Source organism: Flavobacterium sp. B330r, assembly GCF_056824325.1.
In genome coordinates this window covers 230687-346029 of sequence record NZ_CP124860.1, presented here as the reverse complement: position 1 = coordinate 346029, position 115343 = coordinate 230687, and the positions used below count along the sequence as shown (strand labels likewise).

Genomic DNA, 115343 nt, shown 5'->3' with positions numbered 1-115343 from the left:
ATCCAAATCTCTTGTTGTAGAATAGGCGAGTAGTACCATCAATTCCTTACTCTGTACAATCTCCTTAATCAATCTGTTTTTGTTTCGTATGATTAGTTTGACTACACTGTGCGTCATTTGGTCATAAAAATGTTTAACAGGATTTGAATAATTAAAGTACGGAATTTTCTTTTTGTGAGTTGTAATAAAAGTATTGGTTGTATCCATGCTTTGCGTTACAAAATCATCAGGAACTCCCATTGTTGAACCTAAAGAATATAGGAAATACGATTCTTCATTTTCTACAACTCCATCACTCCACAAAGCCATTCCGGCCATATCGATTAAATAGTACTGTTCAAGTCTATTTTTAAAGTATTCTAGATTTAAAGTCTCCAAAGTCTCAACTGTAACTTTCGAAAACTTTGAATAACGTATAGAAGCTTCAAAAAGTTTAATTAAAAGATCGTCATGCTGTGATTTTACTGTTTTGGTTTTTAAAGCCAAACCAACAATTCCAAGAACCGTTTCTTCAATTCTTTTTAAATATTTTTCAGGAATTTCTCCATGCTCTAAATATTGTCTAAAGGCCAGAACATCAATAAACAATAAAGCATTTGTCACCAAATGTGAGAAGTTTTTACTGATGATGCTATCATTCGTTTGAACTCTTTGGTCAATAATGTTTTCCAGAGATAGAGAAGGAGTATCTTTTGGCAATAAAATTTTAAACAAATTAAATCCCTCTGGATTCATTTGCTTGTAAAACTTTAAAACTTCAGAAATAAAATGTATAGGTTCCGAATTTCTTTTCTCTAAACAAAAGACATGATAGAGTGTGTTAAGTAAGGCAACTTTTGAAATTTCGGTTTTAAACCAGCCCTTTATCGGAATTGGGACTTGTGAATCTATGGTAATAATATGTCCGTAAATAAACCCCGTTTCTCTCACTTTATAGTAAAACGAATCTACAGTTTCAAAAGGAATTGCTTCTGAAAACTTCTGTTCACTAAAAAACTTATCGATCCAGCCTGGTGCTGATGGGTTAATCATGGACTTAATTTTGCTGATGCAAAGCTATGTCTTTTTCTTGTTTTAGGATTCATTTTAAAATTAAATAACCGCTAGATTTTGTTAAAAATAGCGGTTATTCAAATTTTTCTTATTTAATGATTCCTGCACAAGCAACTCTTCCTCCTGCATTTCCAGTTGGCTGAGTGGTAAAATCATCTGTTCCTGCGTGTACGATTAAGCCTTTGCCTAGAACATCTTTATTACTGTCTCCACATCCAATACACCATTCGTCAGTAGTTAAAGTGATAGATCCGTTACCTTTTGCATCTGCGGTAAAGTTTCCGATATCACCTTTATGATATTCCCCAACTCCCCATTTTCCATGTTTTTTGAAAGTCGGATTCCAGTGTCCTCCAGCAGAACTTCCGTCAGCAGAACTACAATCTGCTTTTTCATGAATATGGATGGCGTGCACTCCAGGTTCTAATCCTGTTATTTTTGCTGTAAAAGTTACTTTACCATTTTTTTCAACAAAAGTAGCAGTTCCGGCAACTTTACTGTTGCTTTTTGGCTCTAATGCAACAGTTAGAGTTTTAGCATCATTTGATTTGTTATTTGTTTTACAGCCAATGATTAAGGCAGTAATTATAGCGAAAGAAACAATTAGTTTTTTCATATCTACGGGCATTTTTAATTAAAGATTAAGTAAATTTAACATAAAATAACGGAATTGATTGACTCTAAAAGTTAAAAAAAAGTCAAACTATACGTTATAATTTGATGTTGATTGAGTTAAAACCCAAAAATATTGTTTAAATTCGTGTAGGTTTTTAACGAATAATTTCTGAAAACCATTTATCTAATTCGCTCACATTTAATCCTTAATGTTATGATGAAAAAGATTTTTACTCTCGTTTTTATTAGTTCGTTTTTAATTTCTTGCAAATGCGCAAAAACGGATGCAGTTTCTAAGCTTGATGGAACTTGGGAATTAAATTATGTTGCAGATTCCCAAACTTTTGATGTTTTATATCCAAATAAAAAGCCAACTATTGTCTTTAGTATCAAAGAGAGTCGTGTTTCGGGAAATAATGGGTGTAATTCTTATACGGGAAAACTTAGCGCGACAGGAAACAAAATAGATTTTACACAGCCAATGGCGGTAACTAAGATGATGTGTTTGAATGGTAGTCAGGGCGAGCAGGTGTATATGAGTACGCTGCAGAAAATTACATCATATGATATTACAGATGATGGTAAAACTTTGAATTTCATTTCCGGAGATATTGCGATGATGCGTTTTACTAAAAAATAGTTTTATGAAAACTAAATTATATGTCTTCCTGTTTCTGATTGCTTTTAATTTTTCAGTTTCTGCACAAGAAAAGACAAAAAAAGAACTCAAGCAAGAAAGAGAATTAAAGAAACAAAACGAAATTAAAGCACTTATCGATTCTCAAAACTTTGTTTTTGAGGCTCAAAAAGCAACGCCTCAAGGTGGTCGATTACTTCAATTGGACTATAATACGTATTTTTTAAAGTTTAAGGCCGATAGTGCAACTTGTGATCTTCCTTTCTTCGGACGTGGTTATAACGTTGGCTATAATGGCGATGGCGGAATAAAATTTGAAGGGAAGCCCGAGAATATTAAAGTCGAAAATAAAAAAAATAATACTATTCTAAAAGTAACTGTAAGAGGTGCTAGTGATGTATACGATTTAACGTTTTCTATCTTTTATAACGGAGACACAACACTTTTTGTAAGCAGCAATAATAGAGGTCCAATTAGTTACGATGGAGTTATATATGCTCCTAAAACAGCAGAGAAACAATGATGTAATTCAATACTAAACTTGTCACAAATTCGTCTGAATATATGGTAAGAATCTTTTTATGTTTATTAAAGTGGCAGTTTTCGGTTTTGTTTTTCTTTTTTGGTGTATTTCCTATGTTGGGTCAGGATTTGGAACCCAGAGCTTATGCTAATGTTCCTAAAGGTCTAAACGTAATTGCGGCAGGGTATGTTTTCATGAATGGAAATGTACTTACAGATCCTTCTTTACCCATAAAAGATTTTACACTTCAAAGCCACAACATGGCTGTAAATTATATCAAAACTTTTGGGTTGGCAGATAAACTGGCTCGTATACAGGTAGGACTGCCTTTTACTTTTATGGACGGATCTGCTGTAATTAGTGATCAGCTGGTTACTGGCTCAAGAACTGGTTTTGCAGATATGAAAGTGCGTTTTGGAATTAATTTGCTAGGTTCTCCTGCACTTGATAAATCTGAATTTAGAAGTTTTGAGCAAAAAACAATTCTTGGAGTCAGTTTGGTTACTTCAATTCCAACAGGAAGGTATTATGGCGATAAACAAGTAAACATTGGAACAAACCGCTGGGCTTTTAAGCCCGAAATAGGGGTGTCGAAACGGTTTGCTCACGTTTATGCCGAGGCCTATGGCGGGGTGTGGTTTTATACGAATAATAATGATTATCTAGGAAAAAAATTAGAGCAAAAACCAACCTGTAGTCTTCAGGCGCATGCAAGCTATTATTTTAAAAACCAAATGTGGGTTGGTTTTAATACGACTTGGTTTTTTGGAGGTCGAACTATTGCTGATGGAGTTTCAGATGAGAGTCAGATTGATAATTGGCGAGTGGGGGGAACTTTTTCTACTCCAATTGCAAAAGGGCAGTCCGTTAGATTTCAATATCATATTGGAGCCTATACCAACAACGGACTAAATTATTATGCTTTGTCAGCGGTTTATCAATATTCATTTTTTTAAAACCTGTTGATCGTTTAATGTGTTTAAAATCAGTATATTTGAGTATGCATAAATTTTTAAAAACAAATTTAAAATTAAAACTATGAAAAAATTAGGACTTATTCTTATCATGGCGGCAGCCTCGTTTTCATCTTATGCGCAGTCTTCTTACAAAGAAGATTTAGAAGTAGTACAAAGTGTTTATGGAAAATCTAAAGCTGAGCTGGTAAAGCAGTACATGAATTTATCTGATGCGCAGGCAACAGCTTTTACTAAAGTTTACGATAATTATGAAACGTCGCGAAAAGCTCTAGGGCAGACTAAGTTTCAGCTAATAAACGATTATGCAGCCAATTACGAAACTTTAACCGACGAAAAAGCGGATCAATTGGCTAAAGCAACTTTGAAAAACCATATTGATTATGAGAAACTTTATTCTAAAACTTATAATCAAGCAAAAAAAGCAATTGGTTCTATTAATGCAGCAAAGTTTATTCAGCTTGAAGTATATCTTCAAACCATAATAAGAAGCGAAATTTTAGAAGCAATTCCGTTTATTGGAGAATTAGATAAGAATAAGGTTCAGTAAAAAACTAACTTTATTTAAAAAAAAATCGGCAGTTAGAAATGCATAACTGCCGATTTTTTTTGTTTGCTAAAGATCTTATTTGTCTTCTGAATCTTTAGAGTTAATTTGTTTGATGTAAATGTCTTGCTGAGGAAATGGGATTTCGATATTGTTTTCTCTAAAAGCTTTATCAATCGAAATTATTAAATCACTTTTTACTTCATTTGCCATACCGATATGATTTACCCAAAATTTAATTATAACATCAATCGAACTGGAATTAAAGTCTTTGAACCAAATAATTGGAGCGGGATTTTGTAAAACTAAAGAATGATTTTTAAGCGTTTCCTCTAATAAAGTTTTTACTTCTTCCAGATTAGAGCCATAAGCGACACCAATAGAAATATCAGTTCGTTTTTTATTGTTTGATAGTGTCCAGTTCGTTAAATGCTGGCTTAATAAATCGCCATTTGGTATAATAACATCAGCTCCGTCAAAAGTGGCGACAACGCTGCTGCGAATGCCTATCGATTTCATTTTCACCGTTTGACCGCCAATATCTATAGTGTCATCAATATTGACAGGTTTTTCAAAAGCAATAATAAGACCACTTACCAAATTGTTTACTAAGGTTTGAAGACCAAACCCAATTCCAACACCTAATGCACTAATGATGATTGTTAAACGGTCAACAGGAATTCCAGAAGAGATAAAAGCAAGGCTAATTCCAATGCTGAAAATGGCAATCTGAATTAATATTAACCAGCTTCCCAATTTGTTTTTTTTGCTTGTATCAGACGTGCTAATTGAATTGCTTGTGAGAAAAGCGACAATCTTTGCTATAACTACCGAAATCAAAATGATAAAAAAGAAAATTACAATGCTGTCGTAAGAATAATTAATATCTCCAATAGTTCTGCGCTCGTAGAAAAAATCAATTACAGGATCGAGTAGGGTATGAAAGAAATAAGAATTTTTTCCTACCGTTATAATCCAGCTTATCAGGAATAATACATTTTGAGTTTTGCTAAAATTAATGTGCTCAAGTTTGTTTATAGCAAGCTGACTTTCTTCGTTTCTTTCTCTTATAAAATTTGAATAATTAATAATGTCAATTAGTAAACGGTAAGCATTTGAAAACAAATAGTACATTAAAACGGTTATTATGCCGTTTACCATCAGCAATTTTCCTAAGTTATAGTTTTGGCCAATTAAAATAAATAGCACTGAAGCAGTTTCGAATACAATCAGCGCATATAAACTGTATTTAAAAAGGGGATTTAGAAATTGACTATTCTTTTTTAAATTGTAAATGCTAAACGCTGTCGACACTATGGCTAAAGTCAGAATAAGAAAAACTTCTTTTACGGAATGGATTAAGATATTGTTGTCGTATAAAGTAAGCAGGAATAGTAAAACAAAGATTCTCCATATAAATTTATCCTTGGCGCTGAAATATTCTTTGTTGACTATATTGAGGGCGATGATCGAAATAAGCCAAATCAAAGCAGTAAAAGCAAAAGGCGGATAAACAAAGAAAAAATTAAAGAGCGTAAAAGAAATTAATATGGCGCAGGCTATGGGATGTTTAAAAATACGTTTAGAAAATTCGATCTGATTGTAAATACCTTCATGTTTATATTTGTTTTTGAGAAACAAAAGATAAGTAATCAATGCAATTGCAAGCAATACCATTAAAGTGAGAGTATTAAAATGGTTTGATATGAAAAAGGCTAATATTACAAATTCTTTAAAAAGGGAATAAAAAAAGGAATTATAAAAAGACATTTTGTTAGAGCTGGTTTTAAAAACTTGTCCGTCAGAATGGAAGAGATTTTCAAATTCATTTTTTCTAATATTATCAGTTTCAATTATATCATTTTGTAAATCATATTTAAATTTACTTGCAAGAATCTGTAATTTGCTAATACTATCTAATGCGTTTTTAAATCTTATATTTAGTTTTTTGACCTGAGAATTCATTTCAGAATAACGTTCATAATACAATGATTTTCTTAAAGAATCTTTCGGTAATACAAAAAGCGCTTTTTTTATGGTGAGAGAGTCAATCGTACTTTGTATCTGACTCAGTTCTAAATTATTTTTTTGGATTTTTTCAAGCTGAAGATCGACTCTGGTTTGCAATTCTTTTAGCATAACAGAGGTAACCGTAATGTTTCTCAGGGTTTGAAAATCATTTTTATTTTTGATTATGCCGTCAATTGCAGTCTTTTTTAATTTAATGACATAATCTAATTCTGAGGTAAAACCTTTGTAATCAATTCCAGTTTTTAGAATAAGGTCAGCACTTTGTACATTTTTTGCAATAGCATCAAATAGTAAGGCGCGCTCTCTATGTGTCTGATTTTCTTTAAATAAATCGTTGCTGTTGCTTTGATCCAATTGCAGTAAATTTTCTATTTTACCTTTGTTTAAGGTAATAGAATTTTTAGTCAAATTGGATTGTGAATGGACAGTGAAATTATGTAGGAGACAAAGGAAGGTAAAGACTTTTATAGTCCGTTTTTGTGCAGTATTCTTTAGATGGAAAAAAACATAACGCGTTTTATTGTAAAATGTCATAATGTTTTGGTTTTTAAAGTCCTATCAAAAATACTACAAAAAAAAACAACCTGAAAAAAAGTTCTTCAGGTTGTTTTTTTAAGCTTATTTATTGGTTTTTGACTTTGTAAATCTCATTTACCATTCCGTCACGGAAACTATCTAGAGTAAGTTCCCAAAACATAATTCCACCTAACTTTTTAGCTTTTACATATTCTGCTTTAGCTTTAATAGACTTTAAATCATCTGATGTAGCAAAAGTTTTAGTTGATGCATTGTACCAATATGGTGCTTGAGCTTTTTCATCATAAAAATATTTCCAGCCATTAGCCTCTGTGTATGTTGTAGCGTAGTTTTTAAAATCAACACCTTGAAAGTGTTCTCCAGCTTGATACAATCCGTTATTGATGTTTTCTACGTTCTTCCATTGTCTAGTATAGAATGCACCTCCAATTACTAATTTTTCAGCAGGAACGCCTGCTTTTAGTAAAAACTCAACAGCTCTATCTGTAGATTCTTCTTTCGGATTTGTGCTGTATAATGGTGTGTGATGACCTGTAACTTTTGAATATCCGTTAACTAAATCGTAGCTCATAATATTAATGCGGTTTACATAAGGAGCAACAGCTTTCCAGTCTATAGATTCATCTAGACATTTTTGAAAACCTCCCGCAGCAAAACTCAATTCGTATTTTTTTCCTAATGTTGAACGTAAAATTTTAAGAAGTTTTGTAAAATTAGGTTTATCAGCGGCTTGGTATAAATGTCCAGGAAGCCCTTCAATTGATGGATATTCCCAATCTAAATCTAAACCATCAACTTTAAAATAATCGCTTACTTCTTTTACAGATTTTGCAAATTTTAAGCGTCCTTCAGCAGTTGAAAATGCTTCCGAGCATGGCTCACAGCCTCCCCAGCCACCAAGAGATAAGATAATTTTAAGTTGCGGATTTTTTGCTTTAAGCGAAACCAAATGTTTGATAGTGATAGAGTCTTTAGCCGAATCGACACTTAATTTCCCATCTTTTAGATGGCAAAAACTAAAGATAATCTGGTTTAATTTTCCAACCTCATATTGGTCAATAAGTTGAGAATCGCCAGTATAGTAGGCAATGATGTCCATTTTTTTGTTTTTCTGTGCGAAAGTAGTAGTAATACAAAAGCACAATAAAAATGATGCAATTAGGTTAATTTGTTTCATTATTTTGTTTTTTATAGTTTTTAGAATGTTAAATATACTGTAATACATTTAATATTTAACATCAAGAATGCTCTAGAAAGTCAATTTTAACGAATATTTTGCAAATTTCTGCAAAAATATTGCGTCTTGTAAGTGATGTCTTTCACTGGAAATAACAAAAAAATAAGCCCGCGCAGTTTCGGACTTGCGCGGGCTTAAACAAATTAAAAGCTAAAAACTATCTTGATATTAGAAGCAGTAAGTATCTTCTGCTACTAATTTTGCTGCAATTTTTTCTCTCAATGCCACAACGTTTGGCAGGTTAGTGTATTTAGTGAAACGTTTAAGTCCCATTAACATCATACGTTGCTCATCACCTTCAGCGAAAGAAGCAATTCCTTCTTTTCCTCTTAAGTTTACGATATCTACAGCTTTGTATAAATATAATTTTGCCATAGCGATTTGCTCTTGAACTTTATCTTCTCCTTGAGCTTTTGCTAATTTTTCAGTTCTCAAAATTGTACTTTCAGCCATGTAGATTTCGATTAAGATATCAGAAGCCGCCATTAACAATTGTTGGTGAGCATCTAATTCAGGACCATATTTTTGAACAGCGCTACCAGCAACCATTAAGAAAACTTTTTTCAAGTTAGCTATGATTACTTTTTCTTCTGCGAATAATTCAGAGAAATCTGGCGTGTCAAAAGATGGAATTCCCATTAATTCTTCTTGAACTTTCATTGCTGGTCCAAGTAAATCAACGTGACCTTTCATTGCTTTTTTGATCAACATACCTACAGAAAGCATTCTGTTGATTTCGTTTGTTCCTTCGTAGATACGAGCGATACGAGCATCTCTCCAGGCACTTTCCATTGGAGTATCTTCAGAGAATCCCATTCCACCAAAAATTTGGATACCTTCATCAGAACAAGATTGAACGTCTTCAGAAACGGCTACTTTCAAGATAGAACACTCGATAGCATATTCTTCAACACCTTTCAATTCTGCTTCTTGGTGAGAAGTTCCTTCTGCTTCACGAGCAGCGATTCTGTCTTCAATGTCTTTTGCAGCACGGTAAGAAGCACTTTCTCCAGCATAAGCATTCGTTGCCATTTCAGCTAATTTAGAACGGATAGCTCCAAAAGATGAAATAGAAGTATTGAACTGGATTCTTTCGTTAGCATATTTTACAGCTCCAGAAGTAACTCTTCTTTGCGCATCTAAACAAGCGGCTGCCAATTTAATACGACCAACATTTAAAGCGTTCATTGCAATTTTGAAACCGTTTCCTCTTTCAGACAACATGTTTTCAACAGGAACTTTTGTTTCGTTGAAGAAAACCTGACGAGTAGAAGAAGCACGGATTCCTAATTTATGCTCTTCTTCATTCATAGAAATTCCGTTTGAAGGATCGTTTTCTACAATGAAACCTGTAATATTTTTATCATCTCCAATACGAGCAAAAACGATGAAAACGCTACAGAAACCTGCATTCGAAATCCACATTTTTTGTCCTGTAATTAAATAATGAGTTCCGTCTTCAGATAAAACTGCTTTAGTTTTTCCTGAGTTAGCATCAGATCCTGCGCCTGGTTCAGTTAAGCAATAAGCTCCAAACCATTCTCCAGTAGCTAATTTTGGAACGTATTTTTTCTTTTGTTCTTCAGTACCGTAAAGTGTAATTGGCATAGTTCCAATTCCTGTGTGAGCACCAAAAGCAGTTGAGAAAGAACCTGTTGCTCCAGAAATGTAGTCACAAACCAACATTGTAGAAACAAATCCCATTCCTAATCCGCCGTATTCTTCAGGAACCGCAACTCCAAGAAGTCCTAGTTCACCAGCTTTACGCATAGAAGATTCTGTATAAGCGTAATCTTTTTTCTCAAAACGATCTTTATGCGCCCATAATTCTTTGTCAACGAACTCTTTTACAGAGTCACGCATCATTAACTGCTCTTCCGAGAAATCTTCTGGTGTGAAGATGTCCTCGCATTTTGTTTCTTTAACTAAAAACTGACCACCACGAGTCACGTTTTTTTCGATTGTATCTGCCATTTTGTTTTTGTTTTTTATGAAAGAAAATAGAATATAGAGTACAGAAAATAGACTTTTACTTTAGTCCGTTTTGAAAACCCATTGTCATCCTTTGGAATTCTTCTATTTTAATTTCTAATTGGTTAAATTGTATCTCGTTTATATATTTTCTATGTTTAGCAATCAATAATTGTGTAACTAGTTCAAATGAAGAACCAAGAGAAATGTCTAAAAAGTGACTAAAAGACTTATCAGTTCTGGAAGATCCTTCAGCAATATTACTAGGCATCGAAACCGAACATCTGCTTATTTGAGAACTCAAATCGTATCGTTCGTGTTTTGGAAATTCTATTAATACATCTGAAATTTCATTAGCAATTGAAATTCCAATCTTCCAAATCTTTAAGTTCTTATAATTGTGTCTCATGTTTTTTTGAGTCAATTTAAGAAATTAAAATAAAAAAGTAAGATTAGTACTATGTTTATTTTGTTTTTTGAAACATTTTATAACTCCAAAAAAGTCACTCTCTATATTCTCAAAGAAAAACATCTATTCTCTTTATTCTATATTCTATTCTCTTTTTTAAAGAACTTCGTAAACCCCCGCAGAACCTTGTCCAGTTCCCACACACATAGAAACGATTCCGTATTTATTACCTCTGCGTTTCATCTCATCAAATAACTGAACAGAAAGTTTAGCTCCCGTACATCCCAGAGGGTGACCTAAAGCGATTGCTCCACCGTTTACGTTTACGATATCTGGGTTTATATTTAATTCTCTAGTAACTGCTAAAGCTTGTGAAGCAAAAGCCTCGTTTAATTCAATTAACTCAATATCGTTTAATGTTAGACCAGCTTGTTTCAAAGCTTTCGGAATTGCTTTTACAGGTCCGATACCCATAATTCTTGGCTCAACACCAGAAGAAGCAAAGTTTACCAAACGTGCAATTGGCTCAAGGTTTAATTCTTTAACCATTTCTTCGCTCATAATTAAAACGAAAGCAGCACCGTCGCTCATTTGAGAAGAGTTACCTGCAGTTACACTTCCGTCAGCAGCAAAAACGGGTCTTAAACCTGCTAAAGTTTCTTTAGAAGTTCCAGCTCTTGGACCTTCGTCTTTATTTACAACGTATGATTTGGTTTCTTTTTTTCCATTTTCATTGATGAAAGTCTGCTCAACAGTAATTGGAACGATTTGTTTGTCGAATTTTCCTTCTGCTTGTGCTTTTAATGCTTTCATATGAGAGTTATAAGCAAACTCATCCTGATCTTCTCTTGAAATTTTATATTGGTTAGCCACCGCTTCAGCAGTTAAACCCATTCCCCAGTAGTAATCTTCGTGACCTGCAGCGGCAACTTTATAATCCGGAGTTGGTTTGTAACCTCCCATCGGAATATAACTCATACTTTCTGCACCACCAGCAATGATACAATCTGCCATTCCTGATTGGATTTTTGCAGTTGCCATTCCGATAGTTTCTAATCCAGATGCGCAGTAACGATTTACTGTAACTCCAGGAACATCTTCAACTTTTAATCCCATCAAAGAGATCAAACGTCCAACGTTAAGACCTTGTTCCGCTTCCGGCATGGCATTTCCTACCATAACATCATCGATACGTTTTTTATCGAAATTAGGCAGTTCGTCCATCATAAACTGGATCGTTTCTGCAGCTAATTCATCAGGTCTTTTAAATCTAAAAACACCTTTTGGAGCTTTTCCAACTGCTGTTCTATATGCTTTTACTATATATGCTGTTTTCATAAATGATTGTATTAAGATTGGAGAATTAAGTATTAAGATTTTCCAATTGTTTTGTTGATTTTATCCTTTAGTGATCTTTGAAATGAAAAATTCATATTCGAAACTTCTACTAATTGATTAATAGTTGGTTGAATTAAATCTTCATTAACAAGCTTAAGTCTTTTTGCAAGTATTAATTGGGTTATTAATTCAAAAGTTGAACCATTTGCAATTCCTAAAAAATGCATAAATTCTTTATCTGAATTTCTACCTGAACCTTCAGCAATATTTGAAGGAATAGAAACAGCACATTTTTTTATTTGATGAATTAAATTGAATTTTTCATCATTTGGCAGCAATGCTGAGATTTCATAAACATAAACCGCTATATCCATTGCTTTTTGCCAAATCTTTAATTTTTCAAACTGGTGCATTTCTTAATACTTAATTCTTATTACTTGATACTAGTTTCTCAAAGGTTTTCCTTTAGTTAACATGTACTGGATTCTTTCTAAAGTCTTACGTTCAGTGCAAAGAGATAAGAAAGCTTCACGTTCGATATCTAATAAATATTGTTCAGATACTAAAGTTGCTTCAGATAAATCACCACCCGCCATTACATAAGCCAGTTTGTTAGCGATTTTCTTGTCGTGTTCAGAAATGTATTTTCCAGCTTGCATTTGATCTGTTCCTACTAAGAACATACCCAAAGCTTGTTTTCCTAAAACTTTAATATCGTTTCTTCTGATTGGCTGTGTATAACCTGCTTCAGCTAATAACAAAGCATGTTTTTTAGCTTCAGCAATCTGACGATCTTTGTTTACTACGATAACATCTTTTCCATGTTGAAGAAGTCCGGTATCAAAAGCTTCATAACCAGAAGTCGAAACTTTAGCCATAGCGATTGTTAAGAAATACTCTTGAAGAACGTTCAATTCCACATCATTTTTGCGGAATAAATCAGATGCTCTTAAAGTCATTTCTTTAGAACCACCACCGCCAGGGATAACTCCAACACCAAATTCAACTAATCCCATATACGTTTCTGCAGCAGCTACCACTTTATCAGCATGTAAGCTCATTTCGCATCCACCACCAAAAGTCATTCCGTGAGGCGCTACTACAACTGGAATAGAAGAGTAACGAACACGCATCATGGTATCTTGGAACAATTTAATTGCCATGTTCAATTCATCATATTCCTGCTCAACTGCCATCATGAAAATCATTCCGATATTAGCCCCAACAGAGAAATTCGCTGCTTGGTTTCCAATAACTAAACCTTGATATTCTTTTTCAGATAAGTCGATTGCTTTATTGATAGCTTGTAGAACGTCACCACCAATTGTATTCATTTTAGATTGGAATTCTAAGTTTAAGATTCCGTCTCCTAAATCCTGAATGATTGCACCGCTATTGCTCCAAACTTTTTTGCTTTCGCGAATGTTGTTTAGGATAATGAATGAATCTTGTCCAGGAACTTTTAATTGTGATTTTGTTGGAATGTTATAGAAATAAGTTGCTCCTTCTTTTACAGAGTAGAAACTTTCGCTTCCAGAAGCCAACATTTCAGTAACCCATGCAGCAGGCTCTAAACCTTCCGCTTTCATGATTTCAATTCCTTTCGCAACACCAATAGCATCCCAGATTTCGAATGGACCATTTTCCCATCCAAAACCAGCTTTCATGGCATCGTCAATTTTGTATAATTCGTCTGAGATTTCAGGAACTCTGTTTGATACATACGCAAACATTCCAGCGAAACTCTTACGGTAGAATTCTCCCGCTTTGTCTGTTCCTTTAACTAAAACTTTAAAACGATTGATTGGTTTATCAATAGTTTTAGTTAATTCAAGAGTAGCAAAATTTGCTTTTTTCGCAGCGCGGTATTCTAATGTATCTAAGTCTAAAGAAAGAATATCTTTATCTACTTTTTTATAAAAACCTTGTCCAGTTTTGCTTCCTAACCAATTATTTTCCATCATTTTGTTGATGAAATCAGGAAGTTTGAACAATTCGTGTTGCTCGTCGTTAGGGCAGTTTTCGTAAATACCGTTGGCAACGTGTACCAAAGTATCCAAACCAACAACGTCAACAGTACGGAAAGTAGCTGATTTTGGACGACCGATAACTGGACCAGTCAATTTATCAACTTCTTCAATTGTTAATCCCATTTCTTTTACTAAGTGGAATAAACTTTGGATTCCGTAAATACCAATTCTATTTCCAATAAACGCCGGAGTATCTTTAGCAACAACAGAAGTTTTTCCTAAGAATTTAGATCCGTATTCGTTTAAGAAATCCAATACTTCAGTAGAAGTTTTTGGACCAGGAATAATTTCAAATAATTTTAAGTAACGCGCAGGGTTAAAAAAGTGAGTTCCGCAAAAGTGCTGTTGGAAATCTTCGCTTCTTCCTTCACTCATAAAATGAATTGGAATACCAGAAGTGTTAGAAGTAACTAAAGTTCCCGGTTTACGGAATTTCTCGATTTGTTCAAAAACTAATTTCTTAATGTCTAAACGCTCCACAACAACCTCGATAATCCAGTCAACATTGGCAATTTTTGCCATATCATCTGTCGTATTTCCAGTTGTGATTCGGTTTGCGAATTTCTGACTGTAAATAGGAGATGGTTTTGATTTTAATGAATTCGCCAAATGTTCGTTTACCACACGGTTGCGAACGGCTTTACTTTCAAGTGTTAATCCTTTTTTAGCTTCAGCTTCGGTCAGTTCACGCGGTACAATGTCCAGAAGTAAAACTTCGACACCAATGTTAGCAAAATGACAAGCTATACCTGAACCCATAATTCCGGATCCAATTACAGCAACTTTTTTAATTGTGCGTTTCATATTTGTTAATTTTGTTTTCTATTTGTCAAATATGTTATCGCCTTTTTATTAATTGGAAAAAACTTTATTGTGGGCGATTTCATAATTTGTTACTATTTGTTTGTAGGAGGAAAAGAATATTATTCTTTTTCTGTGTTTTCTGTTTGATTAAATATGTTTTTATCGTGAATCAGTTCGTTGATAATTTCAGAAACTTCGATAAAATGATTCAGCTTTTCTTCCGAAACATGTTTTCTTACCATTTCATTAAACTTCAGAACCGTATTTTTAGATAAATCTCTTTTTTCTTTCCCAAAATCGGTCAGATAGATTAAAACACCTCTACCGTCGCTTGGGTTCTTTTTGCGAACAATCAAACCTTTTTCTTCCATAGATTTTAAAGTTCTTGTCAAGCTGGTGGCTTCCATACCCATTCTAGGGCCCAGAGCCGTTGATGGAGTTCCTTCTTCCTTGTCCATACTTAAAAGAGCAAATCCTGTCGCCATTGTTGCATCATACTTTGCAGCCTCTTCATTATACATTCTTGAAACAGCTTGCCATGTCGCTCTTAAAATATAATCTATCGTTTTGTCTTTCATAGGTAACTATATCGATTTCAAATATAATTAAAAAATACTATGCATGCATATAATTTTTTAATAATTTTTTGGTTAGTTATAAAATATCCCTGATTTAGAGGGTTTTGGTAGTTTATTTTAAGTGAAATATACTATTCTTTTTTTAGATTTTAACATTTTTAATGCGGTAAAAATCTTTTTTTAATTTTTAAAAAGCATTTATTTCTGTATTCTGTAAAAAATCATGCATTTATTTCAGTTGGTTTTTGAGAATCGTAACGCGAAATTGCCTCCTGAAGGGTTTTTTTCATACGATTTCTCAGACTTTCAGGTCTTAAAATTTCCAGACAGCTTCCAAAACCTAGAAGGAGTCTTTCCATTTCATAATTTGGTATTACATATATATGTATAATAACACTCCCGTCTTCATTTTCCTTAATTAATCGCTGAGATGTATGCAAAGGTTTTGTGAGTACATAAGGTGCATTCGAAGCATCGACCCACAATTCAATACGCCTTGCGTTTAATCCTGAATTTACTGTAACACCAATTACATCTTTGTAATAAATGTCAGCGTCAAAATCTTCTTCTAAATAAGGAAGATTAAAATCGTAATCAATAGAAATGATTCTATCCAAAGCCAAATTGGTAATAGGCTGTGAGGCTTTTTTCTTTCCGATTAAAAACCAGCGATTATTAAACTCTTTTAATATACAAGGATGGAAATGGAATTTTGTTTCTTCTCTGGATTTAAAAGATTTATAAGTAATAATGAGAACCATTTTCTTGATAATCGCCTGATATATTTCGTCCAGATAATGAAGTCCTTTTAATTTCTCATTTTTATCCAGATAAATAACAGGTTTGGTATGCGATTTCTCGGCGTAGATTTTATCCTCTAACCGCTGTAGAATATCCGATACATCATTAAATAAAGAGAAATCTTTAAACTGTTTTAGCATCGAAACCGTTTCGGTCAAAACATTCATGTCGGTTTCCGTTAGCGGAATATCGGTTATCGAAAAATCTTCGTCTTCATATTTATAATACTTTTTATCGTAAACTACGATTGGTGCATTATAACCCAGTTTTTCACTCCGCATGAGCTGAATATCCATTTGAATGGTTCGCTTGCTGATTGGATTTTGTCTTCCTTCATATTCAAATAAAGCTTCAGAACACTCTTCGATTAAATCTTCGAGTGTCCATTGCCTGTATTTGTTCTGCAGACATTTATCGATCGTTTTGTATCTAATTAGGGCATTTTTGTTTTGTGACATTGCTGTGTGTGTTTTGCTCGCAAAGTCGAAGGCGCAAAGTTTTTATTTTTTTAAGCCACAGATTATGAGAATTAAAATGATTTTCCCCCATTTTATGTCATCCTGAGGAACGAAGGATCACACAAGAAACTCTACAAAGATTGGCGATTCTCTTTGAGGAATATTGGATGTGATCCTTCGTTCCTCAGGATGACAAACTGTGCGTTTAATTAATACTTTAAATAAAAACTTTGCGACTCTGCGTCTTTGCGAGATTCAATTTTTAGTTTAATAACTCTATTTCCTTTTCAATATTAATTCTCGCTTTTCCCTCATATAAATTCCTAAACTCATCAGTCTGAAAAATAAATTCATTCTCCAGAAAATGCTTCAACGCTTTTGCGCGTCCGGGTTTGTATAGAAAATCAGGATAAATGCGATATTCTTTTCTAATTTGTTCAAAGTAGATTTTATAATCATCCCAATCTTTAGCGAGGATTTTCAAATCAAAATCGATTAACCAATTAATGTCTTCGATAGAATTATACTGATGTTGTTGCGTCGCACAAATCGCATCAAAAACCAATTGTTTATTTAAATTGATATTTTCAGGAAAAATTGCCAAAGCAAACTCAGCACTTTTAAGTTCGTTATCTTTTTTGGAAGCCGAATACACAAAATCATGATAAAAAATAGAAAATAATATTTCGTTTGGATTTTGAAGTTTATCGCGATACGTTTCAAAACCCTTTATCATTTCTTTTAAATGGGTGAGATTATGATAATGCCTTGATTTTTTGGAATATGCCTTTTCTAAATCTTCCCAGTTTTTCTGAATTTCATCTTCTGAAAAGCCAATAGTATAAAGTAATTCAGAATATATTTTCTCTAAATTCATTTTGTTTTTTACTCAAATTTAAAATTCTTTTTTTACTGCGCAAAATAATTGCGTAGTAGTTTTGAAATCTTTGCTCAGGAAATAAAACAAATAGTATTTCTAAAAAATGAAACAAAATTTTTACTACGCAAAATTACTGCGCACTAGTTTAGAAATCTTTGTTCAAGAAATAAAAAACAAACGTTCATAGAAATAAAAAAAAAGAATAAAACAGGTCAAGTTTGAGTTACTTCGAAAACACTTTCCAATGTACACACTTACACCATTACCTTTTTATTTAATTATTATGAAGCAGTAGCTCAGCGGTAGAGCAGGTAGTTTTGAAATTATCCTGAAAAGGTCAATCAAAACTTACTTCGTACACTTCTAATGTCCGTGTCGTGGGTTCGAATCCCATCTGCTTCACAATTAATGGTCAATTAAAACTTACTTCAGACAATGGCTAATTTCGGCTCGAATCCGAACAAAGTTTTAAAATTATCATTAATAAAAAACGAGGGTCAAGATTAACTTACTTCTTCGCGGTAGCCCGCTCCATTTTAGCTTAGTTAATCAATTATCGTCAAATTTCAGGTCAAGTGTTTCTTACTTCAAAACTCTTTTAGGTAGAAATCAGAAACGCAATTATCTAAATTTTTAAAAATTAAAAAAAATGAAAACAAGAGAATTATTAAAAATCAGTTTACGCCAAAATGCTATTTTCATTCCATCAGAAATGATTACGAATGATGTTAAAAATTTATCAGGAACAACTTCAGTTTTGTTAGCCAATGTTTCTAAACTTGGATTTACATTTTCTGAATCTTTGCTTCACGCTTTAAACAACGTGAGCCCAGCTTATAAAATCGAGGTTTTAGAAGTTCTAAGAGAAGTTTTAGGAACAGATAAAAACTGGACGCCATTGGTAAAAGAATGGAATGTACCAACAGGCGAATCTGTTGTGGATCATATTATCACGTTTTTCGGAAATGTTTTTAAAACTAAAAACGGAACAGCTTTACAATGCGGACATATTATTCCGGATAATACTTTTCCATTAGAGAGATACAATGGTTGCCCGTTCTGTGGAACTCCGTTTGAATTTGGAAAACTGGAAAATATCGGACAAGGAAGCAAATTAAAAATGCTGGAATTGTGGACAGAAAAAGATTTAAATGATTTCTATATATCGTTATTGCAATCTAAAACCGCTTTAGACGCTACGCAAGTAGATAGTTTAAAAATGGCGATGCAATATTTGCCTTTACCAAAAACAGAAGTAGCAATAAAGGAAACTTTAATGCTCGTAATTGATCTTTTGATCGAAAACGGTAAAGAAGAAGAGGCTTCTGAGTTTTTAAAAACACCAACAGATATCTTACGATACTTATGGTATAAAAACACAGGAATGCTTCAGATTATTGAGCCAAAAACGATTATCAAAAGAACATCCAAAAATGCACAACATTTCCATAATGTTTTAGATACAAGTGTTCAGGCAAGAATTGCTTCTCAAAAAGATTTGAAACTAAAATATTCCCGAAAAGAATGTTTAATGGTAGCAAATTGGTTGAATAATATGAATATGGAAGTGGAGGCTATGTGCGAAACCATGCATCCAAAAAGAGGAATGTGGGTTCGTTTTATCCGAGCGTTGCGTTTGGCAGAATACAGCAAAAGAAAAGGGTTTGAGAAATTGAACTTTTTAATGGATGTGTTCTACAACCAAGTGTACGATGTTTGGCAAAGTAAAGTAGATTCGTCAAGATTGAAATTTGATGCCGATAAGACTTTTGCCTTATTAAAACAGCGTCCAGGATTGTTTGCGCGTTCGTTATTCTCAAACATGCTATGGTTTGGAGCAGACGAAACTATTGCTCATTTTGAAGAAATCATCGATAAAGTTCCGGCTCGATTGGTGTTTACTTTGAACATGTATGCTCAGAATTATTTTGATAAAAACATGCAGAGAAGTGTGAAACCTTTGGGCGGAACAAACAAACGAATTGAAGCAAACGCTTTATTGAAGTTGTACGAAGATTTTCAGTTGGAAGCGATGAAAAATCAAATCGAAGAATTGTGTCTTTTGGCCATGAAAAAACGATTTGCGAAAATTGTTAACACCAACAAAACAATCTATATCGATCCGCAATTGTTTAATATTCCGGTTTCTATAGGAGATCGAAGCGAAACCGTTCAGGATTTGCCAGTTGCTTTAATGGGAACACGTTTCCCAATTGAAGGAAACGAATTACGATTGTTTATGCAATGGGGTAAAGATTTGCCAGCGCAGCATTTAGATATGGATTTGAGCTGTCATATCGCTTACGAAAACAGTTCAGATATTTGTTCTTTCAGCCGATTGACGACTACAGGTTGTCAGCATAGTGGAGATATCCGAAGCATTCCGAATAAAATTGGAACTGCCGAATATATCAACATTAACATCGACGAATTGGCGAAAGCCAAAGCTAAATTTGTAACTTTTACTTGTAATGCGTACAGCAACGGAAGTATTACGCCAAATTTGGTCGTAGGTTGGATGAACAGCAAATACCCGATGAAAATTTCGGAGAAAACTGGTGTAGCATACGATCCGTCGTGTGTAGATCATCAGGTTCGTGTGACGCAAAATGTTGCTAAAGGTTTGGTTTTTGGAGTGTTGGATGTAGCCAAAAGAGAAATCGTTTGGTTAGAGATGACTTTCGGAGGTCAGGTTGTAGGTGGATTGGATTTCAAAGGCGTTCAGGCGTTGTTGGCAAAACTAAACAGCAAATTGAATATTGGTAGTTTGTTACAGCTTAAAGCGGAAGCTCAAGGTTTAACAATCACCGAAAATGAAATTGCCGATGAGGTTTATACAGCGCAATGGGCGATGAATCCAGCGGTTGTGACGCAATTGTTGGTGGATTAGTTGCAAAGTTGCAAAGTTGCAAAGTGACAAAGTGACAAAGGTTTGTAGAGGCGCACTGCTGTGCGTCTCCGCAAAGATTGGTAAATTTAATCTCGCAAAGGCGCGAAGACGCAGAGTTTTTTAAGTTTTTTATTAAACGTACTGTTTGTCATCCTGAGGAACGAAGGATCACACAAGAAACTCGACAAAGATTGGCGATTCTTTTTGAGGAATATTGGATGTGATCCTTCGTTCCTCAGGGTGACAAAAAAAGAGAAAAAAATCTGTTTAATCTGCAAAATCTGCGAGAGCCATCTCTTTCATAAGCAAAAAAACTTAGAAATAAAAAACTACGCAAAATGACTGCGCAGTAGAAATTAACCTTTGTACTATCAAAATAGAAAGACAAATGAAAACACAAATAAACGGTACAGATATATTAGAATTAGGATTCCCAGAAGGAAAAATAATCGGGATTGCCTTAAAAATAAACAGCAAAAGAAACGGATTCACAAGAGACGAAATGATTACCAATTTCAAAAATGTATTAGAAACTCCTGAAAACTATATCGACGATAAAATCTTCAGCAAACTGGCTGTTGCTTTAATCGAAAAATCGAATGAAAAACCAGAAGATTTTATTGCTTTAAATGAAAACCCAAATGCGTATTCGGCTTACGGATTAGATCATATCGAAGACGGAGCCAGAAAACAAATGGAAATTGCCATGAAATTGCCTGTGACGGTTGCGGGAGCTTTAATGCCAGACGCGCACCAAGGTTACGGATTACCGATTGGCGGGGTTTTAGCCACAAAAAATGCCATTATTCCGTATGGAGTTGGAGTTGATATTGGGTGTAGAATGGCGTTGTCGGTTTATGATATTCCAGAAGATTTTTACTTTGAAAACGAAGCCAAATTCAAAAGAGAATTAATTGCCAATTCTATTTTTGGAGCAGGTCACGGATTTCACGGCCAGTACAAATCAGATCATGCGGTTTTGGAGAACGAAACTTTTAATATGAATCCGTTTGTGAAGAATTTGAAAGATAAAGCTTGGTCGCAATTAGGATCTTCGGGTGGTGGAAATCACTTTGTGGAATTCGGAATTATGGAATTTGCGAAAGACGATGCGGTTTTGAATATCCCAAAAGGAAAATACGTCGCTTTGTTAACGCATTCCGGTTCACGCGGAATGGGAGCCACAATTGCAGGACATTATACAAAAATTGCGAAAGACGAATGCAGACTTCCAGAAGTGGCAAAAAACTTGGCGTATTTAGATATGAACTCACAGTTAGGTCAGGAATACTGGTTGGCGATGAATTTGGCTGGCGATTACGCTTCGGCTTGTCACGAGATTATCCATAATAAAATGGAACGCGCTCTAGGTGCGACAATTTTAGCCAAAGTCGAAAACCACCATAATTTTGCCTGGAAAGAAATCTGGAACGGCGAAGAAGTGATCGTACATAGAAAAGGAGCAACTCCAGCCGGAAAAGGCGTTATGGGAATCATTCCGGGAAGTATGACCGCACCGGGATTTTTGGTGAGAGGAAAAGGCGAGGAGAACGCCATTAATTCGGCTTCGCATGGAGCAGGAAGACAAATGAGCAGAACCCAAGCTATAAAAAACATTACACAAACTGAAATGAAATCGATTCTGAGAGATCATGGCGTTACGCTTATCGGAGCAGGTCTAGACGAAGCCCCAATGGCCTATAAAGATATCAATCAGGTTATGGAAGCGCAGAAAGATTTAGTAGATGTTGTTGCCAAATTTACACCGAAACTGGTGAGAATGGCAGATGATGGGAGCAAAGAGGATTAGTTTCTTTTAAGATACTGAGGTTCTAAGATACTAAGGTTCTAAGGTTTCTCATTACAGCGATTAACCTCATTTTATGTCATTTCGACGGAGGAGAAATCTCCACAAGTAGCTCCACAACGTGAGTCCAATCTTTGTAGAGTTTCTCGCGAAGATTTGCTTCGCCTGTTCGCTATCGCTCGGGTCTCCTCCGTCGAAATGACAAACTTTGTGGTTAAAGATTTTTTCACGCAGATTTAAAAAGATTTAAGCAGATGCTCGCAGATTATTTATAAAAATCATTTTAAATCAGCTAGAATCTGCAATCCCGATAGCTATCGGGAGCGTGAAACAAAAAACTTTTCGACTCTGCGACTTTGCGAGATTAAAAAGAAAAACTTAGCATCTTAGTATCTCAGAACCTTAGCAACTTAAAACAATAATAACCAACACAAAGAATAAAAAAAACTTTGTGCCTTAGTGCCTTCGTGGCAAAAAACAAAAAAAAATGAAAACATATATAGATATCGGAATTAATTTGACCAACAAACAATTCCAAAACGACATAGACGATGTCGTACAAGACGCGCTCGACGCCGATGTATCGCAAATGATACTCACCGGCACCAGCGTACGAAATAGCGAAGAATCTGCGAAGATTGCGAGGCAGTATCCGGGCGTGCTGTATGCAACGGCAGGAATACACCCGCATGATGCGAAGAGTTTCGATGCGCAGAGTATTTCGAAACTTAGGAAATTATTAGAACTGAAACACGTAGTTTCAGTTGGCGAATGCGGACTCGATTTTGATCGTGACTTTTCGCCCCGAAACAAACAGGAAGAATGTTATAAAGCCCAATTAGAATTGGCGATCGAAGTACAGAAACCTTTGTTTTTACACGAAAGAAGCGCTTTTAATTCTTTTATGAATATCACGAAAGACTATTTACCGCAATTGCCAAAAGCCGTTGTGCATTGTTTTACGGGAACTTTGCAGGAAGCCAAAACCTATCTCGATAACGGATTTTATCTGGGTTTTACGGGAGCGATTTCAGATGCCAAACGTTTCAGTCATTTAAAAGAAGTCATTCAATACATACCGCTCGACCGAATGATGATTGAAACTGATGCGCCGTTTATGCTTCCTAAAAATGTCCCAAACAGCCTTTTAAAGAAATACCACGAACGTCGTTGCGAACCTGCTTTTCTGCCGTACGTTGCCGGAACAATTGCACAGTTTAAAGGAATTACTTTGGATAAGGTTGCGGAGGAAACGACTAGGAATTCTAAAGGCTTTTTTGGGATTTAAGTTTGTTTTCCTAACAGGTTTCAAAAACCTGTTAGGTATTTATTTGTGGCTTTAAAATCACGTATTATTACTTGATTTTAAGCTTTTTTGTTTAATTACATTTGAAGAAATCATGAAAGAAAAAATACTTGCCAAATTAAAAGAAATCGAACTACAAAAAAATGTAGAAATACTATTCGCGGTAGAATCTGGAAGTCGTGCTTGGGGATTTGCTTCTCTAGACAGCGATTATGATATCCGTTTTATATACAAACACAAACCAGAATATTATTTATCGCTTTGGGAAAAACCAGACATAATAGAATTTATGACAGAAGATGATCTTGACGGTTCTGGTTGGGATTTACGGAAAGCCGTAATATTATTAGCAAAATCTAACGCACCTTTGATCGAGTGGTTATTTTCGCCAATTGTGTATTTCAAAAATGATGATTTTGTAAAGCAAATGCAGGAGTTAGCCGTAGAATGTTTTTCGCCAATTGGGGTTTTACATCACTATTTAGGAACAACAAAAAATTTTATGGAGGTTTGCGAAAAGGAAGAAGTAAAACTAAAAAGTTATTTCTATGCTTTGCGCACCGCATTAGCTGGAAAATGGATTATAGAAAAGAATATTTTTCCGCCAGTTGCTTTTGCCGATTTATTGCCAATTGCGCCATACAATATACAAGAAAAAATAGAAGAATTACAAGCCATAAAAGCCAGCCAAGACGAAAAGTATTTACATCCAAAAGAAGTATTAATAACTGACTTTTTATTGGAAACGGTAAAATTTAATCAGGAAAATGCAAGTAAGTTGGGAAGTGGGAAGAAGTTGAGTGAGGAGTTGGATTTGTTTTTTAGAAATGAAATTATGCATTAAAACTATAATTTATGATTACTAATATTAAACTTAAAGGAATATCAAGTTACAAAAATGAAGTTGTAATTAGCGAATTGAAAAAGGTTAATTTCTTTTTTGGGAAGAATGGTTCTGGAAAATCAACAATTGCTAAATTTCTTTATGATTTAACATTAGATGAGTATTCAAGATCTTCTGAATTCAATAATTGTAGTCAAATAGGATATCTAGATAATGATTATGAAATACTTGTTTTTGATGAAAAATTTACAGACAAAAATTTTATTAAAAAAGATGTTCAGAATGGTATTTTTTCTCTTAATCAAGGTAATGACGTAATTGATAAATTAATTGAAGATGAAAGTATTTATTTAAAACAAAATTCAGATTATCTAAAAGAGGTTTTACAGCCAAGAAAAGAGAAGATTTTTCAAGAGGATAAAGCAAACTTTGATCGGTTAAAGAAAGAATGTTTTGAAGAACGAAAAAATGCATTGCAATCTTTTTTAAAAATTAAAGATTCATTTCCTTTCAAACAAGTTCAAAATAATTTCGATAAAATTCAAGATGTTTTATGTAAGAAAATAAATAATGAAAATATTGTTTTTGATGAATTAATAGTTAAGTATAAAAGATTTTATGACAACGAAATAATAAAAATTAGTTCCAATATTTCTACAGAACTGTATTTTAAAATAAGAAGGCAAGAAGAGGAATTAAATAAACTTCTACAAGAAATAATTATAGGAAATAATGATATTGATATAGCTGAGATGATTAATAATCTCGGAATTAGTAATTGGGTCTCAACTGGAATATCATTTTTAGAAGCCGATAAGGATTTGCAAAAATGCCCTTTTTGTCAAAAAGAAACTATCGATGGTGAATTGATTAAGAAGTTTGAAGATTATTTTGACCAAAATTTTAAAAATAAAATATCACAATTAGAAAAATTGAAGGAGAATTATGTTTCAACTCTTTCTCTTTTACTACAAGAAATAAGGAATGTTTTAAATGAATATAATGACAAAAATCTTGTTTCTAATTTATACGATTCCGTAAAAACTTTTTTCGATAAAAACATTGAACAGATTGATTTAAAAATTAAAGAATCTAATATTAGAAAAGAAATTCAATCTATATTTAATTTTAAAGAAACTATTTCGGAAATTAAAAGATTGATTCATAAACATAATGAAGATTTTAATAATCTCGATTCAAATAAAAAGCAATTTGAAGATGATTTGTGGGAATATTTAGCAACTAAAAACAAAGAAAAAATAGAAGAATATCATATTGAAAAGTATAATTATTCAGTAAATTATTTTTCTGAAGTTGAAATTGAAAACATTCTAATTTTTTTAATCTCGGAGTCAAAAGAAAAAATAGAACAATGGAAAACAGAAACAGTTACAACACAAGAAGCAATATCCAATATAAATACAATTTTAAATAATAGTGGTTTCGATGGTTTCTTAATTGATGAAAAAGAAAAGATTAATAATATTTCTCAGTATTATCTGAAAAGGATTGATGACGAAAATTCAAATAATGTGTTTAAGACATTAAGTGAAGGTGAAAAAAATTTTATTTCCTTTTTATATTTTTATCAGCTTTGCCTTGGAACCGATAATGTTGATAAAAACTCTAAAAAGAAAATTATTGTAATTGATGACCCTGTATCAAGTTTAGATAGCCAAGTGCTATTTATAGTTACAACTTTAGTTCATCAACTAATTGCAAAAAAAGGAAATAAACCCGATCATAAAATATTACGAAACTCGAGTATTCAACAAGTTTTTATAATGTCACATAATCTTTATTTTTTTAAGGAGGTATCATCAGAATTCAGACCTATTTGTTATGATAAAACTTTTTTTCATATAACTAAGACAAAAAATGAAAGTAGCGTAATTTGTACCGGAGATAAAAATGAAATTTTGAATGACTATACATTACTTTGGAATTCATTAAAAACTTTTAAAGAAAAAAATGATAATGATTTAAATATTTCTCTTTGCAATATAATGAGGAGAATTTTAGAGAGTTATACTAATTTTACTAAGATAGGAAAAGATTCTTGGGGGGCTTTATCTAATATTTCTATTACTGATCCTAGGTATTATATTTGTAGTGCATTAATTTCTGAAATAAATGATGGCAGTCATAAAGTTTCTCCATTAGACGATATGTTTTATCAAAGAATAGTAAATGAAGTTCCAGAAAATTTATTTAATGCTTTTGAAATGATTTTTAAAGAAATAGGAGAGCCTCATTATGATGCCATGATGAATTAAATAAAGCAATGACCATTCAAAACCTAAAATCCCAAAATCTAATTCTTTTCGAAGTCATTTCGGGAAGTAAATCTTTTGGGTTAAATACGCCAACATCAGATACCGATATCAAAGGCATTTATTATTTGCCAAAAGAAAAATTCTTTGGATTAGATTATATTCCGCAGATTAGTAACGAGACAAATGATGAGGTTTACTATGAAATTGGTCGTTTTGTAGAATTATTGCTTAAAAATAATCCAAATATCTTGGAGATTTTGGCTTCGCCTGATGATTGTATTTTGTACAAACATCCGTTAATGGAAAAATTGAAAATAGAAGATTTTCTGTCTAAACTTTGTAAAGACTCTTTTGCGGGTTATGCTGTAACACAAATAAAAAAGGCAAGAGGATTGAACAAAAAAATTGTAAATCCGTTACCAAAAGAAAAAAAAAGCCTTTTGGATTTTTGTTATGTTTTAAAAGGTTATGAAACTATTTCATTATTAGGGTTTTTACAAGAAAACAATTGGAATCAGGAACAAATTGGTTTGGTCAATCTTCCTAATTCAAAAGGAATGTTTGCTATGTTTTATGATGAAAATAAGTCTTTATGTTATAAAGGAATTATTCAGAAAGAAAATTCTAATGAAGTGTCACTTTCGTCAATTCCAAAAAATGAAAAGCTGATTGGTTATTTATCCTGCAATCAGGATGGATATTCTAAATATTGTAAAGAATATACCGAATATTGGGGTTGGATTGAAAAACGAAACGAGGATCGTTACAATACTAATCAACAGCACGGAAAAAATTACGATAGCAAAAATATGATGCATACCATTCGTCTTTTGCAAACGGCTGAACAAATTCTTTCAACAGGAAAATTGAATATCAGAGTTTCCAATCGTAAAGAATTATTAGATATAAAAGCCGGAAATAAAGAATATGATGATTTACTTGAAATGGCAGATAATTTAATCACTTCAATAGAAAGTCATTATCTAACTTGCAATCTTCCTGAAAAGGCAGATGAAAAAAAAGCAGTTCAAAGCTTAATTGAAATCAGAGAACAATTATATCAGTAATAATAATTTATATCTTTGTTATCAACCTAAACTCAGAATTAAAATCTAAAAAATTAAAAAGTAAGTTTTTTCTTTCTTTTTAAAATAAAAGCATATCTTTGCAAAGTCGAAATACTATACAAGGAGAAATCCGAAAACTTAAATTTTAAGTTAACATAAACGAGCCCTCATTCACGTTGCTGGAGCTAGTGATAGCCCTAATTCCACTCCTTGTAGTGTTTTGACACAACCGAAAATGAGGGCTTCGTGCGTTTAAATATTTTCGAAAATGTCAAAAGAAAATCAAAAACCAACACATCGTGATGTAGTGCCATCCGTAATTAATTTCCTTTCAGACGAATTGTTTGAGGGAGATTACAAAGAACAGCCCATGTATTTGCAGGAAATCTTCGAGCTTTTAATGCATACAGAGTTTGGCGACGATATCAATTTAAGGCAAAAAATACTAAGCTGTTTAAGAACCAGCCGTAATCTGGCAGAAACGTTATCGCCATTTTCAGAAAAGCAGATTTATAAGGCTTGTGCCAGTTTAAAAATAAATCAATAAAAAAAGAAAGCCCTGCGAATTGGTATTTGCAGGGTTTTTTAGTTTTTCTAATAAGGTATAGATTTCGTAAACGATTCCTGAGATACCATTGCATCTATCAACTTCTCCAGATACTGTTTTTAGTTTTATGGACATCCCTTTGGTTTCTCTTGGTTTTTTGTTTCGGTCAATTCCAATTATGAAACTTATTTTTTCTCCTTCTTTAGGATTTTCAAATATGGCTTTTGATTTCTTTTCATCAAAAAACACATCATCTGTTTTTATTCGTTACGACTAAGACTTTCATATTCCCAAGTATTCTCTAAGTCTATTTTCACAATAGGGGTTTCTTTATCACCTTGTTTAAAAATAAGGCTAGGGTTGCTTAAATCTTCATTTGCCCGTAAAATAATTTCTATGGTTTTTGTTGCATCAGCTTGTTTGAATAAATTAAAAATCTCTTCCTCGTCTAAATCTAATGCGAAAACAATTCTTTTTCTTTTAAAGTTTCTCAACATAAACGTTACATTTTGAGGAACAGCTCTTTCTTTAAATTCATTTTTTTTGAGCGGTTCATCAAAAATATCTTCCTTTTCGCCATTGTACATTTCTAAACTCATGTCCTCAAATCCATGATTTGGAATTTCTATGCGCGTACGCCAAGTATATTTTTTTCTGTAGCTATCCCAAAGGCCATATTCAATGCCTCCCCTTTGTTTTCTTATCGCCTCTAACTCCGGACTTAACTCTGCGAGAGTTTTAAAAAACTCTTTTTGGTCTGCAGTCTCATTACCCGGTACATAGTCACTCATGGCAATATGGGTTTCATGAGCCTGATAACGCCCAATTTCAACCTGATTGCCCGCACCATACATCCAGACCACAACTACTCCTCCAGGCGCGCACCCTACTAAAATTTGGGTATAGGTCTGCCGTGTTGCAGTGTCGTAATTTACTACTCCCTCCTTAAATAATTTTAGCATTTTGTCCTTGGGCAAATCCCAACTGCCGGTATAGAATTTATTTTCAGTAAAAGATGCCCAAGTAATGGCTAATTTTATTGGAACTGGTTTCAAATCTTCACCTTGGGTATGCGTGGAGCCATCGTTGCCCCAACCGTTATGTGCCCTACCTGAACAGGGTATATACACACTGCCCCCATCTTCAAAGTATAAATGACCTGTATAAATATTCATAGGGTATAACTTTGGCGCACTTTCGGTGGGTAGCCATTCAAATTTTTCTTCCATTTGTTTTTGACATGAAATTGTTATTAATAAAATAATGTTCAGGAAATACTTTTTCATTTTTATGAATCTTTTGCTGTTTTTCTAAATCTGCGAATATTGAATTTATCCGTAAAATCAAAATTGGGCTCAAATCCCATGTCTCCAAATTTGGCAGACCAATGGAAGTATTTACTTCTTAATTGCCACAACATGTTGTGGTCGTTGACCATAAGATTAAATTGTTCAACCGTAATTTTATTTACCGCAAGCTGTTTTCTATACTCTCTCTGCTAGCGCGAGCATCCTGCTCGTGCGCCTGAGGCTTAATTTATTCGGGTACATAAACTTAGTGTTCGCGAGCGGGACGCTCTCGCTAGCAGGGGGTGTATTTTAGCCTTTTCATATTCTTTGTTTTTCTAATAAGGTATAGATTTCGTAAACGATTCCTGTGAAACAATTGCCTCATTCATATCAATTTCAGAAGAATCAGATTTTAATTTTATAGAAATCCCTTTAGTTTCTCTTGGTTTTGTATTACGGTCAATTTCTATTATGAAATGGACAGCTTCTCCTGCTTGTAGTTCTTCAAAAAGAGCCATCGATTTTTTTTCATCAAAAAAAACATCGCTTTCCATACGTCTATCGTTTACATCGTGCCAAACAATATTTACTTTACGTGGAATAGCACGTTTTTTTACTGGCATTACATTTCTGTTTAAACTCAAGAAAATAGACTCAAATTCTCCATTAATATAATTTATATGAATCGTTTCTACTTTATCTTCTGCTTTAACCTGAGGAGTTAAATTATATTCTTTAAAAAGAGTTTCCCAATATCCAAATGGAATGGTGCCATTTTTAATCTGGTTTAATATTTCTTGTGGCAAATCTTTAATATTAACTCTGATTGTTTCATCAATACCTTCTTGGGTTTTCATTATTTCATGTGCAACGCCCCAATCTACAGTTTTATCCTCATGAGCCTGATAACGCCCAACAATGGTCATATTTGAAGGACTAAAAACGTATAAAACGACCATACCTCCAGGGAAAAGCCCTGCATTAATTACAAAATGTTTATCTACAGTTATTCCAATTTTTTTTGCATCTTTATCCCAATATGGTCTTTCGCTGCCATTTATCATTAAGGATTCTATTTTATCTGAATCGAGTTGAAAGATTCCCGAATAACTTTTGCTTTCAGTATATGAGAGCCAAGATATGTCTAGCGTTTTAGGCGAAATTCCTTCTGCTTGGCCAGAAGAAGAGCCATCATTGTCACCTAAATCATAGCTATTAATAACATCATCAAAAGGCATGTACACATAACTACTTTTGGGATTGCCACCTAATATTAAATGTCCTGAAAAAATTTCAGCAGGGTAGTTTTTTGGTGTGCAGACTGCAGCACCCCAAGAATATTTTTCTTCTTTCATATTATTTTGACATGATGTTAAGGTGATATTCAATGCAATTAAGACAGTAATTAAACAATGTATTTTCTGTTTCATCGTTATCCTTTGATTATTGTTCGTTTCCAGATTATATTATTTTGGCTATCCTGTGTGGGTTCCATACCAGTTCCCTCTGCTAGCGAGAGCATCCTGCTCGTGCGCTTGAGGCTTAATTTAATTCGGGGACATAAACTTAGTGTTCACGAGCGGGACGCTCTCGCTAGCAGGGGGAAGACACAGGAGTTTAAAAGTGAAGAGAAAGACCTAAAATGTTTTACGTTTTCGATTTTTTGTTGGCTCCATTCCTAAAGAACCATTATCAGCTGACCAATGCAGGTACTTATTACGAAGCTCCCTTAAATCTTTTTGTTCTTGTATTTCCTGCTTATATGTTTCAAAGAGTATATTTCCATCTTTAATACCTTTATATTTTGCATGAATTTCACCATACCATTTAAAATCATAAGGGTTTGCATCACCAAAAACATATTTTCGCAAACGCTTTTTTACTCGCATAAGCAAAGCATCCTTAGAAATACTGTATTTTTTTATTTCTAATTTTTCCATGTTAAATGGTACTTTTTGTGCAGCTATGGCCGATTCTGCCATAAAATGCAATGTAATATAGCTGTAAGTGTTTTTTAAGTTCCTTACGCCTTTTAATTCGTGTTTAGGGCCAAAGAAAGAAATTTGCAGCTGATCATCAAGATACCAAGATTCGGCAATCAGCTTTTCTGAAAGTTTATTAAGCACTTCTTTAAAATTTTTCTCAATGATTGCAACTGTTTCAACGCCATTATTATAACTGCCGCCGATGTCTGAGTGCACGCCAGGAAATTCTTTCTCTTTTCCTATAGTAGTTTTGGTAAGCGAAAAATTATTACGGTGTTCATCAGTTGCAATAAAATGCATTACAGTATTCGCTTTAGACAGATTATTTAAAGGTATCTCCGTTTTGTCATTCTCGAAATTAGGTTTTGCACTTGCCAGTGCTGAATAAGACGAAACCGTATCAAAAAGCCCCAAAAAACGTACTTTTATCAGACTTACTTTGATACCGTTTTGTGCCAGATAATATCCCAAATACCCTGCTTTGTTTTTTTGATTGACAGATAAAGGCATAGCTTTTTTGCTGATTTCATTTAGAAAGACTCTGGCAGCGGCTGCACCACGACTGAAACCAAAAACATCCAGATAAAGTACAGGCACTTCTTTGTTTTTACTTTCTTTGTCGATTGTTGCAGCCAACTTTTTACAGCCTTCTTGTACTTTAGCTAATATGCCTGTATCTCCAGTACCAAAACCAGCACCTAATAGTTCATCACTTTTTTCTTTTACGGTACCGATTCCGTCAACATATACCGCCAAATTATCTGGATATACGTCATGAAGTCGTGCTACATTAGACCAAGCATTATAATAACTGCTGCTTTCATGATCTCTGCCATATCTTCTATAAGCTTCTGCCGAAATTTCTTCTTCGGGCGTTAATTTTTCGCCTCTTGCTCTTTTATCATAATATTCCTTGGCTTTGGTATTGTTTTTATTGTTATTGGTTCCATCAAAAAAAACTCCTATAGTTAAATCTTGTGTTTCATCCTCTTTTTCAGGCGGCGTGTAATCTCCAAATATTATACTCATAATCAATTCAATTTACCTGTTCGCGTTACTCTTTCTCTTATAGGATATTGTTTGCCTCCTTGTTCAATATACAAATCAGTAACTCGTTCTGACTTATTTTCAAGATCAGGGTTAATTTTTATAACCATTTCTGCGGGTTTGTTTTTATCAATATGCTCCTTAAACAATTTCCTAATTTCGTTTTTATCAAAATCCATTGGGAATTCATCATATCCGCTTATTTCAAGGTATTTTGCCCAATAATACTTATCTTGGGTGAAAGCAATGCGGGATACAAACTCTTGTTCTTTTTTGCCGTTTGTAACAGACCAAAAAATTTGAAAAGCACAAGGAATTGCCCTATGCCTTTGGTCAGTTGGTCTGTCGAAAGGGTCTTCGAATTCTCCATTGGACATTTTAATGTACAATCTACTAATTTTCGAACCTTCTGGTAATATTACTTTTGGTCTCCATAGGTATTTTTTCCTATAGGCTTCGTAAACCTCTGCTGGCGGATATCCATTTTGGCTTATATATTCTCTTAATTCTTTGGAAATTGTGCCATCATATGTTAGCATATCCTTGGCATAGTTTTTTTCAAACATATACTTTTCCTCTTCGGTAATCAGTTTGGGATCTAAAATAGTTTCATGAGCTTGAAACCTCGCTACTTCTACCTGCTTGTCTGTTCCTGCAACCCAAACCACCACCATTCCTTTTGGACCTAATCCAATGTTTATGCAATTATAAGGTTTTGTTTCAGCTTCCGGACCTTTTTTAGAATAATAGCCTTCATCAAAAAGTTGCTGTATTTTTTCAACAGGAAGCTTCCATTCTCCTTTATAAAATTTATCGTCTACATAAGACAGCCATGTCATATCTAGTCTATGAGGCACGGGAGCTTTGATGTCCGTGTCACTTATACTACGTCCCCATCCAGCATTACTAAAACCTCCCATTTGACTAAAAAAATAACCTCCTGCTGCTCCCGTATAGACTTCAACCGGATATTCTTTTGGGGCTGAAATATGTGCAGACCACTCATATTTTTTTTCTATATATGAACTCATTGTTATTATTACTACAGTTATTACTACTATGATTATGAAACCTAATAAAATGTTATATTTTCTGACACTATTTTTTCTCACCTCTAATGGTTGTTATTTTAAGATTGTTTTTCTTCGCCATGAGCTATTATTTTTTTTCCACTTATTAAATTTAAATCTCCTTTTGTAGCTTCAAAATTTAATTTGTTGGAATCTTTTTCAAGTTTTCCTTTAACAACTAATTGATAGTCCTCTATAACTTTTATTTTAATATTTTTTGCTCGTTTAGTTATTCCCATAATTTAAAAAATTAAAAAAGATTAGATTTTTCAGCACTATTAATATGGACTTGTTTTCCACTTTGTATAGTCATATTTTCTTCATTACTATAGAGGCTTACTTCTGAAGCTATTTCATTTGAGATGTCTGAAGTGCGACTAAAATCCTTTTCAACAAGTTCAGTTCTATTATCTGAGCGCTCCAGAATAGTGCCTTCCGCATTTATAAAAATATCATTTCCTGCTTCTTGCGTCATATTGTTTCCTGCACTCATATCAATATCAGTTCCTGCTTTTACTGTTATGCTCTCGCTAGCCTCAAAAACAATATTTTTAGCGCGTATTGTAACTGTTTCAGGAGAGGTCACATTAATGCTTTTTGTTTCTTCATTCATATGCAATTCATTCCCGCTTGGGTCAGAAAGCCAGATGCCCACTTTTTCAATAAACTTGAAAAGCTGTCCAAAAGGGAGTTTCCATCCTTTTATTCGGTTTTCGGCATCAAAGAAATCGGGCATTTCTTTTCCGTTGTAATAGGTGCCAGAAACATACGGGCGTTCTGCATTGCCGGCTTCAAAGCTCACCTGAACTTCTTCGCCAATTTCGGGCCTGAAGTAAAGCCCTTTTCCAGAACCGGAGTAAGGCTGAACCACCCGCATCCAATCGCTTTTGCTTGTCCAGCCATTCCAGAAAAAATCCACTTTTATGCGTCCCATTTTTTCAGGGTCGTTATTGTCAATTACTATTGCGGGCTGGCTTTCGGCGGTAGCAAATACATTTACGTCTGTGTAGTGCGGCGCTGCCACATCGGAGGGAATTGCTTTGAATTGGCAGGTGTAATTTCCGTTTACTTCAGAGCGGTGCGTAATTTCAACAGCCAGCAGGTGGTGCTCTACGTTCTTGTTTTCGATGAAAAAAGTCTGTCCCAAACCTATAGGCAGATAGGAGGTGCCGCTGTAAAATATGCTGTTGGCATCGCGTGCAGCGGTCTGCATTTTCACCATTTCGTCAATTTCCTCTTTATTTTGGGCGTTGCTGGTATACGCGCCGTTTTCAAGTCCGGGTCTTACAATGTAAGGCTGCTTAAAGACGGCAAGCGATGCAAATCGGTCTTGGCTTCCTTCGGAGGTTTTTTCTGCACCATTTTTTATGCGTGAAGCGCTATTGTAGTCATAGCTGCTGAACGAGGTTTTATGCGAAATCAAGCTGGCCTCGATGCTAAAGTTATGGAGCGATGATTCGTTTATAAGCTTAATATCTGTGTTTTTAATCTGGCCAAACTGCATGCGCATTCCGTCAAAATAAAACCATTGGGCGTAGCGTGAAGAAAGGCGTTTAAGAAAATCAAAGCTTGTTTCGTTGTACTGGGTTTTAAAACTGAATTCCTTTGTATAAGTTGGAGTAATGGCTTCCCTCTGGTAAAATTCTCCTGAACTTTCTTCGGCAAAAATCTCCAGTCCGATCTGCTGGAGGCTTTTCTCGCGAAAGATTCTGGATTTTGGCATATCATCAAGAGCAATGGTATGGCTTATTCCTGTAACGTGCAGTCCGGCAGGGCTTCCGTTCTTATCGATAGAGCCCAATTTTGTAATTCTCCCTTTAGACATTAAGCGGATGCCTTTTACCTTAAAGGTAAAAATTACCTCGCTGCCAATGTAACTGCTAATAGCTTTTTCCTGATCCTGCGGAGCAATGATAGGTTTTCCGGTGTATTGCCAAAAGAAAGAAAAATGATGGTGGTCTGCCATTTTTTGGGAAAGCTCAAGATTGTAATAAATCACATTTTGGGTAAAGCCTTCTATGGTGATATTTACCTGTTCGGAGAATTTTGACATTTTTTAGAAATTTAAATAGTGTAGTGATTGGTTAAATTGAAATCTATTTTTTAAAGAACTTGGCATTGCCGAAAACCGATTCTTTGGCGGTCAGTTCTATGGATAAGAGCATTAGAATTTGCTCATGCTGTTACATTCTTCTTCGTTGATTTATAGTTTGCTAGAAAGCTCATGCTGTTAATTTTAAGGTTAATGAGATGCAATAGTTTTGTGATCCTTTATTCTTATATAGAGAAGGATAGGGGGATTTCTAGATGTAATTGGGTTTACTGCTGGTATATTCGCAGTACTTTTAGTGTGGTATTTGGTAAATATATAGTGAAGGGATAAATAAAGAATGCCTCTAAAAGACAAAAGAATAGCAGAATAAGGTTTTTGTTATGTGATTTAAGGTCAAAACGCTACAAATAAAAACCCAAACCCTGCCAATACCAATTGGCAGGGTATTTTTTTACAATCAAATAGTACTTTTAATTCCTAGATTTTTTAACATTTAAAAGACATTATTTTAAGGCCAAATCACTCTAAAATTCTTACATTACCCTTTTAAAATAAAAGCCGATAAAGATGAATATAAACATCTCAGTTAAACAATTAGGAAAAAAACATCCGCTACTTCAGGAAAAGAATATAGATCTAGCAGTAGAAAATCCTATCATTACTACACAAAAACTCATAGAATCGATTGTTGACCATCAGGTACAATTGTTCCGTTCTTCATCCTTTGAGTTTGAAGACGAAGACAAAATCCATCTTCCCAAAGAAAATTATTTACCCATTCTTACCGATACCGGAAAAGTAGGTTTTGGCGCGCTGTACAATCACAATCAAGTAGATTTGGCCAAAGCGCAGGAAAATGCCATTGTAGCTTTCGAAGACGGTTTGTATGCTATTTTCTACGGAGACGATCAGCTGGAAATGTTAACCGAACAAATCGATTTATCTCAAAACAAATCCATCACTTTTATCAGGCTGACTTTCTTGGCGGGAAGCTACTGGTAATTAAAATTCCAAAAAATAAATCCCAAATTCCAAAATTGTTTGGGGAAATCCTTCTACTTCGCTCAGAACGACAAAGTGAAGTAATCTAAAATCAGAAATCTAAAATAAACAATATGACAATTGAAGATTTATTAAAAAGTAAAGTAATCGAAAATCCAATTAAGAGATTTAAAAAAGAATTGGAAGAAATTGTAAACAGTAATCTGGTTACTAAATTATTTTCTAAAACAAAACTAAAAAAAGAAGTAGCGGAGTTTGGTCTAGAACTCGTAAAACTTCAGGACAATTATTACAGCAATTATATTTCGCTGGGTTCTACAGAAGCCGAAAAGTTTGCGACTTTGGTAAAAGAGAATATGTGGGAAGATCAAAATTACTACGATCTTTTGCTTTACTTTTTTGGCGAAGAAAACGCCGCCTACGTAAAAGAAGCTTGGAGCAGATTGCCTCAAAAAATGTATCAGACAGGTTATACGCGAAGAGCATTTAGGGCACCAAATCACAAAAGTTATTTGCTGGTCAATCAGATTAATTTTCTGCGTTCTTTGCTAAACGGACCTTACAAATACAATTATCAGGACAGCACCACTTTTTATTATGATTTTAGTATTGAAGATGAAATTCGTTACGATACCGAGATTTCAAATACCATTACTAAATTCATGGTTTGGTCTGCTGCATTGGATTCTGGTAAGGAAGGACTTTTCCAATTATTTGAAGACATTATTTTCAATAAAGATCCGTACGGAAAAGTGTCTAGAAATATCATCAAAGCCCTTTTAAACAGCGAAAAGCAGGGAAACTGGGAGTTGGTAGAAAAACTGCTTTTGGCGGCTCAACGTCAGGAAGGTTTGCGCCAGACGATTCTGGAAGCTTTAGACGAAACAAGCATTGGCGCTTTGCAATACATGATTAAAGTGCTTATTGATAATAAACTGACTCGTTTTTCATCGGTTGTAAGAGCGATTGATACGTGGACAGGTTTGGGTTGGGATTCTGAAAAAGAAACTACAGTTCGAAATATTATCGAGTTGGCTTCGGGTTATTTTTCAAAACCAGAAACGATTGCGACTGGCGTAAAAAGCAAAAATAATAACGAAGTCTATATGGCGCTTTGGGTTCAAGGTGTTTTGGATGTCGAGAAAACAGTTCCGTATCTGCACGAATTATTAGAAAAAAGTTCGGTCGAAAAGAAATCGCTGGCATTGAAATTTGCGGGAGAAACCAACGATCCTTATATCGAAATGCCTCTTTATTTTAAAGCGTTAGAAGATGAGAATCTGCAGGTTTTAGCGTTTGCCGTTCCGAGAATGAATGCTTTGTTGGAAGCCAATACAAAGTCGAAGTTTTATATCGAAAATGCAGATTATCCGAACTTCTTTGATAAAGTTTACAATCTTGCACAAAGCATTGCCGAAAAAGAAAAAACTTTTGAAGGAAAAGTATTTTCGTGGTTAAATGTAAAATTCGAAAGAGATACGCTTTATGCCGCAGCGATTAATTTGGTGGGCGATAATACCGAAAGATTAGAAGCGGTTTTGCAACATTTTGAAGGCTTCTCGATCAATTTAAGAGAGAAACTGACCAGAAATTTATTGGGAAGTTTTTACAGCTATTCGTATTACAGCAATCAAAACAATTCAACCAAAACAGAACCGACTGAATTTCAAAGAAATTTTGCTTTGCGAATTTTAAAAGACAGAGGAGAATCTCTTGTGGCTTCTGCGGTTAATGTTTTAAAAGATTTGAGTTTAACCGAAGAGGAATTGGCTGTTTTTCAGGAATTATTTAAACGTAAAAATTCTAATTTAAAAAAGAATCTAACAGCGATTCTGATTAAACAAGAAGATCAGAAAGTAGTCAAATTTGTTGATCAGACCGTAGAAAAAGGCGATTTGGAACAGCGTATGTCTATGTTGGACGTAATGCTGCAGCTTCAGAAAAACAATAAACTGACGGATAAGGTTAACGATTGGGTAAAAGATTATCTGCAAAGGCCAAAAATTACAGAGAAAGAAACCAAATTTATTGAGCAGTTAGAACCTTCAAAAAAGAAAGATCTTTTAAGCGCAGAAAACGGTTACGGATTTTTTACGCCAAACGAAATTTCAGTTTACGAATTGCCAAAACCAAAAGCAGATTCTGTGTATGCAAAAGCGGTAAAAGAACATCAGTACGGTTTTTCCAAATCGATGTCGCATATTAAAGACGAAATTGCGAAGCTTTATAAATTGTTTGAAGAAAACAGAAATTACGAATACGAAATTGAAAACTACGATAATAGCAAATCGACTGTTTTATTGGGGAATTCTTTTAGACCATTAAAAAATCTAAAAGACGATAAGAATTCAGAATTGGCTGCAACCAATTATCCGTTGTATGAAGTTTGGGAAGAATGGTTTAAAAATTCAGGTTTAGTAGAACGTGATTTGTTTTTGCTAACGTTTGTAAGCAATTGCGATCGAAAAATCTGGAGAGATTTTCTAGAAAAGCATGTTTTTTATTATAAAGAATTACTGCCACACCCAAACAAAAGAGGTTACGATTGGGATAATGCGATTCTGAATATTCTGAATGCGTTGCAAGTAAAATATGCTTTTGAAGAAAAAGTAGATTTCTTAATTGACGCTAGTAGCGCTTTGTATGCAGATCTTCCAGAGTCTGTAAAAGAGTTTGAATACGTGCCAGGTAAAAATGAATATTATTACAATAACAACAACGGAAACGGTTGGCAAAGCCAGAACTTTTTTGATGTTTATCTAAACAGAATCGACTTAAGAAATGTAACTACAGAACAAGAAATTAAGATATGGAATCTGTACAGATGGAGACAGTTAAACGGACTGGAAAAAAATATTTCGCACTGCAAACCTTTTGTTCAGTTATATAGTGCTGCATTTGAACAAAAGTTAATTACCGAAGGTGAATTGTACGAAGGTATTTTGGAACCAGAAAGAATTTCATTTTTAACGGGCGGAACCAGAAATTATAGAAATCAAGGAAGCGAAGACTTATTGGTTAGATTTCCGTTCCTAGTTTCGATGATAGATAAAATTCGCGAAACATTTTTGGATGTTGAGGTTAAGAGAGGAGATTCTAATACTTCGGTAACGCATTTGGTACAGAGTTTCCAGAAGATTTTTGGTGCCAACCGTTTGGTCGAATTGATTACAGCGCTTGGTAAAGCAAGTTTATACAAAGGGTATATTTATTCTTGGAGTTATACCGATTTAACGAAACAGAAATTATTTAGCTTCTTACTGAAAAGATGTTATCCGCTAGAGACAGATACACAAGAAAGCTTTAATGCTTTAATTAAAAAAGCTAAAATCTCTGAAGAAAGACTGATTCAGACTGCTATTTATGCGCCTCAATGGCAAAAGTTTATTAGCAGTTATTTAGATTGGAATGGTCTGGACGAAGGAATCTGGTGGTTTCATGCGCATACCAAAACAGCATCTTACAGTGCTACAAATTCGGAATTAGAAAGTGAAGCGGCGAGATTTTCGACTTTAGATTTGCAAGATTTTAAAGATGGTGCCGTAGATAAAGATTGGTTTACATCGGCTTACAAAAAACTTGGAAAAGCAAAATGGGAAATGCTGTACGAATCGGCTAAATATGTAACAGACGGAAACGGCCACCGTCGTGCGCGTTTATATGCAGACACGATTACAGGCGATTTGAAAATCAGGGAAGTTACGGCCAAAGTAAAAGACAAACGTGATCAAGATTATTTGCGCGTTTACGGATTGGTGCCTTTAAGTAAAGCAAGTCCAGAAAAAGATATTTTGGCGCGTTACGAGTATTTACAGCAGTTTAAAAAAGAAAGTAAAGAATTTGGATCGATGAAACAGGCGAGCGAAGCTTTGGCGATTCGTGTGGCATTGGAAAACTTAGCCAGAAATGCAGGTTATCCAGATCCAGTTCGTTTGACTTGGGCAATGGAAACCAAGCAAGTTCAAAATATATTATCAAAAGAAACCGAAGTGGTTTTAGATGATGTAACCATAAGTTTGGTCATTAATAATGAAGGAAAAGCCGATTTGGTTACCTATAAAGCAGGAAAAGAATTAAAATCGATTCCGCCGAAATACAAAAAAGACAAAGGAATTCTAGAACTGACGAATTACAGAAAAACGATGCGCGAGCAATGGACACGTTCGAGAAAAGGTTTGGAAGAAAGTATGATTCGCGGAGACGAGTTTTTATTCGCAGAAATGCAAAACCTTTTTGAGCATCCCATTATTTCAAAACATCTAGAGAAATTGGTTTTTATTTCTAATGACAATCAGATTGGTTTTTATGTTGATGGAAGTTTAGTGACCGGTTTAGGAGAAATAATTTCGTTGAATCAAAGTCAGACTTTCAGAATTGCACACTGTTTCGATTTGCATAAAAATAATGTTTGGGTAGATTATCAGAAATATTGTTTTGACAATAAATTGCAACAGCCATTTAAGCAAGTTTTTAGAGAATTGTATGTTCCAACGCCAGATGAATTAAAAGAGAAATCGGTTTCAAGACGTTATGCAGGGCATCAAGTACAGCCGAATCAAACTTTGGCTTTATTGAAAACAAGAGGCTGGAAAGTAGATTATGAGGAAGGATTGCAGAAAGTTTTCCATAAAGAAGGCTATCAGGTAAAAATGTATGCAATGGCAGATTGGTTTTCGCCAGCAGATGTAGAAAGTCCGACTTTAGAAACTATCGAATTTCATTCTTTAAAAGATTATAAAAACATTGCTTTTGAAGATATCAATCCGAGAATTTTCTCAGAAGTAATGCGCGACATTGATTTAGTGGTAAGCGTTGCCCATGTTGGCGGAGTTGATCCTGAAGCGAGTCATTCTTCTATAGAAATGAGAGCAGTATTGTTAAGAGAAACACTTCGTTTATTTAAAATTAAAAATGTTGAAATTACCGGAAACCATGCCATCATAAAAGGACAATTGGCAGAATACAGCGTACATTTAGGAAGCGCGATTGTACATCAGGTTCCGGGTAAATATTTATCGATATTGCCAATTCATTCGCAACACAGAGGACGTTTGTTCCTTCCATTTGCAGACGACGATCCGAAATCGGCTGAGGTTATGTCTAAAGTTTTATTGTTTGCGAAAGACAATGAAATTCAGGATCCAACTATTTTAAGTCAGATTGATAAGACGTATGCTTAAATTAAAAATAGAAAAGGCTGTTCAATAGTAGAACAGCCTTTTTTAAATTCTAATTTTTTTTAAGATAAAAGATAAAAAGGCGAAGTAGTTGTAGTTGGTAACAAAAAAAGAACGTTACTTTATCAAAGCTTTAACTTCAATAAAAAATGACAAATCTAAAAAACCGGGGAAAAGAAGCCAGCGATGATGCGCTCTTCGGAACTTTAAAAATGCAACAGAAACTAAAAGAAGCTGTTGCAGATATGCACTACTTTCTTAGCAGAGGTTATGGCGAAAAAGCAACATTGGTTTTGGTTGGAAATCGCTACCGTTTAAATGCGCGTCAGCAACAAGCTGTTCGTGGAATGAGTGCCTCCCAAAGTCAGATTGTAGACCGAAAATCAAAGGAAATTCAAAATAAGGATCTAGAAGGGAAAGAAATTGTTATTGATGGTTTTAATGTGTTAATTTTGCTGGAAAGCATCTTATCAAAAGCCTATGTTTTTACAGGATTAGATGGTTATATAAGAGATTTGTCAAGTGTTTATGGAACTTATAGAAAGGTAAATCAAACTTCGCAGGCTATTGACATAATAGTGGATTTTTTTAGAAACGAAAAAATAAAAAAGGCGCATTGGTTGTTTGATAAGCCCGTTTCTAATAGCGGAAAATTAAAACAGATAATTGAAGAAATCGCTTTGAAAAATTGTTTAGATTGGAAAGTCGAACTAGTCAATAATCCTGATAAAGTTATGTCAGAAAGTAATCAAATTGCAATAACATCTGACGCGTGGATTTTAGATCATGCTTTGGCAAATTTTAATTTGATGAAATATGTTTTGACTCATCTCAATATAACTGAAACTATAATTTGCAGTAAATAAATAAAAAAAGAATGTTCTTTTTAATGAGACCAAAGCTGTAATTCTTTAAAAATAATGAAAGAAAACAATAACAACAATACCTATATTTTTAATGATGAAGAATGGAAAAGCTGTATAAAGGTTTTACAGGCTTTAAAAGACAATCCGTTGGAGAATCCTGACAACGATTTATTTGCGGGTTTGATTACCAAAATTCATAAAAATGCAAAAAAAAATATCCGAAGCGTCAGTTATACTTCAAAAAAGCAACAGGATTTTCAGGTTAGTATAAACGCGACTATAGTATCAAAAGCTTTAAAAGGAGAAACATTATTTTCAGAAAAAGAAAATCCAGAAGAACAACAATTTACCGAATTAAATCTGCCTAAAAATTGTTATGCCTGTAATCGATCTTATAAGTTGGCCCATAGTTTCTACACAAGACTTTGTCCAGAATGTGCAGAAGAAAACTATGAAAAACGTTTTCAGAATATAGATTTAAAAGGAAGAAACGTAATTTTAACTGGCGGACGAGTAAAGGTAGGTTTTGCAACAGCTTTAAAATTATTGCGAAGTAATGCCAATGTTGTACTTACAACCCGTTTTCCTGCGCTTGCGTTAGAACAGTTCAAACTTGAAGAAGATTTTGAGCAATGGGGAGAAAATCTGATTATTTATGGTCTGGATTTACGAAATCTAAATGCTATTAATGAATTTGTATCATTTTATAAATCCAAATTTGACAGTCTGGATATTTTAATAAATAATGCGGCTCAAACTATAAAATATCCAGATGAATATTATGTTCCATTAATTAGAAAAGAAGAAAACCTGCTTGGAGAATTTTCGGTAAATGTCCATCTGATTGCCAATAAAACTCAAGTAACATCAGAGGTAAAAGCTTTAGAATATGGTTTTGAAGAACAAACCGAAATCGCAATTTCGCGTTTTGGACAACCTGTTGATAATCGGGATAAAACCAGTTGGAATTCTACTTTGGAAGAAATTAGCATGTATGAGCTTGTTGAGGTTAATCTGATCAATCAAATTGCGCCTTATTTCCTGATAAAAGAACTTAAACCATTATTTTTAAACTCAGTATTCGATGAACGTTTTATTGTGAATGTGACATCTTCTGAGGGAATATTTAGTTATACTAACAAAACGATTTTTCACCCTCATACTAATATGACAAAAGCAGCACTGAATATGATGACACTTACTTCTGCCAAAGAATTTGCAGAAGATGACATCTTTATGACCAGTGTAGATGTTGGCTGGATTTCGACCGGAGCAAAAGAAAGTCTGCGAAAAAAGCAGTTTGAAGAAGGATATATTCCGCCGCTGGATTCTGTAGATGGAGCCAGCAGAATTTTTGATCCAATCGTGCAGGGTATTAAAGGAAAAAGTATATTTGGGGTCTTGTTGAAAAACTACAAAGTTTCCAATTGGTAAAAGTTAGGATAGTAGTTTAATTGGAAAAATATTCCCCCCACAGGAAAAGTTTTGGGTTCGAGTCCCAACTATCCACTAGGGTGTTAGCTCAATTGGAAGAGCGTTCCCCACCACTGGGAAAGGTACAGGTTCGAGTCCAGGTGCACCCTTTTTTTTAAAGTTGCAAAGGTTCAAAGAGACAAAGTGACAAAGTTTTTTGTTTCTTAATTTTTGCTTCAAAACTTTAAAAAAAAAACTTTTTGTCTTAGCGCCTTCATGGCAAATAAAATATAAAGGTGTTAGCTCAATTGGAAGAGCGTTTACCCAGCAGGTAAGAGGTTGCAGGTTCGAGTCCAGGCACACCTTTCTTTTTTAAGTTACAAAGACGCATAGTTTCAAAGTGACAAAGGTTTTTTTGCTTCAAAACTTAAAAGAAAACTTCGTGTCTTAGTGCCTTCGTGGTAAATAAAAATACAAAGGTGTTAGCTCAATTGGAAGAGCAACTGTTTGCTAAACAGAAGGATGCAGGTTCGAGTCCTTGCACACCTATTTTTTATTATGCATTTTCGCGCTAGTAAATTCTTAAAATATGCGTTTCCATTTATTGAATTTTATGTTGTTGAATATCAGTATATTTAAGTTGTTTAAAAAAAAATATGTTAAAATTAATTTCATTAGTCAATTTAAATTATGACAAAATATACTACATTTGTGGCCATAATTAAATATTAAAATACATATGACACTTTCAATCGCAAAATATTTTGACCACTTAGCAGGAGAACTTCCGGCTAAAGTATCAGGATGCAATATGTATTTTTATGAAATTAAAATGTAAAATTTAGAGTCAAACTCATCATAAAACAGAAAAGCGTCCTCAAAGTAGGGCGCTTTTTTTGTTTTTAACCACTTCGACTTCGTTCATTGTGACAATAAAATGGAATAGAAAGACAATAAAATGATAGAATATTAAACCATAACTAAAAAAACTAAAAAAATAATTGACAAAATGTTTAATGATTAAACCAAATAGCGAAATATAATCTTGAAAAGTAATCTGATGAGTAACAGTCATTTGATAAAAAGAGAAATCTGCACCAGTTTGCGGACAGGGATTTCTTTGGTTTAATTTTAAGTATAACTAATTGATAATCAGAAAAATAATCTTAAAAAATATTTGGAAATATGATTTTTTCGACATTATCTTTGCCGAACAAAATTGAAACACAGCGTTTCAAATAATAACAAGAATTTAAAATATAATACAGCATACAAAATGGCTTTACAAAATAAAATATCATACGGATTACCACTAAACGCAAGATTCGATCTTGGACGTTTGACAATGCAGGTGCATCAATATAGGCAATAGGATAGTTATATCACGTTGAATTTTGTAAAGCACCTTTGATCGGGTGCTTTTTTTATGCCCAAAAAAATGATTTTGTAGCTCAGTTGGATAGAGCGTCTGCCTACGGAGCAGATGGTCGAAGGTTCGAATCCTTCCAAAATCACTTGTTCTCTAGAAGGAACTGGCTCATTGGGGTTACTGGCTAACCTTCCCGATTGTCTCTCGGGAGAAACGGATTCGACTCCCGTATGAGCCGCTTTTTTAAAGTTTCTAAGTTTCTGAGATGCTAAGATTCTAAGTTACATAAATAGACCTGGGAAGATAACGGAGGTTGTTTACCCGCTTTGGATGCGGGAGGTCGCAGGTTCGAATCCTGCTTCCCAGACAAATGAAATGGTTTTTAAAGTTGCTGAGATTCGGATTTAAAAGTTTAAAAAACTTAGTCCCTTAGCATCTCAGAACCTTAGAAACTTAATTAAAAATGCAGGAATGGTGAAATGGTAAACACGGCTGATTTAGAATCAGTTTCCTGAGAGTTCGCCCCGATAGCTATCGGGACTCTTCCTGTACAAAATGAAGATTTAAAAAAATATACAATGAAAAAGATAAGCACATTATTCGCCAAAGATCCTAATGATTTAGGAAGGGTTATAGATAAAATTAATATTGAAAACAAATGGGTTTTTGAAGGAGAAGCTATTGCAACCAGAAAATTTGACGGTACATCTGTCGCAATTATAGAGGGTGAAATATTTAAAAGGTTTGATGCTAAAAATGGAAGAACAATTCCGTTGGGAGCAATTCCTTGCCAGGAAGCAGATCTAATTTCGGGACATCACCCACACTGGTTAAAATGTGATCGTTCAAAATCAGAGGATAAGCATTTCTTTGAAGGTTTTGATGGATTAGAAAATAAAGTTGATGGAACTTACGAATTATGCGGACCTAAAGTACAAGGAAACCCTGAAAATTTTGAGAAACATACATTGGTAAAACACGGAATTGAAATACTTGATTTTGTAAGTCTTGATTTTGAGGATTTAGAAATATTCTTATCAGAGAATGACATTGAAGGTATTGTTTTCCATCACATTTCAGATGAGCGAATGTGTAAATTAAGAAAATCAGATTTTGGTATTAAACGAATGGAAGTGATGCTTAATGGATAGTAATAGTAAAGAGTTATTAGAGATTAGCAGTCCGTCAGTTCGGGTATTTTTATGAGATACGAACAGCAATTTCAAAAAAAAGAAAATATCGGGAAATTGTGTATTTATTTAAAAAATAATAATTAATAATTTAGAAATCATGGTGTTATATGATAAAATTATAGTGATTGATATTGAAGCAACTTGCTGGGAATCTAAGGAGGAAACACTCTTAAATCAGAGAGAAATTATCGAGATAGGAGTATGCAAGTTAATATTATCGTCTGGAGAAATTGAAGATAAACAAAGTTTTTATATCAAACCAGAAGTTTCTCAAGTTTCTTCTTTTTGTAGCCAATTAACTGGAATTACAAATGAAAAACTACAGATAGAAGGAACTTCTCTTGAGAAAGCATTGAAGAAAATTAATTCCAAATATTCGGCAAAGTATAGAACATTTGCCGGTTATGGCGATTTTGATAAAGAAATATTAGAACAAGAATGTAAATCAAAAGCAATTGAAAACCCATTTAGAAATGACTATTTGAATATAAAGACACTTTTTAATTTAGTTTACCTTCAGGAGAAACCTAAAGGATTATTGAAAGAGCTAGAGTTAATAGGAGAATCTTTTGAAGGAGAGAATCATAATGGAGCGGATGATGCTTACAATGCAGCCAAATTGCTGTATAAAGTTTTAAAGAAATAAAAAATTAAAAAAATGAAAGAATTATACAACCGAATAGCCCTTGTTGGAATTGAACAAGAAGAGTATGATGTAATAAAAGCCAATTATTCAGGACATATTATTTGGCATCAGTCTATTCCTAAAATCGTAGTAAAAGATGAAGTGCTCTATATGGAAAAAGCCAATGGAGTTGGAATGCTTCCAGTTGATAAAGTGGTTTATTATGGAATTTACGATAATGATTTCGATTTTATTACTGGTTTAGCAATTTGGCGAGGAGACTGTTATCCGAATGCGGCAGCAATGTTGGATTGCCGATTTAAGATTCCGTGCCTGGTAAAAGCATTATCTCTTTCGAAATTTAGTGCACCTCGTGGGTTTATAAGTGCTGGAGCTTCTGTAACTATTGCAAATGATACGGTTGCCAAATGGGGTAATTGGCATTGCGGCGAGAATAAACATCGTTTTACAGGAGAATGGGAAAGCCAATTTACGGCTACAATTGAACCTTATTATGAAGGAGAAGCCGTTCGTATCATGATGATTGGAGATGTTTATTGGCAGATTAAATTAGAAGGAGACGATTGGTTAAAATCTATTCATCCTGATAACGCAGGTTTTATGCCTGTTGATGAAGATTTACTAGCAGATACAATTTATATCAAAGAAACTTTGAAGATGGATATGATTGGAAATGATTATATCGTTGGAAAAGATGGTTCTAAATATTTGTTAGAAGTAAATCATATTCCGAACATAACTCGATTTGATGAAGTAAGAGAAGCTTATTTATCGACGGTTATAGAATGGATTAATTAAAAAAAATATCCTGCGCAGAATAATTGCGCAGGATCATTTGAATCTTTGTTTTAGAAACAAAAAACGTTCTTAAAAAAAAAATGAATATCAAAGGAGACTTTGATTAAAAATATCAAACAAGCCTTGTTGGGTGTTTCTGTATAGCACCATTGTAGCAGACTTTTCGCGAAAGCGTATTATGTTTTTCTATGCAGCTTGGTTTGGAGGTTTTGATGGTTTTCCAAAAAATTATCGCACAAGGGATCTAAGGGTTGTGGGTTCGAATCCCATTCACAGTAATGTGGTAGCTCAATTTGGATAGAGCATTGGATGTGTTATGCAGGTTCGAATCCTGCACCGAACACGTTTCGGTTGGACGAATTGGTTAGTCGACGGGTCTCAAAAACCTGTAACAGTAGAGACCATCACTCTTAAAAAGATGACCATTAGAAAAAACTAATTTGTCTTTGTCAGTGAAATTAAGATTTTAGAATCTGATGTTTCACACTCTGATAAAGCCAGTGCGAATCGAAATGTGTTTTGAAAAGTCTGTTTTCTTTTTGATTTGATTGTTAAGAGAATTTGGGGATTCTTTCAATAAAATAGAATCAAAAACAACTCAGACAGACAAAGAACAAACTATTCGTCCGTTTTTCTTGGAGGAGAAAGACAATGAGGTTTTTTTATTAAGAAGAGAATAGAGAAAAGAGAATAGAGAAAAGAATAAAGAGTATAGAGGTTTAAGATTTTGGAACATGAAACTTTAAACCTTAAACAAAAAAATATTATGATAAAAAGAATTAAAATCGAGACTTACCAAGTAGGCTTGGTGTTCGAAAATAGAAAATTAATAAAAGTATTAGAAGAAGGATTACACTGGATTTTTGGAAACAAAAACATTATGATTTACGATCTAAACGGATCTTTTCAGGCTCCTTTTGAGTTGGATATTTTATTGCAAAATGAAGTGTTAGCATCTCTTTTGGAGGTTATTGAAGTTGCCGATAACGAAATTGTGTTGCAATTTGTAAAAGGAAATTTTAAAGAAGTTTTGGTGCCAGGAAAGTATGCTTTTTGGAAAGGAGTTGTAAAAAATGAATTCATTAAAGCAGATTTGTCTAAGATTGAAATCACAGAAAATGTTCCAGTAAACTTATTGGAAAATGTTAAGATGAGATACTTCACAAGAAAATTTATTATAGCAAGTAATGACAAAGCTTTGTTATTTGTGAATGGAACTTTTGTGAAAGAATTGAAATCAGGGACACATTATTTCTGGAATAACGCCATTACAATCGAAGTGAAAACGGTTGATACTAGACAGCAACAATTGGAAATTTCTGGTCAGGAGTTGTTGACTAAAGATAAAGCAGGATTAAGAATTAACTTTTTTGTGAGATATCAAGTGGTTGATATTATGAAAGCTTTGACTGAAAATAAAGATTTTGAAAAACAATTGTATGTCGCAATGCAACTGGCTTTAAGAGCTTTTGTTGGCGGATTAACTCTAGATGAATTATTGTCAAAGAAGGATGCGATTGCCGATGCTATTTTAGAAGAAGCAAAAACTAAGATCAAAGATTTAGGTTTAGCAATTTCTGATGCTGGAATAAGAGATGTAATTCTTCCAGGAGATATGAAAGAAATCATGAATCAGGTTTTGGTTGCTGAGAAAAAAGCGCAGGCCAATAGCATTATGAGAAGAGAAGAAACTGCAGCAACAAGAAGTTTGCTTAACACAGCAAAGCTGATGGAAGAAAACGAAATGTTGTGGAAGTTGAAAGAGATGGAGTACGTTGAAAAAATCGCTGATAAAATTGGTGAAATCACCATTTCTGGCGGCGGAAACGTAATTGGTCAATTAAAAGAAATCTTCGTAAAGTAAAAGAACCATTAGCAGTAAATGTTGATCGTTTAAGTTTAATAATAAAAATTTAAGGATGAATCAAGAAATAGGATTTGCGTCGGGCCATAAAGGTCAAACGGATACAGTGGAGTTAAGTGAATCTTCGTTTGCCTCAATTAAAGGAGCAGATTTAGAATGCATTAGCCTATGGAATGAAAAGGTAAATTTTCGGGAAACCCTATATATCATTTAGAGATATTTCTCTAGTAAAGCAAGCGTGCTTTTAAACTTTGTGATATTGGATTTCCCAGAAAAGCCTTTGATTTCCTGAGATTTCCAAGAATTGCAAAAGAAAAATATCATGCAAAACAATACACTAGAAAAATATAAAAAAGCAATTAGAAATAAATACGAGATAGAAAAAGGCGGCAAATACTTTGATTATTTGTACAAGCCTTCTCGTGGAAAACTTCGTGATTTGTGCTGGCTTATTTTCGAAAATAACCCAACTCAAGATGATTTGAATGTTTTTAAAAACCTATTAGGGCTAGATTTCGATCATGCGAAAAAGAACAAGTTTAAGGAAAAGAAAGACAAGTTCAGACCTATCGAAACTTTCTTAAAAGGAGAAACAGATCCATCCAATATTGATGCTATAAATATGGCAGCTATTTTGGTTGATTTTGAGCCACGTCCTTTCAAAAAGTTTTATGAAACTTCTAAAAAAGAAGAGATAAAACCAGTTAAAAAGCTTGAGAAAGCTAAAGCTGTTTTTGAAAAGAAGAATGCTGTAAAAAAAGAAAAGTCTGAAAAAAAGTCTAAGAAAAGAAGTTTCTTTCTAGATTTTAAAAGCATGTTTTTCTGATAAAAACAGAGAAAACACAACAGAAACCATCAGTATAAAATTGGTGGTTTCAAATTAAAAAATTAATGAATCAAAAAATATTTTTTACGTCTGATCATCATTTTGGTCATACGAATATAATTAGGTTTAGTGAACGACCTTTTGCCTCGGTAGAGGAGATGGATCAGGAACTCATTAAACGTTGGAATGAAAAGGTGAGTCCGAGAGATATTGTCTATCACTTAGGTGATATTTCTTTGGCGAGACCAGAACGAACAAAAGAAATTTTAGATCAATTAAATGGTTCTATTTTTCTCGTAAAAGGCAATCACGATAAATCGGCGTTGAGTTACGCTAAACGATTTGAGTGGATTAAAGATTATTATGAATTAAGTGTTGAAGATGGAGATGCACCAAACGGAAGGCAGAAAATAATCTTGTTTCACTATGCAATGAAAGTTTGGAGAAGTTCATTTAGAGGAACATGGCACTTATACGGTCACTCTCACGGTCATTTATTTGATGATGAAACTTCTCGCTCGTTTGATGTTGGTGTTGATTGCCACAATTATGAACCTCTTTCTTATGATGAGGTAAAGGCCCGCATTTTAGCGAAAGCTTGGAAAGCTCCTTTTGGAGATAGGGAATTGTAAATTTTAAAAAAAAATTAAAAAAATGAAAACTACAGATAAAATTATTATTATCGATTTAGAAGCCACATGCTGGCAAGGCGCGGTCCCGAGCGGGCAGCAAAATGAAATTATAGAAATTGGTTTGGCTGTGTTGGACACAGAAACGGGAGCAATTTCTAAGAATAAAGGGATATTGGTAAAGCCGCAACGCTCAACCGTTAGTTTGTTTTGTACAGAATTGACCACCATTACTCAGGATTTACTTGATAAGAGCGGAGTTAGTTTCGAAGATGCTATTAATGAGCTTATCGACGAATATAATCCCGATTTCTACACTTGGGCAAGTTACGGTCAGTACGATTTGAATATGCTGAAAAAACAATGTAAATCGTTTGGTGTTTCCTATCCAATGGGAGAGGAGCATATCAATGTAAAAGAGCATTTTGCCGAAAAGTTTGGCTTGGTTAAACCAACAGGAATGAATGGTGCGCTTGCATTGCTGAATATTCCGTTAGAAGGAACACATCACCGCGGAATTGACGATGCCAAAAACATCGCAAAGATTTTGAATTGGTGCCTTAAAAATTAGAATTTAATTTGTTAATAATAGCTATCAAAATGCATGGTTGATAGCTGTAGAAGGAAACTGCAGTTGTTGCAGCTGTAGTTTCACTTTCTTGTTAAAAACAATTGCAAAAGCTAAAACGAATATTTGCGCAAAGGTTCGGATTTAATAATATATTTGTTAATGTACAATTTTTCGTATGAGACGGAAGATTGTTCTATTAAGAAATAAAATCCGATTCAGAAAGGTATAATTATAATACTATGGAAAAAATAAAAACGCCTTTTTTGGATACTATTTATCATCTCAGAACCATTGAACAGGTTATTTTGTATGATAAACTAATTACAATAGCCCAAACAGAGGAAAAAGAAGCCGTTTTGTTTCTGGAAACAGAATATGAAAAGGAAATTTTAGAATATCCAGGAACTGCCCCCGACTTTAATGGAGAAGCTGCTTTATGGTCTGCCAGAACGTTATATTTGGCCACGCAACTTTTATTGCACAGAGAGCATAAAATGAGTGATGTAAAAGAACTTTTACCTTTTTATAAAGGCACAATAGATGCTTCGGCAATTATTTCATCAGATCTTTGTCTGCGTTTTTTACCTCAGATTATAACAGAAATTAGGAAGATTGATCCAGAAGATTTGATTATTGATATTTTAGAAAAACATTTAATTCAATTTCATTATTCTGCTATTGGGTCTGATCTGGATTCGGAAAATGTAAATTTTGAGATAATCGCAGAAAATGATTGTTTACTGCAACTTTATATTGACCGAGTGGTGCAAAGAAAATCTATAAAATGGGCACAGTCTGATTTTATAAAAAAACAATTGGAAATAGGGTTTGGAGACTACCAAAAGCTATTCTGGGCTCAACTTTAAAAACAAACGAATTATTAAAAAATAGAAGTAAAATAATGAATGCTACAGCTAAATTAAATGCCGTTTTAAAACATATCAAAGAAACTTTTGTTGGTAAAAATGAAATTATCGATCTATTAGGAATTGGATTACTGGCACGAGAAAATGCTTTTTTGCTTGGACCTCCGGGAACTGCAAAAAGCGCCATTGTCAGATCGCTTTCTAAAGGAATCGAGGGCGACAAAAATTTTGAATATCTGTTGACCCGTTTTACAGAACCTAATGAGATTTTTGGACCTTTTGATATTCGAAAACTAAAAGAAGGAGAATTGATTACCAATACTGACGGTATGATGCCTGAAGCTTCTATGGTTTTCCTAGATGAGATTTTTAACGCCAATTCGGCTATCCTGAACAGTTTGTTGATGGCGCTTAACGAAAAAATCTTTCGCCGTGGTAAAGAAACTAAAAAATTGCCAGCATTGATGTTTGTAGGTGCAAGTAACCTTATGCCAGAAGATGAATCGTTAAACGCTTTGCTTGACCGTTTTTTGATTCGTATCAAATGTGATTATGTAGAACCAGATTTATTGCATCAGGTATTGCTTGCTGGATGGAAACTGGAAAGCTCGGTGACTGAAGAAGTGCCAACTATTTCGGCAGATGAGGTTCGCGAATTGCAAAAACTTTGTCGTCAGGTAGATTTGAGTGCTACACGAAACGAATATGTAGATATTATTCATAGTCTTCGAAATACTGGCATCAAAGTTTCTGACCGACGTGCCGTAAAACTTCAGAACCTTGTTGCAGCAAGTGCGCTAATGTGCGGAAGAAAAGAATCAATTGTGTCAGATTTTTGGGTGTTGAAATATATCTGGGATAACGAAGAGCAAATTGAAATTCTGGAAGGAATCATTAATAAAATTATCGAAAAAGATACTTCTACAGAAGCCCACCCGCAAGCGATGTACAATAAGACGCCGGATGCTGAAAGTGTAATGAAAGAAGTAAATTATCTGATCGAGAAATGGCAGGATGATAGCCTTTCTTTTGAAGAGCAAAACGTGATCAAAGATAAATTGAGATATATTCAAACCCGCTGCGATTGGATCAAAGATGCAGAAAAGAAAAAATACATTCAGGAACATATAGAATCTTTGTGGCAAAAAATTCTTCAAACTATTTAACATGTACTTTTTAGAAATTAATAAAGAGCATAAAGATTTTCTTGGTGCAATACGACATTGGGAAAATCTCAAGATAGCTTTTGAGACCAATACAATCTGGATAAAAGAGTTCACGGACGATCAAATAGGCTCCACTGAACTTCTACAGATTCCGTATACCAAAATATATGAGTTAAAAGAAAATTTGTTGTTCGAAAAAGGAAAACAATTACCTACCAAAAAACTGCCTTCGGGTTTATTATGGTCGCCGGTTTTGAGAGGTTTGCCTATTTCACTGCCAAATTTCAATCATAATTTTTTTGGTATAAGTGATACACTGCAGACTGCATTAAAACGATCGGAAGATGTAAAAGAAGCATACGCTTTATTGGTAGAATATCAGGAATTGAAATCCTATATCGAATCTGCACCAAAATTTAGACTTGAACCTTTGCAATGGGTTGTAATCAATAATAAAGCATTGATTATCGGGAAGCCTTTATTGCCTTTAAAAGGAAATACATTTTGGTCTAAGAATGATTTTTTAATTCCTACAGGGTATGATTTTGAATGGCCTGTTTTGGCCCAAACACTTAAGGATAAATTAAATCCTTTCGATAAAAATATAATACTATGGAATAAGGATAATAGTTATTCTTCTATTCCCAAACAAAATGTAAAACCACTATCAATTAGTTCATTTCGCTTAACTTTTTCATAAATTAAAAATGGAATTTCAAAGGTATTTTCAATCGTTTACAGACTATTTTTGGGAGTGGGAAAATCAGGTATTTTCTCCAGATAGCGTATTTGAGACGATCTCAATTCCGAATGGACAAACTATCGGTTATGAGAAATTTGTCTTTGAAATTTTAGAAGCGCTTTCTGATAGTAATTTTCCACCATTCGGAACTCTTTTATTAGCCATTACTGCTACCAATAATGATAGTAAAGAAGCTATTGATAGAATTCAGGAGTGGGCAAAAGGCATAGAAGTAACCAAATCATTTCCTATAGAACATTCGTTTAGATTAGGCGCCAGTATTGGTTTTATGAGACAGCTTTCAGCTTTGCCAGATGAATATAAAACTGGTGAAAAAAGGATGAAAATGTTTCAGACTATTTTTGATGGATGTCATAACAGAATTTCTACTGAAAAGGCCAAAAAGATTCTCGAGGAATACAAAGATAAAAGACATCATTTGGTGCGAGCTGGTGTAAAAGAGCCCTTTAATGATGCCAATTTTATAAAAGATTTTAGAACTCTGGCTTTACTAAAAAAGAATTTTCCAACTGTGGAGTCCATTTTGCATGCCATGGAAAATAATCCGCATGAGGATTTAAAGGAGAAGCTGCAAGAGGAAATTTTAGAAGAGGAAAATCTTATCGATGCAGCAACTTTTGTGGAACAACTTATAAATGATGATCGTACGTTTCATGTAGGAAGTCTTATCAAACGACTTTGGTCGGGGCTTCATATTCCGTTGCACCACAATCACCCAAGCGAACAGCCTTTGGGAGGAATCTCTGATTTGACAAACAAAGGTAACTTTGATAAACTGGTCATCTCTGAATTTGCGTATGACGATGACGTTTTTATGTCCAGAATAGCCAATAACGAAGCGCTTTATATTCAAAGAGAAGTTCCACCAGAAGCAGATAAGTTCGAACGTATTTTGATTATCGACAGCTCATTAAAAAATTGGGGAAATCCTAAGATTCTGTCTTTTGCTTCGGCAATTGCGATTGCTAGACATCCGAAAACCGATATTAAGTGCAGAGTTTTTATAGCAGGTCAGGATTTTAAAGAAGTTCCATTAGGTAATGTTCATGATGTAATTGAGGCGTTGAGCGAGCTTAGCGGTAAACTGGATTGTTCGCAAGGACTTGAATCATTTTTTCAGCAAAATAAAATTAGCAGTAAAAATCAGGAAGTATTTCTTTTTTCCTCAGAAGACAGTTTGAAACTGACGGCAATGAAAAATGTGATAAGTACTTATTATACTGAGATTAAGTATGTTTTTGAAATGGAGATAGAAGGCATCAAAGTCTATAAAAATCAGAATAAAGGCAGAAAAATGCTTCAGCATATTATAATGCCACTGGATGAACTGTGGGAAAAAGAAAAGCGAGATTCTCCACGCCGTAAGTATTCAGAAACAGACTTAGATAATATACCGCTTTTATTTCCATTAGAAAGAAGCTATCAGAATATCTTTTATTATGGTACCGACTTTTATACCTATCTAAACGGAAATTTATTCTGGTTTGTCAGTAATGAGTTCAACAAAGGATTTAAAAGAATAGATTCAAATCTTCCTTTTGACAAAGGAGAATTTGCTATAAAAACCAATGGCAAAGGCGAGAGATTTCTGTTGTGTTATGTAAGCGATTCGATACCAAAAATTAGTATTTATAATATTGATAAACAGGAGTTAAAAAGTAATTTGGTTTCTAATGAAGAATTTAATGATTTAAAAGTTAATGTTTTTGGATATAAGAATGAGTTTTATTTGACTGATGGTACAAGCTATTGGCGTGTCGATGATGGTTTAATAAAAATGAAGTCTGAATTTAGTAATTTGATTAATGATGCTTTTGTGAACTATAGCATGAAACAAAATTCTTTTGTTAGGGATTTTATGAATAGTAAGTTCAAATACAGCGTCATAAAAAAACTAAAAGGATTGTCAATTGTAAATGATAGTATTGAAATTAACGGATTTAACTTTACGCACTTAGAGTTTTCTAAGAGAGGTTATTATTCTACTGACTGGAAACACCCAGCAATACAATTTTACGAAAAAGTAAATCTTATTTTGAAAAATAGGGGAGCATCAGCTATTAATCTTGTTAAAATAATAAAACAAAATACAGGTAAATCTTTACGTGAAAGTAAGGCTATTGTAGATGAGGATTTTGGAGTGGTTTTAAATGATGTAACAAGACAGGAGGCTGAAATATTGAAGAATACTATAGAAAGTAACGGTGCTGTTTGTTATATAGAAACCTTGTGTTTTGAGTCTAAGGACGGAAGTAGAGTAACTAATAAGGATGGAATTCTAATATTTGAAAGCAGTAAGGAGGACATCTCCAAATTTTATATTCCTTTTATCGTAAACGGCAGAACAATTATGGCCTCCGAAAGTGAATATTCTGGTAACGATTATTTTATAACAGATTCTTTTCTGACGAGTGTAAAGGAGAAAGATTTTTTGGAAAAATATCTGGATCCGTTTATAAAAAATGTAAGACAAAATGGAACTTAAACTTAGCATAAATTCTAAAAATACATTTCCTAAAGGAGGTGTTTTCATAAAAAGCAGATTGCCGAAAGTATGGCTTCAGGAAATTCAGAATATGGGATTAGCATTCCATTTGGTCAAAACTTTCCCGGTTCCTGCCGTAAAGGCAAATGAGTTGTTTGGATGTATGTTGGTTTTTGATCAGAGTCTGATTAAAACGGATCGTATCGGAAAGAATTATTTCTGCCAATTGATAGAAAATAAATTATTTATTCCCGAAAATACAATTGTGACCCCTCAGCTAACAAAGGCTGAGTGGCACAATTTGTTTTCAGAGCACTATCATTTCATGCATCCAGATATTGGATTAGTAGAGTTAAAGGAAGAAGTTTCGTGGATCGATTTAATTGAAGTGCCAGTTTTAAAAGAAATCGATATACTGGAACCTTCCAAAACAGTTCATATTCCGAAGTATATATCATCATTACGTTACGAAGCAAATACAGAAGATATTCTGGAAGCGCTTGAAAAGCCATTTTCACAAGAAGATTTACCAGATGAATTACCATTTGATATGGAGGAATTAATGAAGGGAAATCAAAAGGAAATGGATAAGTTTTTGGCCTTTCTTGATAAAAATCCTGAAATGGCTTTACAATTGGCTATTCCTCTAGATACTTTAGGAACTGCAAGAGGAGGGTTTGATGGAAAATTTTCTTTTGAAGGAAATGGCTCAGGTTTCTCTGGAGGTCGTTCTTTTTCAGGAGGAAGCAGAAATAAAATGGATGAATCTGAATTTGATGGTAAGCCTTTTTTAATTGTTTTTAAGATAATTTTTGTACTGATCATTCTATTTAATCTGAAGAGTTGCAATTTCAGCAATACAAATCTGGGAACTAATTCGTCTCTAGCTTTGATTGTGATTGTGTTTGCAATTGGTCTAATAATAGCACTGGCACTTTTGAATAGCAGTTCTTCGAGTTCTTCTTATAGTTATTCACCACCACGTCAGCCATCACAATCTGGAGGAGGAGGCTCGGCTCTGATAGATTCGGAGCGTTTTTCTACAATACAAAGCAGATATGAAAAAATGGCTGAAGAATTTAAAGAAAAGAAAGATTATGCAAAGGCAGCCCATGTGTATATGAAACTGCTTAAAAATCATTACAAAGCTGCAGATGTTTTGGAAGAAGGGGAGTTGTACAGTGAAGCAGCAGCAGTCCATCTTAAATATTGTAATAATAAAAACAAAGCGGCGGAGTGTTATGAAAAAGGACATGTATACAGACAAGCAATTGAATTATACAGAGAACTCAATCAAAACGAAAAAGTGGGAGATTTGTATACGATTCTAAAAGACAAACCGGAAGCCGATAAGTTTTATGGTAAAGTGATAGATGACTATAAAGTAAATAATCAATACGTAAAAGCATCTTTTATTTATAAAAATAAAATTAAGAATATAAATGGAGCACAAGAGGTATTGATAACGGGATGGAGAAATAATAAAGATGCATTCAATTGTCTGAATAATTATTTTGCAAATATTGAATCGACAGAAAAATTATCTGGAGTCATAACCTCAATTTATGAATCGGATGTTTCGGCGGAGAATTCAGAGTTGTTTTTGCAGGCCATGAAACACGAATTTAAAAAGCATGAGGATTTAGAAGAAATTACTAAAAATATTGCTTACGAGATTGTAGCCGATAAGATTATGATTAAACCTGATATAGCATCAGAGTTGGTTGCTTTTAATGAAAAAAACAAATCAATGCTTAAAGATGTTATGAAATATAAATTAAAAGGAAGAAAGTAAATCTAAGTAAAATGGGTATATCATTCAATTGATTATGCCCATTTTTATTTTGAATTATTCAAATCCATTCTCCAGCAGCATTGTAATCATCTGGAAGATAAGTAAGATATTGAACCATTCTTGGGCTTTCTCCTCTGTTAGGTGTTGCGCAGTGTGGCAATGTATTGTGCCAGATTATAAAATCGCCTGCATCTCCTGTAATTGGTTTTGGTTGTAACGTTTTTAAAGCTTTTTCTCTTGGATTTTCATGTGGTTCAAGTTCGTCGAGCCATTCATCAATTTGATTGTGAAAACCTGGAACGCAATGGAAAGCTCCATCATTTTCTCTGCATTCAGTTAAATAAAATAACCCTTGTAGACCATAAGTAAGCGGTTTTTTTAAGCTCATATCCCAATGAAGCGGACTTCCAAGAAAGGTGAAATGATCTGTTTCGGGCGGATTAAAACTTACTTTATCTATAGTTTTGTAGATATTTGTAGTTCCATAAAGCTGTTCGTAAGCCTTTTTTACTCTTGGCGAAAAGCGATTACGATTTAAAGTTTCATGATCCGAAAAATTAAGCATAAGTCCTTTTTGTTCTTCGTGACGCTTGTACCAGCTTTCTTTTTCATTCGGATTCATTTTTAAATATTCCCAAATGGCTTTTTGTGTGGCTTTGCAATCTTCTTTTGAAATAGCATTTTTAACCACAACATAACCGTTCCGATTCCAAAATTCAAGATCCTGCTTAGACAAGACATTTACAGTTAAATCCTCAATTTCTTGATCAGTATTTCTTTTTCTATTATTAATCCATGTTTTGAAAGTTTCAAAATCTGGTTTTTCAGAATATAGAAAATACAAAGTATCTTCCATGCCAATGCCTAATTGATATAGTGTTTTAATCTGGTTATCCCAATTGGTATGGTCTGAATTCGCATTTTTGGAATCTAAAGTTCGTTTCCATAATTGTTCGAGAACTGTCCAAGGCATATTATTTTGTTTTAGATAAAAGAAAATCTAAAAATACGCGATTTAAAGTTGGGTATTTAAAGTAAAAATACCCGTTTTGTAATAGTAAAAAAGGCTATCTCAACGAGACAGCCTTTTCACTTTGGTTATATTATCTTGATTTATTAATTGTTTCCGTAGATTTTTGCATAAAGATCTTTGTAAATTTCTTTAATGATTTTACGTTTCAATTTTAGAGTAGGGGTAAGCTGCCCGCCGTCAATTGACCATACATCTGGAGTAAGTTCAAAACGTTTTACTTGTTCCCAATGTCCGAATTTTTTGTTGATTCCTTCTACTTCTTCATCGATGCGTTTGATAACATCTGCATTAGCGCTGATTTCCGCATCAGAACTTCCTAAAGTAATTTTATGGATTTTTGCCCATTCTTTTACAAATTCAAAGTTTGGCTGAATAAAAGCACCTGGCATTTTTTCGCCTTCACCAATAACCATTATCTGTTCAATAAAACGAGATTGTTTCATGGCATTTTCGATCATTTGCGGAGCAATATATTTACCTCCAGAAGTCTTGAACATTTCTTTTTTACGATCGGTAATTTTTAAGAAACCTTCGCTGTCAATTTCTCCGATATCTCCCGTATGAAAATAACCGTCAATTACAGCTTCAGCCGTTTTCTCTGGATCTTTATAATAGCCTAACATTACGTTTGGCCCTTTTAATAAAATTTCTCCGTCTTCGGCAATTTTTACTTCTAGGTTACGAATCGGCTTTCCAACAGTTCCAATTTTAAATCCTTTGTTTCTTTGGTCGTTTACAGCAATTACCGGAGAAGTTTCCGTTAAACCGTAACCTTCCATTACCGGAATTTCTGCAGCAGCAAAAACCCTTGTCAAACGCGGCTGTAAGGCAGCACTTCCAGAAACCATTAAATCTAAGTTTCCTCCCAAACCTTCTTTCCATTTACTGAAAATTAGTTTGCGTGCAATTTTTAATTGGAATTCATACCAAGCACCATTTGCTCCGTATGGTTCATATCTTAAACCTAAATCGATAGCCCAGAAAAACAGTTTTTTCTTGATACCGGTTAATTCAGCTCCTTTCGCATAAATTTTATCGTAAACTTTTTCTAAAAGTCTTGGTACAGCTGTAATTACAGTTGGACGGACCTCTTTTAAGTTGTCACTGATTTTATCAATAGATTCTCCAAAATAAACCGATACACCATAATATTGATAGATATACAAAATCATTCTTTCAAAAATATGACAGATAGGCAAGAAGCTTAATGCGGTGCTTTTTCCTGGATCAAATGGGATTCTTGGTGAGCTGTCTAAAACATTTGACACAATATTTTTGTGCGAAAGCATAACTCCTTTAGGTCTTCCTGTTGTTCCAGAAGTATAAATAATAGTAGCTAAATCATCTGTTTGAATACTGTCTTTTTTAGCTTCAACTTCGCTTTGATTGCTATCATCTTCGCCTAAAACCAATAAGTCTGACCAATGTTTACAGCTATTAATTTCATTAAAAGAATATACTTCTTTCAATGTTGGCACATTGGCTTTAATTGCATTTACTTTTTGTAACACTTCATCATCAGAAACAAAACAGTAAATACTGCCACTGTGGTTTAAAATATATTCGTAATCTTCTTCTGCAATAGTGGGATAAATTGGAACATTTTGCGCACCAGTCTGCAAAATACCAATGTCCATTATATTCCACTCGGTACGGTTATTTGAACTAATTAAAGCAATTTTATCATCTTTCTGAACGCCCATACGCAATAATGCTCTCGAAATAGCATTTGCTTTTGCAATATATTCTTCACTGGATGTTTTTTCCCAGACTCCATTTTTTTTGGTTGCGAGAGCAACTGGAAGGTTGTAAGTTTCTTGTTGATAATAGGGAAAATCAAAAAGGCGTGTGATTGAAACCATGTTTAATATATTGAATTTTATTGCAAATTAAATAAAATTTGGGTATGATTTTCAGTTTTATAAAATTTAATGGGAAAATTTATAAAGACTATTAAAAATCAACGAAAACGTTTTCTTTTTCGCCGTTAAATTTCTAAAAAATCAAGAAAAATTTAATTTGAAGACGTTTTTTAAAGGCTATTGTACGTTATAATCTTCGTATACTTTTACTCTTTCGCCCATTAAAAACATTTTTTTCTTAGCAAAATGAATAGAGAATTGAGAATAATACCATTCATTACTGTCATTTGGTCTGTACCAGAATGTGTAAGAAGCACTATTGAATCCTTCTTTAAAAACAGGAACACCTTCTTCAGTACATTCAATTCCCCAATTTATTTTTTGTTTGCTTAAATCTTCAGCTTGAATAAAACCGGTTCCGTCTGGATTTAAAACCGTAATAGGCTCTTTTTGGTTTAAAGGAGCATAAGTTCCAGGCACTGGATAGCCAATTGTAGTAGTAATATAACGCTCTTTTGAATTATGGGTAATCTGATCAACTTGAACTTGCGAATGCGATTGAAAGGCAGTAAAAAATAGTGTTACCACTAATAAATGTAATAATTTCATTCTATGTAGGATTAAGTGTTTTTGGGCTTAAGAAATCTGTCGAGCTAATTTCTTTTGGCGAATATAATCCAATTTTTTAATAGAATTATTGCTTGAAAATACAAGAATGAAATTTTTACATTTTTATCATTTTAGGTCCGTTTTTATTCTGTTGAAAACTGATTTTCTAGTAGTTTTTCTTTAAAATCAGATCTAAACGTATATGCAAATGTAACCATCAAAGCTCTTGTGTCAGATTTTGAAGTTCTGCTGTTTTTAAATAATAAGGTATTGTTTTTATAACCGCTTTCTAAAGTGTCAAATATATCGGTTACAACCAAACCTAAACGGGCATTTCCTTTTCCTAATTTCTGTTGAAATCCCATATCAACATTATAAATCGGAATTCTTTTTCCTTGGGGAGTGGCAACGGCCGAATTATAGTTTCCGATAATCTGAAGTTTTCCGCCTTTCCAAGGAACAAAGTTGTTAATCACTTTTCCGTACCAGCTGAAGGCACTGCTTACAATATCATCGGCCTGCGGTAAATTGTCAGCATTGATGTTTTGCTGAAAAGCGGTTAAACTAATATTAGCATCATAAAAACCAACTGGTTTAAGAGTGAAAATGGTTTCTAAACCATAAGTAACCGTGCTTCCAATGTTTTGGGGCTGAAGTAAAACCACTCCATTGTCCAAAAGTTGTGCATATTGTCTAATTGCGTCAGTTGCATTTCTGTAAAAAGCATTGGTCGAAAAAGAGTAGTTTTTCCAGTTTTTATTATAACTCATTTCGGCAATATGAATGATTTCGGGTTTTAAATACGGATTTCCTCCATGCGGATTTAACGCATCGGTAATGTCAATAAACGGATTTAAATCATCCAGATCAGGGCGGTTAATTCGTTTGCTATATCCTAACTTTATAAATTCATCTGGTTTTAAATTCAATTGTAAGGAAGCTGACGGAAAGAGTTTTAAGTAATTGTTGCTAAATCGGTCGCTATTGTTTTGTGTTGCCCCAGTATTGGAAACATTTTCTGCACGCAAACCTAAATTGTATTTCCATTTTGGGTTTTCGCTATCGCCAATAGAAGAATTCATCAGACCATAAACGGCATTTATCTGTTCGTTAAATTTGAAACTATTACTAGCTAACGGATTCACGATATATTCACCATTAATTAGATCAGCACTTTCAAAATCAGACTTAAAAAATCGGAAAGTTCCTTTGTAACCTGTTTCTATAATCGATTTTTCTGAAATTGGAAAAGCGTAATTTACAATGGCATTCGAAATATTCTGATTTTCATAATTGTGTGTTCTCTGCAGTAAAGCCTCACCAATCTGCTGCTGATATTCATCGTAATTATAAGTGTCAATATCAGTGTTTTCTTTATGTTTTCCAAAAGAAGATGTAATAGAGGTGTTTAGATCTTTTCGCTCGTCATCAAATTTACGATCATAGGTAAAAGCAAGTTCGCCAACTTTTGAACGTTCCAGTTCTAATGAATGTCTTCTATTATTGGAGAAAAAGGCATTGGCACTTGTGTTTACCTGCGTGTATAAAGTCTCGTCATTGTCTTGAGTTTCTAGATTTCCAAGTGCTTCAAATGAAAAGCTATTTTTGTCATTTGGAGAAAAATCAATATTTAATTTCAGATTCTGAAGGCCTTCAGTTCGTTCATCGTTTCGATTTTGATGAATATAATGTTCTTCATCAATAAAATAATTGGTTCGGTCGGCATTTATTTTCTTTGTTCTTCCAGCAAAGCGATTGTCATAGCCTAAACCAAAATTCCATTTTTCTGTTTTATGATTGAAAAGAACAGAACTATTTACTCTTCCTTTTGCACCAAAACCTGCGCCCAATGCTACAGCACCATTTGTACCGCTGAGGTTGTTCTTTTTGAGTTTTATATTAATGATACCGCTTTCGGCATTTGCATCATATTTAGCCGTAGGATTACTAATTACTTCAATACTTTCAATACTGCTCGCAGCAATCTGATCCATATTGGTAATAGCCGAATTTTTTCCGTTGATCAAAATCATTGGCGATTTTCCTCTTAACGTAATACCGCCTTCGGCATCGACGGCAACAGTCGGAATGCTTTTTAGCATATCTGTAGCAGTTCCGCCCGTTTGCGAAATATTCGAAACAGCATTAAAAATAAAGCCTTCGTTTGTTTTCTGAATCTGTTTTTTCTGTGAGTTTACCACTACAGTATTAAGCTGGTTGGCATCTTCTTGCAAAGTGATCGTTCCAAGTGAAATAGCTGTACCGGTATATTTTATTTTTTTAGTATTGGTTTTAAAACCAATTAATTTAAACTGAAGCAGATATTCTCCAGAAGTTACATTTTCTAATGAGAAATTTCCAGAAATATCTGTAACGGCGTAATTAGCAGTTTTGGTTGAATCGGCTGTGTTTTTTAAAATTACATCAACAAATTCTATAGGATTTTTTCCGTCTGTGATGGTTCCTTTTATAGCTGTTTTTTGAGCAAAAGAAAATTGGCTTAAAGTAAATAAGAGGATTGCGAGGTATATTTTGCGTATAATATTTTTCATGTAGCAAAGATATTTACCAGAATGTTTACGCTTGCTTAAGCTGTCTTAAGATACCATTAAATTAATCTTAGAATAGTTTTAAATAGTTTTTTATCCTCCCAATAATAATTAAGATAAAGTTTGTCATTTCGATTTCTATGATAAAACCAAATCTTTTTCATAAAAGGTTTGGTTTTTTATTACTGCAAAAACTCTATGGATTATTTTGTTTCTCACAGCATTTAAAACACTCATTTTGTTTTTTCCTTCATCAACTTTTCTAATGTAATATCTTCTCAGATCATTATCGAATCTAATTGCACTCATTGCTGCCAAATGCAGAATGGTTTTTAGGTTTTTATCTGCAAGCATTGATACTCCGGGTCTTCTTTTTAATGATGTTCCAGATTGAAAATCAAAAGGCACGACTCCGCTGTAGCATGCCATTTTTCTTGGATCAGTTATAACTGTAAAACCTTCTGTTTTTGATAATAATGTCCATGATAGAACTTGGCCCACTCCAGGAACAGATCTTATCAGTTTCTGTTGCTGGCTTAAACTTTGGTCATTATGTATTACTTTTTCAATATCATTTTCAATAATCTTAATCTGTGCATCAATGCTTTTAATAAGTTTGATGTTTAAGCTTTTCAATTCTTTATCCATTGCAATGCCTTTCATTAATTTGTAGTCATGCTGCTGAACCATAAGCTGTTTTTTGATTTTTATTCTTAAAGCTCTTTCGGTTAATAATATTTTTATCTTTTTAATGGAGCAGGAACTTGGTTTCCATTCCCTATTTTCCTGATAATTTTTTTCAATAAAACTACAAATTCGCAACGCATCAATTTTATCATTTTTGCCTCTGACAAGACCTATGCTTTTCTTGATATGCAAAGCAGATATTACATAAACCTTAAAGTTGAATTTTTCAAGTGCTTCAAACAGATTCCAATTGTATCTGCCAGTATTTTCCATAGCGATCATTACATTTTCACCTGAATATTTTTTGAAAAAATGCTTTATTGCCTGAATCTTATTCTCAATAGAAAAATAATTTACTGATTCCTCTTTAACACAAATATCCAAAGTCTTGCTGCTGATATCAATGCCGATAATAATGTTTTTCATAACTTTGCTTTTACGATTCAACAAATGATTTGAGAAATTCATCATAAGCTCAACTCCTTAATAACGGGTCACTAGCCCAAATTTCTATCTGAGTCTTTGATGAAAAGGAAGCTAAAGTCTTAATCGAAATATGAGTCACAAGCTCGGAGGAACGAACAGTTTACTTTTGCTTCCTTTCTCAATCATAAATCTACTTAAAATTTCAAAAAACAAATCTAAAGGAGGAACGAGGAATCTCCACAAGTAGCTCCGTCCAGAAAAGTTGACAATCTTTGTGGAGTCTCTTGCGGAGATTCCTCGTTCCTCGGAATGACAAGATTGCGTAAGAGTTGGAAATAAGCTAATTAGTAAAGATTAGCGTAATTCGTGGCTAAAAAAAACGCCCGATATAATTCGGGCGTCTTTAGTAAAAATATATTTTTAGATTTTCTCAATCCATTTTCTCGCGTTAACAAAAGCTTCATGCCAAGGCGAAACTTCGTCGTTTCTGTCTTTTGGATAATGAGCCCAGTTCCATTGGAAAGTCGAACGCTCAATGTGAGGCATCATAACCAAATGTCTTCCTGTTTTATCACACATCATAGCCGTGTTGTAGTCAGAACCATTCGGGTTTGCAGGATAACCTTCGTAAGCATATTTAGAAACAATGTTGTATTGGTCTTCTGCATAAGGTAATTTAAATTTACCTTCTCCGTGAGAAACCCAAACTCCTAAAGTGCTTCCAGCTAAAGTCGATAACATAACCGAATTGTTTTCCTGAACTTTTACAGAAGTAAAGATACTTTCGTGTTTGTTACTTTCGTTATGGTGCATTTTTCCGTGAACTTCGTGTTCTGGATTAATCACTTCCAATTCCATAAACAATTGGCAACCGTTACAGATTCCAACAGATAAAGTATCTTCTCTTTTGAAGAAATTGTCTAGAGCTGTTTTTGCTTTTTCGTTGTATAAGAAAGCCCCAGCCCAACCTTTTGCAGAGCCTAAAACATCAGAGTTAGAGAATCCTCCAACCGCGCCAATAAACTGAATATCTTCAAGCGTTTCACGACCAGAAATTAAATCCGTCATGTGAACGTCTTTTACATCAAAACCTGCTAAGTACATAGCATTTGCCATTTCACGCTCAGAATTACTTCCTTTTTCACGAATAATAGCCGCTTTTGGTCTTGGTTTAGAATTGTCAATTTCGGGTTTCTTTCCTGTAAAGTGTGCAGGGAAAGTATAATTTAAAACCTGATTTTTATAGTTTTCAAAACGTGCCTGAGCTCTTCCGTTTTTAGATTGTTTTTGATCTAATAAATAAGAAGTTTCAAACCAAATGTCTCTGTACTTCGCAATATCCAAATTGTAAATTCCAAATTCCAAACTTGGTGTACTTTGAACTGTACCTAATTTGAAGAACTCGATATTGTTTGCATTTAATTTTGCTTCAACAGCTGAATCAGATTTAGCCTGGAAAACGATTCCGATGTTTTCAGCGAAAAGGATTTTCAATAAGTCTTTTTCCGCGAAAGCGCTGAAATCAATTTTAGCTCCAAGATTAACATCAGCAAAACACAATTCTAATAAAGTAGTGATTAAACCACCGCTTCCGATATCGTGACCCGCTAAAATTTGGCTTTCACCGATTAATTCCTGAATTGTATTAAATGCATTTTTAAAGAAAGAAGCGTCTTTTATAGTAGAAGTTTCGTTCCCGATTGTATTTCTGATTTGCGCAAAAGAGGAACCTCCCAATTTGAAATCATCCTGAGACAAATTGATATAATAAATAGAATCTCCGTTTTTCTGTAAAACCGGTTCAACTACTTTTCTAATATCTGTACAGTTTCCTCCAGCCGAAATAATAACCGTTCCCGGCGCGATTACTTCGTCGTTTGGATATTTTTGTTTCATCGAAAGTGAATCTTTCCCTGTCGGAATATTGATCCCCAATTCAATTGCAAAATCGGAGCAACCTTCAACAGCAGCGTATAAACGAGCGTCTTCACCTTCGTTTTTACAAGCCCACATCCAGTTTGCAGATAATGAAATTCCTTTTAAACCATCTTTAATTGGCGCCCAAACAATGTTTGATAACGATTCTGCGATAGCATTTCTAGATCCTGCAACAGGATCAATCAAAGCAGCAATAGGAGCGTGTCCAATAGAAGTTGCAATACCTTCTTTTCCTAAATAATCAAGAGCCATAACTCCAACATTATTTAAAGGTAATTGTAACGGACCTGCATTTTGTTGTTTAGCTACTTTTCCTCCAACACAACGGTCAACTTTGTTTGTTAACCAGTCTTTTGAAGCAACAGCCTCTAAACGTAAAACGTCTTTTAAGTATGATTCAAAATCTCCTGCGTTGTACCCAACATCAGCATATTTTCTGTCGATAGTTTTGTCTGTCATAACCGTTTTTGGAGAACTTCCGAAGAAATCTTCTAAAGCATAATCCATCGGTTTAGAACCATTTGATTTAGATTCGAATGTAAAACGGTGATCTCCCGTAACATCTCCAACCTGATACATTGGCGAACGCTCTCTGTCGGCGATTCTTTGTAAGGTATCAATATCTTTTTGACCAATAACTAATCCCATTCTTTCCTGAGATTCGTTACCAATAATTTCTTTTGCAGAAAGCGTTGGATCTCCAACTGGTAATTTGTCTAAATCAATTAAACCTCCAGTTTCTTCCACTAATTCCGAAAGACAGTTTAAGTGTCCTCCAGCTCCGTGATCGTGAATAGAAACAATTGGGTTATTATCGCTTTCAACCAAACCACGAATGGCATTAGCAGCACGTTTTTGCATTTCAGGATTTGAACGCTGAATCGCATTTAACTCAATTCCTGAACCGAAAGCTCCAGTATCTGCAGAAGAAACCGCAGCACCACCCATTCCGATTCTATAATTTTCTCCTCCAAGGATTACGATTTTATCGCCTTCTTGTGGTTTCTTTTTAATGGATTGATCCAGTTTTCCGTATCCAATTCCACCCGCTTGCATGATTACTTTATCGTAACCAATTTTACGGTCGTTTTCTGAATGTTCGAAAGTCAAAACCGAACCTGTAATAAGCGGCTGACCAAATTTATTTCCAAAATCAGAAGCTCCGTTTGAAGCTTTGATCAAAATATCCATTGGGGTTTGGTACAACCATTTTCTTTCTTCAACGGCATTTTCCCATTTACGATCTTCTTTCAAGCGAGAGTAAGAAGTCATGTAAACCGCAGTTCCAGCTAAAGGCAATGAACCTTGTCCACCAGCTAAACGGTCACGAATTTCTCCTCCAGAACCTGTTGCGGCACCGTTGAAAGGTTCCACTGTTGTTGGGAAATTGTGTGTTTCGGCTTTTAATGAGATAACAGAATCAAATTCTTTTATTTCGTAAAAATCAGGTTTGTCTGCCGATTTTGGTGCAAATTGCTGCACTTTTGGTCCTTTTACAAAAGCAACGTTGTCTTTGTAAGCAGAAACGATATCGTTAGGGTTTTCCTGAGATGTTTTTTTGATTAATTTAAAAAGAGAAGTTTCTTTTTCTTCACCATCAATAACAAAAGTTCCGTTGAAAATTTTGTGACGGCAGTGTTCTGAATTGGCTTGTGAGAAAGCAAAAATTTCAGAATCAGTTAACTTTCTTCCTAATTTAGTCGAAAGATTGTTTAAATATTCTACTTCTTCTTCGCTTAAAGCTAAACCTTCTACTTTGTTGTAAGTTGCAATATCATCAATATCCAAAATTGGTTCTGGCTGAATGTTGATAGTGAAGATTTCTTGATCTAATTCGTTGAATTTTTGAGAAAGCATTGGATCAAAATCAGTAAAATCTTCCGTTGCAGGATGAAATTCTTCGATTCTGATAATGCCAGAAATCCCCATGTTTTGAGTAATTTCTACAGCATTTGTACTCCAAGGTGTAATCATGGTAGCGCGAGGACCAACAAAGAAACCTGTCAATGCAGATTTTTCGATCTTATTCGCGTCGGCAAAAAGCCAGTTTAATTTTGAAATGTCTTGAGCTGAAATTTCGTTTTGCGTTTGTACTGCAAAAACAGTTTTGCTTTGGTTTTCAAAGAAATGGATCATTTGTGTAGTTTGTTGTATTGAGGTGCAAATTTAGTCAATCTAAACCGAAAAAAAAAGCAACAATAAACGCCTTTTTAATTATTTATTTTTGCCCTTTTTTGCCCTGAAAATGCAATTTTTTTGCTAGTTAAAGTGCCCAAAATTTAACATTTTTAGATCTTTAATTTTTGCCTGTAAACGTTTGTTATTTTTCAAATTTCAATCAAAAAACTACTTCATAAGAACAAGGGAATTCTTAAAATTTAATTACAAATTTTTCTAAAGGAAATCCGAGAAATTTGCAGAATGGGTAAAATTTAATCTCGCAAAGACGCAAAGGCGCAAAGATTTTTTTTAGTTTTCTGACTTAAACTTGGCGACTTTGCGTCTTTGCGAGCAAAATTTATAATCAAAATTCTTTAAAAAAAACTTAGCGCCTTCGTGGCAAAAAAAAAAAGTTACTTAGGAAAATCTTGACTCTGATAAGCTCCCAAATCTGGTGGCGAAGTTCTTGTAATTCCTAAAATGTCGGTTGGAATCATAAAGACGGGATCTCCTTTCGCGAAAGCGGCAGAAGTTTTATCAATATTAAATTTATTCTGAGACACATTATAAAATTTCGGATTTTCATTCAGAATTATATTCGTGTAATGTTCTGTGTCGGTCTTGAATTGATAATTAGGATCTTTAGTCGAACTGCTGAATTTCAGTAGACAATTATTTAATTGATAGACAAATGGCGCATTTGCATTTTTATCTAAATTGAATTCGTTTGTAGCCGAACCATAAATAATACAATTATTAAAAATAGCATTGGTTAAAGGATTGGTTTCTGGAGTTGCTCCAGCTAAAGAGTTGCTTAAATTTACTGCAACTTGAGAACTGCTTGACCAATTGTTGTTAAAGGTGCAATGCGTAAAGTTGTAATTTCCACCATAAACGCAGGATAGAGAAGCTAAACCAGCATAGTTTATTACAATATTGCTAGCAATAACATGAGTATCTCGAGCTAAAATTCCGTATTCGGCGCAATTGTAAATTTGAGTGTTTTTAATTTCGAATGTATTATAAGGACTTTGCAAGTCCAAACCAATAATCGCATTTTTCAAAGTTAAATGATTGATGGTGTGATTGGCACTTCCATTAGAAAAAATAACCGATTTCCATTGTCCAGGAATATCAGAATAAAGTGATTCTAAACGATCGCCTTCAAAGACCACTTCATTTTCAAGTTTATCAGTTGTAGAGGTTGTTCCGTTAATTTGTAGAGAAGCGTTATTGCCAACATACAATCCAGAATTGGCATGAAAATGAACTCTTGCGCCAGCTTCAAAAGTTACGGTTTTAAATTCTGGAACTCCTGCGTAGCCATAAATTACGTATGGTTTTTCATTTGTAAAAAGAAGTTCATTTCCGTTTGCAGGATCATTTTCGTTTAAATAAAATCCGTCAACATCTTTCCCGTCAATTTTAATTTTTTCTTTGGTTCCGTCGGGATTTTGATTTGGGTATAAAAATACAGCATCTTGTATTAAGGTCACCAAGGCTACTTCCTGCAAATTAGCTCCGCTGTCAAACTGAATTTCATCGGTATATAAAAAATCTGTTGGATTGGCATCCGTAATATCTGCTGTAGTTTCTATAAAAATGTACAAACTGTCTTTTGCTAAAAGCGTAACATCTTTAAAAATCTTTCCATTGTTGCCACTCATTCCGTCAACAGTCATTCTGTATTTGGAATTTAAGCCTTTTTTAAGTTGTACAGTCGGAATCGAAATATCATTTTTACTTCGATTATATACTTTTAGTTGATAAGTGCTTGAGCCAATATTTTTAAAAACAGTATCCAAATAAACTGTGTCTTTTGAGAACTTTAAATCTCCAGTGCTGGCAACGGTATCAAAGTCAGTTCTACAAGAGCTAACAGCCGAAAGGATCACGAGTAAAAAAAGAACTAAAAGATGGCGCATTTGTTATATTTTATGTAAAAATAGGAAAAAACTTCTATGTATCATGTAGATTTAAATAATTTTGAAATCCTCCAATTCTTTTAAAAATAAGCAGCCAGTTCTTTAACCTGAAGTGACAGCTTTTTTTGGTAGGCACGGTGTTTTTAGAACCTATTTATTCTTTAATTATTTTAACTAACTTACCTTCGATGTTTAATAGATAGATACCTTGAGCGTAAGCTGATAAATCAATTGTATTACTTTGCGTTTTTAGAAGTTGTTTGCCTTGTATGTCATATAATTTTACTAACGGAACATTACTGTTATTATTTTCAATATTAACTATTCCTTTTGTTGGGTTTGGATATATTTGGTTATCAACAGTGTTTGGAGTATAATCATTCAAACCTAAAGTACTTCCTTGAATTCGTGCAAAATCTTTCCAGGCTACGGCAGATTTGTATGCTGGTACTGTTCCATCTGGTACCTTTAATATGCAATTCGCTTTATCTACTGTCCAAAAAGTATAGGTAGCGCAAGTGGCAGGAATAAGACCTAAGACATTTATTTGCATCAAACCACTACAGTATCCGAAAGCAGTATCTCCGATGCTGGATACATTAGAAGGGATAGTTATACTAGTAATGCCAGTACAATTTAAGAAAGCAGATTTACCAATGCTACTTACAGCAGCAGGAATGGTTACTGTAGTAATAGCTATGCAATCTGAGAAAGCATATGCTTGAATACTGGTTACAGTATCAGGAATAGTTATGCTCGCAAGGGCTCTACAACCAGAGAAAGTAGATTCGCTAATGGTGGTTACAGCTGCAGGAATAGTTACGCGAGTTATAGATGTACAACCTTCGAATGCAGAGGCACCAATACTTACTATCGAATTAGGAAAAACCAGCTCATCAGTAGTATTTGTTGTTTTCAAAGAATTATTAGAAGCTTTTTTATCGGTTGCTTTAGGGGTGTATATTATTGAGGTTAGTTCGGTACAATCTTCAAAAGCATAATTTCCGATATGGGTTATTCCATCTTCTAAAACAACTTGTTTTATGTTAGTATTCCCGTTCCAAGGAGAAGATTCACTTGTGTAGTCCGGCATAGCCCCTGAGCCTTTAATAATAAGAATATTGTCAGTGATATACCAGGTTAGAGGGCCTTCTGTCCCACTTTGTGCAAAAATATCAAATTTAACATTCCAAAGAATTTTCCAGCCGGTTGCAGCTTTATAAACAGCCTTACGATTGTTGGGGAAATGAAACGTGCAATTATTATTAGCTACACCTCCAACAAATGTTTCAGGAGTACAAGTAGCAGGAGTAAATCCGGGAACATAGACCTGCGTTATTTTACTACAATTGTCAAAAATTTTTTCTCCCATGCTTGTTACGGAAGCAGGAATTGTTATTGTTGAAGAGATATTTGAGCAATTTGCAAATGCATTGCTTTCTATATTTGTTAAGGAATTAGGAAGGTTCAATGAAGTTAATGCTGTGCATTCTTCAAAAGCATTTTTTCCAATCCGGGTTATCGAATTAGGAATATTTACAGTATTTAAATTAGTACAGTGAGAAAAAGTAAATTCTAAAATTTCGCTTACAGAATCAGGAATCGTTATTGAAGTTAAACTATTACAAGAAAAAAAAGCATAAGCTCCAATATTGGTTACCGAAGAAGGGATCGTTATTGATGTTAAGTTAGGGCAATGTGCAAAGGCAGTACTTCCAATGCTTGTTACAGTAGAAGGAATCGTTACGGAGGTTAATGCATCGCATTGAAAAAAAACATTTTGCTCAATACGGGTTAATGAATTAGGAAGAACCACGGAGGTTAATTTCGAGCATACCCAAAAGGCATATTCTCCAATGCTGGTTACTGAATTAGGGATATTAATCGTAGTTAATTCACTACAATTTTCAAATACACGTGATCCAATGGTAGTTACTGAATTGGGAATGTCTATTGAGGTAAAGCTTGAGCAATAAGCAAAAGCACCATGCCCAATACCGATTACCGAATTAGGAATGGCTATTGAGCTTAATTTAGAGCAATGCGCAAAGGCACCATTTCCAATATTGGTTATGGTATTAGGGATATTTATAGATGTTAACTCAGTGCAATTGTAAAAAGCTTCGTTACCAATATTACTAACTCCAGGTTCTATAACGACTGAAGTAATTACAGGGTTATATAATGTTTTAATATATTTGCTGGACCACGGTGGGGATTTAGAATCGTTATTATAAGTATAATCAGGCATAGCACCTATCCCGCTAATAGTGAGAACTCCATTATTGATTTGCCAATCCAAGTTTCCTGTCCTCCCATATTGTGCAAAACTTTTTAAAGACAGTAGTAAGCAAGTAATAAAAAGAAAGTAAAGTTTTTTCATAGGTTCAGTTTAGTCATTTTTTATAAAATAAAATCTGATAAAAATAGAGAATTAATTGTAATTAAGATATCATAGCATTCAATAACTTTTGAATGCTATGATTTTCTATTTAATAATAGCTAGCTTAAAGATTAAGGCTAGTGTTCTAACAAGTAATTGAAATAATAAATTAATACTTTTTTGACTTCTTTTCTTTAATTTTACGATTTTAAAGTTTATTTTAATGAATTATACAAAAGAGCAGATTTTAGCGCGCTGTAATGAGTTTTCTAAAAACACATTGATGGAAACGTTAAAAATAGAATATATCGATGCCGGAGAAGATTTTTTAACTGCAAAAATGCCTGTAAATCCAAGTGTTCACCAACCAATGGGATTGTTGCACGGAGGCGCTTCTGTAGCTTTGGCAGAAAGTGTTGGGAGTGCAGCTTCTTTCTTTTTTATCAATCCGAAAGAACAGGAAGTAAGAGGTATCGAAATTTCGGCAAATCATCTAAAAAGTATTCGCGAGGGTTATGTTTTCGGAACAGCTCGAATTATTCACAAAGGAAGAAGTCTTCATCTTTGGGAAATTAAAATTACCGATGAAGCAGGAAACCTAGTTTCGCTTTGCAAATTGACGAATATGGTTTTGGATAGAAAGAAAAGCGAATAAATATGAATTCATTTTTCTTAAAAATTAAAAATCATAAAGAACAAAATTTACCTTTTGTACTTTATTCAAAACCCAATACAGAAAATTATGTTGGGATTTTACAGCAAAATAATATTTTAAACACCGTTTCGGATTACAGCGAAAAAGGATTTGTTTTTGCTTCTTTTGATGAAAAACAATTAATTTTAATTCCTGAAAATGAGTCGGAAATTATTACGGTTCAAAAAGAAAAGACTTCATTTGAACCCATTGAAATTGACGATTTGAGTTTTGATGCTGAAGCTAAATTTCAATATGAATATCTAGTAGCGCAGGGAATTCAAGCCATTAAAAATGAAGAGTTCAAAAAAGTGGTTTTATCACGAAGTGAAGAAGTTCCTTTGTCTAAATTTGATTTTATCGAAACTTTTCAGCACTTGGTTCAGCTATATCCAGCCACTTTCTGCTATTGTTTTTTTCATCCGAAAATTGGACTTTGGATGGGGGCGACTCCAGAAAAACTGCTAAAAGCAAACGGAAATGTTTTTGAAACGATGGCTTTGGCAGGAACACAAAAAGATAATCAAGAAGTAGAAATCGTTTGGCAGCAGAAAGAAAAAGACGAACAGCAATTTGTTACTGATTTTATTGTAAAAAGACTTCGAGAATTTACAGCTTCTGTTGTGGTTTCTGAGCCTTACAGTTTAAAAGCAGGATCGATCTGGCATATTAAAACAGATATTTCTGGAGTTTTAAAAGATAATTCGACTTTAGAAGAAGTAATAGACACGCTGCATCCAACACCTGCTGTTTGCGGACTTCCAAAAAAGAAATCGAAAGCATTTATTTTAGAAAATGAAAATTACAATAGAACTTTCTACACTGGTTTTCTAGGTGAACTAAACAGCACTTTTGCAGGAAATAATGCAAGTTCTGATTTATTTGTAAATTTACGATGCATGCAGATTCAGAACGAAAAAGCGATCTTATACATGGGCTGCGGTATTACAAAAGAAAGTGTTCCTGAAAGAGAATGGGAAGAAAGCGTTAATAAATCAATGACGATGAAAAAAGTTTTGAGAAAAAGTTTATAAATTGTTTCAAGTTTCAGGTTTCAAGTTTCACGTTCTGTTGACAACTTGAAACCTGAAACTTGAAACTTGAAACAAAAAATAATGAAATTAGACATATTGGCCTTTGGGGCGCATCCAGACGATGTAGAATTAGGTTGTGCTGGAACAATTTTAAAAGAAGTTTCCCTTGGGAAAAAAGTAGGTATTGTAGATTTAACGCGTGGTGAATTAGGAACACGCGGGACAGCAGAAATTAGGGATCAGGAAGCAAAAGATGCAGCTAAGATTTTAGGAGTTGTTGTGCGTGAAAATTTAGCAATGCGTGACGGATTTTTCGTTAATGATGAAAAACATCAATTAGAAGTCATTAAAATGATTCGTAAATACAAGCCAGAAATTGTGTTGTGTAATGCAATTGATGATCGCCATATAGATCACGGAAAAGGAAGCAAATTGGTTTCGGATTCTTGTTTTCTTTCAGGGTTAATGAAAATTGAAACTTCGATTGATGGAGTGCCACAAGAAGCGTGGAGACCCAAAGTGGTTTATCATTATATTCAATGGAAAAATCTAGAACCTGATTTCGTTGTAGACATTACAGGATTTGAAGAAAAGAAGATTGAAGCGATTATGGCGTACAAAACTCAATTTTACGATCCGAATTCAAAAGAACCTTCGACGCCAATTACGAGTAAAAACTTTTTTGAAAGCTTAAATTATCGCGCGCAGGACTTAGGAAGGTTAGTTGGGAAAGATTTTGCAGAAGGTTTTACGGTTGAAAGGTGTTTGGCAGTCAATAGCTTAGAAAATTTGATTTAATTTTTATAAAAATTTTTCATTTTTTTCTTTGTAGAACTCAACCTTTGTTCTATATTTGCACTCGCTAAGCAGAAAAATGGTGGTTGTAGCTCAGCTGGTTAGAGTAGCGGTTTGTGGTGCCGCGGGTCGCCGGTTCGAACCCGGTCAGCCACCCAGATTTAAAGCCTTGAAGAAATTCAAGGCTTTTTTTGTTTTCGTCAGAAAACAAAAAAAGCAAAATTCCAATAAAAAAAATCCAAAAGTAGAACAACTTGGAATTTGGAATTTTTTATTGGAATTTCATTAAAAAAGCCCAACTGCTAAGTTGGGCTTTTTTTGGTGGTTATTATATTTGGTTTTATGTATTATCGAATTTCTTCAAATGTATTGCCTTGATTTATATCTCCGGTTTTGAAACCTTTTTTAAACCAATACATTCTTTGCTCTGAAGTTCCGTGGGTAAAAGAGTCGGGAACAACGTGTCCTTGCATTTTACTTTGTATTGCATCATCTCCAACTGCATTTGCTGCACTTAAAGCTTCATCAATATCTCCAACATCAAGATCTTTTTGATTATCATGTGCCCAAACTCCAGCATAAAAATCAGCCTGTAATTCTAATGCTACAGATAATTTATTAGCTTCGGCATCACTTTTTCCTTGCTGCATCTGACGCATCTTAGAAGATGTTCCCATTAAAGTTTGAATGTGATGGCCAATTTCATGCGCAATAACGTATGCAATGGCAAAATCGCCTCCTTTTGCACCAAATTTAGTTTTTAATTCTTCAAAGAAATCTAAATCCATATATACTTTGCGGTCACCTGGACAGTAAAAAGGGCCCGAAGCAGATGATGCTCCACCGCAGGCAGTTTGTACAGCGCCTTTAAAGAGAACTAATTTTGGCTTTTCGTATGTCATTCCATGCTCAGCAAAAATCTTAGTCCACGTATCTTCATTGTACGCTAACAAAGTTCTTACATAATTACCCATTTCTTCATCTTCCTTGCTTAACGGAGCTGCAGCTTCAGTCTGTTGTCCTTGTCCGCCTTGCATTTGTTCTAGTATTGGCGCTATTTGCTGACCTGTTTCGCCGCCAAAAACATTTAGAAGCAAAACAATGATCCCAATAACTCCTCCGCCAATTATTGCTTTTCCTCCACCAGAAATTGATCTTCTGTCTTCGACATTATCACTTTGCCTTCTGCCTTGCCATTTCATATTGAATTGTTTTTTAACTTGTTATTTAAAACGTTGTACGAATTTATATATTTTTTATGATAAATTTTACAATTGAAAGGTTTATGTTTTGTTGTCAGTCGCAGTTTTCAGTTTCAGCAAACAATCTGAAACTAAAAAAATCACCCTAGCCATTTAACTAGTGCTTCTTCAACACTTCCTTTCATAATTGGTTTAGAAATATAATCATCCATTCCGGCAGAAATACATTTGTTTCGTTCTTCTTTTTCCGCGCCTGCTGTCACGGCAATAATAGGAACATCACGGCCCTTCTTGGTATTTCTAATTGCTTTTGCAGTTTCATAACCATTCATAATTGGCATCTGAATATCCATAAAAATAATGGTCGGATTAATTTTTTCAAATTGCTGAATGGCTTCATATCCGTTTTCGCATTCGAAAATGAAAGCATTATGATATAGATTTTTTATAATTGTTTTTAGAAGAAGCATGTTTACCTTATTATCTTCTACAATTAAAAAAGTAATATTGTTGTCGTTTGTCTCAATTTCGTCAGAATCTAAGTCAATATTCAAACTTTTAAGCTCGGCATTATATTTATCATTAATGCTGTGATTGCTTGTTTTTAAATTTAAATCAAAGAAAAAAGTACTTCCTTCGTCAATTTTACTTTCTAGTTGTAAACGGCTTTCCATTAAAGCAAGCAATTGGTTAGATATGGTTAAACCTAATCCTGTTCCTCCAAATTTTCTTGTTGTTGAGCTGTCTTCTTGCAGAAAAGCTTTGAATATTTTTTTTTGATTTTTTTCAAGAATTCCAATTCCGGTATCAATTACAGCAAAACGTAGAACACAATTGTTGCTATGGTTCTTTTCTAAAACCGAAACATTTAGTTTGATAGAACCTTCTGTTGTAAATTTAACCGCATTTGAAAGCAGGTTAATCAAAATCTGTTTGAGACGAACAATATCTGTCCAGATATATTTGGGAACATCGGGATCAATATTCAATTCCAGTTCCAGATTCTTTTTATTGGACTCATATACAATTAAATCGAAAACTTGTCCTAAGATTTTTTTTATGTCATATAGATCAATAAAAAGCTCTAGTTTTCCTGCTTCAATTTTTGAGAAATCCAAAATATCATTTATAATTTCAAGAAGGGAATGAGCCGACTGGTTAATTGTGGTCATGTATTTTTCTTGAATTTCCTCCAAATCCGTTTTCATTAATAAGTGTGTAAAACCAATAATTCCGTTTAGAGGAGTTCTGATTTCGTGCGACATATTAGCCAAGAAGTCCGATTTTGATTTATTTGCCGCTTCAGCAAGCTGCTTGGCTTTTATCGCATCTTCTATTTCTTTTTTACTTGTAATGTCAAAATAGATTCCGCCCACAAATTCAATTTCATCGTCTCGCTTAATTACATCTCCAAATTCTTCTATCCAAATAAATTCGCCACTTTTGCGCTGAATGCGATACACATTGTGTAAAGGCATTCCGTGCTGTAGATTATCGATTTGATTGTTGATTACTTCTTCTTTATCATCTGGATGAATTAACGATAGAAAAGACAAATTATTTTCAATAAATTCAGATTTTGAATATCCGGTAAGATTTAAAACTTCATCGTTTAAGAATATTTTGGTCGAGAAAGCATCAAATTTTGATAAATAAACGGTTCCAGGAATATTGTTTGCAATCAGTTTAAATTTCTCTTCGCTTTCAATAATCTTAGTTTCATTTCGGTTTCTTTCTAATGCCGATGAAATATTATTTGCCAATACCTGAAAGATGTTTATTTCATCTTCAGTCCATTTTCTTTCGGTTGTACAATCATCAAAACCAATAAAACCTGTAAAAAGATCATTAATGTAGATAGGTAAAATTAAGATAGATTGTATTTCATTGTCAATGAGAAGTTTTTTGAAGAAACCATCATTAAGATTTCTTGTAAATATATTTAGGATTTTTCTTTGCGATGCGACATCATATATTTCTTGAAGATTTTCTTCTGTCATATGATGCAAAGGGGTAATTTGATGGACAATACCCTCTCGTGACCATTTGTATTTTTGGCTTACAGTATTATAGATCGCATCTTTTTCGTAATAATACATATGATCTACTTTGGCTGCTTTTCCTATAATATTGAACGTTTCCTGAAACATTTGATGAGTCGTTTTGCTGAGCAGAAACTTCTCTGTACATAATGAAAGCGCGGATAAAAGCTGGCTTTTAAGTTCCAATTTTCTTTCTGCCTCTAAGCGCATTTGCGAAGAAATGGCAAGAGAAATCACATCAGATATGGTTCTCGCATAATTAATGTCTTCATTGTCCCATTCTCGCTTTTGTTCTGTGCTTTCAAAACAAGCAACACCTGCTAATTGGCCTGTTAAAAAAATAGGCACATCTAGCATTGATTTGATATTGTTTTTTGTAAAATAAAGCTTTTGAAACTCAGATGTTTCCAATTTGTTGAATACGTCTGGCGCGTTAATAATTGCCTTATTGTTTAAGGTTTCAAAATAAATAGGATAGGACTCTTTATTTAAAATGTTTTTGTCGCTTAAACTTTGATTGTCAAGGCTAAAAAGATTTTTGCAAGTAATTAAATCATCGTCATATTTCCAAAAACTTACGCGGTTAGTGTTGCTTATAGAAGCAGCTTCTTTTAATATTAAATCGATAACAGTGTTTAATTCGTTGTATTTGCTAAAATCTGTCGTGGATAATTTTTTGGTTGAATTGTTATAGGCTTCAATTTTTTTAAGACGTCTTTTTTTCTCGTTTTCGATATTTTTTTTCTCGGTAATATCTCTTGCAATTCCAGAGAAGCCAATTGTTAATCCTAATTCATTTTTACGAACAATAATTTTTTGAGACATCCATATTTCTTCACCATTTTTCTTCAAAATAGGAATTTCAATAATGGGATAATTGTTTTCATTGAGAACCAAATTTTCGTAAAAATCTACGGCACTATTGATGTAATTATCATGAATAAAATTGGAATAGTGTTTTTTGATTATTTCGTTTTGAGAATATCCAAGAGCAGAAATACCAAATTCATTTATAAAAGTAAAATGACCTTCTGCGTCTATTTCAAAAATAATATCGGTGGCCGTTTCAATTAGGTTTTTGTATTGATCCTGAACGATAACTTGTTCGGTAACATCTTGCCCAATGCTAATAATTAAATCGTCTGAAAACTTTTTATCTTTCCACTGAATGTATTTGTATTCGCCGTTTTCGGTTTTTAATTTTCTAATATAAAGTTTGTTTTCTTGATCTCGAACAGGATTGAATTTTTCTTCTGATTCTAAATCATGGGTTAATTCCCAGAATTTCAAACCCATAACTTGATCGGGTTGATATCCTAAAATAGGAGTTACGGTTTCACTACAGAAAAGTATTTCACCTTTTTGATTGGATGCTATTGTAAGTGAATTTCCTTTATGGACGATTTCGTTTGCAAATCTAAAATTGTCGCGATTGTTTAATAAAACTGCATATTTTACTTGATTTATAATAAAAATTAGAATGCAGAAATTAAGCAGTAAGATGGAAGATTTTATTGGAATAAGTTGAAGTGTTAACGTCGTAATTAGAAAGGTAAACGTTAAAGCAACAAAGGCCCAATAAATCTTTATAGGTTTAAGGATGTTGTACGAAAAGAAAAAAGAAATAAGGAAAACAATAATGGGCACAACATCATTTTTTAGCGTAACAATGTTGTAGGCTACGTAACTGATGTAAATAAAAAAGCTGGAAATAAAAATCTGCTGGATTTTATCTCTTATCCATTTAATTTTATCTGTTATCGTATAAATGACAAGTACCAAAACCCCAATTGAAACATTTACAATTAAGAGGCTTTTGGGTCTTATTTTGAAAATTTCATTTATGATTTCAATTACAATTACCGCAATGCCAAAAAATAAGATATAAAGCTGGTATTCTCTTCCAACGGCATCTTGTTCTTTCTTCTTTTCGATGAAATATCCGATTTTAGCTTTAATTCTAAAAAATTGATAAACCAAGAGCGAAAGGAAGGCAAAAAGCGATAAACCTAAAACAAAAAGTTTATGGTTGTTATAGTAAATAATATCGGAATTAAACACATACCATCCAGTCATAATTGATTCGAAGGCACTCCCAGCAGTGGAAATTCCTGAAATAACCGAATTGAAAAAACTATAGTTTGCGACCATAGAATTTGGGGTATGTTGGTTTAGTAAATAGTCTTTTGAAAATTCTTAAAAAGAAGTGGTTAAGTTCTCGGTAAATAAGAATTTTCGGTTTTAATCTACATTGTATTTTCCGATTGAATCAATTGAATCTTCTTCCTCAGATTGTGTTCCAAAAATGGCGAAATAAGTCGCGTAAATCATAGAGCTGTTAAAAACAACCGTAAATATGATTCCGACGCAACAGCCAATAAAACCAACCATGGAACCAAGGAAACCTATGATAAAAAAAGCAAATATGTTAAGCGGATTTTTTGTAACGATAATGATACTAGATTTTATAGCATCTATAGCTTTAAGGTTTCCAAAAACAATTAATGGAATAGAAAGATACATAAAGTAAGAAACCATAAACGAAATGATGTTTCCAACAAATACAATTCCTGAACTTTCGATTAAATTGGCAATGGCAGTTCCTAAAATTGCTGGAATAAAAGCAGCAACAAAAATTTGTGCAAAATAGGGTGCTTTGTAATAAGAGAAAATAGTGGAAACATTAAACTCAATATCTTTGTCTGCAGAATCGGCCATTTTTAGAAAACCAGCACCAAAAGGAGCTGTAATTCCTGCAACCACAGAAACAGCAACGGTTTGAATTACGAGTTGGATTGAAGTGAATTGTTGATTCTCAAAATTTTGAATGAAATCTTTTGTCATTGCCTCGGCACCAAAATAGGCAATCATTATACCCATAAAAGCGACGGCTGCAATAATTGAAAAAACTAGGATGATAAGTCCTGAGTAAAGTGCTATTTTTTTGTAATTTTCGAAAGCGTGATTAAAAACTGTAGCAAAATCAAGGGAAAAGCCATTTTTTTTAATGTCCTCAATTTGGTTAAGTGTAGATTTCATTTTTATGTAAGATTGTTTTATAGACTTGTAATATTTGAAAGGTATCTTGACGTAAATATAATATTTTTAATCAATTCAATATAAAAATCTACAAAACATTCCGAAATGTTTTTAACCGCTGTTACAGCCAGTCTAAAATTCGTTTTATGGGACCCAATTTATCTTTGTAAGGTGCGTAGCGCATAGGCAAATCAAGCCAATTGCCTTTTTTTACAATTGCTTTATGATGAGAAAATGTATCGAAGCTTCGTTTACCGTGATAAGCACCGATTCCGCTATGTCCAACACCGCCAAAAGGCAGTCTGTTGTTAGAGAAATGAATAACGGTATCGTTGATGCATCCGCCTCCGAAAGAGTATTTCGAAATTAATTTCTTTGAAAATGAATTATTTTCGCTAAAAATATAAAATGAAAGAGGTTTCTCATAACGGCTCACAACATTTTCGATGTCATTTTCATTTTCGTAAACAAGAATCGGTAAAATAGGACCGAAGATCTCTTCTTTCATAACGGCACTGTCCAAATCTGGTTCCTCAAGAAGAGTAGGCGCAATATAAAGTTGGCTGGCATTGCTTTCTCCACCAAACAAAATGTGCTCACCTTGAATCATATTGGTCAAGCGATACCAGTTTTTTGTATTTATAATTCGCGCAAAGTCAGGAGATTTGTCAATTTTCTTTCCGTAGGCTTTTATGATTTCTTCAATCATATAAGAAATGAAATTGACTTTCATGTTTTTCTGAATTAGAATATAGTCGGGTGCAATGCAAGTTTGTCCTGCGTTGATAAATTTTCCCCAGACAATTCGTTTGGCAGCCAGTTTTAAATTAGCTGTTTCATCAATAATACAAGGATTTTTTCCGCCTAATTCAAGAGTAACCGGAGTTAGATTTTCGGCTGCCGCTTTTGCAATAATTTTACCAACAGAAACGCTTCCTGTAAAAAAGATATAATCCCAGCGTTGCGCCAATAGTTTATTAGAAACATCAACACCGCCTTCAAAAACTTCTACGTGCTTAACGTGAAACGTTTTTTCTATAATTTTTGCAATTATGGCAGAGGTATGAGGGGTAAGTTCAGATGGTTTTAAGACGACTCTATTTCCTGCAGCAACTGCAGCCACTAGAGGACACAAAGCAAGCTGAAAAGGGTAGTTCCAAGGAGCAATGATTAATACATCTCCATAAGGTTCTTTATAAAGATAATCGGAAGAGGGAAAATTAAGCAGAGATGGAAAAACACGTTTTGGTTTTGCCCATTTATTCAGGTTTTTAATCGTATCCTTAAGTTCCGAAATAACGTAATTAGTTTCGGTTAAAACAGCTTCGAACTCTGGTTTTTTAAAGTCATCATATAAAGCTTTTACAATTAAATCTTCGCTTTTTTGAATATTATACAATAACTTTTTTAGAGTTTCCTTTCGATATCCGATGTCGCTTTTAAAGTCCATTTTTTTCGATTTGCTTGTTTTTTCTCTATGCAAGTTAATCGATAAAATTTAAAAAATTAACAATTAAATCATAAAAATCAGACAGCATTCCAAATAGGATCATCTGGAGTAGGGGCAATAATTGTGATATTCTCTTTTGAAACAGGATGAACAAAAGTTAGTTTTCTTGCATGAAGATGGATTCCTCCATCGGGATTGCTTCGGTCTGCGCCATATTTTAAATCTCCTTTAATTGGCGATCCGATGGCGCTTAATTGTGCACGAATTTGATGATGACGCCCCGTATGCAAATTGACTTCCAGAGCGGTATAATTCTGAAGTTCTTTTATTATAGTGTAATCTAAACTGGCTAATTTGCTATCTGGCACTTCTTTTAAATGTGCTTTTGAAGTGTTGTTTTTTTCGTTTCTTTTTAAATAATGAACCAATTTTGCTTTTTCGTCTTTTGGTTTATTTTTGACAACAGCCCAATATGTTTTTTGGGTTTCGCGATTACTGAACAATTCATTCATACGCGATAAAGCTTTACTAGTTCTAGCAAAAACAACAATTCCGGTTGTAGGTCTATCTAGACGATGGATAACACCCAAGAAAACATCTCCAGGTTTATTGTATTTGGCTTTAATATATTCTTTCACAACATCAGACAAAGGTTTGTCGCCCGTTTTATCACCTTGTACAATATCGCCCACACGTTTGTTAACCACAATAATATGGTTGTCTTCGTGAAGAATTTGGAGATTGTTTTTGTCTGAAATAATTTTCATTTTGAAGTGAAATTTTAAATTGAAAAACTTTGGCTAAAGCCTTTAATATGTCTTAAAAATAAGCCTCCAGCTTTAGCTGGAGGCAATTCATAAAAATCTTTGAGCCTTTGTTGCTTTATCTCTTTGAGCCTAAAAACTTAGAACCTTAGCAACTCAGAACCTTAGTATCTTAAAAATTAATATTGTTCCTTTTCGTTCGGGAAATCACTAGCCTTAACATCTGCAGCGTATTGACCAATTGCTTTAGTCATTTCGTCGTAAAGATTTAAGTAGCGACGTAAGAAACGAGGGCTGAATTCATTGTTCATTCCCAACATATCGTGAATTACTAAAACTTGACCGTCAACACCGCCTCCAGCTCCAATTCCGATTACTGGAATAGAAATGCTTTCAGCTACTTTTTTAGCCAGATCTGCTGGGATTTTTTCTAAAACAACAGCAAAACATCCCACTTTTTCAAGCATTTGAGCATCTTCAATCAATTTTTCAGCTTCTTCTTCTTCTTTAGCGCGAACACTGTAAGTTCCGAATTTGTAGATAGATTGAGGTGTTAAACCTAAGTGTCCCATTACAGGAATACCAGCGTGTAATATTTTTTTAATAGATTCTTTAATTTCTTTTCCGCCTTCTAATTTTACAGCATGAGCCCCACTTTCTTTCATAATTCTGATAGAAGAACGCAAAGCTTCTTTTGGGTCAGATTGGTAACTTCCAAAAGGCAAGTCAACTACAACTAAACCTCTTTCTACAGCGCGAACTACAGAAGAAGCATGATATATCATTTGATCTAAAGTAATTGGCAAAGTCGTTTCGTGACCAGCCATTACATTTGATGCCGAATCACCAACTAAAATTACATCGATACCAGCGGTATCAACAATTTTTGCCATTGTATAATCATACGCAGTAAGCATAGAGATTTTCTCTCCGTTGCTTTTCATTTCAATTAATGACTTTGTTGTGATTCTTTTATAATCTTTTTTTGCTACTGACATTTTAATGTTTTTTTGATGTTGTAAAAGTATTGAATAATTGTAAAAAGGGAATTAGCAATTATAGAATATTTCGAGAGAAAATGGTTTTCGGTCTTTAAATCCTAATAGAAATGGACTGTTTCCTATTACAATAGAGTAATTGTGTAGTGATTTTAATATTTTTTGCCACGAATTTCTCCAATTTTCACGAATTACTTTTGTATTTAAATTAGTGCTAATTCGAGGAATTCGTGGCAAACTTTAAATTTTAGCAATCAGCCATGTTTACAGCAATTGCAAGACCTCCTTCAGAAGTTTCTTTGTATTTTGAATTCATGTCTTTTGCTGTTTCCCACATGGTGTTAATCACTTTGTCTAATGGAACTTTAGCATTTTTAGAATCGGTTTCTAAAGCTAATTCAGCAGCGTTTATGGCTTTAATGGCACCCATTGTATTTCTTTCGATACATGGAATTTGAACTAGACCGCCAATAGGATCGCAGGTTAAACCTAAATGATGTTCCATGGCAATTTCAGCAGCCATAAGAACTTGAGCAGGAGTTCCGCCCATTAATTCGCAAAGAGCAGCAGCAGCCATCGAAGACGATACGCCAATCTCAGCTTGACATCCGCCCATTGCTGCAGAAATAGTAGAACCTTTTTTAAAGATACTTCCAATTTCACCAGCCACCATCAAAAATTGTTTGATTTCTTTTTCGCCTGCATTATGGTTTTCAATAACCATGTAGTACATTAAAACAGCAGGAATTACACCAGAACTTCCGTTGGTAGGAGCAGTAACCACACGGCCTAAAGATGCATTTACTTCATTAACGGCAAGGGCAAAACAGCTCACCCATTTTAAGATTTGACGGAATTTAACTTCCGTTTTTCTAATTTCTTCCAACCAGCTTTGCGGGTCAGTGTAATTAGATAATCCAATTAAGTTTTGGTGCATATCAAAAGCTCTTCTTCGTACGTGAAGTCCGCCAGGAAGAATTCCTTCAGAATGGCAACCAATGTACATACATTCCAACATCGTATTCCAAATACGCATTAATTCCGAATGAACTTCAGCTTCTGGACGCATCGAAATTTCATTTTCGTATACAATTTCAGAAATTGATTTATTTTCAGTAACGGTATAATTCAATAATTCTGCCGCGTTTTGAATGGGATAAGGAAAGGCACATTTTATAACCTCTTTCAGTTTGGCATTTGTACGTTCTTCTTTTACCACAAAGCCACCACCTATAGAATAAAAAGTCGATTCGTATTCTGAATCGTCAGATTGGTAAGCCGTAAATTTCAGTCCGTTTGCGTGAAACGGAAGAAAGTCTTTATTAAAAACAATGTCTTGAAGAAAAAAGAATGGAATCACTTTTTGGTTACCCAAATTGATTTCGTTTGTGGTTTCGATTTTTTTAATAATTCCTGCAATATCCTCTACAGGAATATATTCAGGATCTTGTCCGCTTAATCCTAGCATTACCGCAAGATCTGTTGCGTGGCCTTTTCCAGTTAAAGAAAGCGAGCCATATAAATCGACTTTTACCCTTGTAATATCGTCTAAAATTGCTTCTTCTTTCAATTCTTCTAGAAAGCGTTCCGCAGCGCGCCAAGGACCCAAAGTGTGTGAGCTTGAAGGGCCAACGCCAATTTTAAGCATATCAAAAACAGAGATACATTCTTCCATTGTTCATTTTTTGTTAAGACAAAGATAATCGAATAATGCAATGATGATTTCTTTTTTAATGTTAATCTTGCATATTTGTTAAAATAAATATTAAAATTTAATAATTCGGCAACGAAATAAATTTAAAACCTTAATATGCAGTTTCCGTAAAAAGTTCGTGTTTTTTCGGTATTTTTGTAGATGAACGAGTTACATTACTCGATTCTTTATTATTAATACTTCATGGATTTTGTTTTAATTCTGAAAACGTCTTTTTACAAATAATAATGCCACAAGAAGATAAAGTTACCCTATGATAGAATTTTTCAGACATCTATTACAAGAATTCGAATTACCACTAAGCAATCCAGTATTGATTTTTTCATTAATACTATTTATAATCCTGCTTTGTCCCATTTTACTAAAAAAAATAAACATTCCTGGAATTATCGGACTTATTATTTCTGGGGTTATCATTGGTCCGCACGGATTAAATATTCTGGCTAAAAACTCTGCGGTAGATTTATTTTCTACAATCGGGCTTTTATATATCATGTTTATTGCAGGTTTAGAATTGGATATGAACGAGTTCAAGGCCAATAGAAATAAGAGTTTGCTCTTTGGCTTTTTCACCTTCATTCTTCCGCTTTCAATTGGATTTCCAGTTTGTTTTTATTTGTTGAAATATGATTTTAATGCGAGTTTCTTGACGGCAAGTATGTTTGCTACACACACTTTGGTCGCGTATCCGATTGTGAGTAAATTAGGAATTGCTAAAAATCAAGCTGTTGCCATTACCGTTGGAGGAACTATTTTGACAGATACTGCCGTTTTAATTATTCTGGCAGTAATTATGGGAAGCAGTCAGGGAAATCTAAATCAGGCATTTTGGGTTAAATTGATTATTTCATTGGCAATTTTCTCTGCTATAATGTTTTTGATTATCCCTCGTGTAGCAAAATGGTTTTTTAAGAAGTTGGAAAGTGAAAAACACGCCCATTATATTTTTGTGCTTTCTGTCGTTTTCTTTGCCGCTTTTTTGGCTGAAGTGGCAGGAGTAGAGCCTATTATTGGAGCTTTCGTTGCGGGTTTAGCTTTGAATCCGCTTATTCCGCATTCTTCGGCTTTGATGAATAGAATTGAATTTATGGGGAATTCGTTATTTATTCCGTTTTTCCTAATTTCTGTTGGAATGCTAGTGGATGTAAGCGTTATTTTGAGCGGACCAACAGCTTTAATAGTGGCTGGAACTTTGAGCGTTGTAGCGATATTTGGAAAATGGATTGCAGCGTTTTTTACTCAAATTGTTTTTAAATATACCCGAACAGAAAGACAGCTTATTTTTGGATTGAGTAGTGCGCACGCCGCGGCAACTTTGGCCGTAATTTTGGTCGGATTTAAAGCAAAAATATTAGATGAAAATATTTTAAACGGAACCATTATCCTAATTCTGATTACGTGTATTGTAGCTTCTTTTGCCACTGAAAAAGCGGCGAAAAAAATTGCCATCTGCGAAGAAGAAATTTCACATGAAGACGCAGACAGAGATCAGATCTTAGACGAACATATTTTGATTCCGTTGGCAAAATCGTCTGCTGCAGCAAGTTTGTTGGATTTTGCGCTTTTGATCAAAGATAAAAAATCATCAAATCCGGTTACTTTATTGACTATTGTTCCAAACAATAATCAGGCGGAAAAGAACATTTTAAAATACAGAAAAGCCGCCGATAAATTTGTAATTCAAGGATCGGCTTCAGAAGTGAAAATTAATACTATTGCCAGAATCGATCACAATCCTGCGAGCGGAATTGCAAGGACTTCTAAAGAAATCATGTCGGATATCGTGATTGTAGGCTGGCCAAGAAAGACTGGATTTATTGATAAAATCTTTGGAGAAAATGTTGATTCGATTATCAATAATGTAGATAAGACTTTGTTTATCTGTAGGTTTCAAAAGAATTTTATTGAAGAAAAAAGACTGGTTTTTATTTGTCCGCCATTTTCAGAAAGAGGAATTGGTTTTCATTTGCTAATGCAGAAAGTGAGCCGTTTGGCGCAGGAATTAAGTATTCCGATTGTGATTTACGGCGAAGAAAGAACCTATCAGGCTATTCAGCAGATTGCTTCTAATTTAAAACTGAACAGCAAATTTGGTTTTAAAAACATTTCGGATTGGGAAGATTTTGAAAGCATCTCTGATGAAATAAAACCAACCGATTTAGTGGTTGTCAATTTATCTCGAAAAGGTTCTGTTTCGTATCAGTCTATCTTTGATAAATTACCAACGAAGTTTGAAAAATATTACGACAGCAATAATGTAATGCTTGTTTATCCGCAAGACGATAGGAAAGAAAGTGCAATGGATGCTTACGAAGATTTTACCGCATCGCCTTTGGCAAAAGGTATAGAAGCTATAGAACAAATTGGGCGCGGTTTGGGAAGTATTTTGAAGAAAAGCTAAAATCTAATCTTCATGAAAATCTCAACTATTTTAAGTGTTTTGGCTGTTGTTTTTATTTCTGTAAATTGTAATAAAGTAAAAGAAGAGACGAAATCAAACTCTGAAATTGCTATTAAAAGTGATAGCATTGTAAAACTTATAGAAAAAGAATTGCCTGAGAATTTTGACGAGTTCAATAAAAAATTTCATTCTGATTCAATTTTTCAGGTTTCAAGAGTTGATTTTCCCATAGAAGGAAAACATGTTTCTGGTTTTGAGCAATATAATTGGACAAGAAAGAATTGGGAGTTTCAAGTTATTCCTGTTGCTGAAAAAACAGAAATTGAAGAATACCAGCATTCGTTAGTAAAAACAGACACTTTAATCACAGAAAAATTTTGGATTCCAGATAGTGGTTTTGAAGTAGAGAGACAATTTAAACTGATCGATAATAAATGGTTTTTAATTTATTATAACGATATAAATCTATAGTAAATGAATCACGGAGCTAAATCTATCCGACCTTTTATAGGTGCTAAGAACTTTGAAATCTCAAGAAGTTTTTATCGCGATTTAGGATTTGAAGAAACGGTTTTAGAATCTAATTTTTCGGTTTTTAAAACGGGAGAAATCGCTTTTTATCTTCAAGATTACTACGATAAAAATTGGATTGAAAATACTATGATTTTTCTGGAAGTGGATAATGTCGAACGGTATTACAGCGAACTTTTAGCTCTAAATCTTCCTTCAAAATATGAAGGAGTAAAACTGACTCCAATAAAATATTTAGATTGGGGAAGCGAATGTTTTTTGCACGATCCGTCTGGAGTTTTATGGCATTTTGGGAAATTCAAGCAATAATTTTTTCTCACTCAAAAACCTTGTTCTCCATTTCATAAATGGCTTCTCAATTATTTGATGTAGCAGATATGCGGCTCCTACACAAGTAATAATGCAAATTAGCATTGAAAATGTACTACTTGTATCAATGTTTAAAGAAGCGAGAAATTCCTGAGTAATATGAATAATTCCTTTGTGCGTTAAATATATTCCATACGAAAGCCCTGCAATAAAAGTAGTTTTTTTAGAATTCCATTTGTATAAAACGCTTTCAGGAGATATTGCGCCCATAACCACAAATCCATAGCCGAGCCCAATTACCGGAAATCCGAAAAGTGATGCGTAAAAAGATCTTTCTTCAATGCAAAGAATATAAGCACCAAACAATATTAGAAGTCCAATTATAAGTAAAAGATTTCCGTATTTTGAGATTTTTTTCCAAAATTCAGGTAGAAATTGATAAAAGGCAGCAATTGCAACCCCAATCAAAAGTCCGTCCAAGCGATTGTATGTTGGGTAGTAAATATACTTGTACCAATAAAGCCAAGAATTATCATTTTCAATAAGTGGAATATATAATCTTTCCCAGCTATAAAATCGAAAAACAAATCCTAACAAGATAAAGGTAAGCAGCAACCAATATGATTTGCTGAAGAATTTCGTGTTGAGCAAAAAGTACAGAAATAGAGGTAAAAGAAGATAAAAATGTTCTTCTACACAAAGTGACCAAGCATGAGAAAATGTACCAAAATCTTGAAGGTTTAAATCGAAATTTTGAGTAAAAGTGAGTAGCTTCCATAAAGGAGGAAGCGCTTCTCTTTCTCTAAAAAAAGGAAAAAGATAATAGATCGCTGTCACGAACCAAAAAGCAGGAAGAATTCTAAAAAAGCGTTTTACAAAAAAGTCTTTAAACGAAATTTCGATGCCATTTTTAATTTGAAAAAACAGCTGAGAAGAAATTAGAAAACCGCTTAAAACAAAAAACAAATCGACTCCTGTCCAGCCAAATTTAGCAATTGCAGGAAGCCATTCTGGGTAATCAAAAACAGGAACTTGATAATGAAATAAAAAAACAAAACAGATTGCAAAAGCACGTAAATGATCTAGGCCGTAAAGTTTTTTATCCACCGTTGTAAGTTTGTATAATTTGGTTATTTTGAACCCAAAGGTAGATGTATTTGTAAAGCTTAAAACTCGAAAATAGAAGTTTTATTAACAAAATTTATTCTGGTTTTAAGTAATTTATCTCAATCCAAAATCTCCCAAAACACGAGTAGTATTTTTACGCTGATACCAGTCATTGTAAACCAATTCGATACTTTTTACATCAAATTCTCCGAAATCATAATCACGAAATTTTGCTGCTATTTCTGTTAGTTTTTTCGGATCGTGGAGCTTTTCCTGAAAACGCATTATAGTTGAATGCGCTGTCGATATAGAATAACGGCTATCTATGCTTTGCTGTAATCCGGAATTTTTGAAATTTTCGCGAAGTCTGTTTCTTAAATTATTCAAGGTTTCATCACTTGGAAAACCTTGAATCATAATTGCCGAAGGGGAAGCAGTTATACCTTTAAAATGAATTTTGATTTTCTCCACATCTACAAGACTTCTGCAGATTACCTCGATATATTCGTTTGGCGAAATTTGATCTAATGTAAAAGCTGAAGAACAAGAAATAATCGACATAACGGTAATATGAATGTCTGAATCTGGGTAAAAATATTGCTCAGGTTCTGCTTTTTTTAATTCATTAATGAAAGTCTGAATATTAGCTTTAATTTCATCATTTGGGCGAATAAGTAACGTGATTCCAAAACGAGAATCAGATTCGTTTTTAAGTTCAGAATCAATAGAATATTTGCCTGCTGAAATAATTTCAGAAGATGTTTTGTAAAGCTGGTCGTAATGTTTGGTTAAATTCATTGTGGTTTATTTCTTTTTTGCTTTTTCCAGATTTTCTTTGACTCTAAATTTGACAATTTCAGTAATCAAGTCATAAGGCATTGCTTCTTTTAAAGGAAATTGAACAGAGCCTTTTCCTGATTTGTATTTAGAAAGTTTTTCTGCAAAAGCTACGTGTCCGCTTGGTAATGCATAAAGTCCAATATGTTTTTTAAAAGCCGCAAAATAAACTACAATTCCGTTCTGTTCAAAAGCTGGCATCGAATAACTGATTTTTTCTTTGGCATCTGGCGCCGCCTTCTGAATCGTCATTCTTACTTTTTCCAAAATTTCTTGTACATCATTAGGAAATGCTCCAATGTATTCGTCTATATTTTCGGGTTTCTTTGTTTCCATTTTTTTTTATTTTTTCAAGTTCCTATTGGAGTACAAAATTTAAAAAGTGTCTTTCATTTTTACCGCAAAGAACGCTAAGATTTTTTAGTAAGAGTTCTAAACAGAATGTATATTTTAAGTTCGCAAAGCTTTGTGAACTTTTCATTTTAATGATTCTCAAAAAAAACTTCGCGCACTTTGCGTAAACCTTTGCGTTCTTTGCGGTTAAAACAAAGATTACGCTAGTCCCTTTGGAAAACGATCTAATACCAAATTCAATTGTAAATTATGCTCTAAATAAGCTTTTGCTCCAGCCAAAACCAAAGTAAAACCTTCAGTCGAATTACGAACCTGATCAATAATTTTATCGGTGTCTCCATGAAAACCAGAATTGGTGATACTCACAAAAGTTTCATTTTCATTCAGCGGACTAAAAACCCATTCTACCAAAGTGATTTCATCTGGATTTCCCCATTCAATTACAATCTTTTTGTTTTCTTGAAGAACAAGTGTAGTAACCGAAAGCGAAAAGCCATACATTTCCCAAGTCCATTCTGTTTTTTTATTTTCTTCTAATTTTCCAGATCCCTTTGTAAACCAAAATTTACTTGTAATATGAGGATCAATAAAAGCCTGAAAAACTTCTGAAACAGGTTTTCTTATCAGCATTTCGGCCTTTGCATATTTGTTGTTTTCTGTTTTCATTTTTGTTGGTGAGATGTTATTTGTGAATTGTAAAATGTAAAAAAAGCTTCGTTTGTCATTTCGACGAAGAAGAAATCACACCCGATGATCTACAACGATTGGCGACATTCTGTAACGAGCTTCATGTGTGATTCCTTGTTCCTCGGAATGACAAGATTGGGTTTAAAACTGATACTTTTTTCGAAGCTCTAATTTAATAAAAAAAATCCACACAAGTTTTTGGACTTATATGGATTATAATCTAAAATTTACTCTCTAATTGTAGTTTTATCATGCAGCGCGATTTCGGCAATTTCATCTTTTCGTTTAAAACTTACACCTTTATGCTGTTGCATATATTTGATGAGATCATTTGCTGCTTTTACCATTTGCGGAGTCCCTCCAATACGGTCATGAAAACTAATTGACATTTGTCGGCGTTGTGTTTCACTTTCAGCGTATAATTGGTCAAATTCCATTTTAACTTGTTGAAAGAATTGATCTGTCGAAAAGTTCTTGCCTTCAATCAAAACAATATCATTGCATCGAAGTGTATATGGAACCACCGCAAAATCTTTATTTTTTACCTGAATAATAAAAGGTTCATCACGGCTAAGATCATCGATATGATATTTAAAATCAAGTTCCTGTAAAATATCCAGAGTATTTTGTCCTCGGCGTAACCAGTTGGCATTGTAGCCAACAGGAGTGAAGCCTGTGACTTTTTTTATGGCATCGACACCGTCTTTTATAAACTTTTTTTCTTCGTCATACGGCATGGTGTATTGTGTGCTCCAGCTCATTCCGTGTGCGGCAGCTTCATGGCCTCTTTGTACAATTTCTTTAGCCAGTTCGGGATTTTTTAAAACGGCGGTTCCAACCATATGCGAAGTAACTTTTACGCCCAATTTGTCCCAATTGTCCAACATACGCGGAATGCCTTCTTTATATCCATATTCGTACCAGGTTGCAGAAGGAAGATCAATAAAACCTTTTTGTATATTTTGAGGAAACGGACTTTCGGCATTTTGAGGCTGTCCGCCAGCTTCAAATTGCATTGAGATCGAAATCACTAATCTAGAACCATCTGCCCATTTTGTTTTTTGTGGGACGAAAAGAGGTGCATTTTTCGAAACTTCCGAAAAAGTTTCAATGGGATTCATCATGCCAACCATTCCTATTATTCCAGTTTGTTTAATAAAATTTCTTCTTGAACTCATGCTATTTATTTTTTAATTAAAGTATCAATTGCCCAGCTGTTATAATCCGCAAAATGCAAAAGCAAAGCAAAAAAAGCGATGTGAATTAATTGTGACGGAATAGCTTCCCAGTTCTCAATCATCGAAGTGCCAAATAATAAGATGAGCATAACGACTGCTCCGGCAACTAAGGATGGTTTAGTAAAGATGCCTAATAATAAGAAAAGACCAATTGAAAATTCGGCTATCGGTAAAATATAGCTGAATGGTGCTACGATGATTTTTGGCAGCATCGAATTTTCAAAACTGCCAACCATCCAATTGCTGAAAGTTGCTAGCTTTGGCAAACGGACTAATCCGTGGCCAAACATACTGATGGCGATTGCAAGACGTAATAATAAAAATGAGGTTGTTTCCATATTGATGTGATTTTATAGTGCAAAGTTGCAGATAACGACTTTTATAAATTTGTACAATCATTGGAATAATTTGTATTTTTGGAAGATGGAAATTAGAAACTTACACCGTCCTTTTGAACTTCAGTTTTTAGAAGTTTTGGAATATGAACCGAAAGAACGTAAAAATACTTTCTTTGAAATGGTGTTTGTTCTAGAAGGAAAAGGAACTCAAATTATCAACGATCACCGACTGCCGTATAGTAGTGATAAGTTTTTCTTGATTTTTCCTCAAGATACACATAGTTTTGAAGTCACTGAGAAAACGAATTTTTTCTTTATACGCTTTAATGACAGTTATCTTAAAACACAAAACAGCGATTGGATTCAGAAGTTGGAGTTTATTTTCCATAACCACAATCATATGCCGGGCTGTATTTTAAAAACTATAATCGACAAACCTTTGATAAGAGCCATGATAGAAGCACTTATTAGAGAAGAAAAAAGCCAGTTTCCGCAGCAGCAAGAAGTTATAAAGCAAATTCTAAATACGATTATAACAATAGCAGCGAGAAATATTTCGCTTATGGCTCCTCTTAGTATAAATGAAGTTAATGCAGTGCCAAGTTTGGATTTATTGAACTATGTGCATCAAAATATTTATCGTCCAGATCAATTAAAAGCATCAAATATGGCGGCAGCGTTTAATGTTTCGCCAACATACATAAGCGAGTATTTTAAAACCAAAACAGGACAAAGCATACAAGAATATACAATCGCGTACAAAATAAAACTAATTGAAACACGACTGAAATATACCAATATGCAAATCAATGAGATTGTGTATGAATTTGGTTTTAGCGATGCAAGTCACTTGAATCGACTGTTTAAAAAACATAACGGAGTAAATCCAAGTGACTATAAAAAGCAGTTTAAAAATGTTGATAGAGCGTAACGCCGAAAAACTAAGATTGTGCTTTGTCAATCCATTTTCCAACTGTTGGCGGCACATAATTTCTCATTTTTTCTAATAAATCATCAATCGAATCGCTAACTAAAAGCATTTTCTGATTAACATCTTTCAGCAATCCTTGTTCCGTCATGGTTTGCAGTAATGCTATCAGCGAATCGTAAAAACCATTTATGTTTAAAATAGCAATCGGTTTTTTATGCAAACCTAATTGCGCCCAAGTCAGCATTTCAAAAAGTTCTTCGAGTGTTCCAAATCCTCCAGGAAGTGCAATTACGCCATCGCATAAATCGTTCATTTTGGTTTTTCTTTCGTGCATGCTTTCTACCAAAACCAATTCGGTTAAACCCAAATGAGCAATTTCTTTAGATCTTAAAAAGTTCGGAAGCACACCAATCACTTTTCCGCCGGCGTTTAAAGCTCCGTCTGCTACAGCACCCATCAAGCCGACATTTGCACCGCCATAAACCAATTCTATATTTTGTTCTGCCAATGTTTTTCCAACTAAAATGGCTTGTTCTTCGTAAATTTTTTCAGTGCCAAAACTAGAAGCACAGAAAACGGTTATTCTTTTCATTTTTCTTTTTTGTGAAAGGTTATGTGTTACAAGTTATGTAGAAACTGAAAACTGTAACTGACAACTGCAAACTATTATCGCTTCAATTCATATTCAAAATACGGCACATCGGCACCATTAATAGTAAATGTCAATTCATTGATTTTTTCTGCTCCAAGTTTTAAAACGGCTTTTTGGGAACGGAAATTCTCTGATCCAATATGAAAAAGTACTGAATTAACATGCTGAAAAGCATAATCAATCATTAATTTTTTGTTCGATTTATTATAAGGTCCGCCCCAATATTTTCTAGTAATAAAAGTGTAGCCAATTCCAATGCTCGATTTTTCTGGATTGTAATCGTAGAAACTCGTTGTTCCCATAATTTCGTTGGTTTGTTTATCGAGAATTAAGAACGGACTTTTTGTAATAATGATATCAAAATAAGTTCTAAAACCTTCTCTTGTATATCGGTCTTTTACAGGATTTTGTTCCCAGATCAATGGGTCAGAAGCTGCTTCAAATAATGCTTCAAAATGTTTTTCTTCTAACGGAATTAACTGTGAGATTTCATTTTCTAAGAAATCGGGCTGTAGATTGAAGTTTGATATTTCCATTTTTTTGTTTTTTTATGATTAGTTTTTGCCTAATTAGACAGAATGTTAAAAATAAAGCAAGAAATAAAATCTGCTATAATCAGCAAAATCTGCGTGAAATAAAAAAATCAAATCTGCTTAATCTGAACACAAGAAACGTTTTCCATTTTTATCTCTTTTCCTATTTTCTTTAATAATCCAGTTTTAGAATCTCTTTTAAAAACAACAACATTGCTAGTCAATACATTTGATGCAACTAAAAATTTTCCGCTTTCATCAAGAGCAAAAATCCTCGGATGTTTTCCAAAAGTAGATTGATAGCCAATGCTTTTAAGCAAACCGTTTTCGTCAATAGAGAAAATCGCAATATTGTTTTCTTTTCCGCGATTTGTAGCATATAAAAATTTACCATCAGGTGAAATATGAATATCAGAGCTTTCAAAACCTTCTTTTATTTTATCGGAATGCGTCGCAATACGCTGAATTTTATTTAAAACACCATTTTCGTAATTGTAGACGCTTATTTGTCCAGCCATTTCTTCAATACAATATCCCCACTTTTGATTTGGGTGAAAAGTTAAATGTCTTGGACCAGCTTCTAAATCGGTTTTCGTAAACGGATTTTTAGTTTCGATTAAAGGCTTTTTTAGATTTTCATCAAAAGCATAACAGCGAATTTTATCTGCTCCTAAGTCGGGTAAAAACAAATAATCGCCTTGTGGAGAAAATACTGCTGAATGTACATGAGATCTAGTTTGTCTGTCTTTATTTACGCTTCCGTCCATGTATTGAAAATTCTGAGCAATCGAATCAATTTTACCGTTTTCCAAGAGCGGATAAACCGAAACGCTTCCTTCGGTATAGTTGGCGTTGGCCAGCCATTTTCCGTTTTTATGCACGCTGACATAAACAGGATTTTCGCCACCACTTCTCTGACTGTTTAAAAAAGTCAATGTTTTTGCTGACGGATTAAATTCAAAACTGCTTACGCTTCCTGCATTTGGAGTTTTGGTGTCTGTACAAGCATAAACATATTTCCCGTTTGGCGATACCGTTAAATAAGACGGATTCACAATATTCTTAACCGAAGTAAATTTGGTCAATTTCCCGCTCAATGTATCCAATTGATAAACTTGAATAGCTTCAGCTGTTTTATCACGATTATAAGATCCTAAAAATACATAGGTATTTTGGGCGAATAGATTTATTGTTAATAGAAAGATAATTGCGAAATAGTATATTTTTGGTTTCATTTTTTGGTTTCAGGTTTCAAGTTTCAAGTGTTGTGCTCGTTGTCAGGCTGAGCGAAGTCGAAGCCCAAGTGCTAATTGGAACGCCCTTCGACTTCGCTCAGGGTGACATTACAGTTATCAATTAACAATTAACAATTAACAATTCATAATTAATTAACCCCTTTCCACCACTGTTTAAACTCTTGTTTATCATTTTTCAATTCAACAATTTCGCCAATCATTGGTGTTATTAATGGAACTGGATTTTCTGAATTTGCATTTAATTCAGTCACTTTATTTAAAGGTTCATCCCAAGAATGTAGCGATAAAGCAAATTTTGATGAGTGCACCGGAAATACGCGTTTTGCTTTCAGGTCTTTCATTGCTTTTATTACATCTTCAGGCATATTATGAATGTATTTCCATTTTTCATTGTATTGACCGTTATCCAATAAAGCGATGTCAAAAGGCCCATATTTTTCACCAATTGCAGCAAAATGAGAATCGTAACCGCTGTCGCCTCCCAAATACATCTTAAAATCTTTAGTTTCCAAAACAAAAGAAGTCCAAAGCGTATTGCATCTTTTAAAACTTCTGCCAGAAAAATGTCTTGAAGGCGTAGTATGAATCGTCAGATTTTCATCTAATTTGATGGTGCTGTACCAATCTTTTTCGATAATCTTTTCTGATGGAAATCCCCAAAACTCAAAATGTGAACCCACTCCAAGAGCCGTGATAATCTTTTTTGTTTTAGGTTTTAATTTTAAAATCGTATCGTAATCCAAATGATCATAATGATCGTGTGTAATCAATAAATAATCAATTTCTGGAAGATCATCAACGGAATAAATATCAGAACCTTTGAAAGATTTTGTTGTGCCAGGAATAGGAGAAGCGTTTCCGCTAAAAACGGGATCAATTAAAAATCGTTTTCCTTCCAACTGAATAAAATAAGACGAATGTCCAAACCAAACTAAAATATCCTGATTAAGAGGAAGTTCATGCAAATTGGTTTTTATAGACGGAATCAAATCGGTTGGAATTTTTCTTTCTACTTTTTTGAAGAAAAATTCAAACAAAACCCCAGCCATACTTTCTCCTTCTGCAAGATCGGGTGTAAAAGATTGATTTTCGAATTTTCCGTTTTTATATTGAGGAGAATTTTGAATCAAAGTTAATCTTTCGCCAGAAGGAGCTTTTCCAAATTTTGGATGCTCAAGAAATCTGTAAAGGGCAAATAGTATTAAAAATGCTAGAATTAAGAATGTAATCATTTTATTTTGAGGGATATAATTTTTGAGTGTATTGTTTAGAAAGCAAAATTATCTTTTTTAAGATTTCGATATCGACATCAGCTAATTTTTTGATGTAAATGCAAGCTTTCGAAGAGGTGTGTTTTCCTAGTTTCGATAAAAGTTCTTCTCTTTTTTCTTCTGGTAAATAGAAATAAACGGTCAATGCTGTTTTTCTTGGCGAAAATCCAGCTAATGGCGCATCGCCTTCATGTCCGCTGTCATATTTATAGTGATAACTTCCAAAACCAATAATGCTAGGTCCCCACATTTTGGGTTCAAAGCCTGTTGTTTCCTCTATTATTTTAAGAAGTTCAAAAGCATCGTTTCTTTTAGCTTCATTTTCGACAGCGTTAATAAAATCAGTAACACTGTTTTGAGTTTCTGTAGTTTTATTTTTTGCCATTTTGTTTACTTTTTACTTAATAAATTGCTTTTTAGAAGGATGTTTTTGATTTTGAATTCAGAAGCATAAAACAAATTGGCATCTTCGGGCATTTGATTTTCTAGAATAATCAGACTAACATCACTTTCTGGGAAATACAAATTTACGCCAGAAAATCCGTCTCCTAAGCCTGTATGTCCAAGATATTTAACTGATTCTTCTTCTACAATTCGAATTCCGTATCCATAAGGCTTTTTTTCTTTTCCGAAGAAATTATGCTGAGATAAAATGGTGTTTTTAGTTAATAACTGATACGATTCGGGCTTTAATATTTTTCCTTTATGAAGATTATTGTTCCAAATAGCAAGATCAGAAACGGTTGAAATAATGCCGTCTGCACCTAAAGTTTCATCTGTAATTTGTCTTGTGGTATCAGTCTCCAGCTGATTTTTTACATTATAATAACCCGTTGCCAGATTTTGTTCTTTATCTTTTGAATAACAAAAAGTGTGATTCATTTTTAATTTCTTAAAAAGCGATTCAGCAACTTCTGTATAACTTTTTTTAGAGCTGAATTCGACAATTTTTGCGACCAGATTAAAACTTAGATTTCCGTATTTAAAATCGGTTCCCGGTTTAAAAGCCAATGGTTTTTGTAAATCGATAATTCCGTGCGAGTGGTTTAAAAGCTGATGAACTGTTACAGAATCGGCCCAAGTTTGTGTCAGTTCTGGTAAATACTTTTTGATTGGCGTATTCAAATCTACTTTTCCTTTTTCTACTTCCAACAAAAGCAAAACGGCGGCAATTAATTTACTGTTGGACATGATTTCAAATTGGGTATTCATTTTCAAAGGTGTTCTAGTTTCAAAATTAGAAAAGCCTTGCGCTTTAGAATACAATGTTTTTCCATTTTGAGAAATCAAAACCACACCATTAAATTTTGGATTAGAATTTTGAAGTATACTGTCGATACTTTTTTTATAATCCTCTTTTTTCTGTGCCGATGAATTGCAAGAAGTGAAAATTAGAATTGTTAATAAGGAAATTTTGGCGATGAAGTTCATTTGATTGTTAGTGGTGAATTTTTTAAGGGTTCAATTTTCAATTCTCGGTTTTCACGTTTTGTAGGTAACTTGAAACCTGAAACGTGAAACAAAAATTAAAACATTCCATTTGTATTAATAGAATCTTTTGGAACGGGTTGGCCTAAATCCCAGAATTCCACGATTTTGTCGTCTTTGAATTTTAGAATATGCACAACGGCAAAACCAATGTCTGAAGGCGTTTGTTTAAGATGTGAATGCACAGCAACCAAGTTTCCATCTTCTAAAACATGATGAATTTTAAAAATCTTATTCGGATTTGTTCTAGCAGATTCTTCCATGGCAAGCATTAAGGTATCTGCATCGCCTTTGAAGTAGGCGTTGTGATGTTTGAAATTCTTTCCGACATATAATCGAAAACCTTCGTGAGAATGTCCTTTTGCTGCCAGTTTCAGGAAGTTTTTAGCGATTTCTTTCTTAGTCATGATTCAAGATTTAAAAGCAAACTAAGTTATGAAATAAAGTGCTACAAATTTTGTAGAAAAGAAAAGGAAATTTATAAAATTAAATGGCTTCCGATTTGATTTTGCTAAGATCAATACCAAGTTGAGCAAATTCTTTTTCACCCAATTCTGTTATGTAAAAATGCTTCTCTTCGGGATTATTTTTGGCAATCCATTTTTTGTCGGCAAAAGTTTCTAGAAGCAATTCTCCCAATTTACCCCCAAGATGTTCATAGCATTTTTTGGCTGGTTTTATCTTTTTTTGATTTTCCATGATTTCATTTTTTTACAGCAACTTTAGAAGCTAAATACGCCATTGGAATATAAGCAAAAACTAAATCGACTAAACCAAACCAAAGAGGAGTAGGTAAAGTGAAAATTGTAACAAGACCACCAAATAAAAAGAAACCTCCAATGCCGAAAGCCAGTTTTGTTTTGTGTGTAATTGCAGCAACAGCGGTTGTCAATGCTCCTGCAAAAGTTCCGATGGCGTGCGCCAAAAATGGAAAAAGAAAATGCTTTGGCTCAAATAAATGCATGGTTGCTTTTAAACCTTCAGTAGTAGTAACGTCTGCACCATTTGGTGCTGGAATTATAGAGCCGCTTACTAAAATGATGCTCATATTAACAATACTGCCAATTACAAGACCTGCAATTACAGCCAAAGTATTTCTTAAAAATGGATTCATGATTTTCGTTTTTTACCTAACGAATGTATGAAAAATAAAACAATTAGTTAAACGATTGCCTGAATTCTAAAGGGGAAGTGTTGGTCTTTGTTTTAAATAATTTACTAAAGGATTGCTGGTGCTCAAAACCCAGTTCAAATGCAATTTCGCTGATAGATAGAGTAGTAGTTGAAAGCTTTTCTTTTGCCTTTTCAATCAATTTATTATGAATATGCTGTTGCGTGCTTTGACCCGTATGCGTTTTTAATAATGCGCTGAGATAATTGGGAGAAACATTTAGGTTTTCGGCAATAAATTGAACTGTTGGAATCCCTTTTTGTTTTAAAGTGTCGTCGGTAAAATAGTCTTCCAAAAGTTTTTCTAATCGTGCGAGAATCTGATGACTGCTTATTTTTCGGGTAATAAATTGTCTGTTGTAAAATCGTTCTGCATACGTGAGAAACAATTCAATTTGTGCAATAATAACGTCTTGACTGAATTTATCGATATTGGATTGGTATTCCTGCTGAATATTTTTGATAATATCAATGAGCATATTCTCTTCTTTATCAGAAAGATGTAGCGCTTCATTGACCGCGTAACCAAAGTAGTCGTATTGTTTGATTTTGTGAGCAAGCGGCGTATTCCAAAGAAAATCAGGATGAATCAATAATGACCATCCTGTGTGTTGCATTTCGGCATTTCCTTCAATAGAAAAAACTTGTCCTGGCGAAAGAAAAATTAAAACACCTTCTTTAAAATCGTATTCCTGTTGGCCATATCGCATTTTTGCGTTGGCATTTCTTTTTAAAGCAATCGAATAAAAATCCAGCATTAAGCTTTTTGGTTCTTCGTTATTTAGATATTTTAAATCTTCAAAATTGTAAACGCTTACCAAAGGATGTTCGGGTTTTGGCAAATCTCTAAAATCATGAAATTCGCTTATTGTCTTAAATCGAAGTGGTTGCTGATTGGCCATACTACAAGGTAATTAATTTTGATTGAAAACAGCAACAAATTCTTTTGCATAATCTGCCAGTTTTGTTTTTCCTAAAACGGCAGGTCGATTTTGGTAATAATCTTCACTTAGCAAACCACTGTAAAGTGCAGCATACATTTCTACCAAACCTTGTGCTATTTTGGGCTGCATCCCAACAGCAATTAATCCGTTTAGTGTTTCCTCGTCAGATATTAATTTCCACTTCAAATCTGGATTTCCGATGGCATCGCCTAAAATTTTTGCCGTTTCATCTCCAGAAACTTCTTCGCTCGCAACATAACGTATTTTTTTTCCGTCAAGCGGAGTTGTAAGTTCTTCTGCAATTGCTTCGGCTATATCGTTTGGAGAAACCCACGGAATCAATTGGTCCGCTCCATAATTAGCAGCTATAATGGCTTGGTTTTTAATCATCGGGATATAAGCCAACAAATTGTAGTAAAAAGAAGTTGGACGCATAAAGGTAATCGAGACATTTGAAAGTTTGTTCAGAACCGCTTCGATTTCATTATAACGCTGAATAATTCCAGAACCTTGTTCTAAATGTGCGCCAATACTGCTTAAAAATACTACTCGTTTTACGCCAGATTTTGCGATCGCTTCTGCATAATTATTTCCAATTGTACGAGTAAAAGCATCTAAATCGAGATTCGGATCAAAATAGTTCGCGCGTGGAATCATGCAATATACGGCATTTGCTCCTGTAAAAGTTTGAGCCAAAAAATCGACATCATTTACAGATCCAATTGCGGCTTGAGCTCCAAGATTTTCGATTTCCGATTTTCTTTCACTACTGCTTGTAATTATTGTAATTTGATGGTTTTCTTTTAATAAAGCTTTCGCTAAAGGCTTGCTAATGTTCCCTAGAGAACCTGTAATTATAAGTTTCATACTATTATTTTTTTGTTGATACAAAGTTGCGAAGCATTAGCAAAATAGATTTAGCCAAATCTATGATTGACGTAGTCTAAAATAATAGTATGAAATGTGGTTTTATTTTTCGGATAATTTTCTTTCGGTTTCAATTTGGGGTTTTCCTGTAGCATTTGGCAGACCTTTTCTTGTTTCAATTAGTTTTTTCAAACTATTCTCAATGTAATTGGTCCATCCTGCTTTGCAAACTTCAAAACATTCATATTCTGGCACTAACCCCACATGTGTAAAATTGAGTTTCGTTTTGTCATTTTCTTTCGAAATATCAAAAACAGCAGTAGTATTGGTCCATTCTGTATCGTCTTGGGTGAAGCTGAAATAGTTTTCTTCAATAAGCCAAACGATTTTCTGATTCGGAATTACTTCAATCAGTTTTATTTTACAACGGTGAACGTCTTCATAATGGTATTTAAATTCGTCTCCTTGGTTGGCTGTTTTTCCTTCAATTTCTTCAGACCACCAGCCGCGAACGTTTTGTATGGCTTTAAAAACTTCTTCTGGCGATTGACTGACAAGTATTGTTGTGGTAAAATCTTGAGTATTCATAATCAATTGACTTTTAAATTAGTAAAGTAAATTTACAATCTAAAAATCAATTGGTTAAGGTGTTTAAAAGACAATCTTAAGGGGTGTTTCAGACAAGAAAAATTATTAAGCATTTTCGGTTAATAAGACTACACTAATTATGATTCCGAAAAAAACAATGATGCTTAACAAACCAATCAAAGTGACTCTCCATCCTCCAAAAGTTTCACCTCCATTTTGAATATGTTTTTGAATATTCTGTTCTTGGAATTTTTTCAAAAAATAAGAAGAGACCGTTAAATAAAGTAACGGAAAAAGGAAACTAGGAAAATTATCTGGAATAATAAAAATAAGCGGAATAATTGCAATCATGGATATGATGGTTATAATCCAAGTGTTTTTGGCTTTTTCAAAGTCATTAAAAACTTTAAAATTTTCTGAAATGCAATACCCAGCAACTAATGGACCAGCAAAAAATGTTCCTATTCTTATGGCTTTTTCTGAGTATATTTTTTCTGTTGGGATTTCTTCAAAAACTGATTTTTCTGCATTATTTTCTAGTTCCATTTTTTATAAAGTAAAATTTAAGGTTTATAGTATTGCTTTAATTTTTTGAGGAATTTTATTTAAAAGCTCAAAATGTATTGACATAACATTTTCTAGCTCCAATGTTCCGCCTAGAATAATCATTTCTTTATGCGTAAAACGTTTTCCAAGTCGGTCTTCCAGCATAATTTTTTCCATGCTTTGTGCAATTTCAATTTCATGCAAGAATTCATTCGGATGACCCGCTGTGCAAAGTACAAGACCGTACGGAATGGTTTTCATTTTTCTAGCCGTTTCGCTTTGTCCGTACGCATATCCAACAGAGTAAACACGATCAAACCAACCTTTTAATTTTGCAGGACAATCGCTCCACCAAACAGGGTACAGAAAAATAATGCAGTCTGCTTTTTCTATTTTTTCTTGTTCTGCTAAAACATCTGTAGAAATAGGAAGTTCTGTTTTGGCAAAACCTTCTCGTTCGTATTCTTCCTCAGACATATCACCCACAAAATTAGACGCATATAAATCGGAGATTTCTACATTCCATTTTTCAGTATTCAAGACTAGTTTCAATCTTTCTAAAACTTGAAAAGTGTACGATTTTTTGCTCGGATGTGCGTAAACAATTAGAATGTTCATTTTCAGATTTTTTAGATTTATAATTGTTTTGAAATTTCAATCTGATTTACACGAAAATACAAATTAAATCGAAATGAAATTATTCTTCAGAAAATTCTAAAATATCGCCGGGCTGGCAATCAAGAACTTTACAGATAGCTTCTAGCGTACTGAAACGAATTGCTTTTGCTTTGCCAGTTTTTAGAATGGAAAGATTAGACAAGGTTAAATCTACTTTTTCTGAAAGTTCGTTTAATGACATTTTTCGCTTTGCCATCATGACGTCTAAATTTACTATAATGGGCATAATTTTTTGTTTAAATAGTTAAGTCAATTTCAGATTGAATTTCGATTCCTCTTTTAAAAATCTGTCCTACCACAAACATTACAATGGCCATAAATATCCAAATGCTGTGGCCTTCAAGATTAAGTGATTCCAAAGAAGGAAGTTTTACGCCTTTAATAATTAACCAATTGTTGAATTTGAAGGCCCAGAAGGAAAACAAACCAATTCCGAAAGCGAGATAAGAAAGATAAGATATAAAACGCCCCATTTCGGCAGTAAAAGGCTGTTCGATGTTTAGTTTTTTCTCATGCAGCATTTTTACAATCAGATAAAACATAATGGCTTTTAAGATTGCCACAATGCTGATAAAACATATTTCTTGAATATAAAAACTAGGACTGTAATTATATAAGTCAAGCAAATGAAGAAAACGAGCATTATAGGAGTTTATCGTCATAGTATAAATTCCGTTAAAAAGATACATACCAACTTCTACACATAAGCCAATAAAAATAATCCATGATAAGATATTCAGGATTTTTAGAATCTGCGGTGTTCCAATTTTAATTTCCATGCTATTCAAGATTATAAGTTATGCTGCTAAAATAATAAAAATTTATTGATAAACAATAAATAAATAGTTTTTATCAAAAAAAAAGCTTCAACATTAAAATTTGCTGAAGCTGTGGTATTCTGTTTTTAAAATTATGTTAGCGAAGCATTTTCTTTTCGTTTTCAAGCATTTTTTCGATGTTAAAATAAATACCGTCTACATTATAAACGCCTTTCTCGAAGCTCAGATAATCGCAATTATCAACGAGCGATTGTCCTTTAGATTCAATTTCAAAAAGATTGAGCAAAATGTATTCGTGTTCGACCATTATGACATGAAAACCAGTTTCGCATTTTTTTCCGTCGCCAGAAGAAAGTATGACATTCATAATGCTGTGAAATCTAAAAGAAGCAATTTTTGCAGATGCTTCGTCTCCTTTTAAGTGATAAACGTAAGTAAGGAAATTGAGCTGTTTTAAGTCAAATGGGAATTCGCTTAAGGTATGATTGGACAATTTGATTATTTCATCGTAATCTGAAGCTTCGAGTTCTTCTTTGTCATAATATTTGCGAAGCTGTTCCTCGTCTGGCGATTTCCAAAAGGCATTGTATTTGGGTTGAAAAACATAGCCTAAATACAAATGGCGGTATTCGTCATACGATAAAAGCGTATCATTTTTCGTGAGTCTTTCCATTAATTTAGGATAGAAAAATTTTGAATTTTTGTCGTTGATTTCTTTTTCGATGGATTTATAATCTGGAGTTGTAAAACCAATTTCTTGTGAATGCACTTGAATTCCGAAGCAAAAAATAAGAAGGATAAAAATTTGTTTTAGCATGATGTGGTGTGTTTTTGGTTGTAGTTCTGATCTTACTAATGTACAAATTATATAAGAACAAAAGTGTTCTTATGGATGCCAGATGCGTGAAGGATGAGAGCGGCATCTCCCGATTTAGAAAAACAAGGCTTTTTAGCCGTAGTTTTTGTTAATCGGGAATATAGCGGACAGCCTGACCCGGAGGGACACGCCCTAGTAAGTAAGAATTTTATTTTCTACATTATTCGGTAATCCATTTTCCTTTTTCTTTTGCAATATCGATTGCTTTCTGACCGCGTTCTGTCATTAAATTTTGCTGAATCATACGTTCGGCTCTTTCAATATTGGGTTTGCTCCATTTGCTGGTTTTCGGATTTCGGTGTGAGAAGGTAAGATAATAGCTTTCGGCATCGCGTTTTTTGCAGAGACTGTCAATCCAACCAAAACAAAGTGCTTCTTCGGTTGCTTCGATTAAATTTACGCTTTCTGTCTGACTTTTTTTATGATATAAGATTAACCAAACCGATTTTTCTGTCTGGCTATTTGTCTCAAGCCAATTGCGCCAATCTTGTCTATTTTGGGCATAAACGGCTAATTTTCCATCTTTAGTTTCCATTTTTTTAGTTTTATTTTATAAAGGTAAAATGCCTTTGTGACAACAGTATGTCAGTAGTAAAATTAAAGATAAAATATTGAAAATTAGATAATTGATTTTTTTAAAGTGGCTTTATTCGAAGCAGTTCGCCTTTTCGTTTGACAATGTTTTTATAATCCCATTGAATTTCTCTGCTTTTTTCTAGCCAGCGTTTTAAGTCTTGTTCGTTTATTTGATTGCTATTTGTGTAGCGCATTTCGGCAGCTTTAAACGAACCTTCGTTTTGAAGTTTTTCTTCGTCAAAAGATTGTCCGCTCCAGAAAAGCAATCGAACTGAATCTTTTAATTTGCTATAACCCACAATCGGATTTCCGTCTAGGAACCAAACAGGATGCGCATGCCAGATTTTGCTTTCGGCATCAGAAAGATTTTCATTTATAATCGCCAAAAGAAGATCGCAGATTTCTTTGTTTTCTGCTGTCTGAGAATTGTTGTAATCTTGAATCTGGCTCATGTCTTCAGCATTTTAGGGTTATTTTACTTCTTTGGTCAACTCAAATAAAATATAAGTTCCGTTGCTCGAATTTCCTCTCGATTTTTCTACAAATCCCTTTTTTCCATAAAATTCAACTGCTTTAATGTTGCTTGTAAGGCATTTTAGGGTAATTGGAAATGAGGTTTTTAAGATGGCTGCTTTTAATAATTCTGTACCAAGATTTTTTCCTTGATGTTTAACATCAACGTAAAGATGATGAATGAAATTGTTAGGCATCCAGATCGAAATAAATCCGACCGGAATATTGTTTACAAGAGCCGCTAAAATATATTCGCCTTGTGTTTGCTTGTCAAAATCGTCTAATTCAAATTCTGACAGATCTTGTTCTGTAAATGTGCGCCGTCTTTCGTTTAAGAATAATTCTCTTAAATGAGGTAAATCGCTATCTCTTGATTCTCTTATGATCGTCATTTTAGAAATTGCATTTATTGTTCTTCAAGTATAGAATTTCCTTTAGATAAATCTCCAGAAGTCCATTGCCACGTTTCTTGAAGCCTAATTTTTCCGCTTGCTAAAATTTCAGGTTTAGAAGTGCAGAAACCAGTCATTAATTCGCCTTTTTCATTCACTTGATGATATCTCATTTCGATATTTCCCGCGCCGTCAACCAAACCAATTAAATGACCTTTAACGATTTTTCCTCCAGAATATTCAGAAGTTAAAATGTTTCCTTCCTGTATATAATGAAATGCAGTTTCACTAGAGGTTTCTCCGTTTTCGCTGTTGCTTACAGGTTTGAAGATTTTGTTATTGTAATTAATCATTTTTGATAGTTTAATCTTTTCGATTCAAATCGGTAATTAGTAAAGGATTATTTTCTTTTAGCTTATTTACTAATTCTTCCACCCTTTCTGGATTTTCTTTAATGTTTTCATATTCAGCAGAAGTTATGCCGACGATTTGTAAAAATGAAACTTCGCCGTGTGGCGTTTGTTTTTTAGGAACTTCCAGATCATTCACAAAAATTAATGCCGTAATATCGGTTTCAGTGTCCAGACGAATTGGTCCGTTTGCTGGCATGTAATGAAACTCTTCAAACCAATTTCCACTGTCAAATACATATTTAGCTATATTTTGGAGCAAAGCCACAGCCCAGCTCGGATTTCCGCTATCGGCTTCATAAGGTTTTAATCTAAAAGTAAGTTCAAATCCCCATTTGCTAAATTCTCCATCTGCTTTTTCTTCATTATAATACAATTCAGAAAAACCGTAAGTAATAAAATGGTAATGATCTTCTTGATTTTTGCTTTCGTAATAGCTTACACCATCAAGCGGATGTTCTCCGCCAAGCATATAACTAATTGCTGGAGCAAAATGTTTGGGTTCCTGATTCGGATAAAGGCGTTCAAATTCTTTATCAATTTCTAACCGGCCAACAGCGTCATCTTCGGTAAATTCTTTTTTGTATTGTTCTAATTCCATTTCTAGTAAAACTTATTTTTACACTAAAATAAGTCTTTTTCTAACTATTAGTTTCGACACATTAAAAAAAAATCCGATTTGATTTCGCAAATCGGATTTTGATGTATTTATTGCTGTTGCAATTTTTTCATGAATTCATTTGAAGCCTGTTCTAAAGCTTTAAAATAGTTTCCTTTTTTAAGTTCGGGAATAGAGTAGGTGCTGATTATGTTTTGTGTGTCTTCAGCATTTAACTTGTATTTTATAAAATCGACGCTTAAGACCTGAATTTGCCTTAATGTTTTACTCACAACAATTAGAAGAGTTGGATCTAATCGCGGGTCTTTGGATAAAAATTTGTCAAGATCTACTGCAAATTCGTCAAAAGATTTAAAAGGTTCAACAGAAGGAGTTGTTATGACTACAATTTTGTAAAGGTGTTTTTTTTCGAAAGCGTTCAGAGTAGTATTTAAAGATTGAAGCTCTGCTGGTTTTAATACTTTTTCGAAGTCGTTTACACAGTCTGTAGATTGAGAAAAAGTGCTTTTTAAACGGGAAGCAAAATCGGTGTCGGTTTTGGTTTGGGCAGATAAAACTGAAGATAACAGTATAAGCGTAAAGAATAATTTTTTCATTCTATGGCATGTTAGATTTGGTGCTGCAAAAGTAGCACATTCTTTATTGTAAACAGATGAAAAAATGATCAGTTTTGATTTTAAAATGAAAAAATATTCTTTTTTGAGAAGCAGTTTATCAAATAAAAATCCGATCTACTTTTGGTAAATCGGATTTTGAAATTTTTTATTGAAATAAAGGTATTAGATGATCCCATTTGAGTTCTTTGGCAAAATCTAAAGCTGTTTTTCCGCTATTGGTTTTTGCCTTTGCATTTGCGCCAGCTTTTAAAATGAGTTCTACAGAAGTTTGATTTCCAGCAATAGCTTCACGATGCAAAAAAGTGTAGCCTAAATCGTCTTGCGCTTCTATTTCTTCTGGATTGTTTTTTAAGAATTCGATTAGACTTTCTTTCATATTGATACTCATTGGATGCTCTATCAAGTTTTCTGGTTTTTCTTTCTGATTTGTAACAACCAGAATATCATTGTAATCTCCAAACTCTAAGCCCCAAGCATCGTCATGGTCTTTTCTTTCGTCTTCGTCCATTTCTGAGCGCATGGCGTGTATCGTAAAAGCCCCGTATGTTTTTCCTTGGCTTGCAAATAACCAATCGCTGATTTGATTAATCGGAATTGCAATTTCGTCTCCATTATTAACATTGGTTAGATCATTGGGATCATTTACTAAAATCCCGTATATCATTTCGCCGTCAAAGTTTACGTCGTTAATCCACATATGTTCTACGATAGTTTCGTCATCTATATCTTGAGTGAAAGCTAATTTTACACAAGCAACATCCAATCCTGGAACTATTCTTCTGTATTCCCAAGATAATTCTCTCCAGAAATATTTAAAGGTTTCTTGTGCTCTTTTGTAAGCTTCGATCATTTTTGGATTTTCTCCGTCGGCGTAGAATATTTTTGTTTCTTCCATAAAAAAGGATATTTATAATGATTTATAAAAGTAATCTTTTTATGACTTTAAGGAAAATGATATTTAATTATTTTGAGGTTTTAATTTAAAAGTAAAGCTTTTTTAAGACAAAGCATTGTCATTTCGAGCGAAGGGAGAAATCTCCGCAAGAAACTCCGAAAAGTAAAGTTATTTGCAAAGATTTTATTAATCTTTTTCGAGCTATTTATGGAGATTTCTCCCTTCGCTCGAAATGACAAAAGGAGGGATTCTATTTATTAAATAAAAAAATCCGACTTGCTTTCGCAAATCGGATTGTATAAAAATTAGAAATTATTTCTTAAAAAGTATAGCCTATTCTTAAATGAAAATAAAGTAAGAATTGTTCCTTTGTGTAATCAAAATTATCTACACTTTGTGCATTTCCAATATTAGAATTTGCTTTAATAAATACCATTCTGTATCCGATTCCTGCGCCTGCTTCGTAAGTAAAATGATCTCCAATTGCTCTTTTCATTCCCCATGTTGGAGTAATAGATAAATCTGCATTTTTAGTGATATTATCATCTAAATTAATGACAAACCAATCTGGATGGTAACTTGTTTTAAGAGAAATATAATTACCACTATTATTTGAAATGTTTTTTCCTCTAGCGTTTCTTTTTTTCAGATTGAAATAAAATTTTGGCTCTGCTGTAATTACGGGTTGTAATATAAAACCAGCTTCATCATAATGATCTCCAACTGCAAAATCATGTTCGATACCAATTTCGCTTCTTAAAGCAATTGAATTAGCAAGTTTTAATTCGTTGTTAAGCCAAATTCCGGCAAAACCTGTTTGTGCCGAAAAGATTGATTTTTCTACGCTAGCTTCTTGAGCCTTAGCATTAATAGTTATTCCTAAGATTATAAATAGGATTAATTTTTTCATACTAGTATTTGTTTTTTTTGTAATTGGTTAGATTAATTTTGGTGCGAAAATAGTATTAAAATTTTAAAATCCTAATTTGCAAAAACTACAAAAGTTTAAAGAGAAAAGGCACAAAAAAATCCGACTTGTTTTTACAAATCGGATTATCTAAAATAAGTTTATGTTTTTATTTACTTTCAAATCTCTTTTTCCAATAAAAATAAACCGTTACAACATTTAAAACGGCAAGAATCCACAGTAAAGGATTACTGAAAAAATCCTGATAACTATGTCCTTTTGGAATTTCTACAAATGGAACAAAGATTAAAACATCTAATAAAATAGCAGTTAAAGACATTATGAATCCAATTGGAATTCCTGATGTCGAAGTTCCTTTTTTGTAATAAAACGAAGCTCCAAAAATAGCGTAGAAGACAATTAAAATGCAGATTAGTGCTGTTTGTATGTTTAAAGAATCTTTTACAATAGGTATGTGTGCTAGAATAAAAAAGGTTAAAGCTATACAACTCCAGAGTATTATACCCGATAAAACTGCTCTCCGATAATTCATGACAGCTGGTTTACTTTGTTCCAAATTCCAGTTTTTGATGTTTTTAAAACATATTCGGTAAAATCTATTGCTTTTCGGCCTAAAACTTTTTCAATATCATTTGTAATGCTAGAATTTCGTCCGTCCAGTACTTCTGTAAATAAATAATTTACAAGCCAGATTTCGTCTTCAGGAACCTGATATTCCCGAAGCGTCTTCACATAATCCTCAAGTTCTACTGCTTGGAAAATAATTTCTCTCTTTGTAATTTTTGCTATTTCAGAAACAGCCTGTTCAAAATTAAGCAGGCGAGGACCAGTTAATTCATAAGTCTTGCCATTATGTTTTTCGTTTAAAAGTGCTTCTGTTACTACTGCTGCAATATCATCCGCATCAGTAAAAGGCTCGAGAACATCGGCTTTTGGGAGTGCTACAAATCCAGCTGAAACAGGTTCTAAAAAAATACTTTCGCTAAAATTCTGATTGAACCAAGATGCTCTTACGATCGTCCAATTTTTGGCTGTTTCTTTTACAATTTCTTCACAAACTTGCGCTTCTTTTTCGCCTCTTCCAGAAAGAAGAACCATTTTTTCTACTCCATTTTGTGTGGCAAGAGTTGTAAACTTCTGAATGATTTCTGGTGCTGTTGGTACTGCTAGATCGGGTTGAAATGTGATGTAAACAGTATCAATGTCTTGCATGGCATTTAACCATGTTTCTGGTTTTTCCCAATCAAAAGGAATTGTGGCAGATCGCGAACCAATTCTCACTTCTACGTCTTTTTGTGTTTCTAATAATGCTGCAACTCTGCGACCCGTTTTTCCATTGCCTCCCAGTACTAAAATTTTCTTTGTTTTCATGATTAATGATTTTAATTAATGATGATACAAAGTTGCACACATCAACATGAAAAGATTTGTCTGAAAGGAATTAAGATTTGTTTGAAAAGAATTGTTTTTTGACTTCGTTTGGTCTTGATCCAAATTTTTTCTGAAAAGCGTTAGAGAATGAACTTAAGCTTTCGTAACCCACTTCCCATGCAGTTTCTTGTACTGTTTTTTCGCTGTTGCAAAGTAATTCGTAAGCTTTGTTGAGCCTTTCTTCGTGAATGTATTTGTAAACTGGAATTCCAAAAAGTTCTTTAAAGTTCTTTTTGAGTTTAC

General features: G+C 33.9%; 103 protein-coding genes and 8 tRNA genes (2 of these 111 running past the window's edge). 42 read left to right on the top strand and 69 right to left on the bottom strand.

The annotated features are described in order from the left end of the window. Positions 1–1032 carry the 5' portion of an LETM1-related biofilm-associated protein gene (locus QLQ95_RS01540; RefSeq protein ID WP_095928920.1) on the bottom strand. Its footprint begins 171 nt before the window's first position, so the window shows 1032 of its 1203 coding nt (coding positions 1–1032); its start codon is at positions 1030–1032; its stop codon lies beyond the left edge, outside the window. A gap of 109 nt (positions 1033–1141) precedes the next feature. Continuing rightward, on the bottom strand, positions 1142–1669 hold the full coding sequence (locus tag QLQ95_RS01535; protein ID WP_095929096.1) for a superoxide dismutase family protein: 528 nt from the start codon (positions 1667–1669) through the stop codon (positions 1142–1144). Positions 1670–1882: 213 nt separating this feature from the next. On the opposite strand from QLQ95_RS01535, the gene QLQ95_RS01530 reads away from it, so the two are divergent. The 4 genes from QLQ95_RS01530 (at position 1883) to QLQ95_RS01515 (ending at position 4352) form a co-directional block, all read left to right on the top strand. Continuing rightward, positions 1883–2308, top strand: a complete 426-nt coding sequence (locus QLQ95_RS01530) for an META domain-containing protein (RefSeq protein ID WP_482502317.1) — start codon at positions 1883–1885, stop codon at positions 2306–2308. A gap of 4 nt (positions 2309–2312) precedes the next feature. Next, positions 2313–2828 (top strand): DUF4251 domain-containing protein, encoded by a 516-nt coding sequence (locus tag QLQ95_RS01525; RefSeq protein WP_482502316.1) that lies wholly within the window; start codon positions 2313–2315, stop codon positions 2826–2828. 41 nt (positions 2829–2869) lie between these two features. Further along, positions 2870–3784 (top strand): transporter, encoded by a 915-nt coding sequence (locus tag QLQ95_RS01520; RefSeq protein WP_428238302.1) that lies wholly within the window; start codon positions 2870–2872, stop codon positions 3782–3784. A gap of 82 nt (positions 3785–3866) precedes the next feature. Next, positions 3867–4352, top strand: coding sequence for a hypothetical protein (locus QLQ95_RS01515; protein ID WP_482502314.1), 486 nt, complete (start codon positions 3867–3869; stop codon positions 4350–4352). Positions 4353–4427: 75 nt separating this feature from the next. Here the strand turns inward: QLQ95_RS01515 and QLQ95_RS01510 are convergent, their stop codons facing one another. The 10 genes from QLQ95_RS01510 to QLQ95_RS01465 all read right to left on the bottom strand — a co-directional run bounded on the left by QLQ95_RS01510 (position 4428) and on the right by QLQ95_RS01465 (position 17420). Next, entirely contained in the window at positions 4428–6788 is a 2361-nt protein-coding gene (locus QLQ95_RS01510; protein ID WP_482502312.1) for a mechanosensitive ion channel family protein, read from the bottom strand. A gap of 214 nt (positions 6789–7002) precedes the next feature. Then, a complete protein-coding gene (locus tag QLQ95_RS01505; protein ID WP_482502310.1) occupies positions 7003–8094 on the bottom strand; it encodes a glycoside hydrolase family 18 protein in 1092 nt (363 codons plus the stop codon). A 228-nt stretch (positions 8095–8322) separates the two neighbouring features. Beyond that, positions 8323–10128, bottom strand: a complete 1806-nt coding sequence (locus QLQ95_RS01500; protein WP_320492169.1) for an acyl-CoA dehydrogenase family protein — start codon at positions 10126–10128, stop codon at positions 8323–8325. A 55-nt stretch (positions 10129–10183) separates the two neighbouring features. Further along, entirely contained in the window at positions 10184–10534 is a 351-nt protein-coding gene (locus QLQ95_RS01495; protein WP_095928913.1) for a four helix bundle protein, read from the bottom strand. A gap of 156 nt (positions 10535–10690) precedes the next feature. Beyond that, positions 10691–11872: a thiolase family protein gene (locus QLQ95_RS01490; protein WP_482502307.1), complete on the bottom strand. Its 1182-nt coding sequence runs from the start codon at positions 11870–11872 to the stop codon at positions 10691–10693. Between the two features lie 32 nt (positions 11873–11904). Then, entirely contained in the window at positions 11905–12285 is a 381-nt protein-coding gene (locus QLQ95_RS01485) for a four helix bundle protein (RefSeq protein ID WP_180858257.1), read from the bottom strand. A 30-nt stretch (positions 12286–12315) separates the two neighbouring features. Then, a complete protein-coding gene (locus tag QLQ95_RS01480) occupies positions 12316–14706 on the bottom strand; it encodes a 3-hydroxyacyl-CoA dehydrogenase/enoyl-CoA hydratase family protein (protein WP_482502305.1) in 2391 nt (796 codons plus the stop codon). 119 nt (positions 14707–14825) lie between these two features. After that, entirely contained in the window at positions 14826–15284 is a 459-nt protein-coding gene (locus tag QLQ95_RS01475; RefSeq protein WP_095928910.1) for a MarR family winged helix-turn-helix transcriptional regulator, read from the bottom strand. A 221-nt stretch (positions 15285–15505) separates the two neighbouring features. Further along, the gene (locus QLQ95_RS01470; RefSeq protein WP_482502303.1) at positions 15506–16543 is read right to left on the bottom strand and encodes a helix-turn-helix transcriptional regulator; all 1038 of its coding nucleotides are present in this window, start codon (positions 16541–16543) and stop codon (positions 15506–15508) included. A gap of 262 nt (positions 16544–16805) precedes the next feature. Continuing rightward, complete coding sequence (locus QLQ95_RS01465) at positions 16806–17420, bottom strand: HD domain-containing protein (protein WP_482502302.1); 615 nt, start codon at positions 17418–17420, stop codon at positions 16806–16808. Positions 17421–17708: 288 nt separating this feature from the next. Between QLQ95_RS01465 and QLQ95_RS01460 the strand changes: the two genes are divergently transcribed. From QLQ95_RS01460 to QLQ95_RS01425, 8 genes are all read left to right on the top strand, one after another. Beyond that, positions 17709–17825 (top strand) — tRNA-OTHER (locus QLQ95_RS01460). Positions 17826–18072: 247 nt separating this feature from the next. Then, positions 18073–20313, top strand: coding sequence for a hypothetical protein (locus QLQ95_RS01455; protein ID WP_482502300.1), 2241 nt, complete (start codon positions 18073–18075; stop codon positions 20311–20313). A 388-nt stretch (positions 20314–20701) separates the two neighbouring features. Beyond that, the gene (locus tag QLQ95_RS01450; protein WP_482502299.1) at positions 20702–22123 is read left to right on the top strand and encodes an RtcB family protein; all 1422 of its coding nucleotides are present in this window, start codon (positions 20702–20704) and stop codon (positions 22121–22123) included. Between the two features lie 484 nt (positions 22124–22607). Beyond that, the gene (locus tag QLQ95_RS01445; RefSeq protein ID WP_482502297.1) at positions 22608–23408 is read left to right on the top strand and encodes a TatD family hydrolase; all 801 of its coding nucleotides are present in this window, start codon (positions 22608–22610) and stop codon (positions 23406–23408) included. Positions 23409–23520: 112 nt separating this feature from the next. Further along, on the top strand, positions 23521–24270 hold the full coding sequence (locus QLQ95_RS01440; RefSeq protein ID WP_482502296.1) for a nucleotidyltransferase domain-containing protein: 750 nt from the start codon (positions 23521–23523) through the stop codon (positions 24268–24270). An 11-nt stretch (positions 24271–24281) separates the two neighbouring features. Continuing rightward, entirely contained in the window at positions 24282–26546 is a 2265-nt protein-coding gene (locus QLQ95_RS01435) for an AAA family ATPase (RefSeq protein WP_482502294.1), read from the top strand. An 8-nt stretch (positions 26547–26554) separates the two neighbouring features. After that, positions 26555–27613, top strand: coding sequence for a nucleotidyltransferase domain-containing protein (locus QLQ95_RS01430; RefSeq protein WP_482502293.1), 1059 nt, complete (start codon positions 26555–26557; stop codon positions 27611–27613). Between the two features lie 268 nt (positions 27614–27881). Continuing rightward, a complete protein-coding gene (locus QLQ95_RS01425) occupies positions 27882–28160 on the top strand; it encodes a hypothetical protein (protein WP_482502291.1) in 279 nt (92 codons plus the stop codon). On the opposite strand, the gene QLQ95_RS01420 is transcribed toward QLQ95_RS01425, so the two are convergent. The 8 genes from QLQ95_RS01420 to QLQ95_RS01385 form a co-directional block, all read right to left on the bottom strand. Beyond that, the gene (locus tag QLQ95_RS01420) at positions 28143–28409 is read right to left on the bottom strand and encodes a hypothetical protein (RefSeq protein ID WP_428238173.1); all 267 of its coding nucleotides are present in this window, start codon (positions 28407–28409) and stop codon (positions 28143–28145) included. The genes QLQ95_RS01425 and QLQ95_RS01420 overlap by 18 nt on opposite strands. 11 nt (positions 28410–28420) lie before the next feature. Beyond that, positions 28421–29446, bottom strand: a complete 1026-nt coding sequence (locus tag QLQ95_RS01415; protein ID WP_482502289.1) for a DUF2931 family protein — start codon at positions 29444–29446, stop codon at positions 28421–28423. 2 nt (positions 29447–29448) lie between these two features. After that, complete coding sequence (locus QLQ95_RS01410) at positions 29449–29598, bottom strand: hypothetical protein (RefSeq protein WP_428238171.1); 150 nt, start codon at positions 29596–29598, stop codon at positions 29449–29451. 186 nt (positions 29599–29784) lie between these two features. Beyond that, complete coding sequence (locus QLQ95_RS01405) at positions 29785–30804, bottom strand: DUF2931 family protein (protein WP_482502287.1); 1020 nt, start codon at positions 30802–30804, stop codon at positions 29785–29787. Positions 30805–31086: 282 nt separating this feature from the next. Beyond that, the gene (locus QLQ95_RS01400; RefSeq protein WP_482502285.1) at positions 31087–32463 is read right to left on the bottom strand and encodes a T6SS phospholipase effector Tle1-like catalytic domain-containing protein; all 1377 of its coding nucleotides are present in this window, start codon (positions 32461–32463) and stop codon (positions 31087–31089) included. Positions 32464–32465: 2 nt separating this feature from the next. Beyond that, a complete protein-coding gene (locus QLQ95_RS01395) occupies positions 32466–33512 on the bottom strand; it encodes a DUF2931 family protein (protein ID WP_482502283.1) in 1047 nt (348 codons plus the stop codon). Between the two features lie 98 nt (positions 33513–33610). Further along, positions 33611–33790: a hypothetical protein gene (locus QLQ95_RS01390; protein ID WP_428238167.1), complete on the bottom strand. Its 180-nt coding sequence runs from the start codon at positions 33788–33790 to the stop codon at positions 33611–33613. A gap of 11 nt (positions 33791–33801) precedes the next feature. Continuing rightward, complete coding sequence (locus QLQ95_RS01385; protein ID WP_482502281.1) at positions 33802–35604, bottom strand: type VI secretion system Vgr family protein; 1803 nt, start codon at positions 35602–35604, stop codon at positions 33802–33804. Positions 35605–36171: 567 nt separating this feature from the next. Between QLQ95_RS01385 and QLQ95_RS01380 the strand changes: the two genes are divergently transcribed. From QLQ95_RS01380 to QLQ95_RS01275, 22 genes are all read left to right on the top strand, one after another. Beyond that, positions 36172–36606, top strand: a complete 435-nt coding sequence (locus QLQ95_RS01380) for a hypothetical protein (RefSeq protein WP_482502279.1) — start codon at positions 36172–36174, stop codon at positions 36604–36606. 113 nt (positions 36607–36719) lie between these two features. Further along, positions 36720–41786 carry a DUF4132 domain-containing protein gene (locus QLQ95_RS01375; protein WP_095928895.1) on the top strand — a complete coding sequence of 1689 codons (5067 nt, stop codon included), beginning with the start codon at positions 36720–36722 and terminating at the stop codon, positions 41784–41786. A gap of 146 nt (positions 41787–41932) precedes the next feature. Next, positions 41933–42649 carry a DUF434 domain-containing protein gene (locus tag QLQ95_RS01370; protein WP_482502277.1) on the top strand — a complete coding sequence of 239 codons (717 nt, stop codon included), beginning with the start codon at positions 41933–41935 and terminating at the stop codon, positions 42647–42649. Between the two features lie 54 nt (positions 42650–42703). After that, positions 42704–44083, top strand: coding sequence for an SDR family NAD(P)-dependent oxidoreductase (locus tag QLQ95_RS01365; protein WP_482502276.1), 1380 nt, complete (start codon positions 42704–42706; stop codon positions 44081–44083). A gap of 77 nt (positions 44084–44160) precedes the next feature. Continuing rightward, a tRNA-Trp gene (locus QLQ95_RS01360) sits at positions 44161–44233 on the top strand. Positions 44234–44355: 122 nt separating this feature from the next. Further along, positions 44356–44429 (top strand) — tRNA-Ala (locus tag QLQ95_RS01355). Positions 44430–44538: 109 nt separating this feature from the next. Further along, a tRNA-Ser gene (locus QLQ95_RS01350) sits at positions 44539–44609 on the top strand. 893 nt (positions 44610–45502) lie between these two features. Further along, positions 45503–45576, top strand: a tRNA-Arg gene (locus QLQ95_RS01345). Between the two features lie 150 nt (positions 45577–45726). Beyond that, positions 45727–45798: transfer RNA gene (locus tag QLQ95_RS01340), tRNA-Pro, on the top strand. Positions 45799–45896: 98 nt separating this feature from the next. Next, positions 45897–45982 (top strand) — tRNA-Leu (locus tag QLQ95_RS01335). Positions 45983–46009: 27 nt separating this feature from the next. Beyond that, positions 46010–46582 (top strand): hypothetical protein, encoded by a 573-nt coding sequence (locus QLQ95_RS01330; protein WP_482502274.1) that lies wholly within the window; start codon positions 46010–46012, stop codon positions 46580–46582. A 139-nt stretch (positions 46583–46721) separates the two neighbouring features. Beyond that, a complete protein-coding gene (locus QLQ95_RS01325; protein WP_320492144.1) occupies positions 46722–47270 on the top strand; it encodes a 3'-5' exonuclease in 549 nt (182 codons plus the stop codon). A 12-nt stretch (positions 47271–47282) separates the two neighbouring features. Further along, positions 47283–48068: an ATP-grasp domain-containing protein gene (locus QLQ95_RS01320; RefSeq protein WP_095928890.1), complete on the top strand. Its 786-nt coding sequence runs from the start codon at positions 47283–47285 to the stop codon at positions 48066–48068. A 766-nt stretch (positions 48069–48834) separates the two neighbouring features. Then, positions 48835–49932, top strand: coding sequence for a slipin family protein (locus tag QLQ95_RS01315; protein ID WP_482502271.1), 1098 nt, complete (start codon positions 48835–48837; stop codon positions 49930–49932). A gap of 322 nt (positions 49933–50254) precedes the next feature. Beyond that, positions 50255–50758, top strand: a complete 504-nt coding sequence (locus QLQ95_RS01310) for a hypothetical protein (protein ID WP_095928888.1) — start codon at positions 50255–50257, stop codon at positions 50756–50758. A 65-nt stretch (positions 50759–50823) separates the two neighbouring features. Next, entirely contained in the window at positions 50824–51390 is a 567-nt protein-coding gene (locus QLQ95_RS01305) for a metallophosphoesterase (RefSeq protein WP_095928887.1), read from the top strand. A 22-nt stretch (positions 51391–51412) separates the two neighbouring features. Next, a complete protein-coding gene (locus QLQ95_RS01300) occupies positions 51413–51958 on the top strand; it encodes a 3'-5' exonuclease (protein WP_095928886.1) in 546 nt (181 codons plus the stop codon). 239 nt (positions 51959–52197) lie between these two features. Then, entirely contained in the window at positions 52198–52824 is a 627-nt protein-coding gene (locus QLQ95_RS01295) for a hypothetical protein (RefSeq protein WP_095928885.1), read from the top strand. A gap of 35 nt (positions 52825–52859) precedes the next feature. Next, the gene (locus QLQ95_RS01290; protein ID WP_095928884.1) at positions 52860–53990 is read left to right on the top strand and encodes an AAA family ATPase; all 1131 of its coding nucleotides are present in this window, start codon (positions 52860–52862) and stop codon (positions 53988–53990) included. Between the two features lies 1 nt (position 53991). After that, a complete protein-coding gene (locus QLQ95_RS01285) occupies positions 53992–54690 on the top strand; it encodes a hypothetical protein (RefSeq protein WP_482502268.1) in 699 nt (232 codons plus the stop codon). 7 nt (positions 54691–54697) lie between these two features. After that, the gene (locus tag QLQ95_RS01280) at positions 54698–57238 is read left to right on the top strand and encodes a ribosomal protein L7/L12 (protein WP_482502266.1); all 2541 of its coding nucleotides are present in this window, start codon (positions 54698–54700) and stop codon (positions 57236–57238) included. Beyond that, complete coding sequence (locus tag QLQ95_RS01275; protein WP_482502264.1) at positions 57228–59033, top strand: hypothetical protein; 1806 nt, start codon at positions 57228–57230, stop codon at positions 59031–59033. Before QLQ95_RS01280 ends, QLQ95_RS01275 begins: the two co-directional genes overlap by 11 nt. Positions 59034–59091: 58 nt before the next feature. On the opposite strand, the gene QLQ95_RS01270 is transcribed toward QLQ95_RS01275, so the two are convergent. The 8 genes from QLQ95_RS01270 to QLQ95_RS01235 form a co-directional block, all read right to left on the bottom strand. After that, positions 59092–60006 carry a phytanoyl-CoA dioxygenase family protein gene (locus QLQ95_RS01270; RefSeq protein WP_095928880.1) on the bottom strand — a complete coding sequence of 305 codons (915 nt, stop codon included), beginning with the start codon at positions 60004–60006 and terminating at the stop codon, positions 59092–59094. 143 nt (positions 60007–60149) lie between these two features. Next, positions 60150–61928, bottom strand: coding sequence for an AMP-dependent synthetase/ligase (locus QLQ95_RS01265; RefSeq protein WP_482502262.1), 1779 nt, complete (start codon positions 61926–61928; stop codon positions 60150–60152). 177 nt (positions 61929–62105) lie between these two features. Next, a complete protein-coding gene (locus QLQ95_RS01260) occupies positions 62106–62537 on the bottom strand; it encodes a hypothetical protein (protein ID WP_095928878.1) in 432 nt (143 codons plus the stop codon). A 143-nt stretch (positions 62538–62680) separates the two neighbouring features. Further along, a complete protein-coding gene (locus tag QLQ95_RS01255; RefSeq protein ID WP_095928877.1) occupies positions 62681–65089 on the bottom strand; it encodes a TonB-dependent receptor domain-containing protein in 2409 nt (802 codons plus the stop codon). A gap of 135 nt (positions 65090–65224) precedes the next feature. Then, the gene (locus QLQ95_RS01250; protein ID WP_320494668.1) at positions 65225–66199 is read right to left on the bottom strand and encodes an IS110 family RNA-guided transposase; all 975 of its coding nucleotides are present in this window, start codon (positions 66197–66199) and stop codon (positions 65225–65227) included. A gap of 420 nt (positions 66200–66619) precedes the next feature. Continuing rightward, positions 66620–70273, bottom strand: a complete 3654-nt coding sequence (purL, locus tag QLQ95_RS01245) for a phosphoribosylformylglycinamidine synthase (RefSeq protein WP_482502260.1) — start codon at positions 70271–70273, stop codon at positions 66620–66622. 437 nt (positions 70274–70710) lie between these two features. After that, positions 70711–72222 (bottom strand): hypothetical protein, encoded by a 1512-nt coding sequence (locus tag QLQ95_RS01240; RefSeq protein WP_482502258.1) that lies wholly within the window; start codon positions 72220–72222, stop codon positions 70711–70713. Between the two features lie 154 nt (positions 72223–72376). Further along, on the bottom strand, positions 72377–74605 hold the full coding sequence (locus QLQ95_RS01235) for a leucine-rich repeat domain-containing protein (RefSeq protein WP_482502256.1): 2229 nt from the start codon (positions 74603–74605) through the stop codon (positions 72377–72379). Between the two features lie 223 nt (positions 74606–74828). Here QLQ95_RS01235 and QLQ95_RS01230 point away from each other — a divergent pair, with 223 nt between their 5' ends. From QLQ95_RS01230 to QLQ95_RS01215, 4 genes are all read left to right on the top strand, one after another. Further along, positions 74829–75260 (top strand): PaaI family thioesterase, encoded by a 432-nt coding sequence (locus QLQ95_RS01230; RefSeq protein WP_095928875.1) that lies wholly within the window; start codon positions 74829–74831, stop codon positions 75258–75260. 2 nt (positions 75261–75262) lie between these two features. Then, positions 75263–76333, top strand: coding sequence for a chorismate-binding protein (locus tag QLQ95_RS01225; RefSeq protein ID WP_482502254.1), 1071 nt, complete (start codon positions 75263–75265; stop codon positions 76331–76333). A gap of 81 nt (positions 76334–76414) precedes the next feature. Continuing rightward, entirely contained in the window at positions 76415–77131 is a 717-nt protein-coding gene (bshB1, locus tag QLQ95_RS01220; protein WP_095928873.1) for a bacillithiol biosynthesis deacetylase BshB1, read from the top strand. Positions 77132–77210: 79 nt separating this feature from the next. Beyond that, positions 77211–77284: transfer RNA gene (locus QLQ95_RS01215), tRNA-His, on the top strand. A gap of 191 nt (positions 77285–77475) precedes the next feature. Here the strand turns inward: QLQ95_RS01215 and ypfJ are convergent. From ypfJ to QLQ95_RS01180, 7 genes are all read right to left on the bottom strand, one after another. Further along, on the bottom strand, positions 77476–78330 hold the full coding sequence (gene ypfJ, locus QLQ95_RS01210) for a KPN_02809 family neutral zinc metallopeptidase (RefSeq protein ID WP_095928872.1): 855 nt from the start codon (positions 78328–78330) through the stop codon (positions 77476–77478). A gap of 140 nt (positions 78331–78470) precedes the next feature. Then, entirely contained in the window at positions 78471–82523 is a 4053-nt protein-coding gene (locus QLQ95_RS01205; RefSeq protein WP_095928871.1) for a PAS domain S-box protein, read from the bottom strand. A 90-nt stretch (positions 82524–82613) separates the two neighbouring features. Next, positions 82614–83411 carry a DUF2189 domain-containing protein gene (locus tag QLQ95_RS01200; protein ID WP_095928870.1) on the bottom strand — a complete coding sequence of 266 codons (798 nt, stop codon included), beginning with the start codon at positions 83409–83411 and terminating at the stop codon, positions 82614–82616. 121 nt (positions 83412–83532) lie between these two features. Beyond that, a complete protein-coding gene (locus QLQ95_RS01195) occupies positions 83533–84861 on the bottom strand; it encodes an aldehyde dehydrogenase (RefSeq protein WP_482502252.1) in 1329 nt (442 codons plus the stop codon). Between the two features lie 77 nt (positions 84862–84938). Further along, positions 84939–85628 carry an RluA family pseudouridine synthase gene (locus QLQ95_RS01190; RefSeq protein WP_095928868.1) on the bottom strand — a complete coding sequence of 230 codons (690 nt, stop codon included), beginning with the start codon at positions 85626–85628 and terminating at the stop codon, positions 84939–84941. Between the two features lie 176 nt (positions 85629–85804). After that, entirely contained in the window at positions 85805–86623 is an 819-nt protein-coding gene (gene panB, locus QLQ95_RS01185; protein WP_095928867.1) for a 3-methyl-2-oxobutanoate hydroxymethyltransferase, read from the bottom strand. Between the two features lie 247 nt (positions 86624–86870). After that, positions 86871–88298 (bottom strand): L-serine ammonia-lyase, encoded by a 1428-nt coding sequence (locus tag QLQ95_RS01180; RefSeq protein WP_320492129.1) that lies wholly within the window; start codon positions 88296–88298, stop codon positions 86871–86873. A 292-nt stretch (positions 88299–88590) separates the two neighbouring features. Between QLQ95_RS01180 and QLQ95_RS01175 the strand changes: the two genes are divergently transcribed. Genes QLQ95_RS01175 through QLQ95_RS01165 form a run of 3 tightly spaced genes read left to right on the top strand, consistent with a single transcriptional unit; the run spans position 88591 to position 91578 of the window. Next, positions 88591–90738 carry a cation:proton antiporter gene (locus tag QLQ95_RS01175; protein WP_320492128.1) on the top strand — a complete coding sequence of 716 codons (2148 nt, stop codon included), beginning with the start codon at positions 88591–88593 and terminating at the stop codon, positions 90736–90738. 12 nt (positions 90739–90750) lie between these two features. Then, entirely contained in the window at positions 90751–91209 is a 459-nt protein-coding gene (locus QLQ95_RS01170; protein WP_320492127.1) for a hypothetical protein, read from the top strand. A gap of 3 nt (positions 91210–91212) precedes the next feature. Next, positions 91213–91578, top strand: coding sequence for a VOC family protein (locus QLQ95_RS01165; protein WP_320492126.1), 366 nt, complete (start codon positions 91213–91215; stop codon positions 91576–91578). Here the strand turns inward: QLQ95_RS01165 and QLQ95_RS01160 are convergent. The 6 genes from QLQ95_RS01160 to QLQ95_RS01135 all read right to left on the bottom strand — a co-directional run bounded on the left by QLQ95_RS01160 (position 91549) and on the right by QLQ95_RS01135 (position 96139). Further along, complete coding sequence (locus tag QLQ95_RS01160) at positions 91549–92685, bottom strand: acyltransferase family protein (RefSeq protein ID WP_320492125.1); 1137 nt, start codon at positions 92683–92685, stop codon at positions 91549–91551. The two genes, QLQ95_RS01165 and QLQ95_RS01160, sit on opposite strands and share 30 nt — an antisense overlap. A gap of 114 nt (positions 92686–92799) precedes the next feature. After that, complete coding sequence (locus QLQ95_RS01155) at positions 92800–93483, bottom strand: 2'-5' RNA ligase family protein (RefSeq protein ID WP_482502249.1); 684 nt, start codon at positions 93481–93483, stop codon at positions 92800–92802. A 6-nt stretch (positions 93484–93489) separates the two neighbouring features. Then, positions 93490–93858: an iron chaperone gene (locus tag QLQ95_RS01150; RefSeq protein WP_320492123.1), complete on the bottom strand. Its 369-nt coding sequence runs from the start codon at positions 93856–93858 to the stop codon at positions 93490–93492. 216 nt (positions 93859–94074) lie between these two features. After that, positions 94075–94542 carry an SRPBCC family protein gene (locus QLQ95_RS01145; RefSeq protein ID WP_095928858.1) on the bottom strand — a complete coding sequence of 156 codons (468 nt, stop codon included), beginning with the start codon at positions 94540–94542 and terminating at the stop codon, positions 94075–94077. Positions 94543–94790: 248 nt separating this feature from the next. Next, positions 94791–95741: a polysaccharide deacetylase family protein gene (locus QLQ95_RS01140; protein ID WP_428238141.1), complete on the bottom strand. Its 951-nt coding sequence runs from the start codon at positions 95739–95741 to the stop codon at positions 94791–94793. A 5-nt stretch (positions 95742–95746) separates the two neighbouring features. After that, positions 95747–96139, bottom strand: a complete 393-nt coding sequence (locus tag QLQ95_RS01135; RefSeq protein ID WP_428238140.1) for a DoxX family protein — start codon at positions 96137–96139, stop codon at positions 95747–95749. 85 nt (positions 96140–96224) lie between these two features. Between QLQ95_RS01135 and QLQ95_RS01130 the strand changes: the two genes are divergently transcribed. Further along, positions 96225–97070, top strand: a complete 846-nt coding sequence (locus tag QLQ95_RS01130; RefSeq protein WP_428238139.1) for a helix-turn-helix domain-containing protein — start codon at positions 96225–96227, stop codon at positions 97068–97070. A 10-nt stretch (positions 97071–97080) separates the two neighbouring features. Here the strand turns inward: QLQ95_RS01130 and QLQ95_RS01125 are convergent, their stop codons facing one another. The 28 genes from QLQ95_RS01125 to QLQ95_RS00990 all read right to left on the bottom strand — a co-directional run. Further along, positions 97081–97662: an LOG family protein gene (locus QLQ95_RS01125; RefSeq protein ID WP_428238138.1), complete on the bottom strand. Its 582-nt coding sequence runs from the start codon at positions 97660–97662 to the stop codon at positions 97081–97083. Positions 97663–97736: 74 nt separating this feature from the next. Beyond that, a complete protein-coding gene (locus tag QLQ95_RS01120; protein ID WP_428238137.1) occupies positions 97737–98258 on the bottom strand; it encodes a GNAT family N-acetyltransferase in 522 nt (173 codons plus the stop codon). Between the two features lie 107 nt (positions 98259–98365). Further along, positions 98366–99490, bottom strand: coding sequence for a lactonase family protein (locus QLQ95_RS01115; RefSeq protein WP_482502245.1), 1125 nt, complete (start codon positions 99488–99490; stop codon positions 98366–98368). 149 nt (positions 99491–99639) lie between these two features. Beyond that, entirely contained in the window at positions 99640–100743 is a 1104-nt protein-coding gene (locus QLQ95_RS01110) for an MBL fold metallo-hydrolase (protein ID WP_482502244.1), read from the bottom strand. Between the two features lies 1 nt (position 100744). Then, positions 100745–101167, bottom strand: a complete 423-nt coding sequence (locus QLQ95_RS01105; RefSeq protein WP_095928854.1) for a DUF1801 domain-containing protein — start codon at positions 101165–101167, stop codon at positions 100745–100747. 5 nt (positions 101168–101172) lie between these two features. Beyond that, entirely contained in the window at positions 101173–102213 is a 1041-nt protein-coding gene (locus QLQ95_RS01100; protein ID WP_320492114.1) for a serine hydrolase domain-containing protein, read from the bottom strand. Positions 102214–102308: 95 nt separating this feature from the next. After that, positions 102309–102677, bottom strand: coding sequence for a nuclear transport factor 2 family protein (locus QLQ95_RS01095; RefSeq protein WP_095928852.1), 369 nt, complete (start codon positions 102675–102677; stop codon positions 102309–102311). 79 nt (positions 102678–102756) lie between these two features. Then, a complete protein-coding gene (locus tag QLQ95_RS01090; RefSeq protein WP_095928851.1) occupies positions 102757–102969 on the bottom strand; it encodes an ArsR family transcriptional regulator in 213 nt (70 codons plus the stop codon). A gap of 4 nt (positions 102970–102973) precedes the next feature. Further along, positions 102974–103384 (bottom strand): hypothetical protein, encoded by a 411-nt coding sequence (locus QLQ95_RS01085; protein ID WP_095928850.1) that lies wholly within the window; start codon positions 103382–103384, stop codon positions 102974–102976. Between the two features lie 43 nt (positions 103385–103427). After that, the gene (locus QLQ95_RS01080) at positions 103428–104342 is read right to left on the bottom strand and encodes a helix-turn-helix domain-containing protein (protein WP_095928849.1); all 915 of its coding nucleotides are present in this window, start codon (positions 104340–104342) and stop codon (positions 103428–103430) included. A gap of 12 nt (positions 104343–104354) precedes the next feature. After that, positions 104355–105251 (bottom strand): NmrA family NAD(P)-binding protein, encoded by an 897-nt coding sequence (locus tag QLQ95_RS01075; RefSeq protein WP_482502241.1) that lies wholly within the window; start codon positions 105249–105251, stop codon positions 104355–104357. Positions 105252–105353: 102 nt separating this feature from the next. Further along, positions 105354–105839 carry an SRPBCC family protein gene (locus QLQ95_RS01070; RefSeq protein ID WP_320492111.1) on the bottom strand — a complete coding sequence of 162 codons (486 nt, stop codon included), beginning with the start codon at positions 105837–105839 and terminating at the stop codon, positions 105354–105356. 105 nt (positions 105840–105944) lie between these two features. Then, positions 105945–106385 (bottom strand): hypothetical protein, encoded by a 441-nt coding sequence (locus QLQ95_RS01065; protein ID WP_095928846.1) that lies wholly within the window; start codon positions 106383–106385, stop codon positions 105945–105947. A gap of 24 nt (positions 106386–106409) precedes the next feature. Then, on the bottom strand, positions 106410–107003 hold the full coding sequence (locus QLQ95_RS01060; protein WP_320492110.1) for an NAD(P)H-dependent oxidoreductase: 594 nt from the start codon (positions 107001–107003) through the stop codon (positions 106410–106412). A 79-nt stretch (positions 107004–107082) separates the two neighbouring features. Further along, a complete protein-coding gene (locus QLQ95_RS01055; RefSeq protein ID WP_057116634.1) occupies positions 107083–107289 on the bottom strand; it encodes a helix-turn-helix domain-containing protein in 207 nt (68 codons plus the stop codon). A gap of 10 nt (positions 107290–107299) precedes the next feature. Next, positions 107300–107842, bottom strand: a complete 543-nt coding sequence (locus QLQ95_RS01050) for a hypothetical protein (protein ID WP_482502238.1) — start codon at positions 107840–107842, stop codon at positions 107300–107302. 136 nt (positions 107843–107978) lie between these two features. Beyond that, the gene (locus QLQ95_RS01045; RefSeq protein ID WP_095928843.1) at positions 107979–108659 is read right to left on the bottom strand and encodes a DUF4919 domain-containing protein; all 681 of its coding nucleotides are present in this window, start codon (positions 108657–108659) and stop codon (positions 107979–107981) included. 220 nt (positions 108660–108879) lie between these two features. Further along, the gene (locus QLQ95_RS01040) at positions 108880–109254 is read right to left on the bottom strand and encodes a YdeI/OmpD-associated family protein (RefSeq protein WP_320492107.1); all 375 of its coding nucleotides are present in this window, start codon (positions 109252–109254) and stop codon (positions 108880–108882) included. Positions 109255–109354: 100 nt separating this feature from the next. Continuing rightward, positions 109355–109747, bottom strand: a complete 393-nt coding sequence (locus QLQ95_RS01035; RefSeq protein WP_428238131.1) for a DUF1801 domain-containing protein — start codon at positions 109745–109747, stop codon at positions 109355–109357. Positions 109748–109765: 18 nt separating this feature from the next. After that, positions 109766–110200, bottom strand: a complete 435-nt coding sequence (locus tag QLQ95_RS01030; RefSeq protein ID WP_320492105.1) for a GNAT family N-acetyltransferase — start codon at positions 110198–110200, stop codon at positions 109766–109768. Positions 110201–110214: 14 nt separating this feature from the next. Further along, the gene (locus QLQ95_RS01025; protein ID WP_320492104.1) at positions 110215–110553 is read right to left on the bottom strand and encodes an avidin-fold protein; all 339 of its coding nucleotides are present in this window, start codon (positions 110551–110553) and stop codon (positions 110215–110217) included. Positions 110554–110563: 10 nt separating this feature from the next. Then, positions 110564–111211, bottom strand: a complete 648-nt coding sequence (locus QLQ95_RS01020) for a suppressor of fused domain protein (RefSeq protein WP_482502235.1) — start codon at positions 111209–111211, stop codon at positions 110564–110566. Between the two features lie 107 nt (positions 111212–111318). Beyond that, positions 111319–111825 (bottom strand): TPM domain-containing protein, encoded by a 507-nt coding sequence (locus QLQ95_RS01015; RefSeq protein WP_250836821.1) that lies wholly within the window; start codon positions 111823–111825, stop codon positions 111319–111321. Positions 111826–111991: 166 nt separating this feature from the next. Further along, a complete protein-coding gene (locus QLQ95_RS01010) occupies positions 111992–112741 on the bottom strand; it encodes a DUF2314 domain-containing protein (protein WP_320492102.1) in 750 nt (249 codons plus the stop codon). A gap of 319 nt (positions 112742–113060) precedes the next feature. Further along, positions 113061–113651 carry a hypothetical protein gene (locus QLQ95_RS01005; RefSeq protein WP_428238128.1) on the bottom strand — a complete coding sequence of 197 codons (591 nt, stop codon included), beginning with the start codon at positions 113649–113651 and terminating at the stop codon, positions 113061–113063. Positions 113652–113817: 166 nt separating this feature from the next. Then, positions 113818–114201: a DUF5367 family protein gene (locus tag QLQ95_RS01000; protein WP_428238127.1), complete on the bottom strand. Its 384-nt coding sequence runs from the start codon at positions 114199–114201 to the stop codon at positions 113818–113820. Further along, positions 114198–115040 carry an NAD(P)H-binding protein gene (locus tag QLQ95_RS00995; protein ID WP_482502234.1) on the bottom strand — a complete coding sequence of 281 codons (843 nt, stop codon included), beginning with the start codon at positions 115038–115040 and terminating at the stop codon, positions 114198–114200. Before QLQ95_RS00995 ends, QLQ95_RS01000 begins: the two co-directional genes overlap by 4 nt. A 70-nt stretch (positions 115041–115110) precedes the next feature. After that, positions 115111–115343, bottom strand: partial view of an AraC family transcriptional regulator gene (locus tag QLQ95_RS00990; RefSeq protein ID WP_320492098.1) — the 3' end only. Its footprint extends 646 nt past the window's final position; the window shows 233 of its 879 coding nt (coding positions 647–879); the start codon falls outside the window, past its right edge — the gene reads right to left on this strand; its stop codon occupies positions 115111–115113.

Excerpts from the sequence above, each read along its gene's own strand:
- QLQ95_RS01535 (WP_095929096.1), bottom strand. The coding sequence starts at position 1,669 with ATGAAAAAACTAATTGTTTCTTTCGCTATAATTACTGCCTTAATCATT.
- QLQ95_RS01530 (WP_482502317.1), top strand. The coding sequence starts at position 1,883 with ATGATGAAAAAGATTTTTACTCTCGTTTTTATTAGTTCGTTTTTAATT.
- QLQ95_RS01525 (WP_482502316.1), top strand. The coding sequence starts at position 2,313 with ATGAAAACTAAATTATATGTCTTCCTGTTTCTGATTGCTTTTAATTTT.
- QLQ95_RS01520 (WP_428238302.1), top strand. The coding sequence starts at position 2,870 with ATGGTAAGAATCTTTTTATGTTTATTAAAGTGGCAGTTTTCGGTTTTG.
- QLQ95_RS01515 (WP_482502314.1), top strand. The coding sequence starts at position 3,867 with ATGAAAAAATTAGGACTTATTCTTATCATGGCGGCAGCCTCGTTTTCA.
- QLQ95_RS01505 (WP_482502310.1), bottom strand. The coding sequence starts at position 8,094 with ATGAAACAAATTAACCTAATTGCATCATTTTTATTGTGCTTTTGTATT.
- QLQ95_RS01500 (WP_320492169.1), bottom strand. The coding sequence starts at position 10,128 with ATGGCAGATACAATCGAAAAAAACGTGACTCGTGGTGGTCAGTTTTTA.
- QLQ95_RS01495 (WP_095928913.1), bottom strand. The coding sequence starts at position 10,534 with ATGAGACACAATTATAAGAACTTAAAGATTTGGAAGATTGGAATTTCA.
- QLQ95_RS01490 (WP_482502307.1), bottom strand. The coding sequence starts at position 11,872 with ATGAAAACAGCATATATAGTAAAAGCATATAGAACAGCAGTTGGAAAA.
- QLQ95_RS01485 (WP_180858257.1), bottom strand. The coding sequence starts at position 12,285 with ATGCACCAGTTTGAAAAATTAAAGATTTGGCAAAAAGCAATGGATATA.
- QLQ95_RS01480 (WP_482502305.1), bottom strand. The coding sequence starts at position 14,706 with ATGAAACGCACAATTAAAAAAGTTGCTGTAATTGGATCCGGAATTATG.
- QLQ95_RS01475 (WP_095928910.1), bottom strand. The coding sequence starts at position 15,284 with ATGAAAGACAAAACGATAGATTATATTTTAAGAGCGACATGGCAAGCT.
- QLQ95_RS01470 (WP_482502303.1), bottom strand. The coding sequence starts at position 16,543 with ATGTCACAAAACAAAAATGCCCTAATTAGATACAAAACGATCGATAAA.
- QLQ95_RS01465 (WP_482502302.1), bottom strand. The coding sequence starts at position 17,420 with ATGAATTTAGAGAAAATATATTCTGAATTACTTTATACTATTGGCTTT.
- QLQ95_RS01455 (WP_482502300.1), top strand. The coding sequence starts at position 18,073 with ATGAAAACAAGAGAATTATTAAAAATCAGTTTACGCCAAAATGCTATT.
- QLQ95_RS01450 (WP_482502299.1), top strand. The coding sequence starts at position 20,702 with ATGAAAACACAAATAAACGGTACAGATATATTAGAATTAGGATTCCCA.
- QLQ95_RS01445 (WP_482502297.1), top strand. The coding sequence starts at position 22,608 with ATGAAAACATATATAGATATCGGAATTAATTTGACCAACAAACAATTC.
- QLQ95_RS01440 (WP_482502296.1), top strand. The coding sequence starts at position 23,521 with ATGAAAGAAAAAATACTTGCCAAATTAAAAGAAATCGAACTACAAAAA.
- QLQ95_RS01435 (WP_482502294.1), top strand. The coding sequence starts at position 24,282 with ATGATTACTAATATTAAACTTAAAGGAATATCAAGTTACAAAAATGAA.
- QLQ95_RS01430 (WP_482502293.1), top strand. The coding sequence starts at position 26,555 with ATGACCATTCAAAACCTAAAATCCCAAAATCTAATTCTTTTCGAAGTC.
- QLQ95_RS01425 (WP_482502291.1), top strand. The coding sequence starts at position 27,882 with ATGTCAAAAGAAAATCAAAAACCAACACATCGTGATGTAGTGCCATCC.
- QLQ95_RS01415 (WP_482502289.1), bottom strand. The coding sequence starts at position 29,446 with ATGAAAAAGTATTTCCTGAACATTATTTTATTAATAACAATTTCATGT.
- QLQ95_RS01410 (WP_428238171.1), bottom strand. The coding sequence starts at position 29,598 with ATGGTCAACGACCACAACATGTTGTGGCAATTAAGAAGTAAATACTTC.
- QLQ95_RS01405 (WP_482502287.1), bottom strand. The coding sequence starts at position 30,804 with ATGAAAGAAGAAAAATATTCTTGGGGTGCTGCAGTCTGCACACCAAAA.
- QLQ95_RS01400 (WP_482502285.1), bottom strand. The coding sequence starts at position 32,463 with ATGAGTATAATATTTGGAGATTACACGCCGCCTGAAAAAGAGGATGAA.
- QLQ95_RS01395 (WP_482502283.1), bottom strand. The coding sequence starts at position 33,512 with ATGAGTTCATATATAGAAAAAAAATATGAGTGGTCTGCACATATTTCA.
- QLQ95_RS01390 (WP_428238167.1), bottom strand. The coding sequence starts at position 33,790 with ATGGGAATAACTAAACGAGCAAAAAATATTAAAATAAAAGTTATAGAG.
- QLQ95_RS01385 (WP_482502281.1), bottom strand. The coding sequence starts at position 35,604 with ATGTCAAAATTCTCCGAACAGGTAAATATCACCATAGAAGGCTTTACC.
- QLQ95_RS01380 (WP_482502279.1), top strand. The coding sequence starts at position 36,172 with ATGAATATAAACATCTCAGTTAAACAATTAGGAAAAAAACATCCGCTA.
- QLQ95_RS01375 (WP_095928895.1), top strand. The coding sequence starts at position 36,720 with ATGACAATTGAAGATTTATTAAAAAGTAAAGTAATCGAAAATCCAATT.
- QLQ95_RS01370 (WP_482502277.1), top strand. The coding sequence starts at position 41,933 with ATGACAAATCTAAAAAACCGGGGAAAAGAAGCCAGCGATGATGCGCTC.
- QLQ95_RS01365 (WP_482502276.1), top strand. The coding sequence starts at position 42,704 with ATGAAAGAAAACAATAACAACAATACCTATATTTTTAATGATGAAGAA.
- QLQ95_RS01330 (WP_482502274.1), top strand. The coding sequence starts at position 46,010 with ATGAAAAAGATAAGCACATTATTCGCCAAAGATCCTAATGATTTAGGA.
- QLQ95_RS01325 (WP_320492144.1), top strand. The coding sequence starts at position 46,722 with ATGGTGTTATATGATAAAATTATAGTGATTGATATTGAAGCAACTTGC.
- QLQ95_RS01320 (WP_095928890.1), top strand. The coding sequence starts at position 47,283 with ATGAAAGAATTATACAACCGAATAGCCCTTGTTGGAATTGAACAAGAA.
- QLQ95_RS01315 (WP_482502271.1), top strand. The coding sequence starts at position 48,835 with ATGATAAAAAGAATTAAAATCGAGACTTACCAAGTAGGCTTGGTGTTC.
- QLQ95_RS01310 (WP_095928888.1), top strand. The coding sequence starts at position 50,255 with ATGCAAAACAATACACTAGAAAAATATAAAAAAGCAATTAGAAATAAA.
- QLQ95_RS01305 (WP_095928887.1), top strand. The coding sequence starts at position 50,824 with ATGAATCAAAAAATATTTTTTACGTCTGATCATCATTTTGGTCATACG.
- QLQ95_RS01300 (WP_095928886.1), top strand. The coding sequence starts at position 51,413 with ATGAAAACTACAGATAAAATTATTATTATCGATTTAGAAGCCACATGC.
- QLQ95_RS01295 (WP_095928885.1), top strand. The coding sequence starts at position 52,198 with ATGGAAAAAATAAAAACGCCTTTTTTGGATACTATTTATCATCTCAGA.
- QLQ95_RS01290 (WP_095928884.1), top strand. The coding sequence starts at position 52,860 with ATGAATGCTACAGCTAAATTAAATGCCGTTTTAAAACATATCAAAGAA.
- QLQ95_RS01285 (WP_482502268.1), top strand. The coding sequence starts at position 53,992 with ATGTACTTTTTAGAAATTAATAAAGAGCATAAAGATTTTCTTGGTGCA.
- QLQ95_RS01280 (WP_482502266.1), top strand. The coding sequence starts at position 54,698 with ATGGAATTTCAAAGGTATTTTCAATCGTTTACAGACTATTTTTGGGAG.
- QLQ95_RS01275 (WP_482502264.1), top strand. The coding sequence starts at position 57,228 with ATGGAACTTAAACTTAGCATAAATTCTAAAAATACATTTCCTAAAGGA.
- QLQ95_RS01270 (WP_095928880.1), bottom strand. The coding sequence starts at position 60,006 with ATGCCTTGGACAGTTCTCGAACAATTATGGAAACGAACTTTAGATTCC.
- QLQ95_RS01265 (WP_482502262.1), bottom strand. The coding sequence starts at position 61,928 with ATGGTTTCAATCACACGCCTTTTTGATTTTCCCTATTATCAACAAGAA.
- QLQ95_RS01260 (WP_095928878.1), bottom strand. The coding sequence starts at position 62,537 with ATGAAATTATTACATTTATTAGTGGTAACACTATTTTTTACTGCCTTT.
- QLQ95_RS01255 (WP_095928877.1), bottom strand. The coding sequence starts at position 65,089 with ATGAAAAATATTATACGCAAAATATACCTCGCAATCCTCTTATTTACT.
- QLQ95_RS01250 (WP_320494668.1), bottom strand. The coding sequence starts at position 66,199 with ATGAAAAACATTATTATCGGCATTGATATCAGCAGCAAGACTTTGGAT.
- purL (WP_482502260.1), bottom strand. The coding sequence starts at position 70,273 with ATGATCCATTTCTTTGAAAACCAAAGCAAAACTGTTTTTGCAGTACAA.
- QLQ95_RS01240 (WP_482502258.1), bottom strand. The coding sequence starts at position 72,222 with ATGCGCCATCTTTTAGTTCTTTTTTTACTCGTGATCCTTTCGGCTGTT.
- QLQ95_RS01235 (WP_482502256.1), bottom strand. The coding sequence starts at position 74,605 with ATGAAAAAACTTTACTTTCTTTTTATTACTTGCTTACTACTGTCTTTA.
- QLQ95_RS01230 (WP_095928875.1), top strand. The coding sequence starts at position 74,829 with ATGAATTATACAAAAGAGCAGATTTTAGCGCGCTGTAATGAGTTTTCT.
- QLQ95_RS01225 (WP_482502254.1), top strand. The coding sequence starts at position 75,263 with ATGAATTCATTTTTCTTAAAAATTAAAAATCATAAAGAACAAAATTTA.
- bshB1 (WP_095928873.1), top strand. The coding sequence starts at position 76,415 with ATGAAATTAGACATATTGGCCTTTGGGGCGCATCCAGACGATGTAGAA.
- ypfJ (WP_095928872.1), bottom strand. The coding sequence starts at position 78,330 with ATGAAATGGCAAGGCAGAAGGCAAAGTGATAATGTCGAAGACAGAAGA.
- QLQ95_RS01205 (WP_095928871.1), bottom strand. The coding sequence starts at position 82,523 with ATGGTCGCAAACTATAGTTTTTTCAATTCGGTTATTTCAGGAATTTCC.
- QLQ95_RS01200 (WP_095928870.1), bottom strand. The coding sequence starts at position 83,411 with ATGAAATCTACACTTAACCAAATTGAGGACATTAAAAAAAATGGCTTT.
- QLQ95_RS01195 (WP_482502252.1), bottom strand. The coding sequence starts at position 84,861 with ATGGACTTTAAAAGCGACATCGGATATCGAAAGGAAACTCTAAAAAAG.
- QLQ95_RS01190 (WP_095928868.1), bottom strand. The coding sequence starts at position 85,628 with ATGAAAATTATTTCAGACAAAAACAATCTCCAAATTCTTCACGAAGAC.
- panB (WP_095928867.1), bottom strand. The coding sequence starts at position 86,623 with ATGTCAGTAGCAAAAAAAGATTATAAAAGAATCACAACAAAGTCATTA.
- QLQ95_RS01180 (WP_320492129.1), bottom strand. The coding sequence starts at position 88,298 with ATGGAAGAATGTATCTCTGTTTTTGATATGCTTAAAATTGGCGTTGGC.
- QLQ95_RS01175 (WP_320492128.1), top strand. The coding sequence starts at position 88,591 with ATGATAGAATTTTTCAGACATCTATTACAAGAATTCGAATTACCACTA.
- QLQ95_RS01170 (WP_320492127.1), top strand. The coding sequence starts at position 90,751 with ATGAAAATCTCAACTATTTTAAGTGTTTTGGCTGTTGTTTTTATTTCT.
- QLQ95_RS01165 (WP_320492126.1), top strand. The coding sequence starts at position 91,213 with ATGAATCACGGAGCTAAATCTATCCGACCTTTTATAGGTGCTAAGAAC.
- QLQ95_RS01155 (WP_482502249.1), bottom strand. The coding sequence starts at position 93,483 with ATGAATTTAACCAAACATTACGACCAGCTTTACAAAACATCTTCTGAA.
- QLQ95_RS01150 (WP_320492123.1), bottom strand. The coding sequence starts at position 93,858 with ATGGAAACAAAGAAACCCGAAAATATAGACGAATACATTGGAGCATTT.
- QLQ95_RS01145 (WP_095928858.1), bottom strand. The coding sequence starts at position 94,542 with ATGAAAACAGAAAACAACAAATATGCAAAGGCCGAAATGCTGATAAGA.
- QLQ95_RS01140 (WP_428238141.1), bottom strand. The coding sequence starts at position 95,741 with ATGAGTTCAAGAAGAAATTTTATTAAACAAACTGGAATAATAGGAATG.
- QLQ95_RS01135 (WP_428238140.1), bottom strand. The coding sequence starts at position 96,139 with ATGGAAACAACCTCATTTTTATTATTACGTCTTGCAATCGCCATCAGT.
- QLQ95_RS01130 (WP_428238139.1), top strand. The coding sequence starts at position 96,225 with ATGGAAATTAGAAACTTACACCGTCCTTTTGAACTTCAGTTTTTAGAA.
- QLQ95_RS01125 (WP_428238138.1), bottom strand. The coding sequence starts at position 97,662 with ATGAAAAGAATAACCGTTTTCTGTGCTTCTAGTTTTGGCACTGAAAAA.
- QLQ95_RS01120 (WP_428238137.1), bottom strand. The coding sequence starts at position 98,258 with ATGGAAATATCAAACTTCAATCTACAGCCCGATTTCTTAGAAAATGAA.
- QLQ95_RS01115 (WP_482502245.1), bottom strand. The coding sequence starts at position 99,490 with ATGAAACCAAAAATATACTATTTCGCAATTATCTTTCTATTAACAATA.
- QLQ95_RS01110 (WP_482502244.1), bottom strand. The coding sequence starts at position 100,743 with ATGATTACATTCTTAATTCTAGCATTTTTAATACTATTTGCCCTTTAC.
- QLQ95_RS01105 (WP_095928854.1), bottom strand. The coding sequence starts at position 101,167 with ATGGCAAAAAATAAAACTACAGAAACTCAAAACAGTGTTACTGATTTT.
- QLQ95_RS01100 (WP_320492114.1), bottom strand. The coding sequence starts at position 102,213 with ATGAACTTCATCGCCAAAATTTCCTTATTAACAATTCTAATTTTCACT.
- QLQ95_RS01095 (WP_095928852.1), bottom strand. The coding sequence starts at position 102,677 with ATGACTAAGAAAGAAATCGCTAAAAACTTCCTGAAACTGGCAGCAAAA.
- QLQ95_RS01090 (WP_095928851.1), bottom strand. The coding sequence starts at position 102,969 with ATGGAAAATCAAAAAAAGATAAAACCAGCCAAAAAATGCTATGAACAT.
- QLQ95_RS01085 (WP_095928850.1), bottom strand. The coding sequence starts at position 103,384 with ATGAATCCATTTTTAAGAAATACTTTGGCTGTAATTGCAGGTCTTGTA.
- QLQ95_RS01080 (WP_095928849.1), bottom strand. The coding sequence starts at position 104,342 with ATGGCCAATCAGCAACCACTTCGATTTAAGACAATAAGCGAATTTCAT.
- QLQ95_RS01075 (WP_482502241.1), bottom strand. The coding sequence starts at position 105,251 with ATGAAACTTATAATTACAGGTTCTCTAGGGAACATTAGCAAGCCTTTA.
- QLQ95_RS01070 (WP_320492111.1), bottom strand. The coding sequence starts at position 105,839 with ATGAATACTCAAGATTTTACCACAACAATACTTGTCAGTCAATCGCCA.
- QLQ95_RS01065 (WP_095928846.1), bottom strand. The coding sequence starts at position 106,385 with ATGGAACTAGAAAATAATGCAGAAAAATCAGTTTTTGAAGAAATCCCA.
- QLQ95_RS01060 (WP_320492110.1), bottom strand. The coding sequence starts at position 107,003 with ATGAACATTCTAATTGTTTACGCACATCCGAGCAAAAAATCGTACACT.
- QLQ95_RS01055 (WP_057116634.1), bottom strand. The coding sequence starts at position 107,289 with ATGCCCATTATAGTAAATTTAGACGTCATGATGGCAAAGCGAAAAATG.
- QLQ95_RS01050 (WP_482502238.1), bottom strand. The coding sequence starts at position 107,842 with ATGGAAATTAAAATTGGAACACCGCAGATTCTAAAAATCCTGAATATC.
- QLQ95_RS01045 (WP_095928843.1), bottom strand. The coding sequence starts at position 108,659 with ATGCTAAAACAAATTTTTATCCTTCTTATTTTTTGCTTCGGAATTCAA.
- QLQ95_RS01040 (WP_320492107.1), bottom strand. The coding sequence starts at position 109,254 with ATGGAAACTAAAGATGGAAAATTAGCCGTTTATGCCCAAAATAGACAA.
- QLQ95_RS01035 (WP_428238131.1), bottom strand. The coding sequence starts at position 109,747 with ATGAGCCAGATTCAAGATTACAACAATTCTCAGACAGCAGAAAACAAA.
- QLQ95_RS01030 (WP_320492105.1), bottom strand. The coding sequence starts at position 110,200 with ATGACGATCATAAGAGAATCAAGAGATAGCGATTTACCTCATTTAAGA.
- QLQ95_RS01025 (WP_320492104.1), bottom strand. The coding sequence starts at position 110,553 with ATGATTAATTACAATAACAAAATCTTCAAACCTGTAAGCAACAGCGAA.
- QLQ95_RS01020 (WP_482502235.1), bottom strand. The coding sequence starts at position 111,211 with ATGGAATTAGAACAATACAAAAAAGAATTTACCGAAGATGACGCTGTT.
- QLQ95_RS01015 (WP_250836821.1), bottom strand. The coding sequence starts at position 111,825 with ATGAAAAAATTATTCTTTACGCTTATACTGTTATCTTCAGTTTTATCT.
- QLQ95_RS01010 (WP_320492102.1), bottom strand. The coding sequence starts at position 112,741 with ATGGAAGAAACAAAAATATTCTACGCCGACGGAGAAAATCCAAAAATG.
- QLQ95_RS01005 (WP_428238128.1), bottom strand. The coding sequence starts at position 113,651 with ATGAAAAAATTAATCCTATTTATAATCTTAGGAATAACTATTAATGCT.
- QLQ95_RS01000 (WP_428238127.1), bottom strand. The coding sequence starts at position 114,201 with ATGAATTATCGGAGAGCAGTTTTATCGGGTATAATACTCTGGAGTTGT.
- QLQ95_RS00995 (WP_482502234.1), bottom strand. The coding sequence starts at position 115,040 with ATGAAAACAAAGAAAATTTTAGTACTGGGAGGCAATGGAAAAACGGGT.